Raw genomic sequence first — 114,384 nt, 5'->3', positions numbered from 1 at the left:
TTGGGGTTGGTAGGGTGCATGACCATGGTCGGGGTCATGTCATTGATCCAGTAATAGTCGTTCTGCTCGTAACGCAGGCCGCGGATGACTTCCATGGCCTGTTTTTGTGCATCCTCACGACTCAGGCCGGAACTTTCCTGTGCATGGAAGTACCTCAGTACGCCCATGGCACTCTCCACCACATGACGGGTCTTGAGCGCTTTGGCTTGGTACAGCTCGTCGAGGCTCTGCTTCAGCATCAACCCGGTCAACGCCAATAGCATGACAATTGCAGAGAGCAGGATGATCCAGAGCCGACGGCTGATCGGCAGGTTGCGCAGGCTGTTCATGGCGACTCCAACTTCTTGTTATCTGAGAGCGGTCGGTACAGTTAAGTGGCAGTTTAGTATCAGTTCAATCAAGCTTTGGGCGCAGAGCGCCTAGACCGGGCTTTCTGGTAGCATTCCGGCGATTTATTGCCTGCTGCTGCAGGCCTTAAGAATTCTTATCGGCAGTTCTCACGAAAAGCTCAGTCCGAGGTAGCGCATGGATGTAATGATTGCTTTGAAGGCCATAATCCTCGGCATTGTTGAAGGGTTGACGGAGTTTCTTCCCATTTCCAGTACCGGCCACCAGATTGTGGTGGCCGACCTGATCGATTTTGGCGGCGAGCGGGCCATGGCCTTCAACATCATCATCCAGCTGGGGGCCATCCTGGCGGTGATGTGGGAGTATCGGCGCAAAATTCTCGAAACTGTCTTCAATGTGCCGCATCAGCCCCAGGCACAGCGCTTTACCGCCAACCTGCTGATTGCCTTCTTGCCGGCCGTGGTGATCGGGGTCGCCTTTGCCGACCTGATCCATGAGTACCTGTTCAACCCCATTACCGTGGCTGCAGCGCTGGTCATCGGCGGTGTGGTGATGCTGTGGGCCGAACGGCGCCAGCACGAAACTCATGTCGAGGAAGTGGACGACATGAGCTGGAAGGAGGCGCTGAAGATTGGCTTCGCCCAGTGCCTGGCGATGATTCCCGGCACCTCGCGCTCGGCCTCGACCATCATCGGCGGCCTGTTGTTCGGCCTCTCGCGCCGCGCCGCCACCGAGTTCTCCTTCTTCCTGGCCATGCCGACCATGGTCGGGGCGGCGGTGTACTCCGGCTACAAGTACCGTGACCTGTTCCAGCCGGGCGACCTGCCGGTTTTCGCCCTGGGTTTCGTGGTGTCCTTCATCTTCGCCATGATTGCCGTGCGCGGTCTGCTCAAGTTCATTGCCAATCACAGCTATGCGCTGTTCGCCTGGTATCGCATTGGTTTTGGCCTGCTGATTCTGGCGACCTGGCAGTTCCATCTGATCGACTGGAGCAGCGCTCAGGGCTGATATGGAAAAGCGCGGCATTCTCAAGAGCTGGAACGACGACAAGGGTTTCGGCTTCATCCAGCCCGAGGGTGGTGGTGAACAGTTGTTCGTGCATATTTCCGCGGTACGTGGCGACAAGCGTCCGCAGGCCGGCGAAGAAGTGCTCTACATCGGCGGCAGTGATGCTCAGGGGCGGCCGCGCGCGCAGCACATGCGCCATGCCGGGCTCAGCCTGGATCGACCGGCAATCCGGCGTAAACCGCGTCCTGCGGCTAAAGCGTCCACTACTGGCCAGCCGAAAGTGGCTCAGCCGACGCGCCAGCCCAGGCGCGCCGATACGCCGGGTATTCGCGATCTGCCATTGAAACTGTTAATCCTGGCTGGGCTGTGCGTGCTGCCGCTATGGGGCAGCCTGAGTCTGTTCAGCCACGGCGTGGTCTGGATGGTGTTGGTCTATCCGCTGGTCAGTCTGTTCAGTTTCTGCCAGTACTGGCTGGACAAGCAGTCCGCACAGAAGGGGCGCTGGCGTACGCCGGAGAACAGTCTGCATATCGCCGAACTGATTGGCGGCTGGCCAGGCGCGCTGATTGCGCAGCAGGTGTTTCGCCACAAGACGCGTAAGGTTTCCTTTCAATTGGTGTTCTGGGCCATCGTGGCGTTGCACCAGGCCTTCTGGATCGACCATCTGTTGCTCGGTGGGCGCTATCTCGGGCAGTGGCTGCCGCTGTAAGGGGCCTGCTTCTAGATTTCACTGTCCAGGCGCAGGCCGATCTGGCGAATTTTCGGCAGCTTGCTGACCACCAGTTGGTGAGCCTGGCGTAGCAGCGTGCGCATTTCATCGTCGCCGATGGGGCAGGGCAGCGCCATGCTGACCCAGTAGGCGCGCGCCAGGTAAGGGGCAGGGCGAATGCCGGGGCGGTCGACCATGCCGAGAAATAGCTCCGGCCCGACTTTGAACGATACGCCCGCGTTGAGCAGGGCGAACATCTTGTTGCCGGCGACCGAGAACACTCGGACCCCGCCCCATTTGTAGTCTTCGCGTGCGCCGGGCAGTTGCAGGCAGAAGGCGGCGATCTGCTCTTCGGTCATCTGCTCTCCCTTCCTTTGTCAGTAATGTGGCTAACCTAGCAGAGTCCCGTTACCTCCCTGCAAGGAGCTTTTGCCATGTCGCTTTCCCTGTATCAGGCCTGTGTGCCGTCATTCGTGCGCATGTTCGGCAACCTCTCGGCCATCCTTGCCAAGGCCGAGGCCTACTGCATGGAACGCAAGATTGATCCCAGTGTGCTGCTCAATGCGCGGCTGGCGCCGGACATGCATCCGCTGACCCGCCAGGTGCAGATTGCCAGTGACCTGGCCAAGGGCTGTGTCGCCCGTCTGGCCGGGATTGAGCCCCCCAGCTTCGCTGATAACGAGAGCAGCTTCGCCGAACTTCAGGCCCGTATCGGCAAAACCCTGGATTTCGTCAAGAGCGTGACCGCGGAGCAGATTGAGGGTGGTGAGGGGCGCGAGATCTCACTTAAATTTCCCAATGCCGAATTCAACTTCACGGCGCCGGACTATGTCGTGCATTTCGTGCTGCCCAACTTTTATTTTCATGTCACCACCGCCTACGCCATTTTGCGTCACAACGGCTTAGCCATTGGCAAGATGGACTACATGGGCGACAAGTGACTGAAACGGTTGATATGTGCACTGATGCTTTGGCTCTCTGCGCCTGTTTGATTGCGACCGTTAGGGCTATTGGTGCTGGCGCCGGTTGCGTGATGGCTATTTAATGGCAGCTCAAGCGCCGGCACTGAGGTGCCGATATCCTTCTGCCTGCTCAACTATCAGCCGTCGTCCAGTAGTCGCCGTCGCATGTCCTATCTGTTCAGCCTGTTTCTTCTCGATGCCGATCCCAGTTTGCTGCTGTTTGGCACCTATGATCCGTGGCTGGTGATCCTGTCGCTGGCGATTGCCATGTTCACCTCGGGCATGGCGCTGCAAGTGGCAGGTATGGCGCGACTCAGTCGCAACCCACTGCATCGTCATACGGCATTGCTGACAGGCTCTCTGGCTCTGGGCGGCGGTGTGTGGGCCATGCACTTCATCGGCATGCTGGCCTTCGAGCTGTGCGCGCCGGTGCATTACGCGCCGGGCATGACCCTGCTATCGCTGCTGCCGAGCCTGGGAGCTTCCTGGGTTGCGCTTCAGCTGTTGTCGCGACACCAGATCACGGCGTGGCAACTGATCGGCAGTGGTGTGCTGGTGGGGGCGGGGATCGGTGCCATGCACTACAGCGGCATGGCGGCCATGCGCATGGACCCGCTGTTGCGTTACGACCCCTGGATTTTTGCCCTGTCGATCCTGGTGGCGGTGGGCCTGGCGATTCTGGCGCTGTGGGTGCGCTTCGGTCTGCGTGGGCGGTTGTCCGCCGGCAAGGCGATCGTCGCCAGCGGCGTGGTCATGGGCCTGGCCATCAGTGGCATGCATTACACCGGAATGGCCGCCGCACGCTTCGTCGGTACGCCTGACCCGGCTGCCGCGCAGGATGATCCCAGCCTGTTTCTCGCGCTGGCCGTGGCGCTCATCACGGTCTCGTTGACCATCTTTGTGGCGGGTATCAATGGCCTGCTGCGTTATCGCCATCTGCTGCGCCAGGTGCAGGCCAACGAGGCACGCTTGCGCGCCATTCTGGAAACCGCCGTCGATGGCGTGGTGACCATTGACGACAGGGGCGTTATCGAAGGCATGAATGCCGCGGCGGCCAAGCTTTATGGCTGGAACCGCGAAGAGCTGCTGGGGCGGCATATCGATACCGTGATTCCTGAAAGCTATCGCCAGGGCATCGCCAACTACCTGCCGCAGCTGCTCAATGCCGGTGAGTCGGAAATCATCGGCGGCAGCCGCGAGGTTGAGTTGCTGCGCAAGGACGGTAGCGAGCTGCCGATCCGTTTGGCTATCGGCCGTGCCAAGTTGCCCGATCGCACCCTGTTTGTGGGGTTCATCAGTGATATCAGCGAGCGCAAGGCCATGGAGAAGGCGCTGCGCGAGAGCGAGCAGCAGTACCGCTCGCTGATCGGCAATATCCCGGGCGTGGCCTTCCGCTGCCTGCTGGATGAAAACTGGAGCATGTTGTTCATCAGCGATGCGGTGGAGACACTAACCGGCTGGAGCGCGGATGACTTTGTTAGCCGGCGCAAGTCGATCAGCGAGCTTTATCACCCCGAGGACTACCAGCGCGTGGCCGAGGAGGTGCTGGAAGATATTTCCCGTGGTCGCCATTACACGGTCGAGTACCGTATCTACGACCGCCAGGGCGAGGAGCACTGGGTCTGGGAGAGCGGCAGCGCGGTTCTGGGCGATGATGGTGAGCCCAAATGGATCGACGGCGTGTTGCTGGACATCACTGAGAGCAAGCTGCGCAACGCCGAATTCGAGGGCACGGCCAAGGCCATCAGTCGCGCGCTGTCGGTGATCGAGTTCGATCTGCAGGGACGGGTGCTCAGTGCCAACTACAACTTCCTCGAACTGATGGGCTACGAGGAAGAAGAGATCCTGGGGCAGCATCACCGCATCTTCTGCGAGCAGAGCTGGGTCGAAAGCGGCGCTTATGAAGAGTTCTGGGCGCGCCTGGCCCGCGGTGAACTGGACAGCGGTGAATACCTGCGCATTGCCAAAGGCGGTCGCGAGGTGTGGATTCAGGCCAGCTACAACCCGATCTTCGATGCCGATGGCAAGCCGTTCAAGGTGATCAAGTTCGCCACCGACCTCAGCCAGCGGCGCGAGATGGAAGAGGCGCTACGCATCGCCAAGGAGCGTGCGGAGTTGGCAGCGGCAGTGAAAACCACCTTCCTGGCCAACATGAGCCATGAAATCCGCACACCGATGAACGCCATCATCGGCTTTACCGAGCTGCTGCTCGACAGCGTGCTCAACGAGCAGCAGCGTCGCCACCTCGGTACTGTGCGCCAGGCGGCACGCTCGCTGCTCGGCCTGCTCAACGACATTCTCGACACCGCCAAGCTGGAGCGCGGCGCGGTGGAGCTTGAGCAGATGGACTTCTCCCTGCGCGAGCTGTGCGTGCAGGTCTGTGATGCCCTGCGCCTGAGCGCCGAGGGCAAGGGGCTGAGCCTGAGTCTGGACTATCAAGCAGGCCTGGGTGACTTCTTCAAGGGTGACCCGCTGCGTATCCAGCAGGTGCTGACCAATCTGGTCGGCAACGCGGTGAAATTTACCGAAAGCGGCTGGGTGCGTCTGGAGGTCAGTGGCGAGCCGGGTAGGGTTCAGCTCGCCGTGCGCGACAGCGGTATCGGCATCGCCGAAGATCGCCTGCAACATATCTTCGATCCCTTCGCCCAGGCCGACGCCTCGATGAGTCGGCGCTTTGGCGGTACCGGCCTGGGGACCACCATCGCGCGCCAGCTGACCGAGCTGATGGGGGGCAGCATCCAGGTCGAGAGTCGCCTGGGGGCGGGCAGCCTGTTCCTCGTAGAGCTGCCGTTGCCGGCTGGCGCTGTGGCTCATGGCGAACGCCGTGCGATGGCGCGGCAACTGCCGGTGCTGAATATCCTGGCCGCCGACGATGTGGCGCAGAACATCGAGCTGCTCAGCCTGACCCTAGGGGCCATGGGGCATCAGGTGACCACGGCGAACGATGGCGAGCAGGCGCTGGCTGCCTTTGTCGGCGGGCGCTTCGATGTGCTGCTGATGGATGTGCAGATGCCGCGCATGGATGGCCTCGAGGCGACCCGGCGCATTCGTCGCCATGAGCAGGCCCATGGTTTGAAGCCGACGCCGATCATCGCCCTGACCGCCAGTGTGCTGGAGCAGGATCGCCGTGCTGCTCGCGAGGCTGGCATGGATGGCTTCGCCTCCAAGCCGCTGGAGATGGACAAGCTGCTGGCCGAAGTGGCGCGACTGATAGGCCTGGCCCCGGAGGCTGGCATGCAGCCTGCTACTGCCAGCGAAATGGCCGAAGACCTGATGATTGACTGGCCACGCGGCATTCAGCTGTGGGGCAGTGAACAGGTAATGGCTGCCGCCATTCGGCGTTTCCTCGCCGAGCACGCCGGCAGCTGCGCGGAGGTTGAGCGCCTGCTGCGCAATGACCAGCGCGCTGAGGCCATTGAACTGGTGCACCGCATGCGCGGGGCTGCCGGCAACCTGGCGCTGCTGCGGGCCAGTCGACTGGCCGGACAGCTGGAGCATGCGCTCAAGGGCGCCATTCCCGCCTCGGTGGATGAACTGCTGCGTGCGTTTGCTACCCAGCTTGCGGCGCTGCCCGGTGAGCTGCCCGAGGTAACGTCTGCAGTGGAGTCGCCTGCCACGGCCCTGACGAAGGCCGAGCTGGCCGAACTGATCGGGTTGAGCCGGGCGGCGCTGCAGCATGGCGAGTTGGCCGAGCAGGCCCTGCAATGTCTGCTCGCTGCACTGCCGGCGCAACAGGCCGAAAGCCTGGAAGGCGCTCTCAATGACTTCGATTTCGAACGAGCGGATGCTCTGCTGGCCCAACTGCTCGACTCTGGAGAGATCAACCCATGATCAAGCCCGCTGATGTCCGGCCCAAACTGTTATTGGTAGATGACGAGCCGACCAATCTGCAGGTGTTGCGGCAGATTTTGCAGGATGACTACCGGCTGCTGTTTGCCAAAAGCGGGGACAAGGCCCTGGAACTGGCGGCCCAGGAGCGTCCTGCACTGATCCTGCTGGATGTGATGATGCCGGGCATGACCGGTCATGAGGTCTGCTCCCGGCTCAAGGCGCAGCCTGCCACCTCGGGCATTCCAGTGATTTTCGTCACCGCCCTGGCGGATGTGCAGGACGAAGCCCAGGGCTTTGCCCTCGGGGCCGTGGACTACATCACCAAACCGGTCAGCCCGCCCATTGTCCGTGCGCGAGTGCGCACGCACCTGTCGTTGGTGCGTGCCGAGGAGCTGCGCGAGACCCGCCTGCAGATCGTCCAGCGCCTGGGGCTGGCCGCTGAATACAAGGACAACGAGACCGGTCTGCACGTGATCCGCATGAGCCACTACACCCATGTCCTGGCTCTGGCCGCGGGCTACAGCGAGCACGAAGCGGATGATCTGCTCAACGCTGCGCCCATGCATGACGTGGGCAAGATCGGTATCCCCGACGCCATCCTGCAGAAGAACGGCAAACTGGATGACCAGGAGTGGGCGGTGATGCGCCAGCACGCCCAGATCGGCGCCGAGATCATTGGCGAACATGACTCCGGCCTGCTGCAGATGGCTCGCAGCATCGCGCTGACACACCATGAAAAGTGGGATGGCAGTGGTTATCCCAATGGCCTCAAGGGCGAGGAAATTCCCCTGGCCGGGCGTATCGTCGCCATTGCGGATGTGTTCGATGCACTCACCAGTGTGCGTCCCTACAAGCCGGCCTGGCCGGTGGAAGAGGCCGTGGCCTTGTTGCGCCGCGAGAGCGGCCGGCACTTTGATCCGGAGCTGGTAGAGCTGTTTCTCGGCCAGATGCCGGCAATTCTCGAAATCAAGGAGCGCTGGGCGGAGACGGAGTAGGGCACAATGCGGGCTTGCATTCGGGAGCCCGTATGAATCACGAAACCTGGGAGCTGCTGTCCTATATCGTCACCGTCGTTGCACTGCCGTTCGCCATCGCTGTGTTCCTCTTCGAGCAGCGCAAGGAGCGCGAGAACGAGGAAGAGGCGATCTGGCAGCAGATTTCCGATGCCTATATCGACTTTCTCGAAGTGGTGCTGGCCAACCCCGATCTGCGCCTGCGCAGCCACAATGCCACGCCTGATCTGAGCGACGAGCAGCGCGAGCGCATGTGGGTGATCTTCGACATGCTCATCTCGCTGTTCGAGCGCGCCTACCTGCTGGCCTATGCAGAAGATATGAGCGACAAGCAGCGCCGCCGCTGGCACTCCTGGGAGGACTACATGCGCGACTGGAGCCGCCGCGAGGACTTCCGCGAGCGTTTGCCACTGTTGTTGCGCGGCGAGGACCCGGGCTTTGCCGCCTATATCCAGGGCCTGGCCGACGAAGAGGCGAAGCATTCTCAAGACTGACCAGTCTTGTCCGTCCACGGCGGGCAATGCCCGCCTTAGCTGAAAACAGGGGGTACATATGAGCCAGATCATCAATCGTGCCGTGCGTTACGAGGTCGGCGGCGAGCCATTCGAGGGGCAGCTGCTGTACGACGACGCCCATGCGCATCCGCGCCCTGGATTGCTGCTGGCGCCGAACTGGATGGGCGTATCGGCCGGGGCCATCGAGATTGCTCAGCGGGTGGCGGAGCGTGGCTATGTGGTGTTCGTTGTCGATCTTTATGGTGCGAGCGTACGCCCGCAGAACCATGACGAGGCGGGCGCGGCAATGATGTCGGTGAAGGGTAAGCCGGCCCTGCGCCAGCGTCTGCAGGCGTCGCTGGCGGCGCTCAAGGCCCAGCCCGGTGTGCCGCTGGACCCCAATCGTCTGGCGATCTTCGGCTTCTGCTTCGGTGGCCACTGCGCCCTGGAACTGGCCCGCGACGGTGCGCCGCTCAAGGCAGCCATCTCCTTCCACGGCACGCTTGATACGGCTAACCCTGCGGACGCCCAGAATATCCAGGGCGCGGTGCTGGTACTGGATGGTGCCGAGGACCCGTTGGTGCCGCGCGAGCAACTGGCAGGCTTCGTCGCGGAAATGAGTGCCGCTGGCGTTGACTGGCAACTGACCAGCTATGGCGGTGCGGCGCATTCCTTCACCGATCCACAGGCCAATGTCCCGGGCAAGATGCAGTACGACGAGAAGGTGTCGCGTCGTGCCTTCGCGGCGATGTATGACCTGCTCGATGAGGTCTTTGCCTGAGAATCCAGTCTGCTCCATGGTCGGCGCGGTGTAATTGCGCATCGCTCTTGTTTAGCGGCTAGTCTTGTCGGCTCCAGCCATCCACATGGACTTCGAGCATGAGCAAGACAATCCTGGCATTAGCTCTCGCCAGCCTGAGCGGCCTCGCCCAGGCTGCGGTCGTCACCAAGGCGGTACCCTACGAGATCGACGGCGAGCCTTATGAAGGCGTGTTGATCTATGACGATGCGATTAAGGAGCCCCGCCCAGGTCTTTTGATGGTGCCGAACTGGATGGGGGTGAACGAACCCTCGGCCAAGAAGGCGGCGAGGGCGGCCAGCGACAAATATGTGGTGTTCATGGCGGACCTGTATGGCAAGGCCATCCGCCCGAGCAACCCGGATGAGGCGAAGGCTGCCGCCACCGCGCTGCGCAGCGACCGGCCGTTGATGCGCAAACGCACCCAGACCGCACTGGACGTGCTCAAGCGCCAGCCCGGCGTGGATGTTGCGCAGTTGGGAGCGATCGGCTTCTGCTTCGGTGGCGGTGCGATTCTCGAACTGGCCCGTGACGGTGCGCCGCTCAAGGGCTTCGTCTCTTTCCATGGCAACCTGGATACTCCCAACCCTGCCGACGCCAAACAGATCAAGGCGCCGGTGCTGGTGTTGCACGGCGCGGATGATCCAGCCGTGCCGCAGGAGCAGGTCGATGGCTTCATTGCCGAGATGAAGGCGGCCAAGGTTGACTGGCAACTGGTCAGCTATGGCGGGGCAGTGCACTCCTTCACCAACCCGCTGGCCAACGTGCCGGGGCGCAATGAATACCATCCGGTGGTCGCTGCGCGGGCGTTCAAGGCCATGAATGACCTGTTTGACGAAGTCTTCGCGCCCTGACTGGCCGCGCGCCTTAATCGCTGCGGTTATTAACTGGTCCCAATCAGGCCCTATTGGTTCCTAACCCAGGTGGATGGGCTGCCTATTCTCAAAGCATGAGCACGGAGCGTGTCCCCTGGGAGGTTCGCCATGCGAGTCGGACTCTTGCTGCTGTTGTGTGTGCTGTTACCCGTGGCCGAGGCGCGCGAGGCGCCTTTGCAGGTGGACGGTGCGGTGACGGTGAATGCACTGCAGGCGCGCCAGCTGTATGAGCACGGCGTACTGTTCATCGATGTGCGGGCGCCGCGCGAGTGGGGCTGGGGGCATGTGCATGGTGCCTTGCACATGGCGCTGGATGGACGTTTCTCCGACCTGGCCGAAGCCAGTTGGCCGCGCAGCATGCCCATGGTGTTGTACTGCGACAGCGAGGTCTGCCCGGACAGCGCAGAGGCTGCGCGGCGCGCAGTGAGCTGGGGCTACCAGCAGGTGTATTACTTCCGCACCGGCTACTTTGCCTGGCAGCTGCTGGATTTCCCCCAGGGCAAAGGGCAGGAAGGCGAGATGTATGCCTTTATTCTGGGGGCGCAGCCAACAGCTGCGGGCCTGACGAGCCCCGGCCTGGAGTGATGTCGCGCTCCTCGTCGCCACCGGCTGGGCGCTTGCCCTTGAGATACCAGGCGAAGGCGATGATCTCGGCGATGGTGCGATACAGCGGCTCGGGGATGGCGTCACCCAGCTCCAGGCGGGCCAGCAGGCGCACCAGTTCGGCATTTTCGTAGATCGGCACTTCATATTCGCGAGCGATGGCGAGGATGGCTTCGGCCAGCTCGTCGTCGCCTTTGGCGGTCAGATTGGGCGCGTTGCTACCGTCGTAGGACAGCGCAATGGCCTGGCAGGGCGGTTTTTTCATGCGGTTTCATCCACCCAGCGTTGTTCCAGGTGGGTTTTCGGTCCTTGTGGCGGCATGCCCTGGCTACAGCTCAGTTCGCCCACCTCCAGGCCTGCGGCCTGCAGCCGTTGGCGCAGGTTGTCCAGTTCAGCGTCGACCAGGCGCGCGGTTTCCGCGCGCTCGGCCCACAACTGGCTGGAGAGGCTGCCGCGCACCAGTTGCGCCTGCACCTGCAGCGGGCCCAGTGGGTCGAGATCGAATGCCAGTTCGATGCGCCACAGGGTTTCCTTCTGCTCCTTGCGGCTTTGAGCCTCGGATTCTTCACGCTGTAGCTTGATCTGCAGCGGCACCACGTCCTGCTGGTTGCGCATCGGCACTTCCAGCTGCCAGGTGGTCAGCAGGTTGCCTTCGGGGGTTATCTGGGTCTGTGCCAGGCTTGCCAGCTGATGGGTCTGCAGACGCGAGACGGCCGCGGCGGCGAGCTTGAGTAGCGTTTCCAGGTCTGCCTCCTGATCCATGGCCTGAAGCAGGCGCGAGGGAAGGGGAAAGCTCATGGCCTGCTGGCGTTGGCTGGGTTGGCCGAGCGAGCCGAGCGCTGTGCGCACGAAGGAGGGTAAGGCCTGGGCCAGCGTGCCGCCAGCGCCCGCCGCGGCTTGCGGGGTTAAGCCCGGCAGATGGGGAAGCAGTTGATTGATCAGACGCAGCAGGTTGGCCTTGAGATCCTGTGGTAACTGCTGAGCCTGCCCGCCCAGCAGCTTGGCTTCGAGAAACACGCCGCTCTGTTGCAGTGCCTTGGTCAACCCGTCAGCTGTGCTCAGCTGCTTGCCATCGGGCAGCAGGCCGAGCAGCTTGTCGATGCTGGTGCGTAGCTCATCGGGCAGGCTCGCCTGGCTTGCCATGCCCTGCAACCCCTTGAACAGGCCTTCGAGGGAGGCCTGCCGGCTCTGCTGGGCGGCCAGCTGCTGGCCGAGTACCAGTTGATCGAGGCGCCCGCTCAGGGGCAGGAAGTTGAGGGCCTGATTGCCCTGTACCTGAGCCGTCAGCAGGCTGCCAACTGGCAAGGGTAGGGCTGTTTCGATGTTGAGTTTGCTGCCGGCCAGGGGCGTGTTGAGCAGATTGACCACGGCGCGGTAGAGCGCCTGCTGTCCACGCAATTGGACGAGCTGCTCGCGGGCTTCGACCTTGCCTTGGATCAGCGTGCCAACGGGCAGTTGCTTCAGATCCAGGCTGCTGAGCAGGCGATTGTCGCCGCCCTGCAGGGCAAGGGCCAGGCGGGTTTCCGACAGCGCGGTCACGGCCAGGGTACTGCCTTGTGCCAGCGGGCGAGGGCTGCTGGCTTGCAGTGTGGCCTGCTTACCGCTTTCCAGCGTGAGCTTGAGCAGCAGTTGAAAGCTCTGCGCCACCGCTTTGGCTTCCAGCACTTCGGCCTGGGCGCTCTGCCCGGCGCTGAGCAGGCCCTCGAGCGGTTGCAGCAGCTTGACCGCCAGATCAGCCGCATTGACCTGCGCCGGCCGCGTGGCTGGCGTGGCCGCAGGGAGCGGACGAGAGCTGCTGATTTCTGCCATGTGCGGGTTACACCCTGTTGAAAAGCCGGCTTCGGAGGGGCAAGGCTGCCATGTATAATGCCGCCCCGTTCGGGCTGGCTAAGCGGTCAACTTGCCTCATCGTAGGCAGGTTTTCAGTATAGCGGCCACCCACCTGCCGACTTGAACCCCTCCGGGACACCATGCCGTGATCAATCCACGCCTCCAAGCCGTAGCCCTCGCCTGTGAGCGGGACTGGCGCCTGTTGTTCGAAGGCCTGGATCTGGACCTTGCCGGCGGCACTTTGTTGCAGGTTGCCGGCCCCAATGGCAGCGGCAAGACCAGTTTGCTGCGCCTGCTGGCCGGGCTCATGCAGCCGACCACCGGTGAGGTGCTGCTCAACGGCAAGCCGCTGGCAAAGCAGCAGGGCGAGTTGGGCCGCAGCCTGCTGTGGATCGGTCACGCAGCAGGCATCAAGGGCCTGCTGACTGCCGAAGAGAACCTGGCCTGGCTCTGCGCGTTGCACCAGCTGGCGCATCGCGAAGCGATCTGGCAAGCGTTGGCCGCCGTCGGATTGCGTGGTTTCGAGGATGTGCCCTGTCACACCCTGTCCGCCGGGCAGCAGCGCCGCGTGGCCCTGGCTCGGCTATATCTGGACGCACCGCCGCTGTGGATTCTCGATGAACCCTTCACCGCCCTGGACAAGCAGGGTGTCGCGCAGCTGGAAGCGCAGTTGGCGGCACATTGCGAGCAGGGCGGTCTGGTCGTCCTGACCACTCACCACACGCTGCAACAGACACCCTCGGGCTACCGAGTGCTCGACCTGGGGCAGCGTGCAGCATGAACAGCGTTTTTCTTCTCCTCCTGGCCCGCGAATCACGCCTGCTCTGCCGCCGCCCAGCGGAGCTGGCCAACCCGCTGGTGTTCTTTGCCATTGTCATCGCCCTGTTTCCGCTGGCGGTCGGGCCGGAGACCAATCTGTTACAGACCTTGTCCCCCGGCCTGATCTGGGTAGCGGCGCTATTGGCCGTGCTGCTCTCGCTGGACGGGCTTTTTCGCAGTGATTTCGAGGATGGCTCGCTGGAGCAGTGGGTCCTTTCGTCGCACCCTTTGCCTCTTCTGGTGCTGGCCAAGGTACTGGCACACTGGCTTTTCTCCGGTCTGGCACTGGTGCTGCTGTCGCCCCTGCTGGCGCTGATGCTCGGTCTGCCGGGGCGTTGCCTGCCGGTGCTGCTGCTCTCGCTGCTGCTGGGCACGCCGATCCTCAGCCTGCTCGGCGCGGTCGGTGCGGCGCTGACGGTCGGTCTCAAGCGCGGTGGCTTGCTACTGGCGCTGCTGATTTTGCCGCTGTACATCCCGGTGCTGATTCTCGGCACCGGGGCGCTGCAGGCGGCCCTGCAAGGATTGCCGGCTGCCGGTCACCTGTTGTGGCTGGCCAGCCTGACCGCCCTGGCGGTCACCCTGACACCCTTTGCCATCGGCGCCGGCCTGAAAATCAGCGTCGGCGAATAACTAAAGAGTCACCGTGATGAGATGGACCTGGTTTCACCAATGGGGTTCGCCCAAGTGGTTCTACGAGCGCAGTGGTCGCTGGCTGCCCTGGCTGGCCGCGGCGGCTGTTGTGTTGCTGGCTGTCGGTATCGTCTGGGGCCTGGCCTTCGCGCCGCCGGAAAAGTACCAGGGCAACAGCTACCGGATCATCTATATCCACGTGCCGGCAGCCTTCCTCGCCCAGGCCTGCTACCTGTTGATGGCGGTGGCCGGCCTGGTTGGCCTGGTCTGGAAGATGAAGCTGGCCGACGTTGCCTTGCAGCAGGCCGCACCCATCGGCGCCTGGCTGTGTTTTATCGCCCTTGTTACCGGCGCGATCTGGGGCAAACCGACCTGGGGCACTTACTGGGTGTGGGACGCGCGGCTGACCTCGATGCTGATCTTGCTGTTCCTCTATTTCGGCATCATCGCCCTGGGCAACGCCATCAGTAACCGTGACAGCGCGGCCAAGGCTTGCGCGGTGCTGGCGTTGGTCGGTGCGGTGAACATCCCGATCATTCAGAAGTCGGTGGAGTGGTGGAACACCCTGCACCAGCCGGCCACCTTCAAGGTCACCGGCAAGGCAACCATGAGCATGGAAATGTGGCTGCCACTGCTCATCTGCGTGCTCGGCTTCTACTGCTTCCTGGGTGCCGTGCTGCTCTATCGCATGCGTACCGAAGTGCTCAAGCGCGAGGCCCGCAGCAGTTGGGTGCGCGCTGAAGTGGCACGCCTGGTGGAGGGTAGAGCATGAGTTTCGAAACCTTCGGCGAGTTCCTTGCCATGGGGCACCACGGCCCCTATGTGTGGTCGGCCTACGGCATTAGCCTGGCTGTTCTGGCCCTGAATGTCGCGCTGCCGATCCTGGCGCGCCGGCGTTATCTGCAAGACGAGGCGCGCCGTTTGCGCCGGGAGAAACAACAGTGAACGCGGTCCGCAAGAAACGTCTGTATATCGTCCTGGCCATTCTGGTGGGTGTCTCCGCCGCCGTGGGCCTGGCCCTGTCGGCGCTGCAGGAGAACATCAATCTGTTCTACACGCCGACCCAGATCGCCAATGGCGAGGCGCCGCAAGATACCCGCATCCGGGCTGGTGGCATGGTGGCCAAAGACTCGGTGAAGCGTTCTGCCGATTCGCTGGACGTCGAATTCGTGGTCACCGATTTCGCCAAGAACGTGACCATCCGCTACCGCGGCATCCTGCCAGACCTGTTCCGCGAGGAGCAGGGCATCGTCGCCCTGGGCAAGCTGAATGCCGAGGGTGTGCTGATCGCCGATGAAGTGCTGGCTAAGCACGACGAAAACTACATGCCGCCTGAAGTGACCAAGGCGCTCAAGGAGAGCGGCAAGCTGCCGGCCGCAGACGAGGCTAAACAATGAATGCCGCGCTGATGATTCCGGAGCTAGGGCATGTGGCCCTGATCCTGGCCCTGTGCCTGGCCATCGTCCAGGCGACCGTGCCCTTGATCGGCGCCTGGCTCGGTGATCGCCAGTGGATGGGCCTGGCCCAGCCGGCGGCCTGGGGCCAGTTCGCCATGCTGGCGTTCTCCTTCGCCTGCCTGACCTGGGCCTTCATGGCGGATGACTTTTCCGTGGCCTACGTGGCCAACAACTCCAACAGCGCCTTGCCCTGGTACTACAAGTTCAGCGCCGTGTGGGGCGCGCACGAGGGCTCGCTGCTGCTGTGGGCCCTGATTCTTGCCGGTTGGACCTTCGCCGTGGCGATCTTCTCGCGCCAGTTGCCAGAGGTGATGCTGGCGCGCGTCTTGGCGGTGATGGGCATGATCAGCATCGGCTTTCTGCTGTTCATGATCGTCACCAGCAACCCCTTCGAGCGCCTGCTGATAGATACCCCGGCTGATGGCCGTGACCTCAATCCGCTGCTGCAGGACTTCGGCCTGATCGTTCACCCGCCGATGTTGTACATGGGCTATGTCGGCTTCTCCGTGGCCTTCGCCTTCGCCATCGCCGCACTGCTCGGCGGCAAGCTGGATGCAGCCTGGGCGCGCTGGTCGCGCCCGTGGACCATCGTCGCCTGGGCCTTTCTGGGCGTCGGCATCGCCCTGGGCTCCTGGTGGGCCTACTACGAGCTGGGCTGGGGCGGCTGGTGGTTCTGGGACCCGGTGGAAAATGCCTCGTTCATGCCCTGGCTGGTCGGTACCGCGCTGATCCACTCGCTGGCCGTGACCGAGAAGCGCGGCGTGTTCAAGAGCTGGACCGTACTGCTGGCCATCGCCGCGTTCTCCCTCAGCCTGCTCGGCACCTTCCTGGTTCGTTCCGGTGTACTCACCTCGGTACATGCCTTCGCCAACGATCCGGAGCGCGGTGTCTTCATCCTGATCTTCTTGCTGATCGTGGTCGGCAGTTCACTGGCACTGTTTGCCGTGCGCGCGCCCGTGGTCAAGAGCCAGATAGGTTTCGCCCTGTGGTCGCGGGAAACCTTCCTGCTGGCCAACAACCTGGTGCTGGTGGTGGCGGCCTCGATGATCCTGCTCGGCACGCTTTACCCGCTGGTGCTGGATGCCTTGACCGGCGCCAAGCTGTCGGTCGGTCCGCCATACTTCAATGCCCTGTTCGTACCGCTGATGGGGCTGCTGATGCTGGTGCTGGCGGTCGGTGTGCTGGTGCGCTGGAAGGACACGCCGGTCAAGTGGCTGCGCGGCATGCTCACGCCGGTGCTGATTGGCGCCGTGGTATTGGGCTTTGTCGCTAGCTGGGTGTTCGGTGATTTCCACTGGAGCGTGCTGGCGGTATTCCTGCTGGCGTTCTGGGTGTCGCTTGCCGGTGTGCGCGACCTGCTCGACAAGTGCCGTCACAAGGGCCTGATCAAAGGTGTGCGCAGCCTGTCCAGCAGCTATTGGGGAATGCAGATGGCGCATCTGGGTATCGCTGTCTGCGCCATCGGCGTCGTGCTGGTCAGCCACAGCAGTGCCGAGCGTGACCTGCGCCTGGCACCGGGGGAATCGCTCGAACTCGGTGGCTATGTCTTCGTCTTCGAGGGCGCCAAGCACTTCGAGGGCCCCAACTTCACCTCGGACAAAGGCACCGTGCGCGTGCTGGAGGACGGCGAGGAAGTCGCCGTGCTGCACCCGGAGAAGCGTCTGTACACCGTGCAGCAGATGCCGATGACCGAGGCCGGCATCGACGCCGGCTTCACCCGCGACCTCTACGTCGCCCTCGGTGAGCCGCTGGAAAATGGCGCCTGGGCCGTGCGTGTCCATATCAAGCCCTACGTGCGCTGGATCTGGCTGGGTGGCCTGATGATGGGCCTGGGCGGGCTGCTGGCGGCCTTCGACCCGCGCTATCGGGTCAAGGTGCGCACCCGCGTGCGTGACGTTCTCGGTCTCAAGGAAGCCGCTGCATGAAACGACTGATTCTGCTGGTGCCGCTGGCGCTATTTCTCGGCATGGCGGCATTTCTCTACAAGGGCCTGTTCCTCGACCCGCAGGAGTTGCCTTCGGCGCTGATCGACAAGCCGCTGCCGAGCTTCAGCCTGCCGGACCTGGAAGCGCCGCAGACGCTGATTACCCAGGCTGACTTCAAGGGCCCTGCGCTGATCAATGTGTGGGCCACCTGGTGCCCGACCTGCAAGGCCGAGCACCAGATGCTCAACAGCCTGGCCAAGGCCGGCGTGACCATCTACGGCGTCAACTACAAGGACGACGCCGATGCTGCACGCCAATGGTTGAAGGATTACCTCGATCCGTACCAGCGCACCCTGATCGATGCCAAGGGCAGCCTGGGCCTGGACCTGGGCGTGTACGGCGCGCCGGAGACCTTCCTGATCGATGCCCAGGGCATCATCCGTCACAAGTACGTGGGGGCCATCGACGAGCGCGTCTGGCGTCAGGAGCTGGCGCCGCGTTACCAGGCGCTGCTGGAGGAAAAACAGTGAAGCGCCTGTTGCTTGCCTGTCTGCTGGGCCTGAGCCTGATCGGCGTGGCCCGTGCCGCCATCGACACCTATGAGTTCAGGGACGAAGTGGAGCGCGAGCGTTTCCGTAGCCTCACCGAAGAACTGCGCTGCCCCAAGTGCCAGAACCAGAATATCGCCGACTCCGATGCCCCCATCGCCACCGACCTGCGCCGCGAGATCTATCGCATGCTGGACGAGGGGCGCAGTGATAAGGAGATCGTCGATTTCCTGGTCATGCGCTACGGCGACTTCGTGATGTACAAACCACCGCTGGACAGCCGTACCTGGCTGCTCTGGTACGGGCCTTTCGGCCTGCTGGGCGTAGGTGCCGTGATGCTCTGCGTGTTGGTGCTGCGCCGGCGCAAGGTCGAAGCGGCCCCCGAGCAGGCGGCTTTGAGTCGTGCCGAACGTGAGCGCCTGGACGCTCTGCTGAAACAAGACCGGGATACCCAAGACTGATGATCGAATTCTGGCTCGCCGTCGGCCTGTTGCTGCTGGTCGGCACGGCTTTTCTGCTGATTCCCGTGCTCCGTGGCCGCCGTGCCCAGGCCGAAGAAGACCGCACCGCACTGAACGTGGCCCTGTACCAGGAACGTTTGGCAGAACTCACCGCGCAGCGTGACGCAGGCACCCTGACCGCCGAACAGTTCGAGGCTGGCCAGGCGGAGGCCGGTCGTGAGCTGCTGGCCGACACAGAGGCCAATGGCCCGAGCCGTTCACGTCGGCTTGGCAAGGCGCTGCCGCTGCTGGTCGCCCTGGCTGTGCCGGGCCTGGCTTTCGGCCTGTACTGGCACTGGGGCGCCAGTCAGCAAATTGCCTCCCTTGGCCAGCAGCCGAGCATGGAACAGATGACCGTCCGCCTGCAGCAGGCCGTGGCGCAAAACCCGGACTCCGCCGAGGCCTGGTATTTCCTCGGGCGCATGCAGATGGGCAATGGTCGGCCTGCCGAGGCCGCCAAGGCTTATGAGCAAGCCGCACGTCTGGCGGATCGCGCGCCCGAGCTGCTCGGGCAGTGGGCCCAGGCGCTGTACTTCGCCAACGGCAAGCAGTGGAACGCGCAGATGCAGGCGCTGACCGATGAAGCCCTGAAGGCGGATCCGGCGGAAACCACCAGCCTGGGTCTGCTTGGCATTGCCGCCTTCGAAGACGAGCGTTTCAGTGACGCCGTGGACTACTGGCAGCGCCTGCTGGCGCAGATGCCGGCAGATGACCCGGCGCGAGAGTCCATCCAGGTTGGAATCGATCGTGCGCGTGAACAGGCTGGCCAGCCGGCACAAGCGGCAATGCCCGAGCCGGCGACGCAGCCCGAGGTGGTGAACAAGTCGATGGCGGCGATAAAGGTCACGGTCGACCTGGCTCCTGAGGTCAAGGCCAAGGTAGAGCCTGGCGACAGCGTGTTCGTTTTCGCTCGCGCCGCGTCTGGCCCGCCCATGCCGCTGGCGGTCAAGCGCCTGACGGTGGCCGATCTGCCGGCGACGGTGGAGCTGAGCGATCAGGACGCGATGATGGAGCAGCTCAAGCTCTCCAGCTTCCCGCAGGTGCAACTGGCGGCGCGTATCTCGCGCAGCGGCGTGGCGACCCAGGGCGAGTGGATCGGCCGCGGTCAGGCGATTCCCAGCAGCACGAAGGAAGCTCAGCAGTTGCTGATCGATAGCCCGGAACAGGCACAGTGATGCGCGCCGCGCTGACGCTGTTGGGGCTGCTGGCACTGGCGGGCTGCTCGCTACAGCCGCAGCTGCCGGATCGGGGCGAGCCGGTGCGCCAGCAGAGCCACCCGCGCTATGCGCCGCCGCCCGGCGGCAATGCCTACTGGGACCCGAGCCTGGGCGTGTATGTGCTGCAGGGCAGCCATAAGGTCTATTACCGCGAGCGCGTCTACTACCGCTGGAACCCTGGCTGGAGCTGGGCCAGTAGCCCACAGGGCCCCTGGCAGCCGACCGACAGCAGTGGTGTGCCGGCGGGGCTTGGGCGCAGCTTCAGCTACTGATCGGCATCACTGCGTCGTATCACTCTGGCGCGGATACAAGGGATTGCCGCAACGGTCGCAGAAGGCGGCGTTGGGTTCGTGCTCGACCTTGCTGCAGCTGGGGCAGGGGCGGCGCAGGCGGCCGTGCTCGCGCATGGCGTTGGCCAGTTCGGCGCCGAAGATGCCGGTGGGCACGGCGATCACCGAGTAGCCGGTGATCATCACCAGCGAGGCCAGCGCCTGGCCCAGCGGGGTTTGCGGCACCACATCGCCGAAGCCCACGGTGGTCAGGGTGACGATGGCCCAGTAGATGCCCTTGGGGATGCTGGTGAAGCCGTGCTGCGGCCCCTCGATCACGTACATCATGGCGCCGAACACCGTGACCAGCGTGGCGATGCTGACGAAGAACACGATGATCTTCTGCTGGCTGCCGCGCAGCGCGGTGAGCAGGAAGTTGGCCTGCTTCATGTACGGGCTCAGCTTGAGCACGCGGAACACCCGCACCAGACGCAGGGCACGCACCACCATCAGGTACTGGCCACCGTCGTAGAACAGGCCGATGAACGCCGGCAGGATGGCCAGCAGGTCGATCAGGCCGAAGAAGCTGAAGGCGTAGCGCAGCGGCTTGGGCGAGCAGTACAGACGCAGGCCGTATTCGACGGCGAACAGCGCGGTGAACACCCACTCGATGCTGAACAGCCAGACGCCGTACTGCTGGTGAATGCTCTGGATGCTGTCCAGCATCACCACCACCAGGCTGGCCAGGATGCAGGCCAGCAGCCAGTTGTCGAAGCGCTGTCCGGCCGGCGTATCGGTGTGGAAGATGATGATGTAGAGACGCTCGCGCCAGCTGTGCGGCTGATCCATGGTGCCTGTTCCTTGTGCTCGAAAACCCTGCGCCGGATGGGCGCAGGGGTACAAGCCTAGGGAATGCGTCGCGACTCTGGCAAGGGCGCGCAGCCCGTGGCGGCGCGGCGCAGCAGACGGTCGCTGGCCAGCACCAGCCAGCAGGCGAGGATGAACGGCATGGTCAGCGGCGCCAGGCCCAGGGCGCTGAAGCCCGGTTGCAGCACCAGGCTAAGCAGCAGCGCGGCCAGCGGCGCCCAGGGACGGCGATAGAGCTGGGTCAGGGCGACGACGGCCAGTACCGGGCTGTACCCGAGCAGGCCCTGCAGCACCACAGGCGAGGCGGGGGCATTGAGCAGCGCCAGGGCCACCGGCAGCGCGGCGGCGGCCAGCGCCCAGGTCGCGGCGCGCGGCGCGTTGAGAAACAGGCCGACCAGCAGGCATAGCCCGGCCAGCGGATGGTCGAGAAAGATCACCTGGCCCAGACCGCGCAGGGTCGCTTCGACGAACGCCTGCCAGCCGCTGTCGACCAGCGCCACGGGCGGCGCAGCGGGCACCAGGGGCAGCTGCAGCAGGCTGACCAGCCCCGGCAGCGCCCAGCCGCACAGCACGAACGGCAGGGTATAGGCAGGCAGCCAGCGGCGTTCGCGCAGGGCCTGCATCCAGGGCTTGAGCATCAGGCAGGAGGCCCCGGCCAGGGTCACCACCAGCAGTGGCAGCAGGGGCGTCCAGGCCAGCTTGAGGCTCAGCAGCAGGCCGATCAGTGCGCCGTTGTAGCCGTACAGGCCGATGTCGATATCGGCCTGGGCGTAGCCGCGCCGCTGCGCCACCAGGTTGCCGGCCAAGGCACCGAGCAGTGCATCACCGAGCAGGTTGGGTGCCCCGACCAGCAGCGCCAGCAGCACCGCCAGGCCGAAGCCCGGGCGCTGCTGCAGGAAGATCTGCGCGAAGGCGCAGAGCAGGGCGCGAAAGCCGCTGGCCAGGACCATGGCATCAGCCGAGCTGCTCGATGCGCAGCAGGTTGGTGCTGCCGGGCTGGCCCAGCGGCACGCCGGCGGTGATCACCACGGTATCGCCAATCCCGGCGAAGCCCTGGCTGCGGGCGATCTCCAGCGCGGTGCTGCTGACTTCATCGATCTTGCCCAGGCGCGCGTTGATCACCGAGTAAATGCCCCAGGCCACGGTGAGCTTGCGCGCCACCTCCAGGCTCGGCGTCAGGCTGAGGATCGGCGTCTTTGGCCGCTCACGCGAGGCGCGCAGGCTGGAGGCGCCGGACTCGGTGTAATTGACCAGGGCGGCGACCGGCAGGATCGCGCTGATCCGGCGGATGGCGCAGCTGATGGCGTCGCTCGCCGTGGCCTCGGCCTGCGGGCGTGCGACGTCGAGCTGGGCCTGGTAGTCCGGGCCGTTTTCCACCTGGCGGATGATCTTGCTCATCATCTGCACGGTTTCCAGCGGGTAGTCCCCGGAGGCGGTCTCGGCCGACAGCATCACGGCATCGGCGCCTTCGGCCACGGCGTTGGCCACGTCGGTGACCTCGGCTCGGGTCGGGGCGGGGGAGAAGCGCATGGATTCGAGCATCTGCGTGGCCACCACCACCGGCCGGCCGAGCTGGCGGCAGACGCGGACGATGTCCTTCTGGATGCGCGGCACGTTCTCCGCCGGCACTTCCACACCGAGGTCGCCGCGGGCCACCATGATCGCGTCGCACAGGCGGGCGATGGCTTCGACGTGCTGCACCGCCGAGGGCTTCTCGATCTTGGCCATCAGCGCGGCCTTGTCACCGATCAGCGCGCGCGCCTCGATGATGTCTTCCGGACGCTGGACGAAGGACAGCGCCACCCAGTCCACGCCCAGCTCCAGACCAAAGGCCAGGTCGGCGCGGTCCTTGGCGGTCAGCGGCGACAGCTGCAGCACCGCTTCCGGCACGTTGACGCCCTTGCGGTCGGACAGCTCGCCACCGGCGATGACGATGGTGTCGATGGCATCGGCATGCTTGGCGGTCACTTCCAGGCGCAGGCGGCCGTCATCCAGCAGCAGGCTCATGCCCGGCTCCAGCGCGGCGATGATTTCCGGATGCGGCAGGTTGACCCGCACGTCGTTGCCCGGCGTGGCGTCGAGGTCGAGGCGGAAGGCCTGGCCCTTGAACAGCTGGGTCTTGCCGCCGGCGAAGCGACCGACCCGCAGTTTCGGCCCCTGCAGGTCCATGAGGATGCCGACCGGGCAGCCGAGCTGACGCTCGACCTCGCGCACCCACTGGTAGCGCTGGGCGTGGTCGGCGTGTTCGCCGTGGCTGAAGTTGAGGCGGAAGATGTTCACCCCGGCTTCGACCAGCTGGCGAATGTCGTCGATGCCTTTTACGGCCGGGCCGAGGGTGGCAAGAATCTTGGCTTTCTTGTTCGGAGTCATTGGGCAGAGGCCTCGAGGATCAGAATGGCGCGGAAGTCGTTGACGTTGGTACGGGTCGGGCCGGTGACCACCAGTTCGTCGAGTGCGGCGAAGTAGCCGTAGCCGTTGTTGTTGGCCAGTTCGGCCTCGGCATCCAGCTGCTGCAGGCCGGCCCGGGCGAAGCTATAGGGCGTCATGATGGCGCCGGCATTGTCTTCGGAGCCGTCGATGCCGTCGGTGTCGCCGGCCAGCGCATAGACGCCGGGCAGGCCCTTGAGGCAGGCGGTGAGGCTAAGCAGGAATTCGGCGTTGCGCCCGCCGCGGCCGTTGCCGCGCACGGTGACGGTGGTTTCGCCGCCGGAAAGAATCACGCAGGGTGGCTTGATCGGCTGGCCATGCAGCACCACCTGACGGGCGATGCCGGCGTGTACCTTGGCCACCTCCCGCGACTCGCCTTCCAGGTCACCGAGAATCAGCGGGGTGAAGCCGGCTTCGCGGGCGCGTTCGGCGGCGGCGTCGAGCGACTGTTGCGGCGTGGCGATCAGCTGGAAGTGGCTGCGCGCCAGGCACGGATCGCCCGGCTTGACCGTTTCCGAGCGCGGGTCCTGCAGCCAGGCGCGCACGTTGGCCGGAATGTCGATCTGGTAATGCTCGAGAATCGCCAAAGCTTGCGCTGAGGTGGTCGGGTCGCCGACGCTGGGGCCGGAGGCGATGACCGTGGCTTCGTCGCCGGGCACGTCGGAAATCGCGTAGGTGTAGACGCTGGCCGGCCAGCTGGCCTTGGCCAGGCGACCGCCCTTGATCGCCGAGAGGTGCTTGCGCACGCAGTTCATTTCATCGATGGCGGCGCCAGAGCGCAGCAGCGCCTTGTTGATCGCCTGCTTGTCGGCCAGGGAGATGCCCTCGGCCGGCAGGGCCAGCAGGGAGGAGCCGCCGCCGGAGAGCAGGAAGATCACCTTGTCGTCTTCGCTGAGGTTGCTGACCAGCTCAAGCACACGGCGGGCGACGCGCTCGCCGGCATCGTCCGGCACCGGGTGGGCGGCCTCGACCACTTCGATCTTGCTGCAGTCGGCACCGTGCTCGTAGCGGGTCACCACCAGGCCGCTGACCTCGCCCTGCCACTCGCGTTCGATCACCGCGGCCATGGCTGCAGCGGCCTTGCCGGCACCGATGACGATGACCTTGCCGCTGCGGTCGGCGGGCAGGTGGTCGGCCAGAACCTGATCGGGATGGGCGGCGGCGATGGCGGTGGCGAACAGGTCGCGCAGCAGGCGTTGCGGGTCGATGGTCATCTCGGGATCTCTTGTTGTGCAGGCCGATTCCATTGCACAGCCGTCGCGCACGGCAGCTGTGCAATGGAATCGACCAACCTGGCCCTTGGGCCGTGACTCCGCAGGCCAGGAAGGTCGATAGGGTGGGCGGAGCAGCTCGTCAGTCGGCGTGGGAGCGGCTTCAGCCGCTCCCACAACCTTCCGAAAGGACTGGCTCTTATTCGCCGCGAATATTGAAGTTGGCCATGTGCTCCAGGCCCTTGATCAGCGCGGAGTGGTCCCAGTTGCTGCCACCGATGGCCGCGCAGGTGCTGAACACCTGCTGAGCGTTGGCGGTGTTGGGCAGGTTCAGGCCCAGCTCCTTGGCACCGGCCAGGGCCAGGTTGAGGTCCTTCTGGTGCAGGCTGATGCGGAAGCCTGGGTCGAAGGTGCCCTTGATCATGCGCTCGCCGTGTACGTCGAGGATCTTCGAACCGGCGAAGCCACCCGAAAGCGCCTCGCGCACCTTGGCCGGATCGGCGCCGTTCTTGGCTGCGAACAGCAAGGCTTCGGCGACGGCCTGGATGTTCAGGGCGACGATGATCTGGTTGGCGACCTTGGCGGTCTGGCCGTCACCGTTGCCGCCGACGCGGGTGATGTTCTTGCCCATGGCCTGGAACAGTGGCAGGGCGCGTTCGAAAGCGTTCGGGCAGCCACCGACCATGATCGACAGGGTGGCGGCCTTGGCGCCGACTTCGCCGCCGGACACCGGGGCGTCCAGGTAGGCGGCGCCGGTGGCCTTGATCTTCTCGGCGAAGACTTTGGTCGCGGTCGGCGAAATGGAGCTCATGTCGATCACTACCTTGCCGGCACCGACACCTGCGGCGACGCCGTCGGCGCGGAACAGCACGTCTTCGACCTGCGGGGTGTCCGGCACCATGACGATGATGAACTCGGCTTCCTGCGCCACTTCGCGCGGGTTGGCCAGGCCGATGCCGTTGTCGCCGATCAGCTCAGCCGGCGCTTTTTCGAAGTGCTCGGAGAAGAACAGGGTGTGGCCTGCGTTCTGCAGGTTCTGCGCCATGGGTTTGCCCATGATGCCGGTACCGATGAATCCGATCTTGGCCATGTGAAAGTCCTCTTGTTAGATGGCGTTATGCGTCTTCAGCCAGCCGAGGCCGGCGGCAGTGGTGGTCTTGGGCTTGTATTCGCAGCCAACCCAGCCCTGGTAGCCGATGCGGTCCAGGTGCTCGAACAGGAAGCGGTAGTTGATCTCGCCGGTGCCCGGTTCGTGGCGGCCCGGGTTGTCGGCCAGCTGCACGTGGTTGATCGCGGCCAGGTTGCCTTCCATGGTGCGGGCGAGATCTCCTTCCATGATCTGCATGTGGTAGATGTCGTACTGCAGGTACAGGTTGGCGCTGCCCACGGCCTCGCGGATTTCCAGGGCCTGCTGGGTGGTGTTGAGGTAGAAGCCCGGGATGTCGCGGGTGTTGATCATCTCCATGACCAGGCGGATACCGGCGGCCTCCAGCTTGCCCGCGGCGTACTTGAGGTTGTCGACGAAGGTCTGCTTGATGGTCGTGCAGTCGTAGCCCTGCGGGCGGATGCCGGCTAGGCAGTTGATCTGCCGGTTGCCCAGCACCTGGGCGTAGGCGATGGCCTTGTCCACGCCGGTGCGGAATTCCTCGACGCGGCGTGGATCGCAGGCGATACCGCGCTCGCCGGCAGCCCAGTCGCCCGCAGGCAGGTTGAACAGCACTTGTTCCAGCTTGTTGGCGTCGAGCTGAGCCTTGATCTGCTCGGCCGGGTAGTCGTAGGGGAACAGGTATTCGACACCGCTGAAGCCGGCTTCGGCGGCGGCGGCGAAACGGTCCATGAAGTCCACTTCGGTGAACAGCATGGACAGGTTGGCGGCAAAACGGGGCATGTCACGGCTCCTTGGTTTGTCTCCCTCTCCCCCGACTCATCTAGAGAGCAGGGAGAGGGGCTGGGGGAGAGGGGTGATAGAGCTGCCCTCTCCCTAACCCTCTCCCGCAAGCGGGAGAGGGGATTGGTTGCTTAGTCCAGCAACGAGATGGCGGTCGGTGCGTCGATGCCGCGCGCGGCCAGTTCCTCGAACTCGTTGATCGCGTTGATCTCGGTGCCCATGGAGATGTTGGTGACGCGTTCGAGGATCACCTCGACCACCACCGGCACGCGGTGCTCGGCCATCAGGCGCTTGGCTTCGGCGAAGGCGTTCTGCAGTTCGTTCGGGTCGAACACGCGGATCGCCTTGCAGCCCAGGCCCTCGACCACCGCGACGTGGTCGACGCCGTAGCCGTTGATCTCCGGCGCGTTGATGTTCTCGAAGGCCAGCTGCACGCAGTAGTCCATGTCGAAGCCGCGCTGCGCCTGGCGAATCAGGCCCAGGTAGGAGTTGTTCAGCAGCACGTGGATGTACGGCAGGTGGAACTGCGCACCGACGGCCAGCTCTTCGATCATGAACTGGAAGTCGTAGTCACCCGACAGCGCCACCACCTGGCGCGCCGGCTCGGCCTTGACCACGCCGAGGGCGGCCGGAACGGTCCAGCCCAGCGGGCCGGCCTGGCCGCAGTTGATCCAGTGGCGCGGCTTGTAGACGTGGAGGAACTGCGCGCCGGCGATCTGCGACAGGCCGATGGTGCTGACGTAGCAGGTGTCCTTGCCGAACGCCTCGTTCATCTCCTCGTACACGCGCTGCGGCTTGACCGGCACGTTGTCGAAGTGGGTCTTGCGCTGCAGGGTGCGCTTGCGCTCGCGGCAGGATTCCACCCAGGCGCTGCGGTCCTTCAGCTTGCCAGCAGCTTTCCACTCGCGGGCCACCTCGAGGAAGGCATCCAGGGCGGCACCGGCGTCGGAGACGATGCCCAGGTCAGGGTTGAACACGCGGCCGATCTGGGTCGGTTCGATGTCGACGTGGATGAACTTGCGACCTTCGGTGTAGACCTCGACCGAACCGGTGTGGCGGTTGGCCCAGCGGTTACCGATGCCGAATACCAGGTCGGATGCCAGCAGGGTGGCGTTGCCGTAGCGGTGGCTGGTCTGCAGGCCGCACATGCCGGCCATCAGGCGGTGGTCGTCGGGAATGGTGCCCCAGCCCATCAGGGTCGGGATCACCGGCACGCCGGTGAGCTCGGCGAACTCCACCAGTTTGTCCGAGGCATCGGCGTTGATGATGCCGCCGCCAGCGACGATCAACGGGCGCTCGGCGGCATTGAGCATGCTCAGGGCTTTCTCGGCCTGGCCACGGGTGGCGCTCGGCTTGGCCAGCGGCAGCGGCTCGTAGGCGTCGATGTCGAATTCGATCTCGGCCATCTGCACGTCGAACGGCAGGTCGATCAGCACCGGGCCGGGGCGGCCGCTGCGCATTTCATAGAAGGCCTTCTGGAAGGCGTAGGGCACCTGGCCAGGCTCCAGCACCGTGGTCGCCCACTTGGTCACCGGCTTGACGATGCTGGTGATATCGACGGCCTGGAAGTCTTCCTTGTGCAGACGCGCACGCGGCGCCTGGCCGGTGATGCAGAGGATCGGGATGGAGTCGGCGGAAGCCGAGTACAGACCGGTGACCATGTCGGTGCCGGCGGGGCCGGAAGTGCCGATGCACACGCCGATATTGCCCGGAGTGGTGCGGGTGTAGCCCTCGGCCATGTGCGAGGCGCCTTCGACGTGACGAGCCAGAACGTGGTCGATACCGCCGACCTTCTTCAGCGCCGCGTAGAACGGATTGATCGCCGCGCCGGGGATGCCGAAGGCGGTGTCTACGCCTTCACGGCGCAGCACCAGTACCGCGGCTTCTATTGCTCTCATTCTGGCCATTTATTGTTCCTCTATGCCTGTGAAAGTGTATACAAAGCTGTGTGCGGCAGATTCTATTCATGGCTTTCGACGAGGGTCAAGCGGTGCGGCAAGCAAAGTGATTTTGTTTTGAAACGGCTGTTTCAATTGATCTGTGGCGGGTTTGTAAAAATTCTGCTCAGCTAAATGTATACAAAAAACAGATTCAATGTGTGTAATCGATGGCGCCAAATTGCTGGCCAGCCATCCTTCAAGGAGCTATGACCATGCCGCAACTCAACCTGGAAACCGCCCTGGGCATTGCCAGTCAGGCGTTCAACACCGCCCGCGCATTGCGCACCGCGCCGCTGACCGTCGCCGTGCTGGATGCCGGTGGCCACCTGATCTGTCTGCAGCGCGAAGATGGCGCCAGCATGCTCCGCCCGCAGATCGCCATCGGTAAGGCGTGGGGCGCCATTGCCCTGGGCAAGGGCTCGCGGCTGATCGCCGCTGATGCCCAGCAGCGCCCGGCCTTTATTGGTGCAGCCAATAACCTGGCAGGCGGCAATCTGGTGCCGGCACCGGGCGGTGTGCTGATCCGCGATCAGGCCGGGGAGGTGATCGGGGCGGTGGGTATCAGCGGTGATGCGTCGGATATCGATGAACAGTGCGCGGTCAGCGCACTGGAAGCCATGCGCCTGCAGGCCGATCCGGGGGTGTGATTGGTCTGGCTAGCTAGGGCCGAGCAACTCTTATCACTCGATCCGCTAATCGCGGCTGAAGCCGCTGCCACGGAACTCAGCCCAAGCTGCTGTGGGAGCGTTTCAGCTGCGAGAGGTGGTAATTGAAGGGGTTAAGCGCGTCGGTAATGCTGGGTTAGGGCGGCTGGCGCTGGCTCTAACCACGCGCCGATTATTTATCCGGCTCAGCTGGCGACGGGCTGCACTTCGCAGCCCTTCAGCACCAGGCGAATGATGGTCTCGGCGGCGGCCTCGTAATCGGCGTCGCTGAGGTTGGTCTTGCCGGTGACCACGGAGATCTGCCAGTCGAAGTCGGCGTAGGTCTGGGTTGCCGCCCAGATGCTGAACAGCAGGTGGCTGGCATCGACCTTGGCCATCAGTCCCTGGTCGATCCAGCGCTCGATGCAGCCGATGATGAAGCGCGCCTGGCCGTTGAGCTGTTCGGTGCGTTCGGCGGACAGGTGCGGCGCGCCGTGCATGATCTCGCTGGCGAACACCTTGGAGGCGTAGGGCAGGTCGCGGGAAATGGCGATTTTGGTGCGGATGTAGTCGCGCAGGACCTGTTCGGGGTGGCCGTCCTCGTCGAACGGCAGGGAGGCCTTCAGCAGGCGCTCGATCACGCTTTCCAGCACCTCGCGATAGAGGTTTTCCTTGGACTTGAAGTAGTAGTAGACGTTGGGCTTGGGCAGGCCGGCTTTGTCGGCGATGTCGCTGGTCTTGGCGGCGGCGAAGCCCTTGTCGGCGAATTCCTGGCTCGCAGCTTGCAGGATCAGCGCCATGTTGCGCTCGCGAATACTACTCACAGGCTCTCCTTGAATGGCTCGTCGACAGCCCCGGAAGGGCCGGCTGGCGAGGGTTCGGCATGGTAGCACCGGGTTTGCGCGAGCCTCAAGCAAGGTACTGGATGAATTTCCTGTATACAAAAAATAGATCTTCTGTTTCCATTCTTCGGCGCCTACGACAGCGGCAGTCGCCGCTGCGTATTGCGACAGGCTAAAGTCATGCAAGACCCACAGCTGCTCGACCCCTTCGGGCGTCGCATTACCTACCTGCGATTGTCGGTCACCGACCGCTGCGACTTTCGTTGCACTTACTGCATGAGCGAAGACATGGTCTTCGCGCCGCGCGCCCAGATCCTCACCCTGGAAGAGCTTTACGCCGTGGCCGATGCCTTTATCGGCCTGGGGGTGAAGCGCATCCGCATCACCGGTGGCGAACCGTTGGTGCGCAAGAATCTGCTCAGTTTGCTGGGGCGCCTGGGCGGGCGCAGCGAGCTGGAAGACCTGGCCATCACCACCAACGGCTCGCAGTTGGCGCATCTGGCACCGGCGCTGCGCGAGGCTGGCGTCGATCGCCTCAATATCAGCCTGGATTCCCTGCAGCGAGAGCGCTTCGCCGCCTTCACCCGCCGCGACAGTCTCGACCAGGTGCTGCAGGGTATCGACGCCGCACGCGCCGCCGGTTTCCGCCGCATCAAGCTCAACAGCGTGGTGCAGAAGGGGCGCAACGACGACGAGGTGGAGGATCTGGTGGCCTTCGCCGTCGAGCGCGGGCTGGATATCAGCTTCATCGAGGAGATGCCGCTGGGCAGCATCTCCAGCCACGAGCGCAAGGTCACCCTGTGTACCTCGGATGAGGTGCGCGAGCGGGTGGCTGGGCGTTTCCAGCTGCTGCCCAGCAGCCATCGCACGGGCGGACCGTCGCGCTACTGGCAGGTGGTCGGCAGCGATACCCAGGTCGGTTTTATCTCGCCGCACAGCCGCAACTTCTGCGGCGACTGCAACCGCGTGCGCGTCACCGCCGAAGGCAAGCTGGTGCTGTGCCTGGGCCACGAGGGCGCGCTCGACCTCAAGGCACTGCTGCGTCGCCACCCCGGCGACGGCGAACGCCTGCGCGCGGCGCTGATTGATGCGCTGCGTTTGAAACCCGAGCGGCACTGGTTCGACGCCAATGAACAGGTTCAGGTCGTGCGCTTCATGAGCATGACCGGCGGCTGAACGCCGTGCTCTTCACCCCACCCGTTATGGGAGAGGGGATTCCAGACACCATTTTTTGCTGCCTGCCTTGGCGGGTCGAGGAATACACATGCCTAAAACACTGCTGGTCAAGAACGCCGAACTGCTGGTGACCATGGACGGCGAGCGCCGCGAGATCAAACGCGGCGGGATGTTCATCGAAGACAACCTGATTCGCCAGGTCGGCCCCTCGCATGAGTTGCCGCAAACCGCCGACCTGGTGCTGGACATGACCGGCAAGGTGGTCATTCCCGGCCTGGTCAACACCCACCATCACATGTACCAGAGCCTGACCCGCGTGGTGCCGGCGGCGCAGAACGGCGAGCTGTTCAACTGGCTGACCAACCTCTACCCGATCTGGGCCGGGCTGACGCCGGAGATGATCTCGGTGTCGACCCAGACCGCCATGGCCGAGCTGATCCTTTCCGGCTGCACCACTTCCAGCGATCACCTGTACATCTACCCCAACGGCTGCAAGCTGGACGACAGCATCCATGCGGCCGGGGAGATCGGCATGCGCTTTCACGCCGCGCGCGGCAGCATGAGCGTCGGGCGTAGCCTGGGCGGCCTGCCGCCGGATTCGGTGGTGGAGAAGGAGGCCGACATCCTCAAGGAGTCGCAGCGCCTGATCGAGGACTACCACGACGCGGCCCACGGTTCGATGCTGCGGGTGGTGGTGGCACCGTGCTCGCCGTTCTCGGTGAGCCGCGACCTGATGCGCGAGGCGGCGGTGCTGGCGCGCCACTACGGTGTGTCACTGCACACCCACCTGGCGGAGAACGTCAACGACATCGCCTACAGCCGCGAGAAGTTCGGCATGACCCCGGCCGAATACGCCGAGGACCTAGGCTGGGTCGGCCATGACGTGTGGCACGCCCACTGCGTGCAGCTGGACCAGCACGGCATCGAGCTGTTCGCCCGCACCGGCACCGGCGTGGCCCATTGTCCGTGTTCGAACATGCGCCTGGCCTCGGGCATCGCGCCGATCCGCAAGATGCGCGACCACGGCGTGCCGGTCGGCCTGGGGGTCGACGGTTCGGCGTCCAACGACGGCGCCAGCATGATCGGCGAAGTGCGCCAGGCGCTGCTGCTACAGCGCGTCGGCTTCGGCCCGGATGCGATGACCGCCCGTGAGGCGCTGGAGATCGCCACCCTGGGCGGCGCCAAGGTGCTCAACCGCAACGACATCGGCGCCCTGGCACCGGGCATGGCGGCGGACTTCGTGGCCTTCGACCTCGGCCACGTGGCCTATGCCGGCGCCCACCACGACCCACTGGCGGCGCTGGTGTTCTGCACCCCGAGCCAGGTCGATACCAGCGTGATCAACGGCCGCGTGGTGGTCAGTGGTGGGCAGATCACCACCATCGACCTGCCGCGCGTGCTGGAGCGTCACAACCAGCTGGCGCTGCACCTGGTCAACGGCGAGTAAAACTGCGCGCAAGCCCCGCGAGCCAGGGGTTCGCGGGGCTTGCGCGCGTCTACCCGAAACGAAAACAAGGAGAAGGTCATGAAACCTCGGGTAATCGGCTGGCTGAGTGCCGGCCTGTTGTGTACGCAAGGCGCCTTGGCGCAAAGCTATGTGGTGGGTGTCGAGCAGCAGTCTTTCCAGCCGCACTACTGGCAGGACGGGAAGGGCGACTACCAGGGCTTCGCGCGCGAAGTGCTCGACCTGTTCGCCCGTGAAGCGGGCATCGAGTTGCGCTACCAGGCCTTGCCGGTCAGCCAGCTGACGCGCCATCTGCTCAACGGCAGCATCGACTTCAAATACCCGGACAGCCCGCAATGGGCCCAGGACGCCAAGCAGGGCGCTGGCGTCGCCTACAGTCAACCCGTGGTCGACTACGTGGATGGCGTCTTGGTGCCGCCGCAGCAGCTGGGCAAGGGGGTAGGGCGCCTGCAGCGCCTGGCCCTGGTCGAAGGCTGGACTCCCGGGGACTACAAGGCGCGTATCTCCGCCGGGCAGACCCAGGTGGTGAGCGGGGCCGATCTCAAACAGATGCTGCGCCTGGCCCTGCGCGATGAAGCCGACGGGGCCTATTACAACGTGGTCGTGGCCACCTACTACCTGGACAACATTCGCGCCCGGCCGGGGGCCCTGGTGTTCGACCCGGCGCTGCCGCACAGCCGAGGCAGTTTTCACCTTTCCAGCGTACGCCAGCCACAGCTGCTGCAGCGCTTCGACCAGTTCCAGGCCAGCCATGCCGAGGCCATCGCCGCGCTCAAGCTGCGCCATGGCGTGGAAGCCAATCTGGATTCCGAATACCTGGGCCTGGAGCAGTGGAAGGTGGATTTCCTCAAGCGTCAGAAAGAGAAAAAGCAGCTCTGACAAACGCTTGTTTTTACAAATGTATACATTCCTGTATTGGAATATTGTTTGATCTGTTTACAGGGTGTATAACGAGCCAAAGCTGATCGAAAGGTCAGGCTTTGACGATAAACACATGGGTGTCCGTGAACACCCAAGTAAGCCCACGACCGAGAACAACAACAGGCAGGCTTTACCCATGAGTTCATCCATGCGCTGCGGAGTTCGCTCCCGGCTGGGCGAGATGCCCAGCGCCATATTCCCTTTGCTCGCCATGTCCGTGGCTGCTGCACCAACGCCGCGTGCGGGCAATGCCAGAGCTGCCTTATTTCCTAGCCCTTTGCTCGGCTGAGTTCCGCCTATTCCATTCACCTGTCTGCAAGCCGCTCGCCGTGGAGGGGGGATCGTGGACGGGGCAACTGCAACCGCAAAAAACAATAAGGAATACCCACATGCAACTGCGTTATCTGCCCCATTCCCTGGCACTGACCGCCACATGCCTGGCTGCCGCCCCGGCGTCCGCTGAGGGCCTGCTGCACTGGCAAAGCAACAGCCTGACCTACCTCTATGGGCAGAGCTACAAGATCAACCCGAACATCCAGCAAACCCTGACCTTCGAGCATGCCGATGGCTGGAAGTACGGCGACAATTTCTTCTTCGTCGACAAGATCTTCTACAACGGCGAGGACGACGCCCAGGTCGGCAGCAACACCTACTACGGCGAGTTCTCGCCACGCCTGTCACTGGGCAAGATCTTCGACCAGAAGATCCAGTTCGGCCCGGTCAAGGACGTGCTGCTGGCCATGACCTACGAGTTCGGCGAGGGCGACGTGGAGTCCTACCTGATTGGACCGGGCTTCGACCTGGACATCCCGGGCTTCAACTACTTCTCGCTCAACTTCTACAACCGCACCAGCGATGGCAGCCGTCCCGGCGACGACGTTTGGCAGGTTACCCCGGCCTGGAGCGTCACCATCCCGCTCGGCGACTCGGACATCCTCATCGACGGCTTCATGGACTGGGTGGTGGACAACGACGAGAACAGCCGCGGCACCTACCACGCCAACCTGCACTTCAACCCGCAGATAAAGTACGACCTTGGCAAGGCCATGGGCTGGGGCGCCAAGCAGCTGTACGTCGGTATCGAGTACGACTACTGGAAGGACAAGTACGGCATCGACGACGACAGCTTCCTGGGTGACCAGATCCTCGGCGGCACCGACCAGAACACCTTCAGCTGGATCGCCAAGGTGCACTTCTAAGGTCGTGCCCACAAGTGCCGCGCGTGCCTGAGTGGGTGCGCGCGGTATGGAATATGTATACAGAAATCATCCGATTGTGCGCCAGCGCCTGTCGTAAGACGCGCCAGAACAACAACGCGAGCAACTGCATATGACTTCCTCCGTATCATCCTCCGCAACACGGCGTCCCGAGGACGAAAACCTCGGCGTTGCTGCCAACCTGGCCTACGGGCTGCAGCATGTGCTCACCATGTACGGCGGCATCGTCGCCGTTCCCCTGATCGTGGGGCAGGCGGCTGGTCTCGCACCGGCCGATATCGGCCTGCTCATCGCGGCCTCGCTGTTCGCCGGTGGCCTCGCCACCTTGCTGCAAACCCTCGGTATTCCCTTTTTCGGCTGTCAGCTGCCGCTGGTGCAGGGCGTGTCCTTCGCCGGCGTGGCGACCATGATCGCCATCATCGGTGGCAATGGCGCGGGAGGGCTGCCGGTGGTGTTCGGTGCGGTTATTGCCGCGTCACTGATCGGCTTGCTGATCACGCCGGTGTTCTCACGCATCACCAAGTTCTTTCCGCCCCTGGTGACGGGCATCGTCATCACCACCATTGGTCTGACCCTGATGCCCGTCGCGGCGCGCTGGGCCATGGGCGGCAACAGCTCCGCGCCGGACTTCGGCAGTACCGCCAATATCGGCCTGGCAGCGTTCACCCTGGCCACCGTGCTGCTGCTGAGCAAACTGGGCAATGCCAGCATTTCTCGCCTGTCGATCCTGCTGGCCATGGTGATCGGCACCCTCGTCGCCGTAGGCTTTGGCATGGCTGACTTCTCTCAGGTGCTGGAAGGTCCGCTGGTCGCCATGCCACAGCCGCTGCACTTCGGCATGCCGGTGTTCCAGCTCGCCGCCATTCTGTCGATGCTGATCGTGATCATCGTCACCCTGGTGGAAACCTCGGCAGACATCCTCGCGGTGGGCGAAATCATCGACACCAAGGTCGACTCCAAGCGCCTGGGCAATGGCCTGCGTGCGGACATGATCTCCAGCAGCCTGGCGCCGCTGTTCGGCTCCTTCACCCAGAGCGCCTTCGCCCAGAACGTCGGCCTGGTAGCCGTAACCGGCGTCAAGAGTCGCTATGTGGTGGCCACGGCCGGCCTGATTCTGGTCACCCTCGGCCTGCTGCCGGTGATGGGCCGTTTGATCGCCGCCGTGCCCACTGCCGTGCTCGGCGGCGCAGGCGTGGTGCTGTTCGGCACCGTGGCGGCCAGTGGGATTCGCACCCTGGCCCAGGTCGAGTACCGCAACAACATGAACCTGATCATCGTCGCCACCTCGATCGGCTTCGGCATGATCCCCATCGCCGCGCCCAGCTTCTATCACCACTTCCCGGCCTGGTTCGAAACCATCTTCCATTCCGGCATCAGCTCGGCGGCGATCATGGCGATCCTGCTCAACCTGCTGTTCAACCACCTCAAGGCCGGCAACTCCGACCAGCAGTCGGTATTCGTCGCCGCCAGCGACCGCACCTTGCGTTATCAGGACATCGCCGCCCTCAACGATGGCGACTACTTCCGTGACGGCAAGCTGTACGACTGTGATGGCAATGAGGTTCCCATCATCGAGGCCGACAGTGGGGAGGAGGGGGCGCAAGCCTCAGCAAAGCGTCGACGACAGGCCGCGCATGCACATTGATTGCGTGTACCAGTTAAGAAAAACGGCGCTGATGCGCCGTTTTTTCTGTAAAGCCGCCACTGAGGATTAGGTTAACGGCCATCCAAGGTGCAGCTCTGGACATCCAGCCCCGCTGCGCAAACTACAAAATGGCCAGGGTGCCTACGCGCGCTGCAGGCCGGATATACGAAAGCAACCGCGCTGCCGACAGCGTAGATCAAAAGCTTTGCCCACTACTTGTGGGGAGAGTCCATATACATTGTTAGACAAATGGCTCAGGGCAGGTTTGGATTTGCCTTTATAAAATGATATTCGCGGAGAATGGATAGTTTATTGGCCTGTTTTTTTAGTTGCGCTGGAAACTCCCCACATGATGGTGTGCGCTGTATGGTTTGGCGAATAGCTTGGTCTGTTTCATTGTTTTGGGATGACTTGATAAAGCTGGCGTCCTCAATTATTCCGTTTTGGATTACCGAAAATACTACAAGCGCAGTTCCATTTACTGCAGTGCCTGTGGCTGCTAAGTTTTCAGATTTTAAGATTTTGGCCAAGCACGCCTCTGCATAAAGATTGATGGGGTCTTTGTGTTTAGCTGTTTGCGGCACGGAATGAGCGATTCTAGGTCTGCTGTATAAATCTTGATTATTTTGAATTTCTCTTTCTATTTCTTCGATTTGCATATTGTGGTGCTCGCCTATCTCTGCGCTGTAAGTGGGCAGTGATACGAGTAAGACAAATATTGAGCTGGCGAATTTTTTCATGTTTGTCTAACGTTCAGGTTAAGGGGCTGGCTTTAGCCAGTCCCAGCGAGCACAGCGAGCGACTTGAACCGTTTGTTAGCTCTCCTGCCGCACGCCATTTAAAACTACCAGCATTCTGCTTTTTAAAAACTACGCGGTGAAGCTGAAAAACCGCGCCCAATTCATTGTGACGATGCTGCTGACTGACAGCGATTTTGAACGTGCCCGGATGGTGAGGGCGGCCGTTCAGCCAACGCATTTTTGACGCCTGGTGAAACCTAAAGCGGTGGAGCGATGCAGTGGATTCACGCGGTACAAAACCATATAAGGAAACCACGATTAGGCTAACTATAAGTAGACGACAGATGTGGCGTAATATTTTGCGCCGTTTGTGTCGGATAACGTTCCTTGTCCATCGGTAAGTCCTTCATTTGCCTGCGGGGTGGCGGTGGAGGTGCGACATGAGGCGGGAAGAAAAAGCGACATGGCCTGGCAAAGAGTACGAAGCTGATAGCAGCATGTCTATGGCCTGTCCTTGGCCGTCGACTGCAGTTATGGAGGCGTACCGCCTTTGATCAGGGCGCAGTCTATGTCTGTTAGTGCCTTTGGTATTAGCCGGCATCCTCGTCTTGTCGTACGAGGAGGGTACTTCCCTGAAAGCAGTGCTAATTGCTGCCCCATCCTTCAAAGGAAAAGTAGTGGTACTGAAGCTCAGTCTCGCCGGAGACATTGCGGGGTAATCCAGAGATCTTTAAGCGGTGGCGGTTGTCGCTCATTAGCGGGCAGCGAATTTGCAATAACCCCTGGCTAGCACGTTTCCTTTATGTGCTGTCTTTGGGCGGCGATAGGCCGAGCAGTTCATCCAGAATGCTCAGGCTGAACTGGCGTTGCAGGGTAACGGCGTAGAACTGTTCGGCGATGTCGGGTACTTCGGCATACAGCTGCAACGCGCCGCTGCGCAGTTCGTCCTGTACCACTACGGCCGGCAGCAGCGCCATGTCGCCGGAGTCCCGTGCCAGCAGGCGCAGCATGGCCATGTCGTCGACTTCGGCGCAGATGTCCGGCTGCAGGCCATGGCTGTTGCAGTAGACCTCGAACTGGCTGCGCACGTCGCTGCTGCGGCCGGGCACGATGAGGCGGGCCTGCTGCAGGTCGCGGCGTAGCTCGAAGGGGCGTGAATCCGCACGCGGCGGGCCGATCAGGCAGACCGCCTGGCGATCGAGCAGGCGGCACTGCCAGGTGCGCTGATTGTCGGCGCTGACCGCCTTGTTGGTCAGCACCACATCCAGTTTGTGCAGGGCCAGGCGTTCCAGCAGCTCATCCACACTGCCGGATTCCAGGGTGATGTGCAGGCCCGCACGGCCGAGGAAGGGCCGCAGCAGGTTCTCCTGGAAGTTACGCGAGAGGGTGGCCACGGCGCCGATGCGCAGCGTCTGGCTAGCTTGCCGGGTGTTGTGCAGGGTGGCCTGCAGCTCGCTGCCGAGGGCAAAGATGGTCTCGGCGTAGTCCAGTACCAGTTGCCCAGCCTCGGTCAGCCGCAGGCTGCGGCCGGATCGAATGAACAGGGCATGGCCGAGTTGGTCTTCCAGCACGCGGATCTGGGTTGATAGTGCCGACTGCGACACATGCAACGCCTCGGCGGCGCGGGTCAGGTTGCCTTCCTTGGCCACGGCCCAGAAGTAGTGCAGGTGGTGGAAATTCAGTCGGCGCATTTTTGGTTCTTCAAATGTGAACGATCAATTCTTATCAATCTATTTTTAATAGTTCAAGCGCTCCACGACACTGGCGCCATCAAGCGTCTGTGGAGCCTATGCCATGCCCGGTCTGTCTTTCTCACTGGTTCAGCTGCTGCCTTGGGTCTATGCCCTGGCCCTGTTGCCAGCCGCTTTAATGGGTTCGCCATACCGGCTCTGGTGGCCGGCCCGGGCGGCCGGCTATCTGGGCTTGAGTCTGGTGCTAGCCGCCTGGATACAGGCCGCCCTGGACGAGCAGGGCAGCGACCGTCTCGTCCTGGCCATGGCCGGCCTGGTCGGCCTGCTGGCCCTGGTGATCATCGACTATTCCCGGCGCTATCTGGAGGGTGAGCCGGGGCAGCGCCGCTACGTGCTGGCGCTGCTCGCCACCCTGGCCGCCGTCGCCACGGTGGTGACCAGCGCCAACCTGTATCTGCTTGTCGGTGCCTGGATCATCTCCAGCCTGTGCCTGCACCAGTTGCTGACCTTCTACCGCGACCGCCCCCAAGCGCTGGTGGTGGCGCACAAGAAATTTCTCGCCAGCCGCCTGGCGGATGCCTGCCTGCTGCTGGCTACCGTATTGCTGGTGCGTGCCGGCGGCGATAGCCAGATCGCCACGATTCTCGAGGCCGTGAACGCGCGCCTGCAGGCCAGCGGCCAGCTGGGCTGGGATCTGCAACTGGCCGCACTGTTGCTGGCCCTGGCGGTGATCCTCAAGTCCGCCCAGCTGCCGGTACACGGCTGGCTGATCCAGGTGATGGAAGCACCAACGCCGGTTTCGGCGCTGCTCCACGCCGGGTTGGTCAACCTGGGAGGCTTTCTTCTGCTGCGCTTCGCCCCGCTGTTCTCCGCGGCCGTACCGGCGCAGAGCCTGCTGGTGGTGGTGGGCGGTCTGACGGCGGTGATCGCCGCGCTGGTGATGATGACCCGCATCAGCATCAAGGTTCGTTTGGCCTGGTCGACCTGCGCGCAAATGGGTCTGATGCTGCTGGAATGTGGCCTGGGCCTTTACGAACTGGCTCTGGTGCACCTGCTGGCTCACTCGCTGTACAAGGCACATGCCTTCCTCGCGGCCGGCGAAACCGTGGCTCAGGCCCGCCAGCATGCCCTGCAGCCGCAGACGGCCGCGCCGGGGCTGGGTGGCCTGCTGTTCGCCTTGCTGTTGGCAGGCCTGGCGCTGGCCCTGCTGCATACGCTGTGGGCCTGGGCGCTGCCGGGCCACACCTTGCCCCTGGTTGTCCTGACGCTGCTGGCCATCGGCCTGGCGCCCTGGTGCCTGCGCCGTGGGCAACTGCCGTACGGGCTGGCCATGTTCACCCTGTTGTTGGGTGCCTACCTGCTGTGGCACCAGCTTGCCGGCTGGGTGCTCGACCAGCCGCTCGGCACTACGCCGCTGGCGCTGACCGGTTTGGCGGTGCTGCTGTTCCTTGGCCTGTTTCTGCTGCAGTCCCTGCTCATCGCGCATCCCAACGGCGCTCTGGCGCAACGCCTCTACCCACTGGCGTTCGCTGGCTTCTACCTGGACGAGTACTTCACCCGCCTGACCTTCCGCCTGTGGCCGGTGCGCTCGTCGCAGCCCCTCATCTCAACCTCTGGAGACCGCCCATGACTGCGCTAGAACCTCTCGCCGGCCTCGACCGGCAAGCCCTGCACGAGGCAGCGCGCCAAGCCTGTGCGCGGATCGCGCCAACCTGGCCGCTTGACCGCATGATCGCCGTCAGCCCGCTGTGGGAGCGCCGCGAGCAGCCCTGGCAGGTGGTCGCCGAGCAGCTCTGGCAGCGCGCCGGCAGTCGCCTGACCCTGGATGCCGCCGACTACCGCAAGGCCTGGCAGGACGGCACCATCACCGAGCGCCACCTGCGTCAGGCACTGGCTGAGCGCGGTATGGCCGAAAGCCCAGCCGACCTGCTGCAGGCACTGGACGCGCCCCAAGAGCCCGGCCACGGCTTGCCGCTGCTGGAAGACCTGGCCGAACCGGGCATTCCGTTGCCGGGCTGGCCTGTGCTGATCACCCAGCAGATCGGCCAGTGCTGCGCCGCCTGGTTCGACCGCGAGCAGGCGGACTGGCGCGCGGATAACAGCACCGGGCTGTACCAGGCCTGGCGCAGTAGCATGCTGGCGGACAAGGGCCTGAGTGTGCTCAGCGCCTGTCGTGATCTGCACCAGCGCATCCTTGAGCTGCCGGAGCAACCGCAGGCGGCCCTGGAGGCGGCGGTGCAGCGCCTTGGCCTTACGGCGGCAGATTGGGCGCCCTGGTTCGACTGCCTGCTGTTGCGCAGCCTTGGCTGGGCCTCCTGGTGCGCCTACCGGCGTTGGCAGGCGCGTCTGCAGGGGGCTGACGACCACAGCATGCTCGAGCTGCTGGCCATTCGCGCCGCCTGGGAGTGGCTGGTGGATGACCGCCGGCGCGACGGTGACAGCCGCTGGCAGTGCTGGCGTGCGGCCTGGCAGGCGCGCCTGCAACAGCCGCCCTCGGCGACCTGGCAGGCTCTGCAGACCTGGCAGCGGGCCGACGAGCTGGCCTGGCAGGAACAGCTGCAGCGCGCCCTGGGCCGGGCTGCGCCAGCGGCGTCGCCGGCGGTGCCGCTGGCCAAGCTGTTCTTCTGCATCGACGTGCGTTCCGAACCGCTGCGCCGGGCGCTGGAACAGGTCTGCCCGGATCTCCAGACCGGCGGCTTCGCCGGCTTCTTCGGCCTGCCGATCGCCTATACGCCGCTGGGCACCCGCGCCACACGCCCACAACTGCCGGGGTTGCTGGCCCCGCAGCTGCAGGTGGGCGAGGGCACGGGCGACGCCACGCAGGACCGGCAGCTGGCCCAGGCACGCCAGGGCCGCCTCGCGCGCCAGGGCAGCTGGCGCCTGTTCGAACGCCTGCCGGCCTCGACTTTTACCCTGGTTGAAAGCGTCGGCCTGGGCTACGCCGGCGCACTGCTACGGCGCACCTACGGCCTGAGCGACAGCCCAGCCCAGCCGGATCGCAGCGCCTGGCGCCGCAGTGAATGGCAACGCCTGCAACCGCAGCTGCCGACCATGGCCCTGGCGCAGAAGGTCGACCTGGCCGAACGCATCCTCACGGCCATGGGCCTCAGCGGGCCCGTGCCGGCACTGCTGGTACTGGTCGGGCATGGCAGCCAGAGCGCCAACAACCCACAGGCAGCCGGGCTCGACTGCGGTGCCTGCTGCGGGCAGAGCGGAGAGATCAATGCACGCCTGCTGGCCAGCCTGCTCAATGAAACCGGGGTGCGCGCCGGCCTGCGCGAGCGCGGACTTGATCTGCCGCCGCACTGCCATGTGCTGGCCGGGCTGCACAACACCACCACTGATGAAGTCCAGGTCTTCGATCACGCGGCGCTGCCCCCGACACTGCAACCCAGCTGGCAGCGCCTGCGGGCGGCATTGGACAGCGCCGCCGCCGAGGTGCGTCGGCAGCGGGCGGCGAAGCTGGGCCTGGCGCCTCTGCGCGAGCAGCCCGACAGGTTGCTCGCGCGGCTGCGCCGGCGCGCCCGCGACTGGGCGCAGACCCGCCCCGAGTGGGGCCTGGCCGGCAACGCCGCGTTCATCGCCGCACCGCGCAGCCGCACCCGTGGCGTGGATCTGCAGGGCCGTGCCTTCCTGCACGACTACGACTGGCGCGAGGATCGCGACGGCAGCGTGCTGGAACTGATCATGACCGCGCCCATGGTGGTGGCGCACTGGATCAACCTGCAGTACTTCACCTCCACCACCGACAACCTGCGGTTCGGCAGCGGCAATAAGCTGCTGCACAACGTGGTGGGCGGCCATATCGGCGTGTTCGAGGGCAACGGCGGCGATCTGCGCATCGGTCTGGCGCGCCAGTCGCTGCACGACGGCCAGCAGTGGATGCACCGCCCGCTGCGCCTGCACGTGGTCATCGAAGCGCCGCAGGCGATGATCGACCGGGTGATCGAGGTGCACGCAGTGGTGCGCGATCTGGTGCAGCACGGCTGGCTGTACCTGCTGCGCCTGGACGGCCAGCCGGCGCGCCTGGAGCGGCGCACCGCCTGCGGCTGGGAGGCCTTGCCGGATGCCTGAAAACACCGAGGCCGCGCCTGCATGACGCGGCCTCGGTGATTCTGGCGGCAGAGGTTGAGCGGTTTAGAAGTAACCCTCGATTTTCTTCTTCTCCATCGAGCCTTCCTGGTCATGGTCGATGACCCGGCCCTGGCGCTCGGACGTGCGAGTCAGCAGCATCTCCTGGATGATCGCCGGCAGCGTCTGCGCCTGGGATTCCACGGCCCCCGTCAACGGGTAGCAGCCGAGGGTGCGGAAACGGACCCAGCGCGTCTGGATACCGGCGCGCTGCTGCGGGGTGAGGTGCTCCAGCAGCCGCTCGTCGTCCACGCAGATCAGCGTGCCGTGCAGCTCCACCACCGGGCGTGGCGCCGCGCGGTAGAGGTCGACGATGTCGATGTTCTCCAGGTGGATGTACTGCCAGATGTCCAGCTCGGTCCAGTTCGACAGCGGGAACACCCGCAGACTTTCGCCGGCATTGATCCGGGTGTTGTACAGCTGCCACAGCTCGGGGCGCTGCTGCTTGGGGTCCCAGCGCTGGTGCGGGTCGCGGAAGGAACAGACGCGCTCCTTGGCCCGCGACTTTTCCTCGTCGCGCCGGGCGCCGCCGAAGCAGGCGTCGAAAGCGTACTGCGCCAGCGCCTGTTTGAGCGCCTCGGTCTTCATGAGGTCGGTGTACTTGGCCGAGCCCACGGAGAACGGCGTGATGTTCAGCCGCGCGCCGTCGGGGTTGATGTGCACGCGCATGTCCAGGCCCAGGCGGGCGGCCAGACGATCACGGAACTGGCCCATCTCGTGGAACTCCCAGCCGGTGTCCACGTGCAGCAGGGGAAGCGGCAGCGGCCCCGGGAAAAAGGCCTTGCGCGCCAGGTGCAGCAGCACGGTGGAATCCTTGCCGATGGAATAGAACAGGCAGGGGTTGCGCATCACCGCCACCACTTCACGCAGGATGTGGATGGCTTCGGCCTCAAGGGCGCGCAGGTGGGTCAGGCGCGCACCGGCGGCAATGCTGCTCATGGATTGCACTGCGCGCATTGGCCGGGACTGGCCAGCCGGCCGACGGCCTGTCGTTCCTCATATTGGCAGGCCGGGCATTGCCAGACGTGTGCCGCTGCCAGGGGCGTGCTCAGGCCACAATCACCGCACAGCAGCCCGGGTTCGCTGCGGGCCACGGCAAAGCCGGGTGCCCGGCAGCGCGGGCAGCGGCTGGCCAGGCGCTGCGCCAGCTGTTCGGCCGCCTCACGAATCACCTTTTGCCGCAGGGGGTTGAGGTGCGCACGCATGTCGGTTTCCAGCCAGACCAGCGCCTCGCGTTCCAGCAGCCACTGCAGTTGGCCGCGCAGCCAGTCTGGATTGCGCACCCCCTTACGGAACCAGGGTTCGCCAGGACGTCCCAGGATCAGGGCGTGCTCGGGAAAGCGGGCGCGCAGCATGAAGGTCTCCGCCTGCTCCAGGCTGGCGATCTCGGCCTGGGCGTAGTTGGTGGCGCCCGAACCGGCCATGGCAAATACCGGGTATTCCAGCTGGGCATCCCACAAGCAGAGGATCTCGTAATCCCAGGGCAGCCAGCCCAGGTGCGGGTCGCGAGCGAAGCTGCCTTCGCTACCCAGGCCGTAACGCGTTGCACCCAGTGAGCAGGCCAGTTGCGCCTTGGCCAGCGCCGAGTCGTGGGCGCTGCCCTGACGAGGCACTTCGCGGCTGAAGGTGCCGAAGTGATCGGTGTCATAGCTGTTCACCGTGTCGATGCGCAGCCCCAGCGGCGCGAGCGCGTCGGCAACCAGGCGAGTCTTGTCATGGCAGGTGAGAAAGCTGACGTGCTGCACCTGCTGCGTGGCAGTGAGCGTTCCGTGAGGGGCTTGAGCGGCAGACATGGCGATAACTCCTGCAGATGTCGTTGCAGGCATTTTCACCAGTCATCGATATAGTCAAAAATAGATTATTGAGTCGAATATCATCGGTGATGAGCAATGAAAAGGCAGCGCTTCCACACTCGCCAGACCACCTTCCGCCAGCTGGAAACCTTTCTCGCCGTGGCCGAGCGCCTGAGCGTGACCGAAGCGGCGCGTGCCCTGCACCTGGCTCAGCCTTCGGTGTCGACGCAGATTGCCAAGCTCGAACAGGCCCTGGGCATGCAGTTGTTCGAACAGCTCGGCAAGCGCCTGCACCTGACCGATGCCGGGCGCGAGGTGCAGGCAGGTGCGCGGGACATCTTCGACGCCCTGGATCATCTGGAGATGCGCCTGGCGCAGCTCAACGGGCTGACCGCCGGGCAGCTGCGCCTCGGTGCGGTGACCACGGCCAAATACCTGGTGCCAAGGCTGCTTGGCCCGTTCTGCCGGCAATATCCACAGGTGGAGGTTGAACTGAACATCGCCAACCGCTCGGAGGTGATCCGCCGCCTCGAGGACAACCGCGACGACCTCTACGTATTCAGCCAGCCGCCGCGGCACCTGGACCTGGAGGTGGTGCCACTGGCCGACAACCCGCTGGTGGTTATCGCGCCAGCCGGCCACCGTTTCGCCGGTCAGCGCCTGCGCTGGGAGCAGCTGGCGGCGGAGCCGTTTCTCAGCCGTGAGCCCGGTTCGGGCACACGCCTGGCCATCGAGGAGCATTTCGCGCGCTGTGGCTGGACCCTGCGACCGCAGATGACCATCGAGAGCAACGAGGCAATCAAGGAGTCCGTGGCGGCCGGTCTGGGCATCGCCATCCTGTCGCGGCACACCCTGATCCATACGGCGCCGGGCAATCTGGTAGAGCTGGACGTGGAGGGCTTCCCGATTCCCAACCGCTGGTACCTGGTGCGCTGGCGCACCAAGAGTCCATCCCCGGCAGCGCAGGCCTTCAGCCGCTTCGCCGACGCGCCGTTGGAAATTCCCAGTCTGCTGGGCTGAGGCGTCAGTCCAGGCGCTGGCTGGCACGGGCCAGGCGGTCGTGCACTGCCGCCCAGGCCTCGCTCTGCGGTGGCAGCTGGATATACAGGCGTTCCAGCCCGAGTGCGTCGAGCTGATACAGCGCGGCATAGAGTTGTGCGGCGTAGGCCTGCGGCTCGTCGCCTAGGTCCAGGGCCGGTCCCTGGCTGGGCTGTGCGCCACCGCACCAGAGCCAGCCGCAGCGCGGCGAGGCCAGGGCCTCGGCCGGCGTCTGCACGAAGGCGAGGGTAGGGGTGCTGGGTGCATAGTGACGATGATGCTGGCCGGGCGCGCGCAGGCTGCCGGCCTTGCCTTCCAACGCTGCTCCGATCACGGCCTCCAGGCGGGCCTGATCGAGCATGCCCCGGCGTAGCAGGCGCGGACTGTCGTCCGGCAGCAGGCTGACGATGCTCGATTCCAGGCCCACCTGGCAGGGGCCGCCGTCGAGAATCCACAGGTCGCTGGCGGCGAACTGCTGCGCCACGTGCTCGGCGCTGGTCGGGCTGATCGACATGTAGCGGTTGGCCGAGGGCGCCACCAGACCGCCGCCGAAGGCCGCCAGCAGCGCCTGCGCGGTGGGGTGCGCCGGCACCCGCAGGGCTACGCTGTTCTGCCCCGCGGTGACGGCGCGCGAGACCTCGTCCCGCGCTGGCAGCACCAACGTCAGCGGACCCGGCCAGAAGGCGTCCATCAGGCGCTGTGCTGCCGCCGGCACCTGCGCGGCCCATTCACTCACTTGCGCGGCGCTCTGCAGGTGCACGATCAGCGGATTGCTGCTCGGCCGCCCCTTGAGGGCAAACACCTGCTGCACGGCGGCATCCTGGCGGGCGTCGGCAGCCAGGCCGTAGACAGTTTCGGTGGGCATGGCGACCAGTTGGCCAGCCCGCAGGCGCGTGGCGCAGTCGGCCACATCGATACTTATGTGAGGCATATCCACTGAAGATCATGGCTTTGACGGGGGCGAACATTACGCGCGCAGGCGCTGACTTTCCAGGCCAAGTCGCCCGAGGGGATGAACGCACGCAATGGTGCCTTCAGCTCGACGCCTGTCGCGTCAGCATAATCCACGCTCGGGCCAGTCATTCCCCGAAAAAAGAACCCGCCAGCGGGCGGGTCGGGAAATACCCGGGCGTGTGCAGTCGGACGTCTGGCTTGGGGCCAGAAAATCGAGGCACCCGGGGCGGGGGATAAAAAGGCCTGTCGGGAGACAGGCACGAAGCGATGGGCCGCCAGGGAGGCAGTGCGGCCCGTCGTGGTAGATCAGTTGATGGGGGCGCCCTTGGCGATCCAGGCGCCGATCAGGTCGCGCTCTTCCTGGGTCATCTGGGTCATGTTGCCCAGCGGCATGATCTGGGTGGCGACGCTCTGCGCCTGGATACGTGCGGCGTTGGCCTGCATCTCCTGGGGGGTGTCGAGCATCACGCCGCCGGGTGCAGCGCTGAACATCGGGCTGGTGGGCTGGGCCGAATGGCAGACGGTGCAGCGCTCGTGAATGACGCTGACCACCTTGTCCAGCTTCGGCGCTGCCGTAGCCGGGGTTGTGGTGGCGGGCACTTCCTCGACCTTATTCACCTGCACCGGCTCACTGGCTTGGGCCGGCGGTGTGGCTGCCGCCTGCTCCTGCTGGGCAGTCGGCGCGACATTGGCGATCGGCGCGGTGCTGGCCTTGTAGTTGGGCGAGGTGACGAACGCCAGGCAGATCATGCCCAGGGCGCCGGCCGGCAGGGTCCAGGCGAACTTGTTGCTCTCGTGGCGGGTGTTGAAATAGTGACGGATCAACACCGCGACGATGGCGATGCCGGCCAGGATCAGCCAGTTGTACTGGCTGCCGTAGGTGCTCGGGAAGTGGTTGCTGATCATGATGAACAGCACCGGCAGGGTGAAATAGTTGTTGTGGCGCGAGCGCAGCAGACCCTTGGCCGGCAGCACCGGATCGGGCGTGCGGTTCTCTTCGATCGCCTTCACCAGGGCGCGCTGGGCCGGCATGATGATGCGGAACACGTTGCCCACCATGATGGTGCCGATCACGGCGCCGACATGGATGTAGGCACCACGGCCGCTGAAGATCTGCGAGAAACCCCAGGCGGCGCCGATGATCAGGACGAACAGCACCAGGCCGAGCAGGGCGGGTTGTTTGCCCAGCGGCGAGTCGCACAGCAGGTCGTAGATGATCCAACCCACCAGCAGGGAGCCGGCGCCAATGGCGATGGCGGCGGCCGGGGCCAGTTCCACGCCGGGCTTGATCAGGTACAGGCTGGGGTTGAGGTAGTACACCACCATCAACAGCGCCACGCCCGACATCCAGGTGAAGTAGGCCTCCCATTTGAACCAGTGCAGGTTCTCCGGCATTTTCGGCGGCGCCAGCTTGTATTTTTCCAGGTGGTAGATACCACCGCCGTGGATGGCCCAGAGGTCCCCGGACAGCCCGTCGCGCGGGTTGCTGCGGTTGAGGTTGTTCTCCAGCCAGACAAAGTAGAAGGATGCGCCGATCCAGGCGATGCCGGTGATCATGTGCAGCCAGCGAATGCCCAGGTTCAGCCATTCGGTCAGATGTGCGTCCACAGTCGTTACCTCTTTCCCGTCGGCCTACACGCAGCCCGACAGGCTTCTCTTATTGGTGGGGGGCGAGGAGCAGTTGCTCGTCCTCGGTGAAGTAATGCTCGTCGCAGTTGTTACCGGAACCACTGCGATCAACCACCAGGAAGTCATCCCGCTTTTCGATCGTCAGCACCGGGTGGTGCCAGACGCCGCGATGGTAATTAACGCCCTGCCTGCCGTTGGTGAGGAAGGCACGGACCAGACCCGGTACAGGTACATCGCCAAGTGGCGCGACCACGACCAGAAAGGGATTGCCGAGCAGCGGCACGAAGGCCTGGCTGCCCAGCGGATGGCGCTCCAGCATGCGAATGCGCAGCGGCATGTCCAGCGCCTCGGCGCTGAAGATGCTGATGATCGCCCGGTCATCGGGCTGCGCGGTCTCCACCGTGGCCAGCTTGTGGTAGCGGCGGGTGGAGCCGTTGTTGATCATGAAGTAGTCGCTGCCGTCGGTTTCGATGACATCACCGAACGGGGCGAAGGCTTCCTTGGTCAACGGTTCGATCTTCAGAGTACGCATGGCTGTCTGCTTATTCAGGTGAAAGGGGCGGGCCGTCTGCAATCAGAGTGCTTGCAGGCGGAACAGCGCGATCTTGTTGATCTCGGCCAGGGCGGTGGCGAATTCCTGCTCCGGGGAGTTGTGAATACGCTCCTCGAAGGCCGCCAGGATCTGGTGACGATTGCTGCCTTTCACCGCCTTGATGAAGGGAAAGCCGAACTTGGCCTTGTAGGCATCGTTGAGTTCGGTGAAACGGGCGAATTCCTCGGCAGTGCACTCGTGGATGCCCGCACCGGCCTGCTCCGAGGTGGAGGAGGCGGTGAGCTCGCCGCGGATGGCTGCCTTGCCGGCCAGGTCCGGGTGAGCGTTGATCAGTGCCAGCTGCTGGTCGCGGCTGGCGCTGAGCAGGATGTCAGCCATGCGCTGGTGCAGGCTGTCGATCTCGTCGACCGAGGCGTCGAGGCCCAGGTCGTAGGCTTTCTCGGCGACCCAGGGCGAGTGCTCGTAAATGTCGGCGAAGGCAGCCACGAAGGCCTCGCGGCTCAGGCTCGAGGGTGTCAGGGTCTGGAAGCGGCTCATTTCACGCTCTCTTGCTTGAAGGGGTGGGTGGCGTGCCAGTGGCGGGCAATATCGACGCGGCGGGCGAACCAGACTTTGTCATGGCTCTTCACGTAGTCGATGAAGCGCGCCAGGGCGGCGATACGCGCCGGGCGACCGAGCAGGCGGCAGTGCATGCCGATGGACAGCATCTTCGGCTCGCCCGCTTCGCCCTCGGCGTAGAGGGTGTCGAAGGCGTCCTGCAGGTAGTTGTAGAAATCGTCGCCGCAGTTGAAGCCCTGCACCTGGGTGAAGCGCATGTCGTTGGTGTCCAGGGTGTAGGGGATCACCAGATGCGGCTTGTCCGGCGTGCTAGCGGGGTCCCAGTAGGGCAGGTCGTCGTCATAGGTGTCGCTGTCGTAGAGGAAACCGCCTTCCTCGCGCACGATGCGCCGGGTGTTCGGGCCGGTGCGGCCGGTGTACCAGCCAACCGGGCGCTCGCCGGTGAGTTCGGTGAGGATGCGGATGGCTTCGAGCATGTGCTCGCGCTCCTGGGCCTCGTCCATGTACTGGTAGTCGATCCAGCGGTAGCCATGGCTGCAGATTTCGTGGCCGGCTTCGACCATCGCGCGGATTACGTCCGGATGACGCTGCGCGGCCATGGCCACGGCGAAGATGGTCATCGGGATGTTGTGACGCTGGAACAGCTTGAGCAGACGCCAGACACCGGCGCGGCTACCGTATTCGTAGAGCGACTCCATGCTCATGTTGCGCTCGCCCTTGAGGGGCTGGGCGGCCACCATCTCGGAGAGGAAGGCTTCGGATTCGTTATCGCCGTGCAGGACGCAGCGCTCGCCGCCTTCTTCGTAGTTGAGCACGAAGGAGAGGGCGATACGGGCATCGCCCGGCCAGTGTGGATGGGGAGGATTGCTGCCGTAGCCGATCAGGTCGCGAGGATAGTCAGCGCTCACGTGTGGATTCCTTCATCGAAGTGGATGCCGCTCCGGGGTCGCCGGATTAATTGGCCTGAGCAATTGTATACAAAAACAATCGCAGCCTGTAAATCACTATTTCTATATTTGTTGCGCCTGTTTATGGCCGGCTGCCGCGCCTTTATGGCGCGTTTCCAATGGGGTTATGGTCAATTTGCGCTGTTGTTGTGCGTAAAAATTGTGTACAAAAATACGACTTTGCTGTTCTATGTGTTTAGCTTAGATCCCCACGACAATCTTTAGCAGAGGAGGTAAGGCGCCGTTGGCGCCTGTGCGATATGGGACGATTGACTACGCATGTACTGGATGCCGCCCACGGCAGCCCTGGCCGCGATATCACCCTCGAGCTGTACCGGGTCGAGGCTGGCGGGCTGGAGCTGGTCGCCAAGGCGAAGACCAACGACGATGGCCGCTGCGATGCCCCGCTGCTGCAGGGCGATAACTACCGTTCGGGCGTCTACCAGCTGCATTTCCATGCCGGCGACTATTACCGTGCTCGCGGCGTGCAGCTGGCCGAGCCGGCGTTTCTCGATGTGGTGGTGCTGCGTTTCGGCATCGATGAGCAGCAGGAGCACTACCACGTACCGCTGCTGATTTCGCCTTACAGCTATTCGACCTATCGCGGTAGCTGAGCTCTACCGGTCCTTTGGTGCTTTGCAGCCCGCTTAGTGCGGGCTTTTTTGTGGCCGGATGGCGCAAGCGTGGCGCCAGGCAGCAGGTCGTAGGCTTGGCAAACCCAGCGAATGCTATGCGTCTTGCCTCTGCGCTGGGTTTGCGGCCTTTGGCCTAACCCAGCCGACAAAGGCGATTAGGCGTGGTGTTGGCAGAATGCAGAAGCCCCGGTATCGCTACCGGGGCTTCGTGGGCGCAGTCTGACCTTAGAGGAAGGCGAACTTGGCGATAAAGATGACGCACAGCACGTAGAGGCTGACAGACACCTTGTCGCGCTGGCCGGTCAGCAGCTTGAGCGTGGCGTAGGTGAGGAAGCCCAGGGCAATACCGTTGGCGATGGAGAAGGTCAGCGGCATCATCACCACGGTGACAATGGCCGGAATGGTGTCTGTATGGTCCTTCCAGTCGATATGGGCCATGCCGCTCATCATCAGCATGGCGACGTAGATCAGCGCGCCAGCGGTGGCATACGCGGGAATCATGCCGGCCAGTGGGGCGAAGAACATGGCTGCCAGAAACAGCAGGCCGACCACGATGGCGGTCAGGCCGGTACGGCCACCGGCGGCGACGCCCGAGGCGCTCTCCACGTAGCTGGTGACCGGCGGGCAGCCGACCATGGAGCCGATCACGCTGGACGTACTGTCTGCCTTCAGGGCGCGGGACAGGTTCTGGATCTTGCCGTCTTCATCGACCAGGTGCGCGCGGTGGGCAACGCCCATCAGGGTGCCAGCGGTGTCGAACATGTTGACGAAGAGGAAGGCCAGAATGACGCTGATCATGCCGACATTCAGCGCGCCGGCGATGTCCATGGCGAGGAAGGTCGGCGCCAGGCTCGGTGGCATGGAGACCAGGCCGTTGTATTCCACCAGGCCGAACATCCAGCCGATGGCGGTGACGGCCAGCATGCTGAACAGGATCGCGCCGAACACGTTGCGGTGACTGAGCACGGCGATGAGCAGGAAGCAGATGGCGGCGAGCAGGGCGGACGGTTCGCTGAACGACCCCATGGTCAGCAGCGTGGCGGGGCTGTCGACGACGATGCCGGCGGTCTTCAGGCCGATCAGGCCGAGGAACAGACCGACCCCGGCCCCCATGGCAAAGCGCAGGCTCATCGGGATGCTGTTGAGCAGCCATTCACGAATCTTCGACAGGCTCATGATCATGAACAGAATGCCGGAGAGGAACACGGCACCCAGGGCGACCTGCCAGCTATACCCCATCTCGCCGACCACGGTGTAGGTGAAGAAGGCATTCAGGCCCATGCCGGGCGCCAGGCCGACCGGCCAGTTGGCATACAGTCCCATGAGGAAGCAGCCCAGCGCCGCACCCAGGCAGGTGGCAACGAACGCGGCGCCATGATCGACCCCCGCGGTGGCCATGATGTTGGGGTTGACGAAGATGATGTAGGCCATGGTGACGAAGGTCGTCAGGCCGGCAATCATCTCGGTCTTGATCGTGGTGCGATGTTCGGTGAGCTTGAACAGGCGCTCCAGCAGCCCTCGTCCCGATGAATATTCCGCAAGCGGTCGTTGTTCTTGTTGTTTAGCGCTTTCCACAGCAGGTACCTCTCAGATGTTGTTGTGAGTCGTTCGTCCGGCTGGTTGACCTGAATCCCTTGCGCGGCGAGTCGACTTGAGGTGCTTTGCCTCACGGGGCTGTGCCTGTTCCTGACTTTTAAGTCAGAAAGTGTGCGATTGGATTATCTTTTTGTGTACAAAAAAGTCAATTGATGTTTTCAAATATGCTCAGGAAAAAGCCGGGGAAAGCGTTCTAAGGATTTCCCTGGGCCGCTCACCATCGATGCAGGCCGCATGGCGCTTGGGATGCATGGTTATGGCGGATATTTTGTGTACAATGCCCGCAATCAAGCGCCTGCGTGATCAGAGACTGGCCAACAGCCCTCGCTTCGTCGTAGTGTCGCGTCAACGAGAGTCCTTATTCCTACGTGAGCCACATGAACGAAGCCGTGCAATCTCTGAGCAAGACTCCGCGTGCCACCAAGGCCGTCCGTGCGGGTACCCAGGACGAAGTGGTTTATGCACACATCTTCGAGGCCATCCTCGAACAGCGCCTGGCGCCAGGCACCAAGCTGAGCGAAGAAGCGCTCGGTGAGATCTTCGGTGTCAGTCGCACCATCATTCGCCGCGCGCTGTCGCGCTTGGCCCACGAGGGCGTGGTGTCGCTGCGCCCCAACCGTGGCGCTGTGGTTGCCAGTCCCGGCGCTGACGAAGCCCGGCAGATCTTCTACGCGCGGCGCATGATCGAGCGCGCCATTACCGAGCTGGCCTGCGCCCATGCCACACCGGCGCAGATCGCCGGCCTGCGCCAGATGGTGCAGGAAGAGCGCGCCTGCTTCGCCCGTGGTGACCGGGCCAAGGGCATTCGCCTGTCCGGCGAGTTCCACCTCAAACTGGCCGAGGCCGGCGGCAACCAGACGCTAGTTGGCTTCCTGCGCAGCCTGGTATCGCAGACCTCGCTGATCATCGCGCTGTACGAAAGCAGCAGCCGTACCCACTGCTCGGACGACGAGCACGACCAGGTCATCGATGCCATCGAGGCGCGTGACGTGGAGCGCGCGGTGGGCCTGATGATGCGCCACATGGACAGCGTGGACGCCAAGCTCAACCTGGAAGACGACAGCGCCACCGATGACCTGCACGCGGTGTTCTCGCACCTGCTGCAGGACAAGAAGAAGCCCGGGCGCGTGCCGCGCAGCGCCTGAACTCAGTTGTAATGAAAAAGGCCCCGCATTGCGGGGCCTTTTTGTTTCTGCTGTTCGACCGCGGCTCGGGACGGTTTTTGTGGGAGCGGCTTTAGCCGCGATGGTCGGTCGCTGCCGTGTCGCTCGCTTCGCGGCTGAAGCCGCTCCCACAGATACTCAGTCGTAGCCCGGATTGCATCAGGGCTACTCGGGTTAGCTGTCGCGCTGGTGCACCGAACGGCCGGCGGCGAAGGTTTCCTTCACGGTGCGGTCGTCGCCGAGGATGGTCAGGGCGAACAGGCGTTCCTCCAGGCTGCGCGCCTGCTGCATGCGGAAGTCGATCAGCGGCGTGGCCTTGTAGTCGAGCACGATGAAGTCGGCGTCCTTGCCGGCTTCGAAGTTGCCGATGTGCTGGTCGAGGTACAGCGAGCGGGCGCCGCCCAGGGTTGCCAGGTACAGCGATTTGAACGGGTTCAGCTTCTTGCCCTGCAGCTGCATGATCTTGTACGCCTCGTTGAGCGACTGCAGCTGACTGAAGCTGGTGCCGCCACCCACGTCGGTGCCCAGGCCGACGCGTACGCCGTGTCGTTCCATCTTCTCCAGATCGAACAGGCCGCTGCCGAGGAACAGGTTGGAGGTCGGGCAGAAGGACAGAGCCGAGCCGGTCTCGGCCAGACGCTTGCACTCGTCGTCGCACAGGTGCACGCCGTGGGCGAATACGGCGCGCGGGCCGGTCAGCTTGTAGTGGTCGTAGACGTCCAGGTAACCCTTGCGTGCCGGGAACAGCTCCTTGACCCAGGCGATCTCGGCCTTGTTTTCCGAAAGGTGGGTGTGCATGTACAGGTCGGGGAATTCGCCGAACAGCTTACCGGCCAGCTCCAGCTGGGCGTCGCTGCTGGTCGGGGCGAAGCGCGGGGTCACCGCATAGTGCAGGCGGCCCTTGCCATGCCAGCGCTCGATCAGCTCCTTGCTGTCGGCATAGCCGCTTTCCGGGGTGTCGGTGAGGAAGTCCGGGGCGTGGCGGTCCATCAGTACCTTGCCGGCGATCATGCGCAGGTTCAGCGCTTCGGCAGCCTCGAAGAAGGCGTCGACCGATTGCTTGTGTACGGTGCCGAACACCAGGGCGGTGGTGGTGCCGTTGCGCAGCAGTTCTTTGAGGAAGATGCCGGCCACGTCGGCGGCATGGGCCTTGTCGGCGAAGGCGCCTTCGGCGGGGAAGGTGTAGGTATTTAGCCAGTCCAGCAACTGCTCGCCGTAGGCGCCGATGATGCCGGTCTGCGGGTAATGGATATGGGTGTCGATGAAGCCGGGGGTGATCAGGGCGTTGCGGTACTCGCGAATCTCGATGCCTTGCAGTTTTGGCAGCAAGTCTGCGGCGGCACCGACTTCCAGCACCTGGCCGTTCTCGACCAGCAGGATGCCATCCTCGAAATACTGAAAGGAGGCCTCGATACCGACCTCGGCCGGGTCGGCGAGGCTGTGCAGGATGGCGGAGCGGTACGCGGTTTTCTGGCTCATGGGAAATCTCGATAGGGCCGTCGGGCGGCCATTTGAATCAGGAGTGGTTCTGGGCGCGGCGCGAGTCCGGCAGCAGTCGGCTGACGGTGGACTCGCCCTTGCGGGTGTCCTGGCCGAAGTGGGCGTTGTACTGGGCGACGATCTCGCCGGCGATGGAGATGGCGATCTCCGCCGGCAGCTTGCCTTTGACCTCGGGCAGGCCCATCGGGCAGCGCATGCGCTGCATCTGCTCGGCGGAGAAACCACGCTCGCGCAGGCGGTGCTCGAACTTGACCCGCTTGGTCTTCGAGCCGATCAGGCCGTAGTAGGCGAAGTCGTTCCGCGCCAGGATGGCCTGGGTCAGCTCTAGATCGAGCTGGTGGTTGTGGGTCATGACAATGAAGTAGCTGCCGGCTGGCATCTCGTCGACTTCGTCGACCACGTCCTCGCTGAGCACCTTTTCCACATTGGAAGGGATGTAGTTCGGGAATTCGGCATCACGCGAGTCGACCCAGCGCACCTTCAGCGGCAGGCTGGCGAGCAGCGGGATCAGGGCGCGGCCGACATGGCCGGCACCGAACAGGGCGATATGCCCCTGCGGCTGGCCCATGGGTTCAAATAGCAGCACGGTGGCACCGCCGCAGCACTGGCCCAGGCTGGCACCCAGGCTGAAGCGCTCCAGGCGGGTCTGCTGGGTGCGGCTGGTGAGCATCTCGCGGGCCAGCTCCATGGCCTTGTATTCCAGGTGGCCGCCGCCGATGGTCTCGAAGATGCGCTCGGCGGTGACAACCATCTTCGAGCCGGAATTGCGCGGCGTGGAGCCTTGCTCCTCGATGATGGTCACCAGCACGCAGGGCTCACCCTGTTGCTGCAGTTCGGCGAGGGCGCTGATCCAGCTCATTTGCTCAGCCTCCAGCTTGGCGAGGTCTGCCCCGGGCGTGGCAGGCGCCAGTTGCTCGGGGAGGGTTCCAGCAGCGGCGTGGGTAGCGGCCGTTGCTCCTGGTTTTTGGTGTTGGTGTGTCTTGTCATTGTTCTACACCCGTTTCGTACATTGTTCGCGGCTAGTCGTAGCCCGGATGTAATCCAGGATGGGCTTTCCCCGGATGGCATCCGGGCTACGCGTCAGGCCGGTTCGATCTCGGCGGTGCTGGCGGCTTTGCTTGTCTGCTTCAGCTTGCGCAGCTGCTCCACCCCCCAGAGCACGCGCTCCGGGGTCGCCGGCGCGTCGATCTTGGGCTGCACCTTGTAGTCGGCCAGGCTGGCCACAGCGTCCTTGATCGCGCAGAAGGCGGCGATGCCGAGCATGAACGGCGGCTCACCCACGGCCTTGGAGTGGAACACGGTCTGCTCCGGGTTCTTGCGGTTCTCCACCAGCTTCACGCGCAGGTCGATAGGCATGTCGGCGATGGCCGGGATCTTGTAGCTGGCCGGCCCGTTGGTCATCAGCTTGCCCTTGGCGTTCCACACCAGTTCCTCGGTGGTCAGCCAGCCCATGCCCTGGACGAAGGCGCCTTCGACCTGGCCGATGTCGATGGCCGGGTTCAGCGAGTCGCCTACGTCATGCAGGATGTCGCTGCGCAGCATCTTGTACTCGCCGGTCAGGGTGTCGACCAGCACTTCGCAGCAGGCCACGCCGTAGGCGAAGTAGTAGAACGGTCGCCCAGCGGCCTTGCTGCGGTCGTAGTAGATCTTCGGTGTGCGATAGAAGCCGGTGGACGACAGCGACACCTGGCCGAAGTAGGCCTTCTGGATCAGCTCCTCGAACGAGAGGAAGTGATCGCGCACGCGGACCTGGCTGTTGCGGAACTCGACGTCTTCCGGGGTGACCTTGTACTCGTGCACCAGGAAGTCGACCAGACGCTGCTTGATGGTTTCGGCCGCGTTCTTCGCCGCCATGCCGTTGAGGTCGGCGCCACTTGATGCCGCGGTCGGCGAGGTGTTCGGCACCTTGTCGGTGTTGGTGGCGGTGATCTGGATGCGCTCGATCTCGACCTGGAACACCTCGGCCACCACCTGAGCCACCTTGGTGTTGAGGCCCTGGCCCATCTCGGTGCCGCCGTGGTTCAGATGAATCGAACCGTCGGTGTAGATGTGGATCAGCGCGCCGGCCTGGTTGAGGAAGGTGGCGGTGAAGCTGATGCCGAATTTCACCGGGGTCATCGCCAGGCCCTTCTTCAGCACCGGGCTCTTGGCGTTGAAGGCGCGGATTTCCTCGCGGCGCTTGGCGTAGTCGCTGCTTGCCTCCAGCTCGGCGGTCATCTCATGGATAGCGTTGTGTTCGACCGTCTGGTGGTAGTGGGTGACGTTGCGGTCTTCCTTGCCGTAGTAGTTGTGCTTGCGTACCTCGAGCGGGTCTTTGCCGAGGTGGCGCGCGACGGCGTCCATCACTTCCTCGATGGCGACCATGCCCTGCGGGCCGCCGAAGCCACGGTAGGCGGTGTTGGAGGCGAGGTTGGTCTTGCAGCGATGGCCGTTGATGGTGGCGTTGCCGAGGAAGTAGGCGTTGTCTGAGTGGAACATGGCGCGGTCGACGATGGAGCCGGACAGGTCCGGCGAATAACCGCAGTTGCCGGCCAGCTCCATCTGGATGCCGCTGAGCAGGCCGTCGTCGTCGAAGCCCACTTCGTACTCGACGTAGAAGGGGTGGCGCTTGCCGGTCATGGTCATGTCTTCCATGCGTGGCAGGCGCATCTTGGTCGGGCGCTTGGTCAGGTGGGCGATCACCGCGCACAGGCAGGCCGGGCCGGCGGCCTGGGTTTCCTTGCCGCCGAAACCGCCGCCCATGCGGCGCATGTCGACCACGATCTTGTGCATCGGCACCCCGAGCACTTCGGCGACCAGCTTCTGCACCTCGGTGGGGTTCTGCGTCGAGGTGTAGACGATCATGCCGCCGTCCTCGGTGGGCATCACCGAGGAAATCTGCGTCTCCAGGTAGAAGTGCTCCTGGCCGCCGATGTGCAGGGTGCCTTTGATGCGGTGCTTGGCGCGGGCCAGTGCCGCATTGGAGTCGCCGATCTTGTGCTGATGGCTGTCGAGCACGAAGTGTTTCTTGCGCAGGGCATCGACCACGTCGAGCACCGGCTCCAGGTCCTCGTATTCAACGATGGCGGCCATGGCCGCCTTGCGTGCGGTTTCCAGGCTGTCGGCGGCCACGGCGAGCACCACCTGACCGAGGTATTCGACCTTGCCGTCGGCTAGCAGCGGATCGCCGGCGACGACGGGGCCGATGTCGAGCTGGCCGGGTACGTCCTTGGCGGTGATGGCGATGGCCACGCCAGGGAATTCATAGCAAGGGCTGACGTCCAGCTTGGTGATGCGCGCATGGGCACGCTCGCTCATGCGGGCGTAGACGTGCAGCTGGTTGGGGAACTCCAGGCGGTCGTCGATGTACACCGCTTCGCCACTGACGTGCTTGTCCGCGCTCTCGTGTTTGACGCCACGGCCAACACCGGTATTGATGCCGGCGCGGAACAGTTCGGCCAGCTCTGCCTGGGACTTGGAGGCGTGATGATTAGACATAGGCGGTCACCCGGGTTTCCACTTCAGGGGATTGCAGTTCGAGGAAGAAACGACGCAGCAGGTTCTGCGCGGTCAGCAGGCGGTATTCCTTGCTGGCGCGGAAGTCCGACAGCGGCGTGAAGTCCTCGGCCAGTGCCTCGCAGGCGCGTTCGATGCAACCCGGGTACCAGGCAGCGCCGATCAACGATTGCTCGCAGGCCGTGGCGCGCTTGGGAATGCCCGCCATGCCGCCGAAGGCGATGCGCGCGTCGCGCACCACGCCATCGATGACCGTCAGGTTGATGGCGGCACACACGGCGGAAATGTCGTCGTCCAGGCGCTTGGACACCTTGTAGGCGCGGAACGCCTGGTTGGCCTTGGCCCGTGGCACGATGATGCGCTCGATAAATTCACCTTCCTGGCGAGCGGTGACCTTGTAGTCGATGAAGAACTCGTCCAGCGGCAGGGTGCGGGTTTGGCTGCCTTTGCGCAGCACGATGCTGGCGCCGAGGGCAATCAGCAGGGGCGGGGCATCGCCGATCGGCGAGGCGTTGCCGATATTGCCGCCGAGGGTGCCCTGGTTGCGGATCTGCAGCGAGGCGAAGCGGTGCAGCAGTTCGCCGAAGTCCGGGTATTCGCGCGACAGCACGCCGTAGCAGTCCGACAGCGGCGTCGCGGCGCCGATCTCGATCACGTCGGCCTTCACTTCGATGCGTTTCATCTCGGCGACATGGCCGACATAGATCATCACCGGCAGCTCGCGGTGGAACTGGGTGACTTCCAGGGCCAGGTCGGTGCCGCCGGCGAGCAGGCGGGCCTGCGGGTTGGCGGTATAGATGTCGGCCAGGTCGGCCACGGTCAGCGGCAGCAGGCAGCGCTTGTTGCCACTGTTCAACTCGGCGGTTTCGCGTGGGGCGATGGCCTTGAGCTTGGCCACGGTGTCGGCTTCGGCGGCGTCGAACTGGTCCGGCTGGCGGTTGCAGCAGGCCTGTTCGGCGGCGTCGATGATCGGGCGGTAGCCGGTGCAGCGGCACAGATTGCCGGCCAGGGCTTCCAGGGTCTGGCCCTTGTCGTAACCATCGGTGTTCTTCTGCAGCGCAAACAGGCTCATGACGAAGCCGGGGGTGCAGAAGCCGCATTGCGAGCCATGGCAGTCGACCATGGCCTGCTGCACGTCATGCAGCTTGCCCTGGTAGCGCAGGTCTTCCACGGTGATCAGCTGCTTGCCGTGCAGCGAAGAAACGAAGGTCAGGCAGGAGTTGAGCGTGCGATAGCGAATACGTTCGCCCTCCAGTTCCCCAACGACCACGGTGCAGGCGCCGCAGTCACCGGAGCCGCAGCCCTCTTTGGTGCCAGGCTTGGCGACATGCTCGCGCAAGTAGTTGAGAACGGTGACGTTGGGGTCGAGTTGACGCTCGCTGCGTAACTCGCCGTTGAGAAGGAACTGGATCAAGGCGACCTCCAGGCTTTGTATTTGTTGTCACGAGGCTGTGATGAAGCCAATGTAGAATTTTCTGACTTTTGGGTCAATAAAATTTGACCGTGAGGTCAGCTGAGCGCACCAAAGGCTCTGTCATGCACCTTGCAGGCCCCTGGATTGGCATGCCAAATGCCTGTGTTAAACTCGCCCGCGCCCGAATTTCCCACTCTAAGAACAGGAACAGCATGAGCTTCCAGGCCCCGCAGTGCCTCCGTGAACGACACATGCCAGGAGTGGATGCATAAGATGCGCCTGAAATGCATCAAGCTGGCCGGCTTCAAGTCCTTCGTCGACCCGACCACCGTCAGTTTCCCCAGCAATATGGCGGCCGTGGTCGGCCCCAACGGTTGCGGCAAGTCCAACATCATCGATGCTGTTCGCTGGGTGATGGGTGAGAGTTCGGCGAAGAATCTCCGTGGCGAGTCGATGACCGACGTCATCTTCAACGGCTCCAACACGCGCAAGCCGGTCACCCAGGCCAGCATCGAGCTGATTTTCGACAACAGCGACAACACGCTGGTCGGTGAATATGCAGCCTTCGCCGAGATTTCCATCCGCCGCCGCGTGACCCGCGACGGGCAGAACACCTACTTCCTCAACGGCACCAAGTGCCGCCGCCGCGATATCACCGACATCTTCCTCGGCACCGGTCTGGGCCCGCGCAGCTACTCGATCATCGAGCAGGGCATGATCAGCAAGCTGATCGAGGCCAAGCCGGAAGACCTGCGCAACTTCATCGAGGAAGCGGCCGGCATCTCCAAGTACAAGGAGCGCCGCCGCGAGACCGAGAGCCGCATCCGCCGCACCCAGGAAAACCTGGCGCGCCTGACCGACCTGCGCGAAGAGTTGGAGCGCCAGCTTGAACGCCTGCATCGCCAGGCCCAGGCGGCCGAGAAGTACCAGGAATACAAGGCCGAGGAGCGTCAGCTCAAGGCGCAGCTGTCGGCACTCAAGTGGCAGGCACTGAACGAGCAGGCCGGCGCCCGTGAAAAGGTCATTGGTGACCAGGAAGTGGCCTTCGAGGCCCTGGTGGCCGAGCAGCGCAGCGCCGACGCCAGCATCGAGCGCCTGCGTGATGGGCACCATGAACTGTCCGAGCGCTTCAATCAGGTGCAGGCGCGCTTCTATTCGGTCGGCGGCGACATTGCCCGTGTCGAGCAAAGCATCCAGCACGGCCAGCAGCGTCTGCGCCAGTTGCAGGACGACCTCAACGAGGCCGAGCGTGCGCGCCTGGAAACCGAATCCCACCTCGGCCACGACCGCACCTTGCTGGCCACCTTGGCCGAAGAGCTGGCCATGCTTGAACCCGAGCAGGACCTGACCAGCGCCGCCGCCGAGGAATCCGCCGCGACGCTGGAAGAGGCCGAAAGCGCCATGCACGGCTGGCAGGAGCAGTGGGAGAGCTTCAACCAGCGCAGTGCCGAACCGCGCCGCCAGGCCGAGGTGCAGCAGTCGCGCATCGCCCAGCTGGAGCAGAGCCTGGAGCGTCTGGTCGAGCGCCAGCGCCGCCTTGCCGACGAGCTGGCGCAGCTGTCCGCCGATCCTGAGGATGCGGCCATTATTGAACTGGCCGAGCGACTGGCCGCCAGCGAGCTGAATCTGGAAGAGTTGCACGCCGCAGAGGAGGGCCAGGCTGAGCGCCTGGAACAGCTACGCGGCGAGCTGCAGCAGGCCACCCAGGCTCAGCAGCAGGCTCAGGGCGAGCTGCAGCGCCTGAACGGTCGCATCGTCTCGCTGGAGGCGCTGCAGCAGGCCGCGCTCAATCCCGGCAAGGGTGCCGCCGAGTGGCTGCGCGAGCACCAGTTGCACAGCCGTCCGCGCCTGGCCGAGGGCCTGCGCGTGGAAAGCGGCTGGGAGCTGGCGGTGGAAACGGTGCTGGGCGCCGATCTGCAGGCCGTGCTGCTGGACGACTTCGCCAACTTGAACCTGGGCGGCTTCGACCAGGGCGAATTGCGCCTGCTCAACCCGCAGAACGGCGGTGCTCGCATCGCCGGCAGCCTGCTGGACAAGGTCGAAGCCAATATCGACCTGGCTCCGTGGTTGGGGCAGGTGCGTCCGGTGGAGGATTTGGAGCAGGCCTTGGTTCAACGCCTGCAGCTGGGCGAGGGCGAGAGCCTGATCAGCCGCGACGGCTACTGGGTTGGCCGGCACTTCCTGCGGGTGCGTCGTGCCAGCGAGGCCGAAAGTGGTGTGCTGGCTCGTGGCCAGGAGCTGGAGCGCCTACAGGCCGAGCGTGATGAGCGTGAAGCGGCCTTGGCTGATTTGGATGAGCGCCTGCAACAGCTGCAGGCCGCTCAGCGTCAGCAGGAGGAAGCACGCGAGCAGCAGCGCCGCCAGGTGCAGGACGAATCGCGGCGCTTGGGCGAGATCAAGGCACAACTTTCTGCCGGCCAGGCCAAGGCCGAGCAGCTGGCTCTGCGTCGTAGCCGTCTCGAAGAGGAACAGGTCGAGGCCGCCGAACAGCGCGAGCTTGAGCAGGAGCAACTGGGCGAATCAAGGCTGATCCTGCAGGAGGCGCTGGAGGCCATGGCGCTGGACACCGAGCAGCGCGAGCACTTGCTGGCCAGCCGCGACCAACTCCGTGAGCGCCTTGACCGGATGCGTCAGGAGGCTCGCCAGCACAAGGATCACGCCCACCAGTTGGCCGTGCGCCTGGGCTCGATCAAGGCTCAGCACGAGTCGACCCGCCAGGCGCTGGAGCGCCTGGAAATGCAGTTTGAGCGGGCCATCGAACGACGCGAACAGCTCTCGCTCAATCTGGAGGAGGGCGCCGCGCCGCTGGAAGAGTTGCGCATGAAGCTCGAAGAGCTGCTGGAGAAGCGCATGGGCGTGGAGGACGAGCTCAAGCTCGCTCGCCTGGCCCTGGAAGATGCTGACCGCGAGCTGCGTGACGCCGAGAAGCGCCGCAGCCAGGCCGAGCAGCAGTCGCAGCTGCTGCGTGGCCAGCTAGAGCAACAGAGGATGGACTGGCAGGGGCTGAGCATTCGCCGCAAAGCCTTGCAGGATCAGCTGCAGGAGGAGGGCTACGACCTGCATGGCGTGCTCGCTACCTTGCCGAGCGAGGCCAGCGAGGCAGCCTGGGAGCAGCAACTGGAGCAACTCGCCGGGCGCATTCAGCGGCTGGGGGCGATCAACCTGGCAGCGATCGACGAATACCAGCAGCAATCCGAACGCAAGCGCTACCTGGATGCCCAGGACGCCGACCTGGTCGAGGCGCTGGATACCCTGGAAAACGTCATCCGCAAGATCGACAAGGAAACCCGCAACCGCTTCAAGGAAACCTTCGACCAGATCAATGCTGGCTTGCAGGCCCTGTTTCCCAAGGTATTCGGCGGTGGTCACGCCTATCTGGAACTTACCGGCGAAGATCTACTCGATACCGGGGTGGCGATCATGGCGCGGCCGCCGGGCAAGAAGAACAGCACCATCCACCTGCTGTCCGGTGGTGAGAAGGCGCTGACGGCTCTGGCGCTGGTGTTCGCCATCTTCAAGCTCAACCCGGCACCGTTCTGCATGCTCGACGAAGTCGATGCGCCGCTGGATGACGCCAACGTTGGGCGCTATGCACGTCTGGTCAAGGAGATGTCGGAAACCGTGCAGTTCATCTACATCACCCACAACAAGATCGCGATGGAAATGGCCGATCAGTTGATGGGCGTCACGATGCACGAACCGGGTTGTTCGCGACTGGTCGCTGTGGATGTCGAAGAGGCCATGTCGTTGGTGGATGCCTGAAGGCGAGGCATTAAACATGGTGAAATGCCTTGCGGCGGTGCACATTTACCATTCGTCGTGCTAGCTTAGGCCTCACTTTTATTACCTACGAAAAACAGCTGTAGAAACATACAGTTATTGATGTTTAAAAGGGCCTGGAAGGCCTTGTTTCCATTACAAATTCACCGTTCAGGGGCTTGGGAGTTTCATGGAGCTGCGCTATTGGCTGATCGTCATTGGTGTGATCGTTATCGTCGGCATTCTGTTTGATGGCTGGCGCCGCATGCGTGGTGGTAGCGGCAAGCTGAAATTCAAGCTGGATCACAGCTTCAGTAATCTGCCGGACGATGATTCCGACCCTGACCTGCTTGGCCCGCCCCGTGTTGTCGATCGCAAGCGCGAGCCGGAATTCAAAGAAGAAGACATGCCCACCATGAGCGCCAGCGAACTCAATCGCCGGCGCAATATTGAAGTGCCCCAGCCTGAGCCTAACCGCAAGCGCCACATCGAACCGCAGCAGGGTGATCTCAACCTGGATGCCGATGAGCCGGTGCCGACCCTGCTGACCCCGGTCGAGGACGAAGAGGAGCAAGCCAGCCTCAAGTCGCACAAAGAGCAGGCGCCGGTCGAAGAAGTGCTGGTCATCAATGTGATCGCTCGCGGCGATGAGGGCTTCAAGGGCCCGGCCCTGCTGCAGAACATCCTGGAGAGCGGCCTGCGCTTCGGCGAAATGGACATTTTCCACCGCCACGAGAGCATGGCTGGCAATGGTGAAGTACTGTTCTCCATGGCCAACGGCGTCAAGCCGGGCACCTTTGACCTGGATGACTTTGACCTGTTCTACACCCCGGCGGTGAGCTTCTTCCTCGGCCTGCCAGGCCCGCGTCATCCCAAGCAGGCCTTCGACCTGATGATCGCCGCCGCGCGCAAGCTGGCGCACGAGCTGAACGGTGAGCTGAAGGACGACCAGCGCAGCGTGATGACCGCGCAGACCATCGAGCACTACCGTCAGCGTATCGTCGAGTTCGAGCGCAAGAAGCAGCTCGCCGGCAAGCGCTGACCGTTCCACCTTATGCAATCCCAAGAGCAGCCTAGGCTGCTCTTGTCGTTTTTCAGGACACAAGCCCCATGACTGACGTCGCCCAGCGCATTCTCCAACTGCGCGCCGAACTGGATGAGCACAACTACCGCTATTATGTGCTCGATGAGCCGAGCGTACCCGACGCGGAGTACGATCGCCTGTTTCGCGAGCTGCAGGCACTGGAAGAGCAGCACCCTGAGCTGATTACCGCCGATTCCCCGACCCAGCGCGTCGGTGGTGAAGCCTTGGGCGCTTTCGGCGAAGTCCGCCATGAGGTGCCCATGCTCAGCCTGGGTAACGCCTTCGAAGAGGATGATCTGCTCGCTTTCGACCGTGGCGTGCAAAATGGTCTCGGGTTGTCGGGTGGTGATCTGTTTGGTGGCGGTGCCGAGGTGGAGTACAGCTGCGAGCCCAAGCTCGATGGTCTGGCTGTAAGCCTGTTGTACCGCGATGGCCAGCTGGTGCGCGGTGCAACCCGTGGTGATGGCAGTACGGGCGAGGACATCAGCGCCAATGTGCGCACCATCCGCAATGTACCGCTCAGGCTCAAGGGCGAGGGCTGGCCGGCCGTGCTGGAAGTGCGTGGCGAGGTGTACATGCCCAAGGCCGGTTTCGACGAGCTCAATGCCCGTCAGGCCGAGAGTGGCGGCAAGACCTTCGCTAACCCGCGAAACGCAGCCGCTGGCAGCCTGCGCCAGCTCGACCCGAAGATTACCGCCAGCCGCCCGCTGGAGTTCTGCTGCTACGGCGTCGGCCAGGTGAGCGGTGAGCTGCCGGCAACCCAGGTCAAGATGCTGGAGCAGTTGAAAGCCTGGGGCGTGCCGATCAGTCGCGAGCTGAAATTGGCGCGCGGCGTCGAGGCTTGCCTGGCCTATTACCGCGACATTGGCGAGCGGCGCATGGCGTTGCCCTATGACATCGATGGCGTGGTGTTCAAGGTCAACACGATCGAGGATCAGCAACAGCTGGGCTTCCGCGCCCGCACCCCGCACTGGGCCATCGCCCACAAATTTCCGGCCCAGGAAGAGCTGACCGAGCTGCTCGATGTGGAATTCCAGGTCGGTCGTACGGGCGCGGTGACTCCGGTGGCGCGCTTGAAACCGGTCAAGGTGGCCGGTGTCACCGTGTCCAACGCGACCCTGCACAACATGGATGAAGTGGCGCGCCTGGGCCTGATGATCGGCGATACCGTGATCATCCGCCGCGCAGGCGATGTCATCCCGCAGGTGATGCAGGTGGTGCCCGAGCGCCGTCCGGGCGATGCCCGCCCGGTGCAGATTCCCGAATGCTGCCCGGTGTGTGGCTCGGCAGTGGAGCGCACCCAGCTGATCAAGCGCGGCAAGGGCAAGGAAACCACCAGTGAGGGCTCGGTTTATCGCTGCGTTGGCCGTCTGGCCTGCGCCGCCCAGCTCAAGCAGGCGATCATCCACTTCGCTTCCCGCCGTGCGCTGGATATCGAGGGGCTGGGCGACAAGATCGTCGAACAACTGGTCGACACGGGTCTGGTTGCTTCCCCAGCCGATCTGTTCACCCTGACCTACGAGCAGGTGGTGACGTTGGAAGGCTTCGCCGACCTCTCCACGCGTAACCTGTTGGCGGCGATCAAGGACAGCGCCAAACCCACGCTGGCCCGTTTTATCTATGCGCTGGGCATTCCCGATGTGGGCGAGGAAACCGCCAAGCTGTTAGCCCGCGCCCTCGGTTCGCTGGCGCGTATCCGCCAGGCGTTGCCGGAAGTGCTGACCTACCTGCCGGATGTGGGGCTGGAAGTGGCCCATGAGATCCACAACTTCTTCGGTGATGCGCACAACCTCAAGGTCATCGACGAGCTGCTGTCCCGTGGCGTCGAATTGCAGGAAGAGGGCGACCTCAACCCTGAGTTCTCTGCCTGTGCGACCCTGCCGGGCTTTATCGACAAGCTCAATATCCCCTTCATCGCCGCGACCGGCGCGGAAAAGCTGGCCGCCAAGTTCGGCAGCCTGGAAGGGGTGATCAAGGCCGATTGGCTGGACCTGCGCCAGGTCGAACGTCTCAACGAGAAGGCCGCCAAGTCCCTGCGAGACTACTTCGACAAGCCGGCCAATGCCGAGCGTGCGGCCCTGATTGAGGCTCAGTTGCGCGAGTTCGGCATGCACTGGCAGAGCGAGAAGAAGGTGGTGCAGGGCTTGCCGCTGGCGGGCCAGACCTGGGTACTGACCGGCACGCTGGAAGTGATGAGCCGCGACCAAGCCAAGGAAAAGCTGGAAAGCCTGGGGGCCAAGGTGGCGGGTTCCGTGTCAGCCAAGACCCACTGCGTGGTAGCTGGCCCAGGTGCGGGTTCGAAACTGGCGAAGGCCAGTGAACTGGGGGTGCGGGTGTTGGACGAACAACAGTTCCTTGCGGCATTGGCCGACTACGGTATCGATCCCTAGCCGGCCACAGATTGGCTCAGTTGAGCCCATCGACCAGGGCTTTGGCCGGCACGAGTTTGACCACCTTTTTGGCGGCGATCTGGATGGCTTTGCCGGTCGACGGGTTGCGGCCGGTGCGGGCTGGGCGTTCGCTGACTTTCAGCTTGCCGATGCCGGGCAGATTGATCTCGCCATCGTTCTCCAGCGCGTCGGCGACGATTTCACCGAGCTGATCGAGCAGGGCGCGCACGCTGCTTTTTTGCAGATCGCAGGCTTCGGCGAGGTCGGAAATGAGTTGATCCTTGGTGATGGCCATAAGGGCTCCAGTCGTGTGGTTTGCCGCGAACGCTACCATAAAGACCGGCCTTGTTCTGCCGCTAAACTGGAAGTGAGCCTGGCGGCCTGATCCAGGCCGTAGTTGCCATCCTCTCCGGTCCCTTAGGTGTCGATGTCCCAAGACTGACTATGCTGATGGCAGAACAATAGCGTTTTACTGCGCGGGAGAAGCCACCATGCTGCGCTTGTTTGCCGATCTGGGTTTTCGCTGGAAGATTGCTCTGCCCATCTTGCTACTGGCCTTATTGCTGGTGCTGATGGGAGGTTTGGGCATGAGTGGTATTCAGCAGGTTGCTGATTCCAGCACTCGTCTTACCAATCGCTACCTGCCTGCGATCAGTGTGTTGCTCAATGCGGATCGCGACCTTTACCAGGCCTTCGTCGCCGAGCGCAGTCTCCTTGGCGAGTCCGCAGGTGAGCATGCTGAGGCCTTGCGGGCGTCTCACGCGGAGAATATGCAGCAAGCCTACGACCGCGTGCACAAATACGCCGCAATGCAACCCAGCGCCGAGGCGCTGGCTTTGGTGAAAAGTTTCGATGCCGGATTCGCCCGCTGGAAGGCGACCTCCACCAAGGTTCTGGAGCTTGCCGTCAGTGATCCGGGTGCGGCTTCGGCGCTGAGTTTCGGGGAAAGCGAGAGTCAGTTTGAAGCCATGCGCGAGTCGATCGATAAGCTGGGCGAAATGGAGGACAACGAAGCTAACGCCGAAGGCCTCAAGGCTATTGCCCTGGGTGAAGAACTCAGCTGGCAGCAAGGCAGCATCATTGCTGTTGGCCTGTTCATATGCGCCGTGCTGGTGCTGGGCTTCCCGCTGCTGGTGACTCGTCCGCTGCACAGTCTGCTCAACCGTATCGAAGAGATTGCCGAGGGCGATGGCGATCTGCGTGTGCGTTTGGAGGTTTCATCGCGCGATGAACTGGGCAAGCTCAGCGATGCCTTCAACCGCTTCCTCGACAAGTTGCAGCCGTTAATCAAAGAAGTTGGACGAGTGACCGGCGAAGTGGCTGAGTCGGCCCAGAGTCTGGCGGGCATGGCTGCGGCCAATGACCGACTGATCAGTAGCGAGCATGCGGCTGTCGATCAGGTCAGTACGGCGGCCACTGAAATGAGCGTCGCTGTCCATGAAGTAGCGCGCAACGCCCAGAATGCGGCGGATGCCGCTCGTAACGCGGAAACCCAGTCCCGCGAGGGGGCCGAGGTCGTAGGCGCCACTATCCACGCTATCCGTCAGTTGGCACACGAGGTCGAAAGTGCCTCCGAAACTATTCAAACGCTGGAGCAGGAAACGGCCAACATCGGTGCTGTGCTCGCCGTGATCAAGGGTATTGCCGAGCAAACCAACCTGCTGGCACTGAATGCCGCCATCGAAGCTGCGCGTGCGGGTGAGCAGGGGAGAGGCTTTGCTGTCGTGGCCGACGAGGTGCGTGCTCTGGCTGCACGCACCCAGGACTCGACCAAGGACATTCAGGAAATGATCGAACGCCTGCAGGTCGGTGTGCAGAATGCCGTCAAGGCCATGCATTCCGGTAGTGCCAAGGCTCGCGACAGCGTTGAGCGTGCTGCGGGCGTCGATGGCGCACTGTCTGCTACCGGAGATTCGGTCGCTCGCATCAATGATATGGCTGCCCAGATCGCCACCGCATGCGAGCAGCAAAGCAGCGTAACCGAGGAAATCGCCCGCAACATCAGCGATATTCGCGACCTTTCCAACGAAGCTGCGGCAACCTCGGAGCAGAGTACCCAGGCCAGCGCGCGTCTTTCCGACCTGTCTCATGGTCTGGCGCAGCTGGTGGGCCGCTTCCGTGTCTAGCGCCTGCAAGCCAATCACACGGCTAAGTGCTTGAAGCGGTTGTAACTTTGCTCCCAGTCAGTACAATGGCGCGGCCCGTCGTTCGACGGGCTTCGTTATGGTGGCCCCATCGGTCCCCCCGCAACGATTACCCGTCAACCTGGTCAGGTCCGGAAGGAAGCAGCCATAGCGGGAACGTCGTGTGCCGGGGTGTGGCTGATGGGGCCGCCTCCATTTTGTAAGCCTGCATTTCAAGACCAGTAGCTGAGCAGCCCAGGCGCGGCGGCGGTTTTTGAGGTTTTGGTACTTCTCGTCGTCAATCGCAATAGGCCCTTATTGCGTACTTTAAAAGTACTGAGCGCTTCCATTTATTTGCTATTCCAATTGTTCTTGCTGCCTTTGGCCTGGCAGGTCGGTGCGATGCATTGGCTGCGCGGGCGAGGTTCAGTGCGGTTCGAGTTCAGACACATAGACCTGACGTAAACGCAGACTCTCGCCACTTGACTCCAGTTGCACCACGGCGGCTTTCAATTGCTCCACGAGTTGCGAGTCGCAGCTCTTGGAGCAGGCCAAGTAGAGTTCTGAGCTGGCCAGAACAGGGCTCTGGCGCAATTTCTGCCGCTGTGGTGACGATTGGCTCCAGATGTACAGTGCTTCCGGAACTCCAGTAAACCAGGCATCTATACGTCCGAGCTCGAGCAGAATGGCTGGGTTCTCGCCCAGCTTGAGTTGGATGATCTGCTCGTCGGCGAAGCCTTCGCGTCGCAGGATCTCTACTTGGGCTGTGCCAAGCCCGACGCCAATGCGCTGGTATCGCTGGCGTGCCTGGTCGAAGTTGCGGACAGGCTCGTCGAGGCTAAAGAAAGCACGCTCCAGTGGCATGACCGGGACGATCCAGGTGTAGCTGGCCTCGCGATCCGGAGTACGAGATAGCGGAATGATGAGCTGATTGTGGCCCGTGGCAACGTTCATCTGGGCTCTTGCCCAGGGTTCATCAATAATGCGCACCGTTCGGCCGCTAAGCGCGATAGCTGCGAGCGTGATATCGCCAACCATGCCGTGGCCTCGGCTGTCGTTTTGCAACGTCAGCGGGGGCGCGTCCGGCATATGCAGGTTCAGTGGTTCTTCGGCAGCAACGTAGCCGGCAAACAGCAGAGCAACCAGCAGCCAGAGGACGATTTGCATCAGCAGTATCCTGTCCTGGTATGCCATCCAATATAGCTAATGCTGCGGTATTTCTGGCTCAGTTGGGAGTGGCTCACTTATTCACGACCGTAATTCCTTGAGGTCACGATACAGCTCCAAAGCTTGTGGGTTGGCCAGGGCATCGGTGTTCTTCACCGGCTTGCCGTGCACCACGTTGCGCACCGCCAACTCGACGATCTTGCCGCTGATGGTGCGCGGGATATCGGCGACCTGGACGATCTTGGTCGGCACATGGCGGGGGGTGGTGTTGGCGCGGATGATCTGGCGGATTTGTGCTTGCAGTGCATCGGTCAATGCCACGCCGTCCCGCAGGCGTACGAACAGCACAACGCGCACATCGCCTTCCCAGTCCTGGCCGATGGCGATGGATTCCAGCACCTGCTCGACCTTTTCCACCTGGCGGTAGATTTCGGCGGTGCCGATGCGCACGCCGCCGGGGTTGAGCACGGCGTCGGAGCGACCGTGGATGACCAGGCCGCCGTGCTCGGTGATTTCGGCATAGTCGCCATGAGCCCAGATACCGGGGAAGGTCTCGAAGTAGGCAGCGTGGAATTTCTCGCCCTGCGGGTCGTTCCAGAAGCCCACCGGCATGGAGGGGAAGTGGCGGGCACAGATCAGCTCGCCTTTCTCACCGATGAGCGGCTGGCCGGCCTCGTTCCACACCTGCACATCCATGCCCAGGCCCTTGCACTGCAGCTCGCCGCGCCACACCGGCAGGGTCGGATTGCCGAGGGCGAAGCAGGAGACGATATCGGTGCCGCCGGAGATGGAGGACAGGCAGACATCGCTTTTGATGTCGCGGTAGACGTACTCGAAACTCTCGTGGGCCAGTGGCGAGCCGGTCGAGAGGATGGCCTTCAGGCGCTGCAGCCTGTGCGTTTCGCGCGGTTTGGCGCCAGCCTTTTCCAGGGCTGCGATGAATTTGGCGCTGGTGCCGAAGAGGCTGATGTTCTCGGCATCGATCAGGTCGATCAGGCGTTCTGCCGTGGGATGGAACGGCGAGCCGTCGAACAGCACCAAGGTGGCGCCGAGAGTCAGGCCGGAGACCAGCCAGTTCCACATCATCCAGCCGCAGGTGGTGTAGTAGAACAGCGTGTCGTTGTTCGTAAGATCGGTATGCAGGCCGAGCTCCTTGACGTGCTGCAGCAGGGTGCCGCCGACGCCATGGACGATGCACTTGGGCACGCCGGTGGTGCCGCTGGAGTAGAGGATGTACAGCGGCTGTTCGAAGGGCACCGGGGTGAAGCCGGGTTCGCCGCCGACCTGGTAGAAGTCCTGCCACAGGCTGACGCGGGCGGCGGTGCGGAAGTCGCTCGCCTGGGCTTCAGGGTTGGAGTAGGGCACCACCAGCAGTTGCTGCAGGCTGGGCAGGCGTTCGAGGATTTCGTTGAGCTTGGCGGTCAGGTCCAGATTTTTGCCGGCGTAGCGGTAGCCGGCGGCGGCGATCAGCACCTTGGGTTCGATCTGGCCGAAGCGATCGATCACGCCCTGGGTGCCGAAGTCCGGCGAACAGCTCGACCAGGTCGCGCCCAGGCTGGCAGTGGCGAGCATGCCGACTACGGTTTGCCAGGTATTGGGCATAAAGGCAGCCACCCGGTCGCCGACACCGACGCCGGCGGCCTTGAGGCTTTGCTGCAGGCCGGCGACGTGCGTGGCCAGCTCGGCGTAGGTCAGTTGCTCGCGGCTGCCGTCCTCGCCGATGGCGACCAGCGCCGGGTGGGCGTCGCGTCGACGCAGCAGGTGTTCGGCAAAGTTCAGGGTGGCGCCGGGGAACCAGTGGGCACTGGGCATGGCGCTGCCTTCGCGCAGCACGCACTCGGGCTGGGTGCTGAAGCGGATGTCGAAGAAGTCGACGATGGCCTGCCAGAAGGCTCCGCGTTCGGCCACGCTCCAGGCGTGCAGGGCAGGGTAGTCGGCCAGCGACTGGTCATGGCGCCGGTTTACGAAGTGGCGGAAGGCATCGAGGCGGGTGGCGGCGATTCGTTCGGCGGAAGGGGTCCAGAGCGGTTGCTGCATCTCGGTCTCTCGTGCGTCGAGTGGAGATACCGATAGCATAACCGCCACGGATCAAGTCAGCGCGCTGCTCAGCGCTGTGCGAACGTCCAGTTCGGTTCAGGCTCGCGCGAGGCTGGCTTTGGCCACTCGCGAGCCGTTGTCCTTGCCAAGCACCTGGCAGATGCGCTGGCCGGCGGCGATCAGCTTGTCCATGTCGATGCCGGTGTGGATGCCCAGACCGTTCAGCAGGTAGAGCACGTCCTCGGTGGCGACGTTGCCGGTGGCGCCCTTGGCATAGGGACAGCCGCCCAGGCCGGCGACCGAGCTGTCGAACACGGCGATGCCTTCCAGGAGGCTGGCATAAATGTTGGTCAGGGCCTGACCGTAGGTGTCATGGAAATGCCCGGCGAGCTTGTCGCGCGGGATATCGCGGCCGACCACGTCGAACAACTGGCGCGTCTTGCCGGCGGTGCCGGTGCCGATGGTGTCGCCCAGCGACACCTCGTAGCAGCCCATGGCCAACAGCTCCCGCGCCACGGCGGCGACCTGCTCAGGTGCTACTTCGCCCTCGTAGGGGCAGCCGAGCACGCAGGACACATAGCCGCGCACGCTGATGCCCTGGGCCTTGGCGGCGTCCATCACTGGCACGAAACGCTGCAGGCTCTCGGCGATGGAGCAGTTGATGTTCTTCTGCGAGAAGGCCTCGGAAGCGGCGGCGAACACCGCGACTTCCTTGACCCCGGCTTCGACGGCGGCCTCGAAACCCTTGAGGTTGGGGGTGAGGGCGCCGTAGACCACGCCGGGCTTGCGCTGGATCTGGGCAAACACTTCGGCGGAGCCGGCCATCTGTGGCACCCACTTGGGCGAGACGAAGCTGCCCACCTCGATATAACTCAGGCCGGCGGCGCTCAGGTCGTCGGTGAGGCGCACCTTGTCGGCCACGCTGATCGGCTGTTTCTCGTTCTGCAGGCCGTCGCGCGGGCCGACTTCGACCAGGCGGACGTGTTGCGGCAGATTCATGGATTTCCTCGCAAGATTGGTTTGGCGGCCCGCTCCAGGGTGCAGGGAGTGGGTCGCCCGGGTAGCAGCTGATTTGCCTGTTATGCCCTCACCCTAACCCTCTCCCGGAGGGAGAGGGAATAGCGTGTTGCATCAGGCTTCTTCCAGCTCCACCAATACGGTGCCTTCGCTGACCATGTCACCCTCGGCGCAGTAGAGCGCCTTGACGGTGCCCGCCTGGGCGGCGCGAATGCTGTGCTCCATTTTCATGGCCTCCAGCACCACCAGGGCGGTGCCGGCTTCCACGGTTTGGCCGGGTTCGACCAGCACGCGCACGATACTGCCGTTCATCGGTGCCGTCAGCCCGCCGTGGTGGGCGTGGCTGGCCTCGACTTCGGCGATGGGGTCGATGCGACGTACTTCATGCAGCTTGCCCTGCCACTCCAAGTAGAGCGCATCGCCCTGGCGGATGGCTCGATGCGCGCGGCGCAGGCCGTCCTGTTCGAGCCACAGTTGCTCGCCCAGCAGGCGCGAACGCAGCGGGCCACGCAGGTGCACGGTGCTGCGCTGCTCGCCGCAGCTCAGGTGCAGGTCGGTCTCAGAGGCCAGTCCCGAGCGCCAGCCCGAGTGGCTGTTCCACGGCGAGTAATAGTCCTCGTGCGCGCGGCTGGGTATTTCGCTCTGCAGCCAGGCCTCGGCGGCCAGTTGCCAGAACTCACCCGGCAGCTCGCCGGCGACCGGCAGCAGCTGCTCCTGGTGACGGGCGATAAAGCCGGTATCCAGCTCGGCACCGGCGAAGGCCGGATGGGCCAGTACGCGGCGCAGGAAGGGCAGGTTGCTGGCGAAGCCGCCGACAGCTGTCTCGTCGAGCATGGCCAGCAGGCGCTGACGGGCCTGCTCGCGGTCCTCCCCCCAGGCGATCAGCTTGGCCAGCATGGGGTCGTAGAACGACGAGATGGTGTCGCCCTCGGCCACGCCGCTGTCGACGCGGCGACCTTCGCCGCCAGCCGCTTCGCGGTACAGCTTGAGGTCGCCGGAGGCGGGCAGGAAGTCCTGCTCGGTATCCTCGGCATACAGGCGCACTTCGATGGCGTGACCGTTGAGCGGCACCTGCTCCTGGGTAATCGGCAGCGCTTCGCCCCGAGCCACGCGAATCTGCCAGGCCACCAGGTCGAGACCGGTGATGGCCTCGGTGACCGGGTGCTCGACCTGCAGGCGGGTGTTCATCTCCATAAAGAAGAACTGGCCGCGGGCATCGAGCAGGAACTCCACGGTGCCGGCGCCGACATAGCCGATGGCTTGGGCGGCCTTGACCGCGGCTTCGCCCATGGCGCGGCGCAGCTCGGGTGTTAGGCCCGGAGCGGGGGCTTCCTCGACTACCTTCTGGTGGCGGCGCTGGATCGAGCAGTCACGCTCGTTGAGGTACAGACAGTTGCCGTGGCTGTCGGCGAATACCTGGATTTCCACGTGGCGCGGCTGCAGCACGTATTTTTCCACCAGCATGCGTGAGTCGCCGAAGGCCGATTGGGCCTCGCGCTGAGCAGAGGCCAGGGTCTCGGCCAGATCGGCCTCGCGCTCGACCACCTTCATGCCCTTGCCGCCACCACCGGCGGCGGCCTTGAGCAGCACCGGATAGCCAATGCGTTCGGCGGCGGCGCGGAAGGTCTCCACGTCCTGGGCTTCGCCGTGGTAGCCGGGCACCAGCGGTACGCCGGCGTCTTCCATCAGTGCCTTGGCGGCGGACTTGCTGCCCATGGCGTCGATGGCCGACGCCGGTGGGCCGAGGAAAACCAGACCGGCAGCCTCGATGGCGCGGGCGAAGCCGGCGTTCTCGGAGAGGAAACCGTAGCCCGGGTGGATGGCCTGGGCGCCGCTGGCCTTGGCCGCGGCGATGATCTTGTCGATGAGCAGGTAGCTCTCGGCCGGCTTGGCGCCGCCGAGGTTCACCGCGATGTCGGCCTCGCGCACATGGCGCGCCTGGGCGTCGATGGCGCTGTGCACGGCCACGGTCTTCAGGCCCTGGGCCTTGGCGGTGCGCATCACCCGGCAGGCGATCTCGCCGCGGTTGGCGACCAGCAGGGTATCGATGCTCTTCTCCCTCTCCCCACGGGAGAGGGCCGGGGTGAGGGATGAATGGGACAGCGTGCTCATGCTTGCGGCTCCTGCCAGGCGGGTGTGCGTTTTTCCAGGAAGGCGTTGAGCCCCTCTTGGCCTTCCGGGCTGACACGGATGCGGGCGATGGCGTTCTCGGTGTAGCGGCGCAGGGGCGGATTGAGCACGCCACTGCCGACCTCGCGCAGCAAGTCCTTGCTCACCTGCATGGCCTGTGGGCTGTTGAGCAGCAGGTTGGCTACCCAGCTCTCGATCTGGGCGTCCAGCTCGGCGGCGGGGTAGGCCTCGGCCAGCAGGCCCAGCTCGCGGGCGCGGCTGCCGGAGAAGCGCTCGGCGGTCAGCGCATAGCGGCGCGCGGCGCGCTCGCCGAGGGCCTGGACCACGAAGGGGCTGATCACCGCCGGGGCCAGGCCGATGCGCACTTCGGATAGGCTGAACAGCGCATCGTCTGCGCCAATGGCCATATCGCAGCAACTGACCAGGCCCACAGCGCCGCCAAAGGCCGCGCCCTGGACCACGGCCAGGGTCGGGATCTTCAGGCCGTTGAGGTTGTACATCAGCTCGGCCAGCTCACGCGCGTCATTCAGGTTGGCGTTGTAGTCGAGCTTGGCCGAAGCCTGCATCCAGGCCAGGTCGGCGCCAGCGGAGAAGTGCTTGCCGTGGCCGCGCAGCAGCAGGAAGCGCAAGCTCTTGTCGGCAGCGATGGCATCGATGGCTAGGATCAGCTCGCGGATCATCTCGGCATTGAAGGCGTTGTTTTTGTCCGGGCGGTTGAGCCACAGGGTGGCGAAGCCGCGCGGGTCTTTTTCCAGCTGTACGGTAGTGAAGTCGGTCATGGCGGCGGACTCTCAGAGTTATCCGTTCTGTGTGGGGGCGGCTGGGCGGCACTCCGCTTCAGCCGCGAAAAGCATCGCGGCTGAAGCCGCTCCCACAGTCACGAGTTACATGCGGAACACCCCGAAGGTGGTCGGCTCGATGGGCGCATTGAGGCTGGCGGACAGGGCCAGGCCGAGCACGTCGCGGGTCTGTGCCGGGTCGATCACGCCGTCGTCCCACAGGCGGGCGCTGGAGTAGTAGGCGTGGGCCTGCTGCTCGTACTGGGCGACGATGGGCTGCTTGATACGCGCCTCTTCCTCGTCGCTGAACGGCTGGCCGGCACGGGCGGCCTGCTCGCGCTTGACCTGGACCAGCACGCCGGCGGCCTGTTCGGCGCCCATCACGCCGATACGCGCGTTGGGCCACATCCACAGGAAACGCGGGTCATAGGCGCGGCCGCACATACCGTAGTTACCGGCGCCGAAGCTGCCGCCAATGATCACGGTGAACTTCGGCACCTTGGCGCAGGCCACGGCGGTGACCAGCTTGGCGCCGTGCTTGGCGATACCGCCTTCCTCGTACTTCTTGCCGACCATGAAGCCGGTGATGTTCTGCAGGAACAGCAGCGGGATGCCGCGCTGGCAGGCCAGCTCGATAAAGTGCGCGCCTTTCTGCGCCGCTTCCGCAAACAAAATGCCGTTGTTCGCCAGGATCGCCACCGGGTAGCCGTGGACATGGGCGAAACCACAGACCAGGGTGGTGCCGAACAGCGCCTTGAATTCATCGAATGCGCTGCCGTCGACCACGCGCGAAATCACTTCGCGCACATCGAAGGGCTGCTTGGCATCGGCAGGAATCACCCCGTACAGCTCCTCGGCGGCATACAGCGGGGCGATCGGTTCGCGCACTTGCAGCTGGCCGAGCTTGCGCCAGTTGAGGTTGGCGACGCTGCGGCGGGCGATGGCCAGCGCGTGTTCGTCGTTCTCGGCGTAATGGTCGGCCACGCCGCTGGTCTTGCAGTGCACGTCGGCGCCGCCCAGTTCCTCGGCAGTGACCACCTCGCCGGTGGCGGCCTTCACCAGCGGCGGCCCGGCGAGGAAGATGGTGGCCTGGTTGCGCACCATGATGGTCTCATCGCTCATCGCCGGCACATAGGCGCCGCCGGCGGTGCAGGAGCCCATCACCACGGCGATCTGCGGAATGCCCATCGCGCTCATGTTGGCCTGGTTGAAGAAGATGCGGCCGAAGTGCTCGCGGTCCGGGAACACCTCTTCCTGGCGCGGCAGGTTGGCGCCGCCGGAGTCGACCAGGTAGATGCACGGCAGACGGTTCTGCTGAGCGATGGTCTGCGCGCGCAGGTGCTTCTTCACGGTCAGCGGGTAGTAGCTGCCGCCTTTTACCGTGGCGTCGTTGGCGATGATCATGCACTCGACGCCTTCCACCCGGCCGATACCGGCAACCACGCCGGCGGCCGGTACGTCCTCGCCGTACACCTCGTGGGCGGCCAGCTGGCCGACTTCGAGGAAGGGCGAACCGAGGTCGAGCAGGCGGTTGATGCGCTCACGTGGCAGCAGTTTGCCGCGCGAAGTGTGACGCTCCTGGGCCTTGGCGCCGCCACCTTCGTGGACGCGGGCGAGCAGGGCGCGCAGGTCGTTCACCTGGGTGAGCATGGCCGCCTGGTTGGCGGCGAACTCCGGCGAACGGGTGTTGATCTGGGTATGCAGGATGGCCATGGATGCCTCGTATGCTTTGATTCCCTCTCCCTTTGGGAGAGGGCTGGGGCGGCCCGCGCAGGGTGAGGGAGCAGGTCATGGCTCCCTCATCCGCCCTTCGGGCACCTTCTCCCAGGGGGAGAAGGATTATTTCGTCTCGTTGAACAGCTCGCGGCCGATCAGCATGCGGCGGATTTCGCTGGTGCCGGCACCGATCTCGTAGAGCTTGGCGTCGCGCAGCAGGCGGCCGGCCGGGTATTCGTTGGTGTAGCCGTTGCCGCCGAGCAGCTGGATGGTGTCCAGCGCCATCTTGGTGGCCATCTCGGCGGTGTAGAGGATTACCGCGGCGGCGTCCTTGCGCGATTCCTCGCCGCGGTCGCAGGCCTTGGCCACGTTGTACAGGTAGGACTTGGAGGCGTTCATGCCGGCGTACATGTCGGCCAGCTTGCCCTGCACCAGCTGGAACTCGCCGATCGACTGCTTGAACTGCTGGCGCTCGTGCACGTAGGGCAGCACCACGTCCATGCAGGCGCTCATGATCCCGGTCGGGCCGCCAGAGAGCACGGTGCGCTCGTAGTCCAGGCCGCTCATCAGCACGCGCACGCCGGCACCCTCGGCGCCGAGGATGTTCTCTTCCGGCACTTCGCAGTCCTCGAACACCAGCTCGCAGGTGTTGGAACCGCGCATGCCCAGCTTGTCCAGCTTCTGGTGGCGGGAGAAGCCCTTTAAATCGCGCTCGACGATGAACGCGGTCATGCCGCGCGAACCGGCGTTGATGTCGGTCTTGGCATAGATCACGTAGGTGTGGGCATCGGGGCCGTTGGTGATCCACATCTTGTTGCCGTTGAGCACGTAGCGGTCGCCGCGCTTCTCGGCGCGCAGCTTCATCGACACCACGTCGGAGCCGGCATTCGGCTCGCTCATGGCCAGGGCGCCGACGTGCTCGCCAGAGCAAAGCTTGGGCAGGTACTTGGCCTTCTGCTCGTGGCTGCCGTTCTTGCGGATCTGGTTGACGCACAGGTTGGAGTGCGCGCCGTAGGACAGGCCGACCGACGCCGAGGCGCGGCTGATCTCTTCCATGGCCACCACGTGGGCCAGGTAGCCCATGTTGGTGCCGCCGTATTCCTCTTCCACAGTCATGCCGAGCAGGCCCATGTCGCCGAACTTGCGCCACATGTCCATGGGGAACTCGTTGTCGCGGTCGATCTGCGCCGCACGCGGGGCCAGCTCGGCCTGGGCGAACTGGTGCACCGCGTCGCGCAGCATGTCGATGGTTTCGCCGAGACCGAAGTTGAGGGTTGGGTAGCTCATGGTTCCACCTGTGATTGTCTTTGTAAGGTTGGTTAACTAAGTGGTTGTTACGCCTGGGTTTGCTCCAGGGCAGCGAGGCAGCGTTCCTCGGCGGTATCCAGTTCCAGCTGCATCTGCTGGATATCCAGTAATTGCTGATCGAGTTGCGCGCGGCGTTCGCTGATCTTGCGCATGAAGGTCTGCAGCTGAACGCGGTTGTCGCTAGTCGGGTCGTACAGTTCGATCAGCTCCTTGCACTCGGCCAGGGAGAAACCGATGCGCTTACCGCGCAGGATCAGCTTGAGGGTGGTTCGATCCTTGGCACTGTAGATGCGCTCCTGGCCACGTCGCTCGGGGGCGAGCATGCCTTGCTCCTCATAGAAGCGTATGGCGCGGGTGGTGATGTCCAGTTCGCGGGCCAGGTCGGAGATGGAGTAGGGGGCGGGCATGGGGATTACCGTCGAGTGCTTTACGTTAACGTAAGGCATGTTTACGTTAACGTCAACGTAATGGCGATGAAGCCTCTGGGGAGATTGACCAGGGCTCAATAGCAATCGCGGCTGAAGCCGCTCCCACGGGTAGGCCTTGTGGGGTAGAAACAGAAAGCCCCGCAATTGCGGGGCTTTTTATTCAATGAATTAGCGAAACCTTATGAGTTTTTACTTTCAGTCTCGGCGCGGGTGACCTGCTGGGAAATCTCGATGATTTGCTCGCGCATCCAGCGGTTGGCCGGGTCCTGGTCGGTACTTTCATGCCAGTACAGGTGGGTTTCCAGGGCCGGCACGTCATTCACTGGCAACGGTACCTGGTGCAGGCCGTGGCGGCGGGCGAAGCGCTCGGGCACGGTCATGGCCATGTCGGTGTTCATCAGGATGCTGCTGGCCATCAGGTAGTGCTGCGAGCGCAGGGTGACCTTGCGCTGCAGCCCCATCTTGCCCAGCGACAGGTCGACATAGCCCAGGCCGCTGCGGCGGCTGGAGATCTGGATATGGGTCAGTGACAGGTATTCGTCCAGGCTCAGCTTGTCCTTGGCCAGCGGGTGGCCGGGGCGCATGGCACAGATGTAGCGATCCTCCATCAGCTTGACGTGGCGTACCTGTGGGTCGGTGTTGAGCGGCGCATCCACGGCGAAATCCAGGCGGCCGGCGGCCAGCTCCTTGGTGGTTTCGCGGCGCTTGGCCAGGAAGCTCTCGACCTGCACCATCGGCGCCAGGCGCTTGAGCCGCTGGAACAGCGGCGGCAGGATCACCGTTTCGGTGAGGTCGGTCATGCTGATGCGGTAGGTCTTGTTGGCCTGCTGCGGGTTGAACGAACGACTTTCCTGCACGGAAACGCGCAGCAACTGCAGGGCGTTGCGCACCGGTCCGATGATGTTCTGGGCCATGGGCGTGGGCACCATGCCCTGGGCGGTGCGCACGAACAGTGGGTCGTTGAAGGTCTCGCGCAGGCGAGACAGGGCGTTGGACACGGCGGGCTGGGTGATGCCGACGATCTGCCCGGCGCGGGTCAGATTGGCCTCGGTATAGATGGCATCGAAGACGATGAAGAGGTTGAGGTCTACCTTGTTCAAGTTCATGGCCAGCTCCGTCGATTCGATGCCAAATCAAGCTTCATCGCATATTGCTTATGAATGTTGATAAGGCAGGAAAATAGCTTAGATAAATCGTGGGTGCTGTTCTAGCATCATTTCCACATCGAAGCCAACCACAAGGTATTCCCATGGATTTCGCTTACTCCCCCAAGGTGCAGGAACTGCGTGAGCGCGTTACGGCGTTCATGGAGGCTTATGTCTACCCGGCCGAAGCCGTGTTCGAAGAGCAGGTCAACGAAGGTGACCGCTGGCAGCCGACCGCGATCATGGAGGAGCTCAAAGCCAAGGCCAAGGCCGAGGGTCTGTGGAACCTGTTCCTGCCGGAGTCGGACTACGGCGCTGGCCTGACCAACATGGAATACGCACCGCTGGCCGAGATCATGGGCCGCTCGCTGATCGGTGCCGAGCCGTTCAACTGCTCCGCGCCGGACACCGGCAACATGGAAACCCTGGTGCGCTACGCCAGTGAAGCGCAGAAGAAACAGTGGTTGGAGCCGCTGCTGTCTGGTGAGATTCGCTCCGCCTTCGCCATGACCGAGCCGGGCGTGGCTTCGTCCGATGCCACCAATATGCAGGCCAATGCCGTGCGTGACGGTGACGAGTGGGTGATCAATGGTCGCAAGTGGTGGACCTCCGGCGCCTGTGATCCGCGCTGCAAGATCATGATCTTCATGGGCCTGACCAACCCGGACGCGCCGCGCCACCAGCAGCACTCGATGATCCTGGTGCCGACCGATACCCCCGGCGTGAAGATCATCCGTCCGCTGCCGGTGTTCGGCTACGACGACGCCCCGCACGGCCACGCCGAAGTGCTGTTCGAGAACGTCCGCGTACCTTATGAGAATGTGCTGCTGGGCGAGGGCCGTGGCTTCGAGATCGCCCAGGGTCGCCTCGGCCCGGGTCGTATCCACCACTGCATGCGTTCCATCGGCATGGCCGAGCGTGCGCTGGAGCTGATGTGCAAGCGTGCCGCCAGCCGCACCGCCTTTGGCAAGCCGCTGGCGCGCCTGGGTGGCAACATCGACCACATCGCCAACTCGCGCATCGAGATCAACCAGGCCCGTCTGCTGACCCTCAACGCGGCGTACATGATGGACACCGTGGGCAACAAGATCGCCGCCAGCGAGATTGCCCAGATCAAGGTGGTCGCGCCCAACGTCGCGCTCAACGTGATCGACCGTGCCATCCAGATTCACGGTGGCGCCGGCGTCTCCAACGACTTCCCGTTGGCCTACTGGTACGCCATGCAGCGCACCCTGCGCCTGGCCGATGGGCCGGATGAAGTGCACCGCGCGGCCATCGGCAAGTACGAGATCGGCAAGTACGTGCCGCGTGAGGCGATGAAAGCCAGCCGCTGATTCGCGGTTTGAATGCACAAGGCCCGCTGATGCGGGCCTTGTCGTTTCAGCGCTGCTGGTTTGGCTGTGCCTGTTGCTGCAGCCATGCGAAGCGCTGATGCAGTTGGGCGGCGAAGGTGCGCGCGGCCAGCTCCTCGTGAAAACTCAGTTTGCGCCGGCCGAGGCTCACCAGCCATTTGCCGTTGCGCTGCTCGATCCGGACATCAGCTATCACAGGTGGCCTCGCAGGCGGTTGAGTAATCTGTCCGCAGAGGCTAGCTGCTTTGCATAGCCTGGCCAAGCATGCATGGCCAGGTGTACATGCGCGCGTCAGTACACCCAGACCTCAACACGGCGGTTCTTCATACGGCCTTCGTCGCCGCTGTTGGCAGCTACCGGCATCTGTTCGCCCATGCCAGTGATCTCGCGGAATATCACGCCGCCTTTGGAGAGATCCCGGCGTACCGCCATGGCGCGCAGCTTGGACAGCAGCGCGGCGCGTTCGGGATCGTTCTTCGGGTCGCCGAAGCCGACCAGCACGACCTTGTGGCTGAGTTTGTCGTGACGCTTGAGGTAGTCGAGTACGCGCTCGATATCACGCTGCGCCTTGTTGTCGAGGGTGGCGCTGCCTTCCTGGAAGCGGAAGTTGACCGACAGCCGTTGAGCCTCATCGGCCAGCTGGCGATAGTCCGCCGGCATCGTTGTATTGGCCTGGACGTTTACCGCCTGCACCGTCTGTGCGATGAAACCGTTCTTCTCGACGATGGCCTGGCCAGCAGGGCTGTGGGCGAACTGCACCAACGACTTCACCCACTCGTTGGGTGTGCCGGGCGGATTGTAGAGAAACAGGCGGCGCGACAGCGGGTAGTCCTCGGTCGCGATCAGCGTAGTGCTCGGTGGCATTGGCTGGGAGTTGCCATCGGCGATGGCCAGTGCCTTGCTCTGGCGTACATACGGCAGGCCGATGAAACCGATACCGCCAGGATCCTGGCTGACCAGGTCGGACAGCTGGTCGCTGGACTCGAAGCGCTTTGCTGTGGGCGCCAGGCTCTTGTCGTGGGCGGCCAGTACCAGTTCCTTGAAAGTGTCGTAGGTGCCGGACTTGTCATCCCGTGCATAGATCGTGATGGCGCCTGGTGCGCCGCCCAGTTGCGACCAGTCGCGTACTTCGCCGGAAAAGGCCTTGGCCAGTTGTTCAGTGGTCAGTGAAACCAGTGGGTTCTGCGGGTTGACGATAATGGCCAGGCCGTCGATGGCGATGACCTGCTCGGCATCGGCACCCTTTAGATCACCCAGGTTCTGCAGGGCGGAAGCCTCGCTGTCCTTGATTGGGCGCGAGGAGGCCGCCAGGTCGGCGCTGCCATCCTGCAGGCCGACAAAACCGGTGCCGGAACCGTGGGCGGCGACGCTGACCTGCAGGGTGCGTCCCAGCTGGTCTTCGGCCTGCACCAGCTGCTCGTTCTCGGCGCCGGCTGGCACGATGCGGACATTGCTGAAGCCTTGGCTCTGGAACAGACCGCTGATCAGCGCCGGGCCTAGCTTGGCGCCGATGGTGTTGGAGCCCTGGATGCGCATCAGCGTGGTGGGCTCGGCGGCGAACACCGACCAGGGCAGGGCGTAAAAGATGAAACCGAGGATGAGCCAGGTGATGGCCTGGCTCCAGAGGGGGCGATCGCTGACAGGCAGGGCGCACGACATGAAAACAGACACCTTATTCCGTGGGTGAGCTGGTGTGCCGGGGGCACACGTTCAGGTGCGCGCAGAATAAGAACGAATGGTTACGGAAAGATGACGAAGCGCAGCGAGAAGCCCTTGCCAGAGCTGCAGGCGCTTTTACTGCGATAGGGGTTCAGGCAGTTTCCGTTCTGGCCTGTTCATCCGAGGCATATTGGTGGATGACAACCCGATTGCGCCCCGATTCCTTGGCCTGGTATAGGGCACGATCGGCGCTCAGCAGCAGCTCGTCGATGTCGGCAGGCGGTTGCAAGGCCACAACTGCACCGATGCTGACCGTGGAGTGCACATGCTGGCCGTCCTCCAGGCTGATCGAGGCATTGGCGTAGTCCGTACGGATGCGCTCGGCAATCGCCTGAACCTGGTTGTGCGAGCAGCCCGGCAGCAGCAGGGCAAATTCCTCTCCTCCCAGGCGAGCCAGGGCGTCTCCGTCGCGCAGGCCTCGACTGGCCCGGCGGGCGAAGGCTTTCAGGACCAGATCGCCCGCAGCGTGGCCATGGGTGTCGTTGATGCGCTTGAAATGGTCGATGTCGAACATCAACAGCGCTAGCGGTCGATTGGGGGATAGTTGCTTGGCCTGCTCATAAAAAGCCCAACGATTGAGCAGACCACTGAGTTGGTCATGCGACGCCATGTACTGCATACGCTGCAGCAACTGGTTGCGCACAGCCATGACGCTGGCCACCGTCAATGGCGCGAAAGCCAGCAAGGTGATGCCGAGACGCAAGGAAAGCAGCACGGGGTGCGAGTTCATATCGAACGGCGCGAGCGGAATGCCCACGACAGCCAGCACGACGAGCAAGGTGCTGGTGAAGGCAAACGTCAGCAAGGCTGTGGTGAAAACGCTATAGCTCAATGCGCACCACAGCAGCGCCGGAACGGGGAAGGCCAGTGCGCCGGGGCCGCCCACCATCAGGCAGAGCACACCGAATATCACCAGGCTGACAGCAGGCAGGGCATGCAACAGCCGCTGCCTGGGCGTGAGCAGCGTCTGCCTGCGGTCTTTCAGGCGCTCGGGCCAGTCCGGCATGGTGAGCAGTACCGGCAGTATCGCGATGTAGTTGACCAGTTCGGTGACGAACCAGAACGTCAGACCCGAGAAAGGCGTGCCATCAAACAGCAGGGGGTCGATGACTGCGCCAACCAGCCCGGATGCCAGGGAGGCAAGCGTGACCGCCAGCGCCAGATAGGGCACCGAGAGGGGGCTGCTCAGGCGACGGTGCTCCGCACTGAGGCGCGACAGCAGCAGATAGGCGCTGACGACCCCGGCCATGTTGGCCAGCGTGAGCATCAGGGTCTGGAGGGGAGCACCGCCGGTGATGCTGTCGGCAATCACATAGGCCGCTATGCCACCCAACCAGCCCGCGGGCCTGGCCAGCTGCGGGTAACGCACCAGCAGACCAAGCAACAAGGCATTGGCGGGCCAGATGGTCGCCAGGTGGCCCAGCGGGCGGGTGGCGATTCCCAGTAGGCAGGCTGTCAGAACCAGCAGGCAGACCAGGCCGGCGATTTTCAGGTCAGATGACCAGGCTTGTCTGGTAGTGATGCTCTCCAAGATCTACTCCATCTGGCCTGGCCAGTCATTCACTTCCTGCCAGGAGCTGGCACAACGCTCAGTCTAGCTCCAACCAGATCGGCGCATGATCGGAGGGTTTCTCCATGCCGCGTAGTTCGTAGTCGATGCCGGCGTCCTTGAAGCGCGCCTGCAGCGGCTGGCTGGCGAGGATCACGTCGATGCGCAGACCACGCTTGGGTTCGTCCTCGAAGCCGCGGCTGCGGTAGTCGAACCAGCTGAAACGATCATTCACCGCCGGGTGGAGGTGGCGGAAGCTGTCTACCAGGCCCCAGTTCTTGAGGGTGGCCAGCCATTCGCGCTCTTCCGGGAGGAAGCTGCATTTGCCGGTCTTCAGCCAGCGCAGACGGTTGGGCTCGCCGATCCCGATGTCGCAGTCCTCGGGGGAGATGTTGATGTCGCCCATCACCACCAGCGCCTGGCTCGGATCGAAGCGCTCGACCAGCAGTTGCTGCAGGTCGGCATAGAAACGCTGCTTGGCCGGGAACTTGACGGGATGGTCGCGGCTTTCGCCTTGGGGGAAGTAGCCGTTCATCACCGTCACCGGGTTGCCCTGGGCATCGGCGAAGGTGCCATAGATGAAGCGGCGCTGCGCATCCTCTTCATCACCGGGAAAACCCTTGTGGATTTCCAGCGGCTTCTCCCGCGAGAGCAGGGCGACGCCGTAATGGCCCTTCTGGCCGTGGTAGTGGACGTGGTAGCCAAGGGCCTCGACGTCTGCGATGGGGAACTGCGGGTCGTCGACCTTGGTTTCCTGCAGGCCAATCACATCCGGCTGATGTTTTTCGACCAATGCCTGCAGTTGGTGAGGACGCGCGCGCAGGCCATTGATATTGAAAGAAACGATCTTCATGGGAGGCACCTGCGGCAGATAAAGAGGCGATGCTAGCCCAGCTGAGGAGGTGACGGCCAGCGCCTGGCGAGGGCTGGGAGGCAATGCTAACGTGGCAGTTGACCCGTAAAGCCCTATAAAAAAGAGGTCAGCCCGATGCCTAATCGCACCGCCGAAGTTCGTCTGCTGGACCATGGCTACAGCCGTGAAGCCCGTTCGTTGCTGTATCACGCCTACCGCCACGATCCGACCTTCGCCTACCTGTTCGAGAGCGAACGTCCCGGCTTCGACCAGCGTGTGCGTGCCACCGTGCGCGAGGTGGTGCAGCAGCACTTTGCCGAAGAGTTGCCCGCCATTGGCTTGCTGATTGAAGAGCGGCTGGTGGGCATCGCTCTGATCGCGCCGCCGGTACGCCGCCTGGACATCACCGAGAGTTGGGCCTGGCGCCTGCGCATGCTGATGACCACCGGTTTTCGCTGCACCAAACGCTACCTGGAATACCACGACGCGGTGCTGGCCTGCCTGCCGCCAGGTCCCTATCACGTACTGCCACTGCTCGGCGTACACCCGCAGTTTCAGGGCCAGAGCCTGGGAGAGCAGTTGCTTACCGCCCTGCATGACTGGTGCGCGGCCGATTCCAGCTCTCAGGGCATCGTGCTGGATACCGGCAACCCGCATTACCTGGCGTTCTATCAGCGCCAGGGCTACGAGGAAATCGGCGAGGTGGCAGTGGGGCCGATCCGCGAACATGTGTTCTTCCATCCCAATCCACAACCTGCGAGGCAGGCCAGCGCCTGAGTAAAACTGGGCATTGCCGTCGCAGCACCGGGCGGTCACACTGGCGGGCATTTCCCCGCTGGGTGCCGTGACCCCGGCATCAACACATAGAAGGAACTCGCAATGGCTCAAGTAACCCTCAAGGGCAATCCGGTAAAAGTCGATGGCCAGCTGCCGCAGGCTGGCCAACAGGCTCCTGCCTTCAGCCTGGTTGCCAACAACCTCTCCGACGTGACCCTGGCCAGCCTGGCCGGCAAGCGCAAAGTGCTGAATATCTTCCCCAGCGTCGATACCCCGACCTGCGCCACCTCGGTGCGCAAGTTCAACGGCGAAGCCGCGGCTCTGGCCAATACCGTCGTGCTGTGCATCTCCGCTGACCTGCCGTTTGCTCAAGCGCGTTTCTGCGGCGCCGAAGGCCTGAGCAATGTCGTCAACCTGTCGACCATGCGTGGCGCCGACTTCCTCAAGGCCTATGGCGTGGCCATCGCAGATGGCCCGCTGGCCGGTGTTGCAGCCCGTGCCGTGGTGGTGCTGGACGAGAATGACAAGGTGCTGCATAGCGAGCTGGTGGGTGAAATCGCTGACGAGCCCGACTACGCAGCCGCTCTCGCCGTACTGAAGTAACACAGGGGATGACGCAACGGCCTGCCTGGAGCAGGCCGTTGTCGTTTCTAAATTCTCAACTTCTTGTTACGTCAAATAAGGGTAAATAGGCGGTAAAGACCCTTTGCCTGGTTGCTGGGAGTACTTATCGTTCACCCTCCCCAGGAAAGTGATGCCGTACCATGCCTGATACCCGTGTTGCCCCGCGCATTCCCCGCCTCTGGTTGATTCTGCTGGCCCTCGCGCTCGGCTCTGTGCTGTTGTGGTGGCTGCTGTCCGACGACTCCGACGCCGAGACCAAGCAGCCGTATGGTCCCTGGGACGGCCCGGTGCCGGTGCTTCTGACCGAGGCCACCCGCGGCGACTTCAACATCGAACTCAAGGCCCTCGGCACGGTGACCGCGCTGAATACGGTGAACGTGCGCCCGCGGGTGGACGGCCAGCTGCTCAAGGTGCTGTTCGAGGAAGGGCAGCAGGTCAAGGCCGGCGACGTGCTGGCGCAGATCGACCCACGGCCCTACCAGGTGGCGCTGCAGCAGGCAGAAGGCACCCTGGCGCAGAACCTGGCACAGCTGAAAAATGCCGAGATCGACCTGGCCCGCTATCAGGGCCTGTACGCCGAGGACAGCATCGCCAAGCAGACCCTGGATACCCAGGTGGCGCTGGTCGGCCAGTACCGCGGCACGGTGAAAAGTAACCAGGCCGCCGTAGCCGACGCTCGTCTCAACCTCGATTTCACCCGAATCCGTGCGCCGATTGCCGGGCGCCTTGGCCTGCGCCAGGTGGATGTCGGTAACCTGATCAGCAGCGCCGATACCACACCGCTGGTGGTGATCACCCAGGTCGAGCCGATCGCAGTCAACTTCACCCTGCCGGAAAAGGATCTGCCGCCGGTGCTGGCCAAGGTGCGCGACGGCCAGCAATTGCGGGTGCAGGCCTGGGACCGCAACGAGCGTGAACTGCTCGGCGAGGGTGTGTTGCACAGCCTGGACAACCAGATCGACGTGGCCACCGGTACCGTCAAGCTCAAGGCGCGCTTCGGCAATGCCGACGAGCGCCTGTTCCCCAACCAGTTCGTCAACGTGCGCCTGCGGGTGGAAACCCTGCAGCAGGCCACGCTGATTCCTTCCGCCGCCGTGCAGTACGGCTCGCGCGGCACCTTCCTGTTCGTGCTCGGCGAGGACGACAAGGTGCAGATCCGCGATATCCAGCTCGGCGCCAGCGATGGTGCCGTGAGCCTGGTGACTGCAGGCATCGAGGTCGGCGAGCGGCTGGTGCTGGAGGGCACCGACAAGCTCAAGGAAGGTAGTGCGGTGCAGGTGATCAGCGAAGAACCGGGCGCCCCGGCCCAGCCCGAAACCCAGGCTGCACAGAAGCAGGGCGCATGAACACCTCGCGCCTGTTCATCCTGCGCCCGGTTGCCACCACGCTGCTGATGGTGGCGATCTTCCTCGCCGGCCTGATCGCTTACCGCCTGTTGCCGGTATCGGCGCTGCCCGAGGTGGATTACCCGACCATTCGCGTGCTTACCCTGTACCCCGGGGCCAGCCCACAGGTCACCACCAGCTCGGTGACCGCACCGCTGGAGCGCCAGTTCGGCCAGATGCCGGGCCTGCAACAGATGTCCTCATCCAGCTCCGCTGGTGCTTCGGTCATCACCCTGCGTTTCAGCCTGGAAGTGGATCTGGAAGTCGCCGAGCAGGAAGTGCAGGCGGCCATCAACGCGGCCAGTAATCTGTTGCCCAGCGACCTGCCGGCGCCGCCGGTGTACAACAAGGTCAACCCGGCGGATACGCCGGTGCTGACGCTGGCGATTCGCTCCGACACGCTGCCGCTGACCGAGGTGCACGACCTGATCGACACGCGCATGGCGCAGAAGATCGCCCAGATCAGCGGCGTCGGCCTGGTCAGCCTGGCCGGTGGCCAGCGCCCGGCCGTGCGCATCAAGGTCAATCCCGAGGCGCTGGCCAGCCACGGCCTCAACCTGGATGACGTGCGCACGCTGATCACCGCGCAGAACGTCAATCAGCCCAAGGGCAACTTCGATGGCCCGACCCGCGTTTCGCAACTGGATGCCAACGACCAGCTCAAGTCGGCCGACGAGTACCGCGGCCTGATCCTCAAGTACGAGAACGGTGCGGCCCTGCGCCTACAGGACGTCGCCACGGTGGTTGACGGCGCCGAGAACGAGCGCCTGGCCGCCTGGGCCGACCGCAACGAAACGGTGCTGCTGACCATCCAGCGCCAACCCGGTGCCAACGTCATCGAGGTGGTCGACCGCATCCAGGCGCTGTTGCCGCAGATCACGGCCGCGCTGCCGGCGAGTCTCGAGGTGCAGGTGCTCACCGACCGTACCCAGACCATCCGCGCGGCGGTCAGGGACGTGCAGTTCGAGTTGGTGCTGGCCATCGGCCTGGTGGTACTGGTGACCTTCCTGTTCCTGCGCAAGTTCTCCGCCACCGTGATTCCGTCCATCGCCGTGCCGCTGTCGCTGATCGGCACCTTCGGGGTGATGTACCTGGCCGGCTTCTCGATCAACAACCTGACCCTGATGGCGCTGACCATCGCCACCGGTTTCGTGGTGGACGATGCCATCGTCATGCTGGAAAACATCGCGCGCCACCTGGAGGAGGGCGAGACGCCGCTGAACGCCGCCCTGAAAGGCGCCAAGCAGATCGGTTTCACCCTGATCTCGTTGACCTTCTCGCTGATCGCCGTGCTGATCCCTCTGCTGTTTATGGAAGACGTGGTGGGCCGGCTGTTTCGCGAGTTCGCCATTACCCTGGCGGTGGCCATCCTGATTTCCCTGGTAGTGTCGCTGACCCTGACGCCGATGATGTGCGCGCGCCTGCTCAAGGCTGAGAAGGAAGAGGAGCAGGGGCGCTTCTACAAGACAGCGGGCGCCTTTATCGACGGTCTGATCGCGCGTTACGCCGTGGGCCTGACCTGGACCCTGCGCCACCAGGGCTTGACCCTGCTGGTGGCCATCGGCACCCTGGCGTTGACCGTGCTGTTGTACCTCGCGGTGCCCAAGGGCTTCTTCCCGGTGCAGGACACCGGGGTGATCCAGGGTATTTCAGAGGCACCGCAGTCGATCTCGTTCAGGGCCATGAGCGAGCGTCAGCAGCGCCTGGCCGAGGTCATCCTGCGCGACCCGGACGTGGCCAGCCTGTCCTCCTATATCGGCGTGGATGGCGACAACCCGACACTGAACAGCGGGCGCCTGCTGATCAACCTCAAGCCTCATGCCGAGCGCGACGTGACCGCCAGCGAGTTGATCGAGCGCCTGCGCCCCGAGCTGGCCAAGGTGCCGGGCATCGCCCTGTACCTGCAGCCAGTGCAGGACCTGACCATCGAGGATCGGGTCAGCCGTACCCAGTTCCAGTTCAGCCTGGAGTCACCGGACAGTGAGTTGCTGGAAACCTGGACGCCGAAGCTGATCGCCGCGCTGGGTGAGCGGCCGGAGCTGCAGGACGTGGCCAGCGACCTGCAGAACCGCGGCCTGCAGGTGTTCCTCGATATCGATCGCGACGCTGCGGCGCGTCTGGGCGTGAGCGTCGCGGCTATAGACGACGCGCTGTACGACGCCTTCGGCCAGCGGCAGATTTCCACCATCTTCACCCAGGCCAGCCAGTACCGCGTGGTGCTGGAGAGCGCCGGTGCCGGTGAGATCGGGCCCGCTGCGCTGCGCCGTATCCATGTCGTCACCCGCAGCGGCGAACAGGTGCCGCTCGTCTCGCTGGCGCGCATCGAAGAGCGGCCGGCCACGCTGCTGGTCAACCACATCGGCCAGTTCCCGGCGGTCACCGTGTCGTTCAACCTGGCGTCCGGCGTGTCCCTGGGTGAGGCCGTGGCGGTGATCGAGCAGGTGCAGCGCGATATCGGCCTGCCGGTCGCCATTCAGAGCCACTTCCAGGGCGCGGCTGAGGCCTTCCGCGCGTCGCTGAGTTCGACCCTGCTGCTGATCCTGGCGGCCATCGTCACCATGTACATCGTGCTGGGTGTGCTCTACGAGAGCTACATCCACCCGATCACCATTCTCTCGACGCTGCCCTCGGCCGGTGTGGGGGCGCTACTGGCGCTGCTGCTGACCGGCAACGACCTGGGCCTGATCGCCATCATCGGCATCATCCTGCTGATCGGCATCGTCAAGAAGAACGCCATCATGATGATCGACTTCGCCCTGGAGGCCGAGCGTCAGCAGGGCATGGCGCCGCAGGAGGCCATCTACCAGGCCGCACTGTTGCGCTTCCGGCCGATACTGATGACCACCCTGGCGGCCCTATTCGGTGCCATCCCATTGATGCTCGCTTCCGGTTCCGGGGCCGAGCTACGTCAGCCGCTGGGCCTGGTGATGGTCGGCGGCCTGCTGCTCAGCCAGGTACTGACCCTGTTCACCACGCCGGTGATCTACCTGGCTTTCGACCGCCTCTCGCGGCGCATGTTGGGACGCAGCGCAGCGGGGGTGCCGGCGTGAGGGGCGCATGGACGTTGCTCCCCTCTCCCGTTTACGGGAGAGGGGCCAGGGGAGAGGGCGATGCAAGCTCGCTGTTGTTCATTTCCCTCTCCCCAGCCCTCTCCCATAAATGGGAGAGGGGGTGGTTCGTGCAGCCATGAACCTCTCGGCGCCCTTTATTCGCCGCCCGGTGGCAACCCTGCTGCTGAGCCTGGCCATCGTCCTGCTGGGCCTGGTGAGCTTTCGCCTGCTGTCGGTGGCGCCGCTGCCGAACATGGATTTCCCGGCCATCGTGGTACGCGCCACTTTGCCCGGTGCCAGCCCGCAGACCATGGCCTCCAGCGTGGCCACGCCGCTGGAACGTTCGCTCGGCACCATCGCCGGGATCAGCGAGATGACCAGCCGCAGTAGCCAAGGCAGCACGCAGATCGTCATCCTGTTCAATATCGGCCGTAATGTCGACGCGGCCGCCCGCGAGGTGCAGGCGGCGATCAACGCCGCGCGCAATCTGCTGCCCAGCGGTATGCGCACCATGCCGACCTACAAGAAGTTCAACCCGTCGCAGGCGCCGATTATGGTGCTGTCGCTCACCTCGCCGCTGCTGGACAAGAGCCAGCTGTATGACTTGGGTTCCACGGTAATCGCGCAGAAACTGGCGCAGGTGCAGGGCGTTGGCGAGATCCAGATTGGCGGCAGCTCGCTGCCCGCGGTGCGGGTGGAGCTGGAGCCGCGTCTGCTCGACCAGTACGGCGTGGCCCTGGACGAGGTGCGCAGCGCGATCGACGCGGCCAACCGCGACCGTCCCAAGGGCGATGTGGCCGACGCGGACCGCCAGTGGCAGATCCAGGCCAACGACCAGATGAAGAAGGCCGCGCAGTACCAGGACCTGATCATCCGCTACCAGAATAACGCGGCCGTGCGTCTGGGCGACGTGGCCACGGTGCGCGACTCGGTGGAGAACCGCTACAACGCCGGTTTCTATAACGATGAGAAGGCTGTGCTGCTGGTGGTCAACCGCCAGCCCGGCGCCAATATTATCCAGACCATCGAGGACATCCGTGCCGAGCTGCCGGCGCTGGAAGCGTTGATGCCGGCCAGCGCCAAGCTGGAGGTGGCGATGGACCGTTCGCCGGTGATCCGCGCCAGCCTGCACGAGGCCGAGCGTACCCTGTTGATCGCGGTCGGCCTGGTGATTCTGGTGGTGTTTCTGTTCCTCGGCCGCTGGCGCGCTTCTCTGATCCCGGCGCTGGCGGTGCCGGTGTCGCTCGTCGGCACCTTTGCCGTCATGTACCTGCTGGATTTTTCCTTGAACAACCTGTCGCTGATGGCGCTGATCATCTCCACCGGCCTGGTGGTGGACGACGCCATTGTCGTGCTGGAGAACATTTCGCGGCACATCGAGGCCGGCGAGAAGCCCCTGGCGGCGGCCTTCAAGGGCACCCAGGAAGTCGGCTTCACCTTGCTATCCATGAACCTGTCGCTGGTCGCGGTGTTCCTCTCCATCCTGTTCATGGGTGGCATCGTCGGCACCCTGTTCCGCGAGTTCGCCATCACCCTGACTGCGGCGATCCTGATCTCCATGGCGGTCTCGCTGACCCTTACGCCGATGCTCTGCGCCCGCTGGCTCAAGGCCGAAGGGCAGGAGCGCGAACCGGGACGGGTGGCACAGTGGGCTGCACGGGTACAGAGGCGCGTGCTGGCCGCCTACGGCCGTGGCCTGGACTGGGCGCTGCGCCATTCACGGCTGACCCTGTTCAGCCTGCTGCTGACCATCATCGGCAACGTCTACCTGTTCGTCGTGGTGCCCAAGACCTTCATGCCCGAACAGGACACCGGCCAGCTGATAGGCTTCGTACGGGGGGACGACGGCCTGTCGTTCCAGCGTATGCAGCCGAAGATGGAGGCGTTCCGCAAGGGGCTGCTCAAGGACCCTGCCATCCACAGCGTGGCGGGCTTCATCGGCGGCGAGAGCGGCATCAACAACGCCTTTCTGGTGATCCGCCTGAAGCCTATTGCCGAGCGTGAGCAGTCGTCCAGGGACGTGATCGACCGGCTCCGGGCCGAGATGCCCAAGGTGCCGGGCGCGCGGCTGATGCTGATGGCCGACCAGGACCTGCAGTTTGGCGGCCGCCAGGGGCGCAGTTCGGAGAACGAATACGTGCTGCTGGCCAGCGAGCTCGATCTGCTCAAGACCTGGCTGCCCAAGGTGCGCGATGCCCTGGCCAAGTTGCCCGAGCTGACCGACATCGACGCCAACGAAGGCGAGGGCGCCCAGCAGATCACCCTGGTAGTGGACCGTGCCACCGCGCAGCGCCTCGGCGTGGACATGGCGATGATCAGCAGCGTGCTCAATAACGCCTTCAGCCAGCGGCAGATCTCCACCATCTACGAGAGTCTCAACCAGTACAGCGTGGTGATGGAGATCAACCCCAGGTACGCCCAGTACCCGGAGGCGCTGGATCAGATTCAGGTGATCAGCGAGAGCGGTGAGCGCATACCGCTATCCGGTTTCGCTCGCTGGGAGCGCAGCCTGGAGGAAGACCGGGTCCAGCACCAGGGCCAGTTCGCCGCCGAGAGCATTGGCTACGCGCTGGCTCCGGACGTGACCCAGGAGGAGGCCAACGCGGCCATTCGGCAGGCCGTGGCGGAGGTCAACCTGCCGACCGAGGTGCAGGGTATGCTGGGCGGCACCGGCGGCCAGTTCGAGAAAGAGGCCCAGGGCCAGCCGCTGATGATCCTGCTGGCCCTGCTGGTGGTGTACATCGTGCTGGGCATCCTCTACGAGAGTTACATCCACCCGCTGACCATTCTCTCCACCTTGCCCTCGGCCGGGGTCGGCGCCTTGCTGGCGATCCTGCTCACCGGCGGCCAGTTCAGCCTGATCTCGTTGCTCGGCCTGTTCCTGCTGATCGGCGTGGTGAAGAAGAACGCCATCCTGATGATCGACCTGGCTCTGGAGCTGGAGCGCGAACAGCAGCTCAGCCCGCAGGAATCGATCCGCGAGGCCTGCCTGCTGCGCTTCCGCCCGATCATGATGACCACCCTGGCGGCCATGCTCGGCGCGCTGCCGTTATTGCTGGGCCAGGCCGAAGGCGCCGAGATGCGCAGCCCGCTGGGCCTGGCCATCGTCGGCGGCCTGGTGCTCAGCCAGTTGCTCACGCTGTTCACCACGCCTGTGGTCTACCTCTACCTCGACCGTCTGCGCCACCGGGTCAACCGCTGGCGCGGCGTACGCAGCGACGCTGCTCTGGAAACCCCGCTATGACGTCTGCATTGCCTCGCGTTTCGACTCTTCTGCTCGCCCTGACTCTGGCTGGCTGCGCTGTTGGCCCCGATTATCTGCGCCCGGATAGTGCGCCTTCGGCCGCGTTCAAGCAGGCCGCCGGCTGGAAGGCGGCTGCGCCAGCCGATACCGCGCTGCGCGGCGACTGGTGGACGCTGTACGGCGACGCCGAGCTGGATGCGCTGGTCGAACGCCTGAATGCCAACAATCAGAACCTGGCCAGTGCCGAGGCTCAGTATCGCCAGGCCAAGGCCCTAGTGCGTGGTGCGCGGGCGGCCTTCTTTCCCAGCATCGGTCTGAATACCGGCGTCACCCGCGCGGGGCAGGGCGGTGGTGACAGCACCATCGGCACCACGGGTGGAGTGAGCGTCAGCGGTGGCGGCACCTCGACCGTCTCCAAGAGCTATGAAGCCAGCCTTGGCGTGAGCTGGGAGCTGGACCTGTGGGGCAAGCTGCGCCGCCAACTGGAGTCCGAACGCGCCGGCCTCGATGCCAGCGCCGCCGATCTGGCCGCCGTGCGCCTCAGCCAGCAGTCCGAGCTGGTGCAGAACTACCTGCAACTGCGTGTGCTGGATCAGCAGAAGCGCCTGCTCGAAGAGACCGTCGCCGCCTACAAGGAGGCCTACCGTATTGCCGAGAATCAGTACAAGGCCGGCATCGTGCCCAAGTCCGATGTCACCCAGGGGCTGACCCAGCTCAAGGGCACCGAAGCCGAAGCGGTCGATCTGGAGTATCAGCGTGCCCAGCTGGAGCACGCCATCGCCGTACTGGTGGGCGTGGCACCGTCCGAGTTCGAGTTGCCGCCACGGCAGGACATTCCTGCGCTGCCCAGTGTGCCGGTGAGCCTGCCCTCGACGTTGCTGGAGCGGCGCCCTGATGTGGCAGCGGCTGAACGCCGGGTGATCGCCGCCAACGCCGAGATCGGTGTGGCCGAGGCCGCTTACTACCCCGAGCTGAACCTGTCTGCCACTGGCGGCTACCGTAGCGGCGGTCTGGACGACTGGATCAGTACGCCGAACCGCTTCTGGTCCATCGGCCCTGCCTTCGCTCTCAACCTGTTCGATGGCGGCCTGATTCGCTCTCGCGTCGAACAGGCCGAGGCCAGTTATGACCAGACCGTGGCCGACTACCGACAAACGGTGCTGAACAGTTTCCGTGAAGTGGAGGACTACCTGGTGCAACTGGCTGTGCTGGAGCGCGAGGCCGTGGTGCAGCAGGAGGCGCTGGACGCCGCCCGCGAATCACTGCGCCTGCTGCTCAACCAGTACAAGGCCGGCACCGTGGAGTTCACCGACGTGGTCAACGTGCAGACCACCGCGCTCTCCAACGAGCGCACCCGCCTGACTTTGCAGGGCAGCCGCCTAACCGCCAGTGTGCAGCTGATCGCGGCGCTGGGCGGCGGCTGGCAGCCCGAGGCCCCCGCCGAGTGATGCCTACTGTTTGATCTGCGCCTCGATGCGGGTGATCTTCGGCTCGCCATCGATCAGGCGCAGGGTGGCAGTTTCCTGCATGCCGGCGTTCATCTCATGGCCCCGCATGCTCATGGTTTCCGTGGTGGTGTCTTTCACGGTCGCACTCTGGCCGTCGGCGGCGATGTCGATCTGCTCGATGTCCACGGCCATGCTATAGCTGTCCAGCCCGCCCCAGCCCTGTTGCAGTAGTTGCCGGTACTTGGCGGCATCCAGCTCGATGCTGCCTTTGGCGGCGGAAATCCTGATGGTCACGTCATCGCTCATCAGCCCCAGCACGCCGTCGATATTGCGCTGCGAGGCGGCAACGGCCATCTCGTCGTAGAGGGCACGGATGTTGTCTTCCGTCAGCGCGGAATCGGCATGGGCCAGCGGGGCGAACAGGCAGAACAGGGACAGCGCGAGCTTTTTCATGAGTCATCCTTGTGTGGCTGCCTTCGGCATGAAGGCCGGGTTCGATCCTAACGGTACGAGGCGGGGTAGTGAAGGCGGTAGGCCTAAGTGCTGATATGGCAGCAGCCCCCCGGCTAAGAAACGACCCAGTGCTGCCAGCCTGTTGGCGACCGGGGTTCTGTTTTGTTCGGCTTTGTAAATCGCGGCTGAAGCCGCTCCCACGGACAAAGTCGTGTGCTCTTTGGCAGTGCACAGCTGGCTCTTGTGGGAGCGGCTTCAGCCGCGAAAAAGCCTTCACACCAGACTTTCAGCACATTCCTCCTGCAACCAGTCGAGCAACGCCCGCACTGCCGGCTGCCGCTCGCGGCCCGGTACGCACAACGCCAGGTAGCGGGCGCCAGGCAGGCGAATGTCCTCGCGGTAGGGGCGCAGCAGGCCGTTGGCCAGGCTGTCGGAGACCAGTACCGAGCTGGCCAGGGCCAGGCCCTGCCCGGAAATGGCAGCCTGCAAGGCGTAGTGTTCGTCCGGGTAGTCACGGCAGGTCGCGCTGGCCGCCCAGGGTTCGTTTGCCTGCTCGGCCCAGCTCTGCCAGGAGGGCAGCCCGGACAGTGGCGACTCCCAGCCCACGCCAATCAATTCCGCATCAAACGGCAGACTCTCCAGCAGCTGTGGCGCGGCATAGGCAGCGAAGTGCTCCTCCAGCAGGGCAAGCTGGTACAGCTCGGGGTAGTCACCAAGGCCGCAGCGGATCACCAGATCAATGCTGGCATCGCGCTGCAGGTCGACCAGCTCGTTGCTGGTCTCGATGCGCACGCGAATGCCGGAGTGACGCTTGTAGAAGCGCCCGAGCCTCGGAATCAGCCAGAGCGCGGCAAAGGCTGGCATGGTGCTCAGGCTGATGCATTGCTCGCCAGCCTGTGGGCGCAAGGCGGCCAGGCTGTGGTCGATTTCCAGCAGGGCGCTGTGCAGACTGCGGCGCAGTTGCTCGCCAGCTTCGCTCAGGCGTACACCACGTCCCGGGCGCTCGAACAACAACACCCCCAGCCACTGCTCCAGGCCACGAATCTGGTGGGATACCGCCGTTGGCGTGACGCTGAGCTCCTGCGCGGCTGCACGGAAGCTGGTCAGGCGCGCTGCCGATTCGAAGGTGCGCAGCGCGGTAAGGGGGAGGCGGGCAAACATGCAGGCATCCTGATGGGTGAGTTGAATTCATCCTGGCGAACTATAGGTCATTTGTCTCTCGCTCTCGGCAAACATAGAGTAAGCGCCCATGCAGGGCCGCTTCGGCGCTGCTTTGAGGAGATCAGTGCGATGCAAGGGGCAAAGAGAAAGGTGACACAGGCTGTGCTCTATGAGCTGGTCGCCGCCTTGTTCGTGGCGCCTGCCATCGCATTGGTCTTCGACAAGGGACTGGCGCATTCCGGTGCGCTGGCACTGTTGCTGTCACTGCTGGCGCTGAGCTGGAACGTGCTGTTCAACAGCCTGTTCGAGTACTGGGAGGTGAGGCAGAAGCAGCGCGCCCGTACCTTCGGCCGGCGACTGTTGCATGCGCTAGGCTTTGAGGGTGGCCTGACTCTGCTGCTGGTGCCGGTGATGGCTTGGTGGCTGGAGATAGGCTGGTGGCAGGCGCTGATTGCCGATATCGGTCTGCTGACGTTTTTCTTCTTCTACGCCTTGGTCTTCCAATGGGCCTTCGACCTGATTTTCGGTGTGCCGGAGTCGGCGCGCGATTGCGTGCCGGGCGCGTGCAACGGCTGAGCCGATCAGCCCAGTTGCAGCAGCATGTCCGCCAGCACGCCATGGCGGATCTGCCGCAGCAGTCGCAGCTCGCCTGCGCTCAAACCCTGCTGCAGCGCCACATCCAATAGCTGATCCGCTGCCTCGGGCAGCCTGCCCAACAGGCTATCGAGTTGCCGGGTCGTCACGCTGGCCGGCAGGCCGAGCGCTTCGCCGAAGGCCAGCACATCAACGCGCGTCAGCTCGGCAAAGTGGCGTGCCTTGCCCATTGGCCAGGACAGCTCGGCCGAGCCCCACGCATTGTCGCGGGCGTAGACGCTGGTGCTGAGCAGGTCGTAATGCGGGGCCAGCTCGATGCCACGGGCGCCGACGAAAAACGACAGGTTCTTCAGGTGTGCATCGTTGTTGCCGAGCAAGGCATTGAATAGCGCCCAGCGCAGCAGTGCCTGTCGGCTCAGGGCCTTGCTGCGACAGAGCTCGACCAGGCGTTGCAGGGTTTCCAGGGTGGCCATGCGGTATTTATAGGTGCGGTCCAGCGACAGCAGCTGGCAGGCGTCCAGCATATGGCGGCGCTGCAGGCGGCCGCCGACTCGCTGGCGGTCGAAGCGCTCGACCAGGTACACCGAATGCGGCACCTGACGCAGCTCGACGGTCGGTACCGGCAGCTTTAGGGCGGCCGCCAGGCGCATGACGAACCATTCGTTGGCGGCGCTGTGCGGGTAGTGCTCGCGCTCGGGATGATCCGGCTTGAGGATGTGGGTGGAGGGCTCCTGCCCCAGCGGTTCATAAAGCTCGCCCGCTTGCAGTACCAGCGCCAGCTTGTGCTGCGCGCCGGCCAGCGACATGCGTTTGGGCGCGGAATGGCCCAGGGAAACACGGGGCAGATTGTCGATACGTCGTGCCAGCTCGGCGGACGGCAGCGGCTGCAGGCCGCCGCCCGGCAGTGGCTGATCGGGTGGCAGCAGGGTTAGTGCCCCAGCCGATTCGGCGCCGTAGTAGGCGAGCAGGGCGAAGGCGTCGGCCACGTCGACCCGTGCATCCTGGGCCAGCAGGCTGCGTGCCTGCTCCTCCGGAAGTAGGTTGTCGAAGAACCACTGCACCGGTCGTTGACTACCGCCGTCATGGATTTCACCGCTAGCGCGCGGCAGCTGCGGTGCCAGATCGAAGCCTTCGGTGGAGGCCAGCCAACCGGGCTCGTAGGCGAACTGCCAGAGGTTGTCCTGTTCGCGCAGCAGTCCTACTGGCTGCTCGTTGAGCCAGACGCGCAGCTGCCTCATGGTGCATCCTCGGGCACTTCAAGATGTATGCGTACGCCCAGCTCATCGAGCAGGCGCAGCACCTTGCCCAGCTGCACCGTGCCCTTGCCCAGCTCGACATCGCGCAGAAATACGTGGCTCGCTTCGATAATCGCCGCCATGTCGTCCTGGCGGATGCCCTGGCGCTTTCGCAACTGGCGGGCGAGGGTGCCGATATCGGCTGCGTCGTGGATGGGGATCAGCGGCATGGCGGCCTCCAAATCTAAACTAAGGCTTAGATTACTTGCGCTTCTGGATGAATTTCAACCGAATATAAGTTGTGGCTTAGTTTTATCCTCGAAAATGTGCTGGGATGAGTAAATCTAAGTTCCAGTTTAGTTTCCGGGGCGATGCGCAAAAAAATCCCCGCGACCAGGAGCGGACCGCGGGGAGCGCAATGGTCGGCAAGGGCGGGCCGACTCAGGAGGAAAGGTTGCTCAGGCGCTGGGCTGCCAGCCGCCGCCGAGGGCCTTGTAGATGGCGACGATGCCGCTATACAGCTCGACCTCGGCCTGGGCCTGGGCGTCTTCGGCGGCCAGGCGCTCGCGTTCGGCATCGAGCAGCACGAGGAAGTCCACCGTACCTTCGCGGTAGCGCACGGCGGCCTGTTCGGCGGCGGCGCGGGTGGCTTCCGACTGGCGAACCAGTGACACCAATCGCTGCTGGCGCTTGCTGTAATCGCTGAAGGCGTTTTCCGATTCTTCCAGCGCCACCAGCACCTGCTGCTCGTAGTTGGCCAGCGCGCCTTCGGCATCGGCCTTGGCGCCGCGAATACGGGCACGCACGCTACCCAGATCGAACGCAGCCCAGCTGATGGAGGGGGCCACGGCCCAGGCACGGGCATCGGCGGCGCCAATCTGCGAACCGCGCCCAGCGGTGAAGCCGAGGAAACCGGACAGGCTCACGCGCGGGAACAGATCCGCCGTGGCCACGCCCACCTGCGCGGTGGCTCCGGCCAACTGGCGCTCGGCGGCGCGGATATCGGGGCGACGGCGCAACAGGTCGGCGGGGTTGCCGATCGGCAGCGCCTTGGCGATCACCGGTAACGGTTTGGGCGACAGGTCCACGCTCAGCTGCTCTGGACGTTGGCCGAGCAGGGTGGCGATGCGGTTGCGTGCTCGTGCTTCGATAGCCTGCAGCTGCGGCACGCTGGCTTCGGTTGCGGCCAGGCGACCATCGGCGCGCAGCACGTCTAGCTCGTTACCGATGCCGGCATCGCGCAATTGCACGGTGAGTGCGCGGGAGTCCTGTTGATTTTTCAGGTTCTCCTTGGCGATGGCCTCACGCAGCTGGGCGCCGCGCAAGGTGCCGTAGGCATCCACCAGTTCGGCGATCAGGCTAACCTGCAGCTGCTGCAGCTCGGCCTCGGCCACGCCGATGTCAGCCTCGCTGGCTTCGATCTGGCGTTGGATGCGGCCGAACAGATCCAGCTCCCAGGCCATGTTCAGGCCCAGGTCATAGCGTTCCTGGCGGATACGCTGTTCAGTCGTCGGTGGTTGCTGGGCCTTGCCGAACTCACCGCTGGCGGCGCTGGTAATGACCGGGAACTGGTCATTACCGACGTCGTCACGAATGGCGCGGGCCGATTTGAGGCGGGCGAAGGCCACGCGCAGCTCGCGGTTTTCCTGCAGTGACTGCTGAACCAGCTGGTTCAGCGTGGCGTCGTCGAACTGCTGCCACCACAGCGTTTCGAAACGCTCGCGCTCGACCTTGGCAGAATCGGCAGCGGCGAGCCGCGCGGGCTCGGTTGCCGGGGCCTGGTAGTCCGGGTCCACGGCGCAGGCGGAAACGGCCAGGGCCAGCAGGGCAGGGGCGAAAGCCTTGTACATCATGCGTGTGCTTCCTTGATCAGGGCGGCCTTGCGCGCTTCGCGTTTCTCCACGAAGGCGCGGATCAGTACGTAGAACACCGGGGTCAACAGCAGGCCGAAGAAGGTCACGCCGATCATGCCGCTGAACACCGCCACACCCATGGCATGGCGCATTTCCGCGCCGGCGCCGGAGCTGAGCACCAGGGGCACCACGCCCATGATGAAGGCGATGGAAGTCATCAGGATTGGGCGCAGACGCAGGCGGCAGGCTTCCAGCACCGCGCTCATGCGGTCCATGCCTTCTTCCTGCTTCTCCTTGGCGAACTCGACGATGAGGATGGCGTTCTTGCACGCCAGACCCACCAGTACGATCAGGCCGATCTGGGTGAACACGTTGTTGTCGCCGCCGGCCAGGATCACCCCGGTGATGGCGGAGAACAGCACGGTCGGAACGATCAGAATCACCGCCAGCGGCAGGCTCCAGCTTTCGTACTGGGCGGCCAGCACCAGGAAGGCCAGCAGCACGCAGAGCGGGAAGATGAAGATCGCGGTGTTGCCAGCGAGGATCTGCTGGTAGGTCAGGTCCGTCCACTCATAGGCCATGCCGTTGGGCAGCTCTTCGTCGAGCAGCTTGGCGATGGCGGCTTCGGCCTGGCCGGAGCTGTAGCCGGGCGCCGCCGCACCGTTGATCTCGGCGGTGATGAAACCGTTGTAGTGCATCACCCGATCCGGGCCCGCGCTGTTCTCGACCTTGACGAAGGTCGACAGCGGCACCATTTCCCCGCGGTTGTTGCGCACCTTGAGCTGGCCGATCTGCTCCGGCTCCAGACGGAACTGCTGGTCGGCCTGGACGTTGACCTGATAAGTGCGGCCAAAGCGGTTGAAGTCGTTGGCGTACAGCGAACCCAGGTACACCTGCATGGTGTCGAAGATGTCGCTGATGGCCACGCCGTGAGTCTTGGCTTTTTCGCGGTCGATGTTGGCGTCGATCTGCGGCACGTTGACCTGGTAGCTGGTGAACAGCGACATGGGGTCCAGTTCCGGCAGCTGACGGGCCTTGGCCAGGATGTTCTGGGTCTGCTGGTACAGCTCTTCGTAACCCAGGTTGCCACGGTCTTCCACCTGCAGGCGGAAGCCGCCGATGGTGCCGAGGCCCTGTACGGGAGGCGGCGGGAAGATGGCGATGTAGGCGTCCTGAATCTCGGCGAACTGTTGGTTCAGTTCGGCGGCGATGGCGCCGGCGGACATCGACGGGTCCTTGCGCTCATCGAACGGCTTGAGCGGGGTGAACACGATGCCGCTGTTCGGGCTGTTGGTGAAGCCGTTGATCGACAGGCCGGGGAAGGCCACGGTGTTCTCCACGCCCGGATGCTTGCTGGCGATCTCGGACATGCGCTTGATCACGTCTTCGGTGCGATCGAGGGTAGCGGCGTCTGGCAGTTGGGCGAAGGCGACCAGGTACTGTTTGTCCTGCTGCGGCACGAAGCCGGTCGGGGTGCTGGAGAAGCCCAGGTAGCCGAGCACCAGCAGGCCACCGTAGACCAGCAGGGCGATGGAACTACCACGCAGCACGCGCTTCACGGTGCCGACGTAGCTATGGCTGGCGCGGTCGAAGAAGCGGTTAAACGGCGCGAACAGCCAGCCGCCGAACAGCTTGTCGAGTACGCGGGAGAAACGATCCTTGGGTGCGTGGTGATCCTTCAGCAACACCGCGGCCAGGGCCGGCGACAGGGTCAGCGAGTTGAAGGCCGAGATCACCGTGGAGATGGCGATGGTCAGCGCGAACTGCTGGTAGAACTGCCCGGTAAGGCCGGAGATGAAGGCGGTCGGCACGAATACAGCGCACAGTACGAGCGCCGTGGCGATGATGGGGCCGGTCACTTCCTTCATGGCCTGGCGGGTAGCCTCCACCGGCGACTTGCCGAGGCCGATGTTACGTTCGACGTTTTCCACCACGACGATGGCGTCGTCCACCACGATGCCGATGGCCAGTACCAGGCCGAACAGCGACAGGGCGTTGAGCGAGAAGCCGAACAGGTGCATCACGGCGAAGGTGCCAATCAGCGACACCGGCACGGCGGCCAGCGGGATGATCGAGGCGCGCCAGGTCTGCAGGAACAGGATCACCACCAGCACCACCAGCACGATGGCTTCGAGCAGGGTGTGCACCACCGCCTCGATGGAGCCGCGCACGAAGATGGTCGGGTCGTAGACGATTTCGTAGTCCACACCCTGGGGGAAGCTCTGCTTCAGCTCGGCCATACGCTCACGCACGGCATTGGAGATTTCGATGGCGTTGGAGCCGGGGCGCTGGAATACCGGGATGGCCACGGCCGGCTGGTTGTTCAGCAGCGAACGCAGGGCGTACTGGCTGGAGCCCAGTTCAATACGGGCGATGTCCTTCAGACGGGTGATCTCGCCGTCGTCGCCGGCGCGGATGATGATGTTCTCGAACTCTTCCTCGCTGACCAGACGGCCCTGGGTGTTGATCGACAGCTGGAAGCTGTTGCCGGCATCGGACGGCGGCGCACCGAGGGCGCCGGCAGCGACCTGGCGGTTCTGCTCGCGGATGGCGTTGACCACATCAGTGGCCGTCAGGTTGCGCGAAGCCACCTTGTTCGGGTCGAGCCACACGCGCAGCGAGTAGTTGCCCATGCCGAATAGCTGCACGTCGCCCACGCCGTCCAGGCGCGCCAGCTCGTCCTTGACGTTGAGCGCGGCGTAGTTGGACAGGTAGAGCATGTCGTAGCGCTGATCCGGCGACGTCAGGTGCACCACCATGGTCAGGTCGGGCGAGGCCTTGTCCACGGTCACGCCAAGACGCTGCACTTCGGTGGGCAGGGTTGGCATGGTGCGGGTCACGCGGTTCTGCACCTGCACCTGGGCGTTGTCCAGGTCGGTGCCGAGGGCGAAGGTGATGGTCAGGGTCAGCTTGCCGTCGTTGGTCGACTGCGAAGACATGTACAGCATGCCCTCGACGCCGACGATGGCTTGCTCCAGCGGCGAGGCGACGGTTTCACCGATCACCTTGGGGTTGGCGCCGGGGAAGTTGGCGCGCACCACCACAGTCGGCGGCACCACTTCCGGATATTCGCTGATCGGCAGCTGGAACAGCGAGATCGCACCGGCGATCAGTACCAGCAGCGACAGCACAGCGGCGAAGATCGGCCGCTTGATGAAGAACTGGGAGAAATTCATCTTCGTCTACCTGTTCGAAAAGGCTTTTTCGGGGTGAGCCGGCCTACGGCGTGGCTCACCGGGCGGTGTTCATGATTACGGACTTCGTAGGCTGGGTTAGCCGCTTCGCGGCGTAACCCAGCGAGCGGTGTTCCAGCCTACGTATGGCTCAGCTGCGTGGCGTGCCTGGCTTGGCGCTCTGCTCGGCGACCTGCGGGGCGCGGCTACCATCGACGGCGCGGCGTAACTCGGCCAGACGGGCGAGGGTGCTGTCGTCGGCCATCGGTACGCTCTGCGGATCGACCGGGGCGCCGGGCATGGCGCGTTGCAGGCCGTTGACTACGATCTGCTCGCCCTTGGAAAGGCCCTGGCGCACGATGCGCAGGCCTTCCAGCTTCGGCCCGAGTTCGATGGCGCGGTATTGCACGGCGTTGTCCTTGTCCAGCACCAGGACGAACTTCCTGCCCAGGTCGGTGCCGATGGCTTCGTCCTTGATCAGCGCGGCCGGGTAGGTCTGGCTGCCCACCAGCTTGAGCCGGGCGTACAGACCGGGGGTGTACAGGCCTTCGCTGTTGTCGAAAACGGCGCGGCCGCGGATGGTGCCGGTGCGCGGGTTGACCTGGTTGTCGAGGAAGTCCAGCTCGCCGCGGTGCGGGTGACCGGCTTCGCTGGACAGGCCGAGGTAAACCGGGCTGCCGCCACGGGCATCGCCGCCGGACTGGCGCGCCAGCTCCACATATTTGAGGAATACGCGCTCGTCGGCGTCGAAGTAGGCGTAGACCTTGTCGGTCGACACCACTGAGGTCAGCAGCGATTCACCGGCGTTGACCAGGTTGCCCTCGGTGATCTCGGCGCGGCTGACGCGGCCATCGATGGGCGCGGTGATACGGGTGAATCCGAGATTGAGCTGGGCATTCTCCAGCTGCGCCTGGATCGCCGCGACTTCGGCCTGGGCCGCGGTGGCGGCGCTGGCGCGGGCATCGGCCAGCTCGGTGGAGATGGCATTGCTCTGGCGCAGGCGTTCACCACGACGCGCCTCGTTGGCGGCGCGGGTGCCGTTGGCGCGGGCTTGCAGCAGTTGCGCCTGTAGGCGTTTGACTTCGGCCTGGAACGGGCGCGGGTCGATCTGGAACAGCAGGTCGCCTTTCTTCACCAGGCTGCCTTCGTCGAAGGCCACCTTGTCGATGTAGCCGGATACGCGCGGGCGGATTTCCACCGACTCCGGTGCTTCCAGGCGGCCGGTGAACTCGTCCCACTCGTTGATCGGCTGTTCGATCACTTCGGCAACGCTGACCTTGGCTGCCGGGGCGTTCTGGCTGGTTTCCTCGGCCTTGCCGCAGGCGCTGAGCACCAAGGCTGCTGCCAAGGCGAGGGGAAAACGCCAGAAAAGAGGGTTGGGCTGTTCCATGAGTGACTCCGCCGTCGGATTTGAGAATGGGCGGAGTCTGCTGGGCGGAGTTTGATGAGACGAATCGAACAATCCGAAGATGACTATCATCCGGAATGATGGTTTCGTCATCGTTCGTTAATAGTGCGTGTGTGCACCGTGTTAGAGCGTTGGCGTCACTCCAGACTATCGGGGTCGCCGCAGAACATCTGGATACGCGAGCGCAGCCAGCGTTCGGCCGGATCGTTGTCCTGCGCGCCACGCCAGGCCATGTGCAGCTCGAAGGTGCGTGACGGTAAAGGCAGTTCCTCGGCACGCAGGCCGCCGGCGGCTGTCAGGGCCGCCGCCGTATAGTCCGGTACGGTGGCGAGAATATCGGTGCCGGAGAGCAACGTACCCAGGCCGTTGAATTGCGGCACGGCGAGCACCACGCGACGTTTGCGTTCGAGCTTTTCCAAGGCCTCGTCGATGAAGCCGGTCAGGTCGCCGGCGAACGAGACCAGCGCATGCGGGCGGGCGCAGAAATCATCCAGGCTGACCGTTCCCGGTGCGCTGTCGGCACGCAGCAGCTTGGGCTTGCTGCGGCGCAGCACCTTGCGTTTGGCGTTGGCCGGCAATTCCTCGGTGTAGCCGACGCCCACCGAGATTTCGCCGGAGGCCAGCAGGTTGGGCATCAAGAGGTAGTTGGCGCGGCGAATCACCAGCACCACGCCCGGCGCCTCGCCGCGCAAGCGGCGCAGCAATGGCGGTAGCAGGGCGAACTCGACGTCGTCGGACAGGCCGATACGGAACACGGCGGTGCTCGTGGCCGGGTCGAAATCGGTGGCGCGGCTTACCGCGGTGGAGATCGAGTCCAGCGCCGGCGAGAGCAGGGCGAAGATCTCGGTGGCCCGCGCGGTGGGCTCCATGGTGCGGCCGGTGCGCACGAACAGCGGGTCATCGAACAGGCTGCGCAGGCGGGCGAGGGCGGCGCTGATCGCCGGCTGGCCGAGAAAGAGTTTTTCCGCGGCGCGGGTCACGCTGCGCTCGTGCATCAGGGTTTCGAACACGATCAGCAGGTTGAGATCGACACGGCGCAGGTCGTTGCGGTTCATGTTCCAGCTTCCATCCGGGAATGCGTGAAAGGTGCGTGTGTGAGCCGGCGGCGTCAAGTCTTAAGCGGAGCGAGGGGTAGCCTGCGACCCTGCGGATCATCCCTATTTATGGTGACTATCAATCTGTGCGGGTGGTCTTGCCGGGTAAGCCCGTATAGAGTCCGTGGCCATAGCAATATGAAGGCGAGGTGTTTGATGTCCCGCATGATCCGATTTCACCAGTTCGGCGATGCCAGCGTTTTGCGTCTGGACGATCTGCCGACCCCGAAACCCGGTCACGGCGAAGTGCTCATACGCACCCAGGCACTTGGTGTCGGTTGGCGCGACGTGCTGTGGCGGCAGAACCTGGCCCCTGACCAGCCGGCGCAGCTGCCGGCCGGTGTCGGCTTCGAGCTGGCCGGCTTGATCGAGGCGACAGGCCCGGGCGTCGACGATCTTGCGCCCGGCATGGCTGTAGCCAGCTTCCCGGCCTTCAGCCCCAACCAGTACCCAGCCTGGGGTGATCTGGTGCTGATGCCGCGCAGTGCGCTGGTTCGCTATCCGGAAACACTCAGTCCGGTCGAGGCGGCGGTGCACTACACCCCTTACCTGTTGGCCTATTTCGCCCTGGTCGAACTGGCCGCTGTGCAGCCGGGCCAGCGCGTGCTGATCACCGAAGCCGCACACTGTCTGGCACCACAGGCGGTGCAAATGGCCAAGGCGCTGGGCGCTACGGTGATCGCTGCCACCAGCGAAGGCGATACCCGTAGTTACCTGCGCGAGCTGGGTGCCGACAAGGTGATCGACACTGAGGAACAGGATCTGGTGCTTGAGGTGGAGCGCTTCACCGATGGCAAAGGGGTGGAAGTGGTGCTGGACCAATGCGCCGGCCCGCAGATGAAGCTTCTCGGCGATGTTGCGGCCACCCGTGGCAAGCTGATCCTGTATGGCGTCAACGGCGGCAACGATGCGGCGTTCCCGGCCTGCGCCGCATTCAAGAAGCACCTGCAGTTCTTCCGCCACTGCGTACTGGACTTCACCGGTCAGCCGGAACTGGGGCTGCAGCGCGACGAAGCGGCGGTGCAGCGGGCGCTGACCCGCATCAATCAGATGACGGCCGATCGCCTGCTCAAGCCGACCATCGCCAAGACATTTGCTTTCGAGGATTTCGTCGCGGCCAACCAGTTCATGGAAACCTGCCCGGCTGGCGGTCGGGTGGTCATGACGCTGGAACCCTGAGTACCTTCGTGCCACCTCAATGCCGCCTTCGGGCGGCGTTTGTATTTCTGCGGGGCAATTCGCTGCGCAATTGTTGAATTGATAAGAATTATCATTAAGATGCGCATCACGTTATCGCCGAGGAATGGCCGATGGGATCGTATCGACGTTGGGAAGGTGGGGCGGAGCTATCCGTTCAACTGCCTTGCGCAAGCAGGGAACGAGGGCTGGAGCGCCTGTATGCCAGTCACCGCCGTGTCCTGACCGACGCCGCTCAGGGGGTGCTCGGCTGCCGCGCCCGTGCCGAAGACGTGGTGCAGGATGCTTTTCTCAAACTATGGGAAAGCGGCGAGCGCCACGCCATCGACGATCCGCTGCGCTACCTGTTTCGCATGGTGCGCAACCTAGCCATCGACCGCCTGCGCCGGCAGAACCTGGAAGGCCGCTACAGCGCTGACGAGGAAGCACTCGACGAGTTGCCCGCACAGCAGTCCGGCCCCGAACAGCGTGCCATCGGCCAACTGCAATGGCAGCGCCTGCAGTTTGCCCTCGGCGAGCTGCCCGAGCGCACGCGCACCGTCTTCACCATGAGCCAGCTGGAAGGCTACAGCCAGCGCGAGGTGGCCAGCCATCTCAGTGCTTCGCCTACGCTGGTGCATTTCCTCCTGCGCGACGCGCTGAAACATTGCCGCAGCCGTCTCGAACCTGAAGCGGCCTGATGTTCTTCCTGCCCTGGATCTGTCATGAAACTGCTCAAGCTGTTGTTCCGCGATAATCGCCTGCCGCTTTGCGGCATCGTCCTGCTCAGCCTGTGCAGTGCGATGCTCAGCGTCGGCGTGATCGCCTTCATCAACCAGAAGCTGATCCGCCTGGAGGGGGAGCTGGCGACCACGCTGCTCAGCTTCCTCGGTCTTTTGGCGTTGCTGTTGCTGTGTTCCGGGGCAGGACAGGTGGCCCTGCATACCCTCGGCCACCGCTTCGTCTACCGCCTGCGCCGCAGCCTGGTGCGGCGGGTGCTGGACACCGATATCGAGCGCCTGGAGCAGATCGGCGGCGCGCGCATCCTCGCCAGCCTGTCCAGCGACATTCGCAACATCACCATCGCCTTCGTCTACCTGCCGGAGCTGACCTACGGCCTGATCCTCAGCATCGCCGCCTTCACCTACCTGGCCTGGCTGTCGCCAGCGTTGTTCGGCATCACTGCCGCCTGGCTGGGCCTTACCCTGCTGGTGGGCTGGTTCTTCGTCGGCAAGGTCAACCACCACATCCGCCTGCTGCGCGAGGCGGAAGACCATCTTTATCAGGACTACCAGGCCATCATCGACGGGCGCAAGGAGCTAGCGCTCAACCGCGACCGCGCGCGGCTGCTGTATGACGAGGAGTTCGACCGCGACGCCCGCGCCTACCGCGACAATGTCACCCGCGCCGACATCTTCAACGGCCTGGCCGGCAACTGGGCCAACGCCATGGTGCTGGGCAGCATCGGTATCGTGTTTTTCTGTGCCAGTGGCCTGGGCTGGGCGCCCGGCGAAGTGGCCGCCACCTTCGCCCTGACCGTGCTGTTCCTGCGCGCGCCGATGGTCGCTACTGTCGCCGCATTACCCAGTCTGCTGGCCGCGCGCATCTCGCTGGACAAGCTGGAAACCCTGGAGTTGGCGCCGGAAACCACCGAAATCGCAGCGGTCGAACGCCTCGGTCAGTGGCAGAGCCTGCAGCTGTCCGGCATCGAATACCGCTATCCGGGCGAGGGCGATGAGGTCGGCTTCGATGTCGGTCCGATCGATCTGGAGTTGCGTCGTGGCGAGCTGGTATTCCTGGTCGGCGGCAACGGCAGCGGCAAGTCGACCCTGGCGCGTCTGCTCACCGGCCTGCATCGCCCGGCCGCAGGGGAGATCCGCCTCGACGGGCGTGCCGTACAGGCCCACGAGTGGCAGGCGTACCGCCAGCTGTTCGCCAGCGTGTACACAGACTTCCATCTGTTCGCCCGCCTGCTCGGTCCGGCCGGTGCCGAGGTGGAGGAGTCGCTGGTGGGGCAATGGCTGGATCGCCTGCGCCTGCGCCACAAGGTCAAGTTCAACGCCGGCCGCCTGGCCGACACGCGCTTCTCCCAGGGCCAGCGCAAGCGCCTGGCGCTGATGCTGGCGATGCTGGAGGGGCGCGACATCCTTATCCTCGATGAATGGGCGGCCGACCAGGACCCGCTGTTCCGTCGCCTGTTCTACCGCGAGCTGTTGCCGCAGCTGAAAGCCGCCGGCAAGACCGTGCTGGCCATCACCCACGACGACCACTACTTCGATCAGGCCGATCGCCTGTTGAAGATGGATGGCGGTCGCCTCAGCGAGCTCACCGGCGAAGCCCGCGATCGCGCCACCCAGGACGCGGTGCGCGAGATCGGCGGCTCGATCCCCGCATAGCTGTTGATACCTCTGCCCCGGACGCGGGGCAGGGCACTGTCATGTCCGCGCAATCGAATTAAATGAAAATTATTCGCAGCTTCATGCGTCTTTAAAGCGTGCCACTTTCAACGAGGGATACCCCATGAGCCTGGACAACCCGCAAACCACTTTCCTGGTCGTGCTCAACGACGAGCAACAGTACGCCATCTGGCCGGCCTACAAGGCCGTGCCCGCAGGCTGGAAGGAAGACGGCGTGCGCGGTGACAAGGCCACCTGCCTGGCGCATATCGCCAGCGTCTGGACCGATATGCGTCCGCGCAGCCTGCGCGAGGCCATGGACGCCTGATGCAGCTGTTCTGCCTGGCTCATGCCGGCGCCAGCGCCATGCCCTACGCACGCTGGCGCAAGCGCCTGCCGCGCTGGCTGGATGTCTGCCCGCTGGAGCTGCCCGGCCGTGGTGCCCGCGAGGGCGAGCCGCTGTGCCAGGACCTGCCGGCGCTGCTGGCCGACCTCAAGCAGGCCTGGCGCCGTGAATGCCGGGGCCCCTACCTGCTGTGGGGCCATAGCCTGGGCGCCATGCTCGCCTTCGAGCTGGCTCAGGCGCTGATCGGCGAGGGCCATGAAGCGCCGCTGGCGCTGTTCGCCTCGGCTTCGCGGGCGCCCTCGCGTCGTCTGCAGGCACCGCGCCTGACTGCACGCAGCGACGGCGAGCTGTTCGCCAGCCTCGATGGCTTCGCGCGGCTGCCGCGCGAACTGTTGGCCGATCCGTTGTTCCGTCGCGAACTGCTGCCGGTACTGCGCAGCGACTTCGCCCTGGCCGAGAGCTACTGCTACCAGCGCCGCGCGCCCTTGCCCTGCGCCCTGCACGTGCTCGGCGCGCGCCGCGACTGCCTGAGCGAGGACGACCTGCGCGCCTGGCGCCGCGAGACTCGCGCTGACTTCACCCTGGAGTGGCTGGATGGCGATCACGCCTACCTGCGCCCCCAGGAAGACGAACTGCTGTCCCTGATCGAATTTCATGCCACGCGCCTGATGCGGCGCGAGGCGGCCGACATGCCTCTGGGCGCTTAGGCCACTCTCTACGAGGTGTTGTGATGAACGCGCAAGTCCCGTCGAACCTGGCTCTGGAATGGGCGCCGCTGTCCTTTGCTCAGCAGCGCCTGTGGTTCTTCAGCCGTCTGGAAAGTGGCAGCAGCGCCTATAACCTCGGAGGGCTGCTGCGTTTCGGAGGGGCGCTGGATCTGGACGGCCTGCATCATGGCCTGGATCAGGTCTATGCCCGCCATGCGGCACTACGCACCGTATTTCGCGAGCAGGACGGCCTGGCCCAGCAGGCCGTCCTGCCCGTGGGCCCGATGCCGCTGGAGTTCATCGACCTGTCGCAGAGCAGCGAGCGCGTCGAGGCATTGGCTCGCGACTTTATCGAGGCCGACTACGACCTGACCCGCGGTCCGCTGGTGCGCTGCGCCCTGTATCGGCTCGGCGAAAACAGCCACGCCCTGGCCGTGGGTATGCACCACATCATCTCCGACGCCTGGTCGGTGCGGGTGATGGTCGAGGAGATGGCCGAGTTCTATCGGGCCCGCCAGCAGAACCGTCAGCCGTTCATGACCCCGCAGCCGCTGCAATACAGCGAGTATGCCGTGGGCCAGCGCGAGTGGCTGAACAGCGAGGCGGGTGCGCGGCAGATGGCCTTCTGGCGCGAGCGCCTGGGCAGCGAACAGCCGCCGCTGAGCCTGGTCCCGGACTTTCCGCATAACGGCCAGGCCGCGCGCCGCGCCGCCTACCGCACGCTGCAGGTGGAACCGGCCATGGTGGCGCGGCTCAGTGACCTGGCCAAGGCCCATGGCGCCACCCTGTTCACCGTGCTGCTGGCGGCCCTGCAGCTGCAGCTGGCGCGCCTGTCTGGCCAGCGCGAAGTGCGCATTGGCGTGCCGGTGGCCGGCCGCGCCAAGGGTAATGAGCGCCTGGTCGGGTTCTTCGTCAACACTCTGGTGCTCAAGGCCGAGCCGCGCCCCGAGCTGTCGGTGGCCGAGTGGCTGGAGCAGACCCGTGTCGGTTTGAAACTCGCTCAGGCCCATCAGCAGATGCCCTTCGAGCGCCTGGTGGAGGCGCTCGCGCCGAGTCGTAGTCTGGGACAGCAGCCGCTGTTCCAGGTGGCCTTCAATTACCGCCGTCAGCACCCGCTGGCGGCCAACTGGCTGCCGGGCATCGAGACCGTGCTTGACGAGGTGCCGTCCAGCCAGATTCCCTTCGACCTGGCCCTGGACGCGGTGCGCGACAAGGGCGATCAGCTGTCGATCAACTTCGCCTACGCCGCCGATCTGTTCGCCGAAAGCAGCATCGAGCGTCTGATTGACGGCTTTCTTGAGGTGCTCGACGGCTTCGCCACCTCACCGCAGGCCGCGCTGGGCGAGCTGGGGCTGGTCAGCAGTGGTGAGCGCCGCTTGCTGGCCGAGTGGAACAAGCCGCGCCAGACCTTCGATCCCGCCCGCCTGCTGCCCGAGCTGATTGCCGAGCAGGCGCGCCTGCATCCGGATGCCATCGCCCTGGTGCATGGCACCGAGCGAATTTCGTTCTCTGAGCTGGAGGGCCGTGCCAATCGCCTGGCCCAGCTGCTGGCCGCCCAGGGCGTGCGTCCGGAAGCCCGCGTCGGCGTCTCCCTTGAGCGCGGCAACGCGATGATCGTCGCCATGTTGGCGGTGCTGAAATCCGGCGGTGCCTTTGTGCCGCTCGATCCGGATTACCCGCGTGAGCGCCTGAGCTACATGGTTGAGGACTCGGGGCTGAAGTGGCTGGTCACCAGTTCCGATCTGGCCGAGCGCCTGCCGCTGGGCCTGGGCGTCGAGCCGCTGTGT

General features: G+C 64.2%; 97 protein-coding genes and 1 other RNA gene (1 of these 98 only partly in view). 49 read left to right on the top strand and 49 right to left on the bottom strand.

From position 1 onward, the window contains the following. A protein-coding gene (locus P7A97_RS15690) for a methyl-accepting chemotaxis protein (protein ID WP_277690939.1) crosses the window boundary here: on the bottom strand, positions 1 to 329 show its 5' end (the start). It extends 1,303 nt beyond the left edge of the window; the window shows 329 of its 1,632 coding nt (coding positions 1-329); its start codon is at positions 327 to 329; the stop codon falls past the left edge of the window. Between the two features lie 196 nt (positions 330 to 525). Here P7A97_RS15690 and P7A97_RS15685 point away from each other — a divergent pair, with 196 nt between their 5' ends. Both P7A97_RS15685 and P7A97_RS15680 read left to right on the top strand, forming a co-directional pair. Further along, on the top strand, positions 526 to 1,356 hold the full coding sequence (locus tag P7A97_RS15685; RefSeq protein ID WP_277690937.1) for an undecaprenyl-diphosphate phosphatase: 831 nt from the start codon (positions 526 to 528) through the stop codon (positions 1,354 to 1,356). A gap of 1 nt (position 1,357) precedes the next feature. Beyond that, a complete protein-coding gene (locus tag P7A97_RS15680; protein ID WP_277690936.1) occupies positions 1,358 to 2,065 on the top strand; it encodes a cold shock and DUF1294 domain-containing protein in 708 nt (235 codons plus the stop codon). A gap of 11 nt (positions 2,066 to 2,076) precedes the next feature. Here the strand turns inward: P7A97_RS15680 and P7A97_RS15675 are convergent, their stop codons facing one another. Continuing rightward, complete coding sequence (locus P7A97_RS15675; RefSeq protein WP_277690934.1) at positions 2,077 to 2,424, bottom strand: MmcQ/YjbR family DNA-binding protein; 348 nt, start codon at positions 2,422 to 2,424, stop codon at positions 2,077 to 2,079. 75 nt (positions 2,425 to 2,499) lie between these two features. Here P7A97_RS15675 and P7A97_RS15670 point away from each other — a divergent pair, with 75 nt between their 5' ends. The 7 genes from P7A97_RS15670 to P7A97_RS15640 all read left to right on the top strand — a co-directional run bounded on the left by P7A97_RS15670 (position 2,500) and on the right by P7A97_RS15640 (position 10,624). Beyond that, entirely contained in the window at positions 2,500 to 3,006 is a 507-nt protein-coding gene (locus P7A97_RS15670; protein WP_277690933.1) for a DUF1993 domain-containing protein, read from the top strand. Between the two features lie 186 nt (positions 3,007 to 3,192). Beyond that, positions 3,193 to 6,858: a PAS domain S-box protein gene (locus tag P7A97_RS15665; protein ID WP_277690932.1), complete on the top strand. Its 3,666-nt coding sequence runs from the start codon at positions 3,193 to 3,195 to the stop codon at positions 6,856 to 6,858. Further along, positions 6,855 to 7,853, top strand: a complete 999-nt coding sequence (locus P7A97_RS15660) for a two-component system response regulator (protein WP_277690931.1) — start codon at positions 6,855 to 6,857, stop codon at positions 7,851 to 7,853. The genes P7A97_RS15665 and P7A97_RS15660 overlap by 4 nt, the downstream gene beginning before the upstream one ends. Before the next feature lie 32 nt (positions 7,854 to 7,885). After that, positions 7,886 to 8,365, top strand: coding sequence for a hypothetical protein (locus tag P7A97_RS15655; RefSeq protein WP_277690930.1), 480 nt, complete (start codon positions 7,886 to 7,888; stop codon positions 8,363 to 8,365). A 58-nt stretch (positions 8,366 to 8,423) separates the two neighbouring features. Then, positions 8,424 to 9,146: a dienelactone hydrolase family protein gene (locus P7A97_RS15650; protein ID WP_277690929.1), complete on the top strand. Its 723-nt coding sequence runs from the start codon at positions 8,424 to 8,426 to the stop codon at positions 9,144 to 9,146. Positions 9,147 to 9,244: 98 nt separating this feature from the next. After that, positions 9,245 to 10,018, top strand: a complete 774-nt coding sequence (locus P7A97_RS15645) for a dienelactone hydrolase family protein (protein ID WP_277690928.1) — start codon at positions 9,245 to 9,247, stop codon at positions 10,016 to 10,018. Between the two features lie 129 nt (positions 10,019 to 10,147). After that, entirely contained in the window at positions 10,148 to 10,624 is a 477-nt protein-coding gene (locus P7A97_RS15640; protein ID WP_277690926.1) for a rhodanese-like domain-containing protein, read from the top strand. On the opposite strand, the gene P7A97_RS15635 is transcribed toward P7A97_RS15640, so the two are convergent. Continuing rightward, positions 10,569 to 10,907 carry an EscU/YscU/HrcU family type III secretion system export apparatus switch protein gene (locus P7A97_RS15635; RefSeq protein WP_277690925.1) on the bottom strand — a complete coding sequence of 113 codons (339 nt, stop codon included), beginning with the start codon at positions 10,905 to 10,907 and terminating at the stop codon, positions 10,569 to 10,571. The genes P7A97_RS15640 and P7A97_RS15635 overlap by 56 nt on opposite strands. Continuing rightward, the gene (locus tag P7A97_RS15630; RefSeq protein ID WP_277690924.1) at positions 10,904 to 12,451 is read right to left on the bottom strand and encodes a flagellar hook-length control protein FliK; all 1,548 of its coding nucleotides are present in this window, start codon (positions 12,449 to 12,451) and stop codon (positions 10,904 to 10,906) included. Before P7A97_RS15630 ends, P7A97_RS15635 begins: the two co-directional genes overlap by 4 nt. Positions 12,452 to 12,617: 166 nt before the next feature. On the opposite strand from P7A97_RS15630, the gene ccmA reads away from it, so the two are divergent. From ccmA to P7A97_RS15580, 10 genes are read left to right on the top strand one after another with little or no spacing between them, the layout of a single operon-like run. Next, positions 12,618 to 13,253, top strand: coding sequence for a cytochrome c biogenesis heme-transporting ATPase CcmA (gene ccmA / locus P7A97_RS15625; RefSeq protein ID WP_277690923.1), 636 nt, complete (start codon positions 12,618 to 12,620; stop codon positions 13,251 to 13,253). Continuing rightward, positions 13,250 to 13,921 (top strand): heme exporter protein CcmB, encoded by a 672-nt coding sequence (ccmB, locus tag P7A97_RS15620; protein ID WP_277690922.1) that lies wholly within the window; start codon positions 13,250 to 13,252, stop codon positions 13,919 to 13,921. Before ccmA ends, ccmB begins: the two co-directional genes overlap by 4 nt. Positions 13,922 to 13,934: 13 nt before the next feature. Beyond that, positions 13,935 to 14,693 carry a heme ABC transporter permease gene (locus P7A97_RS15615; protein WP_277690920.1) on the top strand — a complete coding sequence of 253 codons (759 nt, stop codon included), beginning with the start codon at positions 13,935 to 13,937 and terminating at the stop codon, positions 14,691 to 14,693. Beyond that, on the top strand, positions 14,690 to 14,866 hold the full coding sequence (ccmD, locus tag P7A97_RS15610) for a heme exporter protein CcmD (protein WP_277690919.1): 177 nt from the start codon (positions 14,690 to 14,692) through the stop codon (positions 14,864 to 14,866). The genes P7A97_RS15615 and ccmD overlap by 4 nt, the downstream gene beginning before the upstream one ends. Then, positions 14,863 to 15,318 carry a cytochrome c maturation protein CcmE gene (gene ccmE, locus P7A97_RS15605; RefSeq protein WP_277690918.1) on the top strand — a complete coding sequence of 152 codons (456 nt, stop codon included), beginning with the start codon at positions 14,863 to 14,865 and terminating at the stop codon, positions 15,316 to 15,318. The genes ccmD and ccmE overlap by 4 nt, the downstream gene beginning before the upstream one ends. Positions 15,319 to 15,329: 11 nt before the next feature. Continuing rightward, on the top strand, positions 15,330 to 17,303 hold the full coding sequence (locus tag P7A97_RS15600) for a heme lyase CcmF/NrfE family subunit (RefSeq protein WP_277690979.1): 1,974 nt from the start codon (positions 15,330 to 15,332) through the stop codon (positions 17,301 to 17,303). Next, positions 17,300 to 17,833, top strand: a complete 534-nt coding sequence (locus P7A97_RS15595) for a DsbE family thiol:disulfide interchange protein (protein ID WP_277690917.1) — start codon at positions 17,300 to 17,302, stop codon at positions 17,831 to 17,833. The genes P7A97_RS15600 and P7A97_RS15595 overlap by 4 nt, the downstream gene beginning before the upstream one ends. Further along, entirely contained in the window at positions 17,830 to 18,312 is a 483-nt protein-coding gene (locus tag P7A97_RS15590; protein ID WP_277690916.1) for a cytochrome c-type biogenesis protein, read from the top strand. Before P7A97_RS15595 ends, P7A97_RS15590 begins: the two co-directional genes overlap by 4 nt. Then, complete coding sequence (ccmI, locus tag P7A97_RS15585; RefSeq protein ID WP_277690915.1) at positions 18,312 to 19,526, top strand: c-type cytochrome biogenesis protein CcmI; 1,215 nt, start codon at positions 18,312 to 18,314, stop codon at positions 19,524 to 19,526. The genes P7A97_RS15590 and ccmI overlap by 1 nt, the downstream gene beginning before the upstream one ends. Continuing rightward, the gene (locus P7A97_RS15580) at positions 19,526 to 19,840 is read left to right on the top strand and encodes a hypothetical protein (RefSeq protein ID WP_277690914.1); all 315 of its coding nucleotides are present in this window, start codon (positions 19,526 to 19,528) and stop codon (positions 19,838 to 19,840) included. Before ccmI ends, P7A97_RS15580 begins: the two co-directional genes overlap by 1 nt. 6 nt (positions 19,841 to 19,846) lie before the next feature. Here P7A97_RS15580 and P7A97_RS15575 read toward each other — a convergent pair whose 3' ends face one another. From P7A97_RS15575 to gcl, 7 genes are all read right to left on the bottom strand, one after another. Next, a complete protein-coding gene (locus P7A97_RS15575; protein ID WP_277690913.1) occupies positions 19,847 to 20,686 on the bottom strand; it encodes an ion transporter in 840 nt (279 codons plus the stop codon). A 56-nt stretch (positions 20,687 to 20,742) separates the two neighbouring features. Continuing rightward, positions 20,743 to 21,654 (bottom strand): urea transporter, encoded by a 912-nt coding sequence (locus tag P7A97_RS15570; protein ID WP_277690912.1) that lies wholly within the window; start codon positions 21,652 to 21,654, stop codon positions 20,743 to 20,745. Between the two features lie 4 nt (positions 21,655 to 21,658). Beyond that, positions 21,659 to 23,074, bottom strand: coding sequence for a pyruvate kinase (gene pyk / locus P7A97_RS15565; RefSeq protein WP_277690911.1), 1,416 nt, complete (start codon positions 23,072 to 23,074; stop codon positions 21,659 to 21,661). Further along, a complete protein-coding gene (locus tag P7A97_RS15560; protein WP_277690910.1) occupies positions 23,071 to 24,345 on the bottom strand; it encodes a glycerate kinase in 1,275 nt (424 codons plus the stop codon). Before P7A97_RS15560 ends, pyk begins: the two co-directional genes overlap by 4 nt. 196 nt (positions 24,346 to 24,541) lie before the next feature. Next, entirely contained in the window at positions 24,542 to 25,432 is an 891-nt protein-coding gene (locus tag P7A97_RS15555) for a 2-hydroxy-3-oxopropionate reductase (RefSeq protein WP_277690909.1), read from the bottom strand. Between the two features lie 15 nt (positions 25,433 to 25,447). Next, a complete protein-coding gene (gene hyi, locus P7A97_RS15550; protein WP_277690908.1) occupies positions 25,448 to 26,230 on the bottom strand; it encodes a hydroxypyruvate isomerase in 783 nt (260 codons plus the stop codon). Positions 26,231 to 26,361: 131 nt separating this feature from the next. Continuing rightward, the gene (gene gcl, locus P7A97_RS15545; protein WP_277690907.1) at positions 26,362 to 28,137 is read right to left on the bottom strand and encodes a glyoxylate carboligase; all 1,776 of its coding nucleotides are present in this window, start codon (positions 28,135 to 28,137) and stop codon (positions 26,362 to 26,364) included. Positions 28,138 to 28,382: 245 nt separating this feature from the next. Here gcl and P7A97_RS15540 point away from each other — a divergent pair, with 245 nt between their 5' ends. Then, a complete protein-coding gene (locus tag P7A97_RS15540) occupies positions 28,383 to 28,817 on the top strand; it encodes a heme-binding protein (protein WP_277690906.1) in 435 nt (144 codons plus the stop codon). 203 nt (positions 28,818 to 29,020) lie between these two features. Here P7A97_RS15540 and P7A97_RS15535 read toward each other — a convergent pair whose 3' ends face one another. Then, positions 29,021 to 29,638 carry a TetR/AcrR family transcriptional regulator gene (locus P7A97_RS15535; RefSeq protein WP_277690905.1) on the bottom strand — a complete coding sequence of 206 codons (618 nt, stop codon included), beginning with the start codon at positions 29,636 to 29,638 and terminating at the stop codon, positions 29,021 to 29,023. A gap of 198 nt (positions 29,639 to 29,836) precedes the next feature. Between P7A97_RS15535 and moaA the strand changes: the two genes are divergently transcribed. From moaA to P7A97_RS15510, 5 genes are all read left to right on the top strand, one after another. After that, complete coding sequence (gene moaA / locus P7A97_RS15530) at positions 29,837 to 30,832, top strand: GTP 3',8-cyclase MoaA (RefSeq protein ID WP_277690904.1); 996 nt, start codon at positions 29,837 to 29,839, stop codon at positions 30,830 to 30,832. Positions 30,833 to 30,920: 88 nt separating this feature from the next. Beyond that, entirely contained in the window at positions 30,921 to 32,279 is a 1,359-nt protein-coding gene (locus P7A97_RS15525) for an 8-oxoguanine deaminase (RefSeq protein WP_277690903.1), read from the top strand. Between the two features lie 78 nt (positions 32,280 to 32,357). Then, positions 32,358 to 33,176 (top strand): transporter substrate-binding domain-containing protein, encoded by an 819-nt coding sequence (locus P7A97_RS15520; protein WP_277690902.1) that lies wholly within the window; start codon positions 32,358 to 32,360, stop codon positions 33,174 to 33,176. Positions 33,177 to 33,613: 437 nt separating this feature from the next. Beyond that, complete coding sequence (locus tag P7A97_RS15515; protein ID WP_277690978.1) at positions 33,614 to 34,417, top strand: outer membrane protein OmpK; 804 nt, start codon at positions 33,614 to 33,616, stop codon at positions 34,415 to 34,417. Positions 34,418 to 34,547: 130 nt separating this feature from the next. Further along, the gene (locus P7A97_RS15510; protein WP_277690900.1) at positions 34,548 to 36,080 is read left to right on the top strand and encodes a nucleobase:cation symporter-2 family protein; all 1,533 of its coding nucleotides are present in this window, start codon (positions 34,548 to 34,550) and stop codon (positions 36,078 to 36,080) included. Positions 36,081 to 36,334: 254 nt separating this feature from the next. Here P7A97_RS15510 and P7A97_RS15505 read toward each other — a convergent pair whose 3' ends face one another. From P7A97_RS15505 to P7A97_RS15495, 3 genes are all read right to left on the bottom strand, one after another. Next, positions 36,335 to 36,820, bottom strand: coding sequence for an energy transducer TonB (locus tag P7A97_RS15505; RefSeq protein ID WP_277690899.1), 486 nt, complete (start codon positions 36,818 to 36,820; stop codon positions 36,335 to 36,337). Between the two features lie 13 nt (positions 36,821 to 36,833). Continuing rightward, positions 36,834 to 37,058 carry a hypothetical protein gene (locus P7A97_RS15500; RefSeq protein WP_277690898.1) on the bottom strand — a complete coding sequence of 75 codons (225 nt, stop codon included), beginning with the start codon at positions 37,056 to 37,058 and terminating at the stop codon, positions 36,834 to 36,836. Positions 37,059 to 37,620: 562 nt separating this feature from the next. After that, positions 37,621 to 38,511, bottom strand: coding sequence for a LysR family transcriptional regulator (locus tag P7A97_RS15495; RefSeq protein ID WP_277690897.1), 891 nt, complete (start codon positions 38,509 to 38,511; stop codon positions 37,621 to 37,623). 103 nt (positions 38,512 to 38,614) lie between these two features. Here P7A97_RS15495 and P7A97_RS15490 point away from each other — a divergent pair, with 103 nt between their 5' ends. Both P7A97_RS15490 and P7A97_RS15485 read left to right on the top strand, forming a co-directional pair. Next, positions 38,615 to 40,141 carry an NADH-quinone oxidoreductase subunit L gene (locus P7A97_RS15490; protein WP_277690895.1) on the top strand — a complete coding sequence of 509 codons (1,527 nt, stop codon included), beginning with the start codon at positions 38,615 to 38,617 and terminating at the stop codon, positions 40,139 to 40,141. Next, a complete protein-coding gene (locus P7A97_RS15485) occupies positions 40,138 to 42,585 on the top strand; it encodes a DUF2309 domain-containing protein (protein ID WP_277690894.1) in 2,448 nt (815 codons plus the stop codon). The genes P7A97_RS15490 and P7A97_RS15485 overlap by 4 nt, the downstream gene beginning before the upstream one ends. 63 nt (positions 42,586 to 42,648) lie before the next feature. Here the strand turns inward: P7A97_RS15485 and cysD are convergent, their stop codons facing one another. Both cysD and P7A97_RS15475 read right to left on the bottom strand, forming a co-directional pair. Next, positions 42,649 to 43,581, bottom strand: a complete 933-nt coding sequence (gene cysD, locus P7A97_RS15480; RefSeq protein WP_277690893.1) for a sulfate adenylyltransferase subunit CysD — start codon at positions 43,579 to 43,581, stop codon at positions 42,649 to 42,651. Continuing rightward, positions 43,578 to 44,435 carry a DUF6671 family protein gene (locus P7A97_RS15475; protein WP_277690892.1) on the bottom strand — a complete coding sequence of 286 codons (858 nt, stop codon included), beginning with the start codon at positions 44,433 to 44,435 and terminating at the stop codon, positions 43,578 to 43,580. The genes cysD and P7A97_RS15475 overlap by 4 nt, the downstream gene beginning before the upstream one ends. Positions 44,436 to 44,531: 96 nt before the next feature. Here P7A97_RS15475 and P7A97_RS15470 point away from each other — a divergent pair, with 96 nt between their 5' ends. Further along, complete coding sequence (locus P7A97_RS15470; RefSeq protein ID WP_277690891.1) at positions 44,532 to 45,455, top strand: LysR family transcriptional regulator; 924 nt, start codon at positions 44,532 to 44,534, stop codon at positions 45,453 to 45,455. Between the two features lie 4 nt (positions 45,456 to 45,459). Here the strand turns inward: P7A97_RS15470 and P7A97_RS15465 are convergent, their stop codons facing one another. The 5 genes from P7A97_RS15465 to puuE all read right to left on the bottom strand — a co-directional run bounded on the left by P7A97_RS15465 (position 45,460) and on the right by puuE (position 50,075). Next, entirely contained in the window at positions 45,460 to 46,404 is a 945-nt protein-coding gene (locus tag P7A97_RS15465) for an L-threonylcarbamoyladenylate synthase (RefSeq protein ID WP_277690890.1), read from the bottom strand. Between the two features lie 329 nt (positions 46,405 to 46,733). Then, positions 46,734 to 48,035, bottom strand: coding sequence for a urate hydroxylase PuuD (locus P7A97_RS15460; RefSeq protein WP_277690889.1), 1,302 nt, complete (start codon positions 48,033 to 48,035; stop codon positions 46,734 to 46,736). A 49-nt stretch (positions 48,036 to 48,084) separates the two neighbouring features. Next, positions 48,085 to 48,588, bottom strand: a complete 504-nt coding sequence (locus tag P7A97_RS15455; RefSeq protein ID WP_277690887.1) for an ureidoglycolate lyase — start codon at positions 48,586 to 48,588, stop codon at positions 48,085 to 48,087. 42 nt (positions 48,589 to 48,630) lie between these two features. Beyond that, positions 48,631 to 49,146 carry a 2-oxo-4-hydroxy-4-carboxy-5-ureidoimidazoline decarboxylase gene (gene uraD, locus P7A97_RS15450; protein ID WP_277690886.1) on the bottom strand — a complete coding sequence of 172 codons (516 nt, stop codon included), beginning with the start codon at positions 49,144 to 49,146 and terminating at the stop codon, positions 48,631 to 48,633. After that, positions 49,143 to 50,075, bottom strand: a complete 933-nt coding sequence (gene puuE, locus P7A97_RS15445; RefSeq protein WP_277690885.1) for an allantoinase PuuE — start codon at positions 50,073 to 50,075, stop codon at positions 49,143 to 49,145. Before puuE ends, uraD begins: the two co-directional genes overlap by 4 nt. A gap of 299 nt (positions 50,076 to 50,374) precedes the next feature. Here puuE and uraH point away from each other — a divergent pair, with 299 nt between their 5' ends. Further along, positions 50,375 to 50,728, top strand: coding sequence for a hydroxyisourate hydrolase (uraH, locus tag P7A97_RS15440; protein WP_277690884.1), 354 nt, complete (start codon positions 50,375 to 50,377; stop codon positions 50,726 to 50,728). A gap of 246 nt (positions 50,729 to 50,974) precedes the next feature. On the opposite strand, the gene P7A97_RS15435 is transcribed toward uraH, so the two are convergent. Beyond that, positions 50,975 to 52,324: an NCS2 family permease gene (locus P7A97_RS15435; RefSeq protein WP_277690882.1), complete on the bottom strand. Its 1,350-nt coding sequence runs from the start codon at positions 52,322 to 52,324 to the stop codon at positions 50,975 to 50,977. 398 nt (positions 52,325 to 52,722) lie between these two features. On the opposite strand from P7A97_RS15435, the gene P7A97_RS15430 reads away from it, so the two are divergent. Then, positions 52,723 to 53,490, top strand: a complete 768-nt coding sequence (locus tag P7A97_RS15430; RefSeq protein WP_277690881.1) for a GntR family transcriptional regulator — start codon at positions 52,723 to 52,725, stop codon at positions 53,488 to 53,490. A 192-nt stretch (positions 53,491 to 53,682) separates the two neighbouring features. Here the strand turns inward: P7A97_RS15430 and guaD are convergent, their stop codons facing one another. From guaD to xdhA, 4 genes are all read right to left on the bottom strand, one after another. Further along, positions 53,683 to 54,987, bottom strand: a complete 1,305-nt coding sequence (guaD, locus tag P7A97_RS15425) for a guanine deaminase (protein WP_277690879.1) — start codon at positions 54,985 to 54,987, stop codon at positions 53,683 to 53,685. A 37-nt stretch (positions 54,988 to 55,024) separates the two neighbouring features. Beyond that, complete coding sequence (gene xdhC / locus P7A97_RS15420; RefSeq protein ID WP_277690878.1) at positions 55,025 to 55,867, bottom strand: xanthine dehydrogenase accessory protein XdhC; 843 nt, start codon at positions 55,865 to 55,867, stop codon at positions 55,025 to 55,027. Positions 55,868 to 56,088: 221 nt separating this feature from the next. Next, positions 56,089 to 58,485, bottom strand: a complete 2,397-nt coding sequence (xdhB, locus tag P7A97_RS15415) for a xanthine dehydrogenase molybdopterin binding subunit (protein WP_277690877.1) — start codon at positions 58,483 to 58,485, stop codon at positions 56,089 to 56,091. Further along, positions 58,478 to 59,917, bottom strand: a complete 1,440-nt coding sequence (gene xdhA, locus P7A97_RS15410) for a xanthine dehydrogenase small subunit (protein ID WP_277690876.1) — start codon at positions 59,915 to 59,917, stop codon at positions 58,478 to 58,480. Before xdhA ends, xdhB begins: the two co-directional genes overlap by 8 nt. 273 nt (positions 59,918 to 60,190) lie before the next feature. Between xdhA and smc the strand changes: the two genes are divergently transcribed. The 3 genes from smc (at position 60,191) to ligA (ending at position 67,150) form a co-directional block, all read left to right on the top strand. Beyond that, entirely contained in the window at positions 60,191 to 63,679 is a 3,489-nt protein-coding gene (gene smc, locus P7A97_RS15405; protein ID WP_277690875.1) for a chromosome segregation protein SMC, read from the top strand. 187 nt (positions 63,680 to 63,866) lie between these two features. Next, positions 63,867 to 64,718 carry a cell division protein ZipA gene (gene zipA / locus P7A97_RS15400; RefSeq protein ID WP_277690874.1) on the top strand — a complete coding sequence of 284 codons (852 nt, stop codon included), beginning with the start codon at positions 63,867 to 63,869 and terminating at the stop codon, positions 64,716 to 64,718. 68 nt (positions 64,719 to 64,786) lie between these two features. Further along, on the top strand, positions 64,787 to 67,150 hold the full coding sequence (gene ligA, locus P7A97_RS15395; protein ID WP_277690872.1) for an NAD-dependent DNA ligase LigA: 2,364 nt from the start codon (positions 64,787 to 64,789) through the stop codon (positions 67,148 to 67,150). A gap of 16 nt (positions 67,151 to 67,166) precedes the next feature. Here ligA and P7A97_RS15390 read toward each other — a convergent pair whose 3' ends face one another. Continuing rightward, positions 67,167 to 67,445 (bottom strand): HU family DNA-binding protein, encoded by a 279-nt coding sequence (locus P7A97_RS15390; RefSeq protein ID WP_277690871.1) that lies wholly within the window; start codon positions 67,443 to 67,445, stop codon positions 67,167 to 67,169. 196 nt (positions 67,446 to 67,641) lie between these two features. Here P7A97_RS15390 and P7A97_RS15385 point away from each other — a divergent pair, with 196 nt between their 5' ends. Both P7A97_RS15385 and ffs read left to right on the top strand, forming a co-directional pair. Continuing rightward, positions 67,642 to 69,276: a methyl-accepting chemotaxis protein gene (locus P7A97_RS15385; protein WP_277690870.1), complete on the top strand. Its 1,635-nt coding sequence runs from the start codon at positions 67,642 to 67,644 to the stop codon at positions 69,274 to 69,276. A gap of 107 nt (positions 69,277 to 69,383) precedes the next feature. After that, positions 69,384 to 69,480, top strand: an RNA gene (gene ffs, locus P7A97_RS15380) — signal recognition particle sRNA small type. A gap of 219 nt (positions 69,481 to 69,699) precedes the next feature. Here the strand turns inward: ffs and P7A97_RS15375 are convergent. From P7A97_RS15375 to P7A97_RS15335, 9 genes are all read right to left on the bottom strand, one after another. Further along, positions 69,700 to 70,440, bottom strand: a complete 741-nt coding sequence (locus P7A97_RS15375) for a transporter substrate-binding domain-containing protein (RefSeq protein WP_277690868.1) — start codon at positions 70,438 to 70,440, stop codon at positions 69,700 to 69,702. 81 nt (positions 70,441 to 70,521) lie between these two features. After that, complete coding sequence (locus P7A97_RS15370; RefSeq protein ID WP_277690866.1) at positions 70,522 to 72,477, bottom strand: acetoacetate--CoA ligase; 1,956 nt, start codon at positions 72,475 to 72,477, stop codon at positions 70,522 to 70,524. A 96-nt stretch (positions 72,478 to 72,573) separates the two neighbouring features. After that, positions 72,574 to 73,476 carry a hydroxymethylglutaryl-CoA lyase gene (locus P7A97_RS15365; RefSeq protein ID WP_277690865.1) on the bottom strand — a complete coding sequence of 301 codons (903 nt, stop codon included), beginning with the start codon at positions 73,474 to 73,476 and terminating at the stop codon, positions 72,574 to 72,576. A 132-nt stretch (positions 73,477 to 73,608) separates the two neighbouring features. Continuing rightward, positions 73,609 to 75,606, bottom strand: a complete 1,998-nt coding sequence (locus P7A97_RS15360; protein WP_277690863.1) for an acetyl/propionyl/methylcrotonyl-CoA carboxylase subunit alpha — start codon at positions 75,604 to 75,606, stop codon at positions 73,609 to 73,611. Continuing rightward, positions 75,603 to 76,403, bottom strand: a complete 801-nt coding sequence (locus P7A97_RS15355; protein WP_277690862.1) for a gamma-carboxygeranoyl-CoA hydratase — start codon at positions 76,401 to 76,403, stop codon at positions 75,603 to 75,605. Before P7A97_RS15355 ends, P7A97_RS15360 begins: the two co-directional genes overlap by 4 nt. A gap of 105 nt (positions 76,404 to 76,508) precedes the next feature. Next, positions 76,509 to 78,116 (bottom strand): carboxyl transferase domain-containing protein, encoded by a 1,608-nt coding sequence (locus P7A97_RS15350; protein ID WP_277690860.1) that lies wholly within the window; start codon positions 78,114 to 78,116, stop codon positions 76,509 to 76,511. 126 nt (positions 78,117 to 78,242) lie between these two features. After that, a complete protein-coding gene (locus tag P7A97_RS15345) occupies positions 78,243 to 79,406 on the bottom strand; it encodes an isovaleryl-CoA dehydrogenase (protein WP_277690858.1) in 1,164 nt (387 codons plus the stop codon). A gap of 47 nt (positions 79,407 to 79,453) precedes the next feature. Next, a complete protein-coding gene (locus P7A97_RS15340; RefSeq protein WP_277690857.1) occupies positions 79,454 to 79,834 on the bottom strand; it encodes a MerR family DNA-binding transcriptional regulator in 381 nt (126 codons plus the stop codon). Between the two features lie 200 nt (positions 79,835 to 80,034). Next, entirely contained in the window at positions 80,035 to 80,961 is a 927-nt protein-coding gene (locus P7A97_RS15335) for a LysR family transcriptional regulator (RefSeq protein WP_277690855.1), read from the bottom strand. A 143-nt stretch (positions 80,962 to 81,104) separates the two neighbouring features. Between P7A97_RS15335 and P7A97_RS15330 the strand changes: the two genes are divergently transcribed. Further along, complete coding sequence (locus tag P7A97_RS15330) at positions 81,105 to 82,334, top strand: acyl-CoA dehydrogenase (RefSeq protein ID WP_277690854.1); 1,230 nt, start codon at positions 81,105 to 81,107, stop codon at positions 82,332 to 82,334. A gap of 46 nt (positions 82,335 to 82,380) precedes the next feature. Here the strand turns inward: P7A97_RS15330 and P7A97_RS15325 are convergent, their stop codons facing one another. From P7A97_RS15325 to xthA, 4 genes are all read right to left on the bottom strand, one after another. Further along, on the bottom strand, positions 82,381 to 82,548 hold the full coding sequence (locus tag P7A97_RS15325; RefSeq protein ID WP_277690984.1) for a hypothetical protein: 168 nt from the start codon (positions 82,546 to 82,548) through the stop codon (positions 82,381 to 82,383). Between the two features lie 95 nt (positions 82,549 to 82,643). Then, positions 82,644 to 84,011: a phosphate ABC transporter substrate-binding/OmpA family protein gene (locus P7A97_RS15320; protein ID WP_277690853.1), complete on the bottom strand. Its 1,368-nt coding sequence runs from the start codon at positions 84,009 to 84,011 to the stop codon at positions 82,644 to 82,646. Positions 84,012 to 84,162: 151 nt separating this feature from the next. Next, entirely contained in the window at positions 84,163 to 85,602 is a 1,440-nt protein-coding gene (locus P7A97_RS15315; RefSeq protein ID WP_277690852.1) for a sensor domain-containing diguanylate cyclase, read from the bottom strand. Between the two features lie 58 nt (positions 85,603 to 85,660). Then, the gene (gene xthA / locus P7A97_RS15310) at positions 85,661 to 86,473 is read right to left on the bottom strand and encodes an exodeoxyribonuclease III (protein ID WP_277690850.1); all 813 of its coding nucleotides are present in this window, start codon (positions 86,471 to 86,473) and stop codon (positions 85,661 to 85,663) included. A gap of 135 nt (positions 86,474 to 86,608) precedes the next feature. Here xthA and P7A97_RS15305 point away from each other — a divergent pair, with 135 nt between their 5' ends. The 6 genes from P7A97_RS15305 to P7A97_RS15280 all read left to right on the top strand — a co-directional run bounded on the left by P7A97_RS15305 (position 86,609) and on the right by P7A97_RS15280 (position 97,001). After that, entirely contained in the window at positions 86,609 to 87,250 is a 642-nt protein-coding gene (locus P7A97_RS15305) for a GNAT family N-acetyltransferase (RefSeq protein ID WP_277690849.1), read from the top strand. 102 nt (positions 87,251 to 87,352) lie between these two features. Further along, positions 87,353 to 87,853, top strand: coding sequence for a thiol peroxidase (tpx, locus tag P7A97_RS15300; protein WP_277690847.1), 501 nt, complete (start codon positions 87,353 to 87,355; stop codon positions 87,851 to 87,853). A 161-nt stretch (positions 87,854 to 88,014) separates the two neighbouring features. Continuing rightward, positions 88,015 to 89,220 (top strand): MdtA/MuxA family multidrug efflux RND transporter periplasmic adaptor subunit, encoded by a 1,206-nt coding sequence (locus P7A97_RS15295; RefSeq protein WP_277690846.1) that lies wholly within the window; start codon positions 88,015 to 88,017, stop codon positions 89,218 to 89,220. Continuing rightward, complete coding sequence (locus P7A97_RS15290) at positions 89,217 to 92,309, top strand: MdtB/MuxB family multidrug efflux RND transporter permease subunit (RefSeq protein WP_277690845.1); 3,093 nt, start codon at positions 89,217 to 89,219, stop codon at positions 92,307 to 92,309. Before P7A97_RS15295 ends, P7A97_RS15290 begins: the two co-directional genes overlap by 4 nt. 136 nt (positions 92,310 to 92,445) lie before the next feature. Then, positions 92,446 to 95,553 (top strand): efflux RND transporter permease subunit, encoded by a 3,108-nt coding sequence (locus P7A97_RS15285; protein WP_277690976.1) that lies wholly within the window; start codon positions 92,446 to 92,448, stop codon positions 95,551 to 95,553. Continuing rightward, positions 95,550 to 97,001 carry an efflux transporter outer membrane subunit gene (locus P7A97_RS15280; RefSeq protein WP_277690844.1) on the top strand — a complete coding sequence of 484 codons (1,452 nt, stop codon included), beginning with the start codon at positions 95,550 to 95,552 and terminating at the stop codon, positions 96,999 to 97,001. Before P7A97_RS15285 ends, P7A97_RS15280 begins: the two co-directional genes overlap by 4 nt. Positions 97,002 to 97,004: 3 nt before the next feature. Here P7A97_RS15280 and P7A97_RS15275 read toward each other — a convergent pair whose 3' ends face one another. Beyond that, a complete protein-coding gene (locus P7A97_RS15275; RefSeq protein WP_277690842.1) occupies positions 97,005 to 97,454 on the bottom strand; it encodes a nuclear transport factor 2 family protein in 450 nt (149 codons plus the stop codon). A 273-nt stretch (positions 97,455 to 97,727) separates the two neighbouring features. Then, a complete protein-coding gene (locus tag P7A97_RS15270) occupies positions 97,728 to 98,615 on the bottom strand; it encodes a LysR substrate-binding domain-containing protein (RefSeq protein ID WP_277690840.1) in 888 nt (295 codons plus the stop codon). A 129-nt stretch (positions 98,616 to 98,744) separates the two neighbouring features. Here P7A97_RS15270 and P7A97_RS15265 point away from each other — a divergent pair, with 129 nt between their 5' ends. Then, the gene (locus P7A97_RS15265) at positions 98,745 to 99,191 is read left to right on the top strand and encodes a PACE efflux transporter (protein ID WP_277690839.1); all 447 of its coding nucleotides are present in this window, start codon (positions 98,745 to 98,747) and stop codon (positions 99,189 to 99,191) included. Between the two features lie 5 nt (positions 99,192 to 99,196). Here the strand turns inward: P7A97_RS15265 and P7A97_RS15260 are convergent, their stop codons facing one another. The 6 genes from P7A97_RS15260 to P7A97_RS15235 all read right to left on the bottom strand — a co-directional run bounded on the left by P7A97_RS15260 (position 99,197) and on the right by P7A97_RS15235 (position 107,933). Then, positions 99,197 to 100,447, bottom strand: a complete 1,251-nt coding sequence (locus tag P7A97_RS15260) for a HipA domain-containing protein (RefSeq protein WP_277690838.1) — start codon at positions 100,445 to 100,447, stop codon at positions 99,197 to 99,199. Then, complete coding sequence (locus P7A97_RS15255; protein WP_277690837.1) at positions 100,444 to 100,674, bottom strand: helix-turn-helix domain-containing protein; 231 nt, start codon at positions 100,672 to 100,674, stop codon at positions 100,444 to 100,446. The genes P7A97_RS15260 and P7A97_RS15255 overlap by 4 nt, the downstream gene beginning before the upstream one ends. A 228-nt stretch (positions 100,675 to 100,902) precedes the next feature. Next, positions 100,903 to 102,297 carry a TolC family protein gene (locus P7A97_RS15250; RefSeq protein ID WP_277690836.1) on the bottom strand — a complete coding sequence of 465 codons (1,395 nt, stop codon included), beginning with the start codon at positions 102,295 to 102,297 and terminating at the stop codon, positions 100,903 to 100,905. Beyond that, positions 102,294 to 105,473, bottom strand: a complete 3,180-nt coding sequence (locus tag P7A97_RS15245; protein WP_277690835.1) for an efflux RND transporter permease subunit — start codon at positions 105,471 to 105,473, stop codon at positions 102,294 to 102,296. Before P7A97_RS15245 ends, P7A97_RS15250 begins: the two co-directional genes overlap by 4 nt. Positions 105,474 to 105,621: 148 nt before the next feature. Then, positions 105,622 to 106,860, bottom strand: coding sequence for a multidrug efflux RND transporter periplasmic adaptor subunit MexE (mexE, locus tag P7A97_RS15240; RefSeq protein ID WP_277690833.1), 1,239 nt, complete (start codon positions 106,858 to 106,860; stop codon positions 105,622 to 105,624). Between the two features lie 155 nt (positions 106,861 to 107,015). Continuing rightward, positions 107,016 to 107,933, bottom strand: coding sequence for a LysR family transcriptional regulator (locus P7A97_RS15235; protein WP_277690832.1), 918 nt, complete (start codon positions 107,931 to 107,933; stop codon positions 107,016 to 107,018). A 195-nt stretch (positions 107,934 to 108,128) separates the two neighbouring features. Between P7A97_RS15235 and P7A97_RS15230 the strand changes: the two genes are divergently transcribed. The 6 genes from P7A97_RS15230 to P7A97_RS15205 all read left to right on the top strand — a co-directional run. Continuing rightward, positions 108,129 to 109,151, top strand: coding sequence for a zinc-dependent alcohol dehydrogenase family protein (locus tag P7A97_RS15230; protein ID WP_277690831.1), 1,023 nt, complete (start codon positions 108,129 to 108,131; stop codon positions 109,149 to 109,151). Positions 109,152 to 109,282: 131 nt separating this feature from the next. Then, complete coding sequence (locus P7A97_RS15225; protein ID WP_277690830.1) at positions 109,283 to 109,849, top strand: sigma-70 family RNA polymerase sigma factor; 567 nt, start codon at positions 109,283 to 109,285, stop codon at positions 109,847 to 109,849. Positions 109,850 to 109,873: 24 nt separating this feature from the next. Further along, entirely contained in the window at positions 109,874 to 111,544 is a 1,671-nt protein-coding gene (locus P7A97_RS15220; RefSeq protein WP_277690829.1) for a multidrug ABC transporter permease/ATP-binding protein, read from the top strand. Between the two features lie 124 nt (positions 111,545 to 111,668). Then, positions 111,669 to 111,872 (top strand): MbtH family NRPS accessory protein, encoded by a 204-nt coding sequence (locus P7A97_RS15215; RefSeq protein WP_277690827.1) that lies wholly within the window; start codon positions 111,669 to 111,671, stop codon positions 111,870 to 111,872. Then, positions 111,872 to 112,597, top strand: coding sequence for an alpha/beta fold hydrolase (locus P7A97_RS15210; RefSeq protein WP_277690826.1), 726 nt, complete (start codon positions 111,872 to 111,874; stop codon positions 112,595 to 112,597). The genes P7A97_RS15215 and P7A97_RS15210 overlap by 1 nt, the downstream gene beginning before the upstream one ends. A 23-nt stretch (positions 112,598 to 112,620) precedes the next feature. Then, positions 112,621 to 114,384: condensation domain-containing protein (locus tag P7A97_RS15205; protein ID WP_277690825.1), on the top strand; the 1,764-nt coding region annotated here is incomplete at its 3' end.

This window comes from Pseudomonas sp. GOM6, assembly GCF_029537485.1.
Taxonomy (GTDB): Bacteria; Pseudomonadota; Gammaproteobacteria; order Pseudomonadales; family Pseudomonadaceae; genus Aquipseudomonas.
This window is presented reverse-complemented; position numbering and strand designations above follow the sequence as displayed.

Excerpts from the sequence above, each read along its gene's own strand:
- moaA (WP_277690904.1), top strand. The coding sequence starts at position 29,837 with ATGCAAGACCCACAGCTGCTCGACCCCTTCGGGCGTCGCATTACCTAC.
- P7A97_RS15230 (WP_277690831.1), top strand. The coding sequence starts at position 108,129 with ATGTCCCGCATGATCCGATTTCACCAGTTCGGCGATGCCAGCGTTTTG.
- P7A97_RS15630 (WP_277690924.1), bottom strand. The coding sequence starts at position 12,451 with ATGGCAGAAATCAGCAGCTCTCGTCCGCTCCCTGCGGCCACGCCAGCC.
- P7A97_RS15290 (WP_277690845.1), top strand. The coding sequence starts at position 89,217 with ATGAACACCTCGCGCCTGTTCATCCTGCGCCCGGTTGCCACCACGCTG.
- P7A97_RS15320 (WP_277690853.1), bottom strand. The coding sequence starts at position 84,011 with ATGTCGTGCGCCCTGCCTGTCAGCGATCGCCCCCTCTGGAGCCAGGCC.
- uraH (WP_277690884.1), top strand. The coding sequence starts at position 50,375 with ATGGGACGATTGACTACGCATGTACTGGATGCCGCCCACGGCAGCCCT.
- P7A97_RS15645 (WP_277690928.1), top strand. The coding sequence starts at position 9,245 with ATGAGCAAGACAATCCTGGCATTAGCTCTCGCCAGCCTGAGCGGCCTC.
- P7A97_RS15340 (WP_277690857.1), bottom strand. The coding sequence starts at position 79,834 with ATGCCCGCCCCCTACTCCATCTCCGACCTGGCCCGCGAACTGGACATC.
- P7A97_RS15650 (WP_277690929.1), top strand. The coding sequence starts at position 8,424 with ATGAGCCAGATCATCAATCGTGCCGTGCGTTACGAGGTCGGCGGCGAG.
- P7A97_RS15665 (WP_277690932.1), top strand. The coding sequence starts at position 3,193 with ATGTCCTATCTGTTCAGCCTGTTTCTTCTCGATGCCGATCCCAGTTTG.
- tpx (WP_277690847.1), top strand. The coding sequence starts at position 87,353 with ATGGCTCAAGTAACCCTCAAGGGCAATCCGGTAAAAGTCGATGGCCAG.
- cysD (WP_277690893.1), bottom strand. The coding sequence starts at position 43,581 with ATGAGCAGCATTGCCGCCGGTGCGCGCCTGACCCACCTGCGCGCCCTT.
- P7A97_RS15455 (WP_277690887.1), bottom strand. The coding sequence starts at position 48,588 with ATGCGTACTCTGAAGATCGAACCGTTGACCAAGGAAGCCTTCGCCCCG.
- P7A97_RS15260 (WP_277690838.1), bottom strand. The coding sequence starts at position 100,447 with ATGAGGCAGCTGCGCGTCTGGCTCAACGAGCAGCCAGTAGGACTGCTG.
- P7A97_RS15660 (WP_277690931.1), top strand. The coding sequence starts at position 6,855 with ATGATCAAGCCCGCTGATGTCCGGCCCAAACTGTTATTGGTAGATGAC.
- P7A97_RS15280 (WP_277690844.1), top strand. The coding sequence starts at position 95,550 with ATGACGTCTGCATTGCCTCGCGTTTCGACTCTTCTGCTCGCCCTGACT.
- gcl (WP_277690907.1), bottom strand. The coding sequence starts at position 28,137 with ATGGCCAGAATGAGAGCAATAGAAGCCGCGGTACTGGTGCTGCGCCGT.
- P7A97_RS15360 (WP_277690863.1), bottom strand. The coding sequence starts at position 75,606 with ATGAGCACGCTGTCCCATTCATCCCTCACCCCGGCCCTCTCCCGTGGG.
- P7A97_RS15285 (WP_277690976.1), top strand. The coding sequence starts at position 92,446 with ATGAACCTCTCGGCGCCCTTTATTCGCCGCCCGGTGGCAACCCTGCTG.
- P7A97_RS15510 (WP_277690900.1), top strand. The coding sequence starts at position 34,548 with ATGACTTCCTCCGTATCATCCTCCGCAACACGGCGTCCCGAGGACGAA.
- smc (WP_277690875.1), top strand. The coding sequence starts at position 60,191 with ATGCGCCTGAAATGCATCAAGCTGGCCGGCTTCAAGTCCTTCGTCGAC.
- P7A97_RS15220 (WP_277690829.1), top strand. The coding sequence starts at position 109,874 with ATGAAACTGCTCAAGCTGTTGTTCCGCGATAATCGCCTGCCGCTTTGC.
- mexE (WP_277690833.1), bottom strand. The coding sequence starts at position 106,860 with ATGGAACAGCCCAACCCTCTTTTCTGGCGTTTTCCCCTCGCCTTGGCA.
- P7A97_RS15265 (WP_277690839.1), top strand. The coding sequence starts at position 98,745 with ATGCAAGGGGCAAAGAGAAAGGTGACACAGGCTGTGCTCTATGAGCTG.
- P7A97_RS15330 (WP_277690854.1), top strand. The coding sequence starts at position 81,105 with ATGGATTTCGCTTACTCCCCCAAGGTGCAGGAACTGCGTGAGCGCGTT.
- P7A97_RS15490 (WP_277690895.1), top strand. The coding sequence starts at position 38,615 with ATGCCCGGTCTGTCTTTCTCACTGGTTCAGCTGCTGCCTTGGGTCTAT.
- P7A97_RS15275 (WP_277690842.1), bottom strand. The coding sequence starts at position 97,454 with ATGAAAAAGCTCGCGCTGTCCCTGTTCTGCCTGTTCGCCCCGCTGGCC.
- pyk (WP_277690911.1), bottom strand. The coding sequence starts at position 23,074 with ATGACTCCGAACAAGAAAGCCAAGATTCTTGCCACCCTCGGCCCGGCC.
- P7A97_RS15570 (WP_277690912.1), bottom strand. The coding sequence starts at position 21,654 with ATGGTCCTGGCCAGCGGCTTTCGCGCCCTGCTCTGCGCCTTCGCGCAG.
- P7A97_RS15255 (WP_277690837.1), bottom strand. The coding sequence starts at position 100,674 with ATGCCGCTGATCCCCATCCACGACGCAGCCGATATCGGCACCCTCGCC.
- P7A97_RS15345 (WP_277690858.1), bottom strand. The coding sequence starts at position 79,406 with ATGAGCTACCCAACCCTCAACTTCGGTCTCGGCGAAACCATCGACATG.
- P7A97_RS15475 (WP_277690892.1), bottom strand. The coding sequence starts at position 44,435 with ATGTCTGCCGCTCAAGCCCCTCACGGAACGCTCACTGCCACGCAGCAG.
- P7A97_RS15505 (WP_277690899.1), bottom strand. The coding sequence starts at position 36,820 with ATGAAAAAATTCGCCAGCTCAATATTTGTCTTACTCGTATCACTGCCC.
- P7A97_RS15640 (WP_277690926.1), top strand. The coding sequence starts at position 10,148 with ATGCGAGTCGGACTCTTGCTGCTGTTGTGTGTGCTGTTACCCGTGGCC.
- P7A97_RS15655 (WP_277690930.1), top strand. The coding sequence starts at position 7,886 with ATGAATCACGAAACCTGGGAGCTGCTGTCCTATATCGTCACCGTCGTT.
- P7A97_RS15295 (WP_277690846.1), top strand. The coding sequence starts at position 88,015 with ATGCCTGATACCCGTGTTGCCCCGCGCATTCCCCGCCTCTGGTTGATT.
- P7A97_RS15560 (WP_277690910.1), bottom strand. The coding sequence starts at position 24,345 with ATGACCATCGACCCGCAACGCCTGCTGCGCGACCTGTTCGCCACCGCC.
- P7A97_RS15500 (WP_277690898.1), bottom strand. The coding sequence starts at position 37,058 with ATGCGTTGGCTGAACGGCCGCCCTCACCATCCGGGCACGTTCAAAATC.
- ccmD (WP_277690919.1), top strand. The coding sequence starts at position 14,690 with ATGAGTTTCGAAACCTTCGGCGAGTTCCTTGCCATGGGGCACCACGGC.
- ccmB (WP_277690922.1), top strand. The coding sequence starts at position 13,250 with ATGAACAGCGTTTTTCTTCTCCTCCTGGCCCGCGAATCACGCCTGCTC.
- P7A97_RS15675 (WP_277690934.1), bottom strand. The coding sequence starts at position 2,424 with ATGACCGAAGAGCAGATCGCCGCCTTCTGCCTGCAACTGCCCGGCGCA.
- hyi (WP_277690908.1), bottom strand. The coding sequence starts at position 26,230 with ATGCCCCGTTTTGCCGCCAACCTGTCCATGCTGTTCACCGAAGTGGAC.
- P7A97_RS15365 (WP_277690865.1), bottom strand. The coding sequence starts at position 73,476 with ATGAATCTGCCGCAACACGTCCGCCTGGTCGAAGTCGGCCCGCGCGAC.
- xthA (WP_277690850.1), bottom strand. The coding sequence starts at position 86,473 with ATGAAGATCGTTTCTTTCAATATCAATGGCCTGCGCGCGCGTCCTCAC.
- P7A97_RS15335 (WP_277690855.1), bottom strand. The coding sequence starts at position 80,961 with ATGAACTTGAACAAGGTAGACCTCAACCTCTTCATCGTCTTCGATGCC.
- P7A97_RS15390 (WP_277690871.1), bottom strand. The coding sequence starts at position 67,445 with ATGGCCATCACCAAGGATCAACTCATTTCCGACCTCGCCGAAGCCTGC.
- zipA (WP_277690874.1), top strand. The coding sequence starts at position 63,867 with ATGGAGCTGCGCTATTGGCTGATCGTCATTGGTGTGATCGTTATCGTC.
- P7A97_RS15305 (WP_277690849.1), top strand. The coding sequence starts at position 86,609 with ATGCCTAATCGCACCGCCGAAGTTCGTCTGCTGGACCATGGCTACAGC.
- P7A97_RS15540 (WP_277690906.1), top strand. The coding sequence starts at position 28,383 with ATGCCGCAACTCAACCTGGAAACCGCCCTGGGCATTGCCAGTCAGGCG.
- P7A97_RS15225 (WP_277690830.1), top strand. The coding sequence starts at position 109,283 with ATGGGATCGTATCGACGTTGGGAAGGTGGGGCGGAGCTATCCGTTCAA.
- ligA (WP_277690872.1), top strand. The coding sequence starts at position 64,787 with ATGACTGACGTCGCCCAGCGCATTCTCCAACTGCGCGCCGAACTGGAT.
- P7A97_RS15495 (WP_277690897.1), bottom strand. The coding sequence starts at position 38,511 with ATGCGCCGACTGAATTTCCACCACCTGCACTACTTCTGGGCCGTGGCC.
- P7A97_RS15555 (WP_277690909.1), bottom strand. The coding sequence starts at position 25,432 with ATGGCCAAGATCGGATTCATCGGTACCGGCATCATGGGCAAACCCATG.
- P7A97_RS15525 (WP_277690903.1), top strand. The coding sequence starts at position 30,921 with ATGCCTAAAACACTGCTGGTCAAGAACGCCGAACTGCTGGTGACCATG.
- P7A97_RS15520 (WP_277690902.1), top strand. The coding sequence starts at position 32,358 with ATGAAACCTCGGGTAATCGGCTGGCTGAGTGCCGGCCTGTTGTGTACG.
- P7A97_RS15235 (WP_277690832.1), bottom strand. The coding sequence starts at position 107,933 with ATGAACCGCAACGACCTGCGCCGTGTCGATCTCAACCTGCTGATCGTG.
- P7A97_RS15595 (WP_277690917.1), top strand. The coding sequence starts at position 17,300 with ATGAAACGACTGATTCTGCTGGTGCCGCTGGCGCTATTTCTCGGCATG.
- P7A97_RS15430 (WP_277690881.1), top strand. The coding sequence starts at position 52,723 with ATGAACGAAGCCGTGCAATCTCTGAGCAAGACTCCGCGTGCCACCAAG.
- P7A97_RS15635 (WP_277690925.1), bottom strand. The coding sequence starts at position 10,907 with ATGAAAAAACCGCCCTGCCAGGCCATTGCGCTGTCCTACGACGGTAGC.
- guaD (WP_277690879.1), bottom strand. The coding sequence starts at position 54,987 with ATGAGCCAGAAAACCGCGTACCGCTCCGCCATCCTGCACAGCCTCGCC.
- P7A97_RS15355 (WP_277690862.1), bottom strand. The coding sequence starts at position 76,403 with ATGACCGACTTCACTACCGTACAGCTGGAAAAAGACCCGCGCGGCTTC.
- xdhC (WP_277690878.1), bottom strand. The coding sequence starts at position 55,867 with ATGAGCTGGATCAGCGCCCTCGCCGAACTGCAGCAACAGGGTGAGCCC.
- P7A97_RS15375 (WP_277690868.1), bottom strand. The coding sequence starts at position 70,440 with ATGCAAATCGTCCTCTGGCTGCTGGTTGCTCTGCTGTTTGCCGGCTAC.
- P7A97_RS15270 (WP_277690840.1), bottom strand. The coding sequence starts at position 98,615 with ATGTTTGCCCGCCTCCCCCTTACCGCGCTGCGCACCTTCGAATCGGCA.
- P7A97_RS15465 (WP_277690890.1), bottom strand. The coding sequence starts at position 46,404 with ATGCCTCACATAAGTATCGATGTGGCCGACTGCGCCACGCGCCTGCGG.
- uraD (WP_277690886.1), bottom strand. The coding sequence starts at position 49,146 with ATGAGCCGCTTCCAGACCCTGACACCCTCGAGCCTGAGCCGCGAGGCC.
- P7A97_RS15670 (WP_277690933.1), top strand. The coding sequence starts at position 2,500 with ATGTCGCTTTCCCTGTATCAGGCCTGTGTGCCGTCATTCGTGCGCATG.
- P7A97_RS15370 (WP_277690866.1), bottom strand. The coding sequence starts at position 72,477 with ATGCAGCAACCGCTCTGGACCCCTTCCGCCGAACGAATCGCCGCCACC.
- xdhB (WP_277690877.1), bottom strand. The coding sequence starts at position 58,485 with ATGTCTAATCATCACGCCTCCAAGTCCCAGGCAGAGCTGGCCGAACTG.
- P7A97_RS15685 (WP_277690937.1), top strand. The coding sequence starts at position 526 with ATGGATGTAATGATTGCTTTGAAGGCCATAATCCTCGGCATTGTTGAA.
- P7A97_RS15575 (WP_277690913.1), bottom strand. The coding sequence starts at position 20,686 with ATGGATCAGCCGCACAGCTGGCGCGAGCGTCTCTACATCATCATCTTC.
- P7A97_RS15385 (WP_277690870.1), top strand. The coding sequence starts at position 67,642 with ATGCTGCGCTTGTTTGCCGATCTGGGTTTTCGCTGGAAGATTGCTCTG.
- P7A97_RS15680 (WP_277690936.1), top strand. The coding sequence starts at position 1,358 with ATGGAAAAGCGCGGCATTCTCAAGAGCTGGAACGACGACAAGGGTTTC.
- P7A97_RS15470 (WP_277690891.1), top strand. The coding sequence starts at position 44,532 with ATGAAAAGGCAGCGCTTCCACACTCGCCAGACCACCTTCCGCCAGCTG.
- P7A97_RS15580 (WP_277690914.1), top strand. The coding sequence starts at position 19,526 with ATGCGCGCCGCGCTGACGCTGTTGGGGCTGCTGGCACTGGCGGGCTGC.
- P7A97_RS15215 (WP_277690827.1), top strand. The coding sequence starts at position 111,669 with ATGAGCCTGGACAACCCGCAAACCACTTTCCTGGTCGTGCTCAACGAC.
- P7A97_RS15485 (WP_277690894.1), top strand. The coding sequence starts at position 40,138 with ATGACTGCGCTAGAACCTCTCGCCGGCCTCGACCGGCAAGCCCTGCAC.
- ccmI (WP_277690915.1), top strand. The coding sequence starts at position 18,312 with ATGATCGAATTCTGGCTCGCCGTCGGCCTGTTGCTGCTGGTCGGCACG.
- P7A97_RS15600 (WP_277690979.1), top strand. The coding sequence starts at position 15,330 with ATGATTCCGGAGCTAGGGCATGTGGCCCTGATCCTGGCCCTGTGCCTG.
- P7A97_RS15350 (WP_277690860.1), bottom strand. The coding sequence starts at position 78,116 with ATGGCCATCCTGCATACCCAGATCAACACCCGTTCGCCGGAGTTCGCC.
- P7A97_RS15210 (WP_277690826.1), top strand. The coding sequence starts at position 111,872 with ATGCAGCTGTTCTGCCTGGCTCATGCCGGCGCCAGCGCCATGCCCTAC.
- P7A97_RS15250 (WP_277690836.1), bottom strand. The coding sequence starts at position 102,297 with ATGATGTACAAGGCTTTCGCCCCTGCCCTGCTGGCCCTGGCCGTTTCC.
- P7A97_RS15245 (WP_277690835.1), bottom strand. The coding sequence starts at position 105,473 with ATGAATTTCTCCCAGTTCTTCATCAAGCGGCCGATCTTCGCCGCTGTG.